We start from the raw sequence: 111,652 nt of genomic DNA, 5'->3' as shown, positions 1-111,652 counted from the left end.
GAAGGCGGTTTTGCCGGACATGATCGCACGTGGTGGCGGGACGGTCATTACCATCAGTTCCGGTGCGGCCCATAACGCGCTTGAGGGCTGGAGCGCCTATTGCGCGTCCAAGGCCGCAGCGGCGATGCTGACCATGAGTTTGGACAAAGAATACCGTGCGCAGGGCATTCGTGCGATGGGCCTGTCACCGGGCACTGTCGCAACGCAAATGCAGCGCGACATCAAAGACAGTGGCGTTAACCCGGTTAGCCAGCTGGATTGGTCTGACCATATCCCGCCTGAATGGCCGGCGCAGGCTTTGCTCTGGATGTGCGGTCCCGAAGGCGACGCCTATGTCGGCCAAGAGGTGAAGCTGCGGGATGAAGATATCCGGCGCAAGGTGGGGCTTATCTCGTGATTGAACTCGTCAAAACAGACAGCCGTTGGACCGTTACGATAAATCGCCCTGATAAGGCCAACTCTCTGACCCGCGAGATGCTGAGCCAGATCGCGGATGCCGCCGAGGCCGCAACCGCAGCGCGGGTGCCGGTGTTTGTATTGACGGGACGTGGCAAGGTGTTTTCCGCCGGGGCTGATCTGGACGAAGCGCGTGCCGGGCTGGCCACGGATGACGTTTGGGAACGGTTGTCCGGTGCCATTGCTGACTTCCCGGGTCTGTCCGTCGCGGCGTTGAATGGCACGCTGGCGGGCGGTGCGTTTGGCATGGCACTGGCTTGCGATTTGCGCATTGCCGTGCCGGGCGCCAAGTTCTTTTACCCGGTCATGAAGCTTGGGTTTCTGCCTCAGCCCTCCGACCCTAAACGCATGACCGCGCTGATCGGCCCCGCGCGCGCCAAGATGGTGCTGATGGCCGGGCAGAAACTGACCACAGACGAGGCATTGACCTATGGGCTTGTCGATCGTGTCGTGGATCGTGATGTTCTCGCGGCGCAGGTCGATCTTCTGGCCGAGGCCGCCGAGGCCGCTTCAGCCGACATTCGCGAAGGGATCAAGGCGCTCTGTAGCGGCTAGCGCGTAGGCAAAACCTGCCGCGCCGCGCTGCGGGCAATTTGCGGAATTGTAAGCATATCAGCGGGCAAAGCCGGTGGTTGGCCACAGTTTTCCTTGAGAATACCGCGCGTTGGTGCAAGAGGATGTCCTCAGTAACAATTTGCCGCAAGGGGTGCGTGTGATGGAAGGTCAACCTGAGATCGTGACCAAAGCGCTGGGGTATGCCGAACAAGGTTGGGAACTGGCGTTGGGGTGGTTGACCAGCCCGGCCGCTTGGTCACAATTTGCCTTGTTGGTTGTCGCGTTTCTGGCTGCGTTGGTTACCACGCGCAAACTGCTGCCAATTCTGACCAGCTTGCTGACTCCGCCCGCAGGGCAAACCCACATCATTGCGCGTGTGCGTCGCTTTGTGCTGATCTTTGTTCCTCTGTTGCTGCCGTTGCTGGCCTATCTCTTTACCGGCATTGGCGAGGGCATCGTGCGGTCATTGTTTGACAGCGGTGCGGTTATCGCCTTTGGCAAACGTGTTTTCTTGTTCTTGGCGGCGCGCATTCTGGTGCGCGATATCGTCAAAGATGGGTTCCTGCGCCTGATGGGGCGCTACATCCTTATCCCAGTCGCCGCCCTGTATGCGCTTGGGCTGATGGATGATGCGGTGGCCTATCTGAATACGCTGAACGTGTCTTTGGGGAATATCACCCTGTCGGTCATGGCGATCATCCGTGGGGTTATTGCGGGCGGTGTTCTGTTCTGGCTGGGTCGGTGGTCTAATGACCAGTCCACCACCTATCTGAAGGCGCAACAGGAACTGCGCCCTGCCACCCGCGAACTGGCGATCAAAGCAGCCGAGATCACCATTTTCGGTGTCGCTTTCATCCTGCTGATGTCGATCATGGGGATCAATCTGTCGGCCCTTGCTGTGCTGGGCGGTGCCATTGGTGTGGGCCTTGGTTTTGGCCTGCAGAAGATCGCGTCGAACTTTATCTCAGGCGTTATCCTGTTGATCGAGGGGCAAGCTACCGTTGGCGACTATGTTGAACTGGATGGCGGCGAAGCCGGCACCATCGTCAAGATGACGGCGCGCGCGGCGATCCTTGAAACCTTTGATGGCCGCTGGATTGTTGTGCCGAACGAAGACTTCATCACAACCCGTGTGGTGAACTACTCGGACGCGGGATCGGCCAACCGGTACGAGGCCGAGTTTTCCGTGTCTTACGACACCGATATCAACACGGTGCCGGCCATTATCGAAACCGCGGTCGCCAAGCTGGACTTTGTGCTGACCGACCCGGAAAAACCCGATTGCGAGCTGCGCGGGTTTGGCGACAGCGGCATTGATTTCGCGCTTGAGTTCTGGGTCAACGGCATTGATGACGGGCGCCACAAGTATACCTCGCAAGTGCTGTTCGCCATTTGGAACGCCTTGAAAGAAAACGACATTGTCATTCCGTATCCGCATCGGGTGATCGACGTGCGCAACATCACCAACGTTGAGTGACGCACTTGTCATAGGGGCCGGACCCGCGGGGTTGATGGCGGCGCAGGAACTTGCAGCTGCGGGGTTTGATGTGCTGCTGGTCGAGGCCAAACCCTCACCCGCGCGCAAGTTTCTGATGGCGGGAAAGTCGGGGTTGAACCTGACCAAGGACGAACCGTTTGAACAGTTCATGCAGGTCTACGGGGAGGCCTCGGTGATGTTGCGGCCGATGCTGTCAGAATTTGGCCCGGACGCGGTTCAGGCATGGGCGCGTGACCTTGGGCAAGAGCTGTTCACCGGCTCCACCGGGCGGGTGTTTCCAAGGGTAATGAAAGCCTCCCCTTTGTTGCGTGCGTGGTTGTCGCGTATGCCAAACGTTACTTTGAAAACCCGCTGGCGCTGGTTGGGATGGCGGGGTGATGCGGCCGTGTTTGACACGCCAGACGGCGAGCAGACCGTGCAAGCGCGGGCGACTGTTCTGGCCTTGGGCGGCGCCAGTTGGGCACGGCTCGGGTCCGACGGGGCCTGGGCGCCGGTACTGGCTGATCGCGGGGTGGGCCTTGCCCCCTTTGCACCTTCGAATATGGGAATGTTGGTCAACTGGTCGCCGCCCATGACCAAGCAGTTCGGTCAACCGCTGAAAGGTATTGCTTTACATGCGGGTGGGCAGGTCAGCCGGGGTGAGATTGTGATTTCGGAACGCGGCCTGGAAGGCGGTGGCATTTATGCCTTGTCACGCCCTCTCCGTGAGGGGGCGGAACTGACTATTGACCTGCTGCCCGACCTTTCGCAGGCGCAGATCGAAGGCCGTCTGTCCCGCAAACGCGGCAAGGCGAGCCTATCAAATCACCTGCGTAAAGTGCTGGGCCTTAACAGTGCCAAAGCGGCGGTTTTGATGGAGTTTGGTCGCCCTCTGCCCGAAGGTAAATATTTGGCTGCATTGATAAAATCTGTGCCGATCACCCACAGTGGCCCGCGCCCGATCGACGAAGCAATATCGACCGCGGGCGGGGTGACGTGGGCGTCACTGACACAAAATTTGATGCTGCGCGACGTGCCTGGGGTTTTCTGCGCCGGAGAGATGCTGGATTGGGACGCCCCGACCGGCGGCTATCTACTGACCGCCTGTCTGGCAACCGGGCGCTGGGCCGGGCTGGGCGCGGCGCGATATTTGCGTTAAAGGGCGGAAATGAGCAGCGAATACACACCTCCGACCAGCCCATTGGACATTGTTCACAGCGATCATGCCTTGTTGGTTGTCAACAAGCCCAGCGGACTATTGTCGGTGCCGGGGCGCGGGGAGCATCTGGCAGATTGCCTGCTGACACGGGTTCAGGGGGCTTTCCCCGAGGCGCTCTTGGTGCATCGTCTGGATCGCGATACCTCTGGGTTGATGGTGTTTGCCATGTCACCCGCTGCGCAGAAAAATTTGGGTCAACAGTTTGAAAAACGGCAGGTCAAAAAGACCTATGTCGCGCGGGTTTGGGGGCATCTGGAACCCAAGGTCGGCACAGTGGATTTGCCGCTTATTGTGGACTGGCCGAACCGTCCGAAACAGATGGTCGACCATGAGAATGGCAAGCCCGCCATTACCGATTGGCGCGTGATGAAATACGACGGCCCCACAACCCGTGTGCGCTTGATGCCCAAGACCGGGCGTAGTCATCAGCTACGGGTGCATATGCTGTCGCAGGGGCACCCGATTTTGGGGGATCCGTTCTATGCAGAGGGGGAGGCGCGCAAGGCGCCGCGCCTGATGCTGCATGCCGAAGCCTTGCGGCTGAACCACCCTGAAACCGGCCACGGGGTCAGCTTTCGCTCGAAGGCGCCTTTCTGAATTTCGGGCATACACAACGGATGCACATGCCATGCACATCTGATGCATACGTGATGCGCTTAAGGCGCGCGCCAACCTGCGACGGATTTGACTTCGCAGAAGTCTTCCAGTCCCCAGACGCCACCTTCGCGCCCATTGCCAGAATGCTTGACGCCACCAAAAGGAGCGCCCGCCGCGCGTTCATTTCCGTTGATCTCAATCATCCCTGAACGAAGTTCACGGGCCACACGGTCGCAGCGGGCCGCATCTTGTGACTGGATATAGTTGGTCAGGCCGTAATTCGTGTCATTGGCGATGGCGATGGCCTCTTCTTCGGTGTCGAAGGGGATCATCGACAGGACCGGGCCAAAGATTTCTTCGCGCGCGATGGTCATATCGTTGTTCACATCGGCGAACACGGTCGGGCGGACATAGTAACCCCGGTTATGCCCTTCGGGGCGACCAAGGCCGCCAGCAATCAGGCGGGCGCCTTCGTTGATTCCCTGGCTGATCAGGCCCTGAATTTTGTCAAACTGTGCGGCGCTGACGACCGGCCCCATGTGGCGGCCATGTTCAGTGGTCGGGCCGACCTGCACCGCCTGGGCAACCTGCGCAGCGGTTTCGACAGCCTGATCGTAAACATCGCGCTGCACCAACATCCGGGTCGGGGCATTGCACGATTGACCGCTGTTATGCATCACATCCAAGACACCGCGTTTGACGGCGTCGGCATCGGCATCGGCAAAGACAAGGTTCGCCCCCTTACCGCCAAGCTCCAGATGCACGCGTTTAAGCGTATCCGCCGCTGCTTTGGTGATTGCGACCCCGGCGCGCGTCGACCCCGTAAACGAGATCATGTCGACATCGGGATGCGTCGAAAGCTGCGTGCCTACGCCCAGCCCGTCACCGTTTACAAGGTTGAACACGCCTGCGGGCACGCCGGCTTCGTGCAGAATTTCTGCAAACAGGAGCGACGACAAAGGCGCGATTTCCGAGGGTTTCAGAACCATGGCGCAACCCGTGGCGAGCGCAGGAATCACCTTAAGCGTCACCTGGTTCATCGGCCAGTTCCAAGGAGTGATCATGCCCACCACACCGACGGGGTCCAACTGGATGCGATCATTCGGGGCATGAGCGCCCAGCGGCCGGTCAAACTCGAACGATTTCAGTGCAGTGATGAAGTTTTTGGTGTGGTAGGCGCCGGCGCCCACTTGGTTCTTGCGGGCCAGATCAATGGGGGCCCCCATTTCCATCCGCATTGCTTGCGCCATTTCATCGGCGCGGCGCAGATACACGTCAAGGATGGTTTGAAGCAGCTCAAGACGCTCGGCTTTGGTGCTGCGCGCATAGCTTACCTGTGCGGCTTTTGCCGCTGCAACCGCAGCGTCTGTGTCAGCCTGACCGCCCAGCGCAATCACTGCGCAGGTTTCTTCGGTTGCGGGGTCGATCACGGGCAAATCGTTTTGGATCGCAGGGTCGACCCATTCACCGCCGATATAGAACTGACGTTTCTCGATCATCGCTGGCTCCATGGAAGGGATTCGAGCGGCACTTTGTCACCGCCTGCAAGTGTGTGCAAGGCGGGTCTGTAAAATCGGATTTCCAGAATTTGCAGGCGGGTAGAAGGCTTTTGTTCAGCCTCATGAAGGGCTTACACTTTGGGTATACGTCTCTTTGCCTTCGGTCTGAATTACGCAACGATCGGCGCTGATGACAAGTTTACTTTTCGCGACCGTGTCAGTGATCGTCGAGCGTGATTGACAACATCCTTTCCAGGACGGTCTACCAGCTTTTAACGCAAGGCTTTGCGGTGCGTGTTTGTGGAAAGAGAAGCTTGTCAGACACGCCAAAAACTGTCGGATTGGGGCTTCAATAGACCGCTTGGGGAGCATGCTTTTAAAGCCACGAAAGAGGCCTTTCTCGCAACCGACCCGGACTTTCTGACCATCGCCAATTTGCGCGATTGCGGCGTGGTGAAACGGACTTTTCTGATGGGCGACGCCGGGGTTCAGGCCCCTAGGGGCATTTACGCGCCCAAATTGCGACACGGCGATTCATCCGGTCTGTACGTGGCCAGTTTTCAAGCGGCTGGTCTTCGCCCATCGCTTTGATTTCCTGAATTCGGGCAGGGTTTCCCAGGCCGCGCTGCAGGAATTCTGCCACGGCTTGCGCACGTTTCTGCGAAATATCGCGATTCACTTCAGCCGATCCAGAGGTGTCGGAGTGACCGACAAGACGCAGGCAGGCATCTGACATTGGCGCGGCTTGAAGAATCTGGATCATCTTAGCCAGTTTCACCATCGCTTCGCGATCCAGGTTGGCACCGCCTTTGGGGAAAAAGACATGGCTTTCAGTGATTCGGCCGGGCAATTGCGCGGCCGGTGGCGGCGGCAGCGTTTTGACCGTAGGAGTTTTAGACGGCGCAGGGGCGCACCCATCCGTCGGCAGGCCGAACTCTGACAATACTTCGATACAGGTTTGTTGCGGCGTGGCCGCGTGGCTGCCTGGCGCAAAAAGCATCATGGCAAACGCGGTGCAGGTGGCGATCAATCTCATCAGCATGGGCGGACCTTTCTCTATCTCTGCCCTACACCCTGATCTGCTAACAAACGGTGAACATAGGCTGGATAAAATCCTCAAAAATTCGTGCGGCAATTTACTTTTTCTTTCCGGTTGGCGTGACAGGTTTTTCTCACCGGTATCAAACCGTTAACATAACGTAAGAGTCGCGCCCCATGCCTGAAACACCCCTTGCTTCTGCGCCTAAAGACCGCCTTGTCTGGGTCGACGCGCTGCGCCTGATGGCAGGGCTTTCTATGGTCGGTTTGCACGCGACAGCTGATGCAAACGGACAGCCGTGGCCGGACTATCCCGTCGAAGACCGGGTGCTGCCGATGCTGCTCAGGGCCGTGATATACACGGCCCGCACAGAACTGTTTCTGATCATTTCGGTATTCCTGCTTTTGATGGCGCTGGATGCTCGGCCCAAGTCCTATGGCCAGACCATATCAGTGCAGGCGCGCCGGCTTTTGGTCCCCTTTGCGTTCTGGACGGGGTTTTACGCGCTCTATGGGCTGATCAAAGCGGACGCATTTGGGTATCTGGACGCCGGTGTCCGAGAGCTTCAAGACCCTGTGGCGTGGTTGGGGTATGTCACGCTGGGCAGCGTGAAGTACCACATGCATTTCATTCCAACGCTGTTTGGCTTGCTGCTCTTTTTCCCATTGTTCCGTCTGGCACAACGCCATCCGTTCCTTGGCTTGATGGTGTTAGCCTGTCTGTTGATCAAACGAGAGCTGGACGGATTTATCTATCCAACATTCTGGGGAGAGGCAGTCCTGCCTTACCTTGTCCGGTCGGTGAAGATTCTGACTTACGTGGGGTATGGGCTGGTGGCCGGATCCTGCCTGGGCCTGTGGCAACGTCAAACCTTGCAGGCGCGTGCACGCTTCTTTCCGCTGCTGCTGTTTTTCGGCGCACTTCTGTTTTTGTTCAAGCTGATCGCGACCTACAAAACGATTGAGACGGGACAATGGCCGTTTGGCTATACCGCTGGCTACTGGGCGGACTTCCTGATGCCGGTCGCGTTGTTTGGGCTGTGCATGTCATTGGCTCACAAACAATGGCCGCCCGTCCTGTCACGCTTAGCGCCATTTTCCTTTGGGATTTACCTGTGCCACCCGATCTTCCTGGATCTGGCTGAGATTGCCCTCCGCGATAGTACGATGTCGCCGATGGCTCTGATCGCCATCAAGATGGGCTGCACAGTCTCGGCGACCTGTTTGTTCGTCTACATCCTGTCGCGTCTGCGCGCCCTGGCATGGACCATCGGACTTGGTCCACTGCCATCTCTCGCCCCCAAATTCGTGAAGCGCCCAAGTTGAGGAGCCAATACATGTTGACAGAAGTCGAAGTCGAAAATGGTCTTGCCGTTATTGGAATGGGTGCGCGCTCTCCGGCTGCGCAGGACCTTTCCAACCTTCGAGCTTTGCTGGACAGGCTGTCTTCGCAGGGGATTGGCGGTGCGTTGTTCGACATGTCTTCTGTGCGACGCCTTTCCTACGAAGGGATTGCTGCGTTATTGGAACTGACCGCAAGCCCGGTGATGCGCGTTGCGTTTTGCCACCTGCAGGCAGGCCCCAAGGAGCGCCTTGCATCCAGCGGGATTGCCGCTGCTCTGCCACTCTATGACACTGTCGCGTGCGCTCGGGAAAGCGACGAGTTTAAAAAGCTTCGTCTGGTGGGGTGCCGCGCCGTAATCTTGTCGGCGGGGAAGGGCAGCCGCCTTGCACCTTTGACAGAAGAAACGCCCAAACCCATGCTGGATTTACTGGGGCGCCCGGTTCTGGATCACATCATCGGCCATCTGCAAAGCTTTGGCATCCGGGAGTATCTGATCAATCCCGGGCATCTGGGAATGCAGATTCCAGCCCATTTCAACCGTCGCAGGGATGTGTCCGTTTTCTACGCGCATGAGGGGCAGATGGGCTCTGACGGCTGGAGCGGGGAGCCTATTGGCTCGGCTTCGACACTGGCGCGATTGCAGCGACGCCATTCGGCACTGCCGGACGATACCATCGTGATGTGCGGGGATGCGTTGATTGACCTTGATATGGCTGAATTGATGGCGGCCCATCGCGCGTCTGGCGCTGAGGTGACCATTGCGGCGAAACAAGTGCCACCGGATGAGACGCAAAAATATGGTATCATCGTCGCGGATGCGGACGGGCGGATCAGTTCTTTTCAAGAGAAACCCGCGTCGGGAGAGGCCCGTTCCACGCTTGCGAACGTTGGGGTCTATGTCATCTCGCCGCGCGCGGTCGCCCGTTTGGCCGATCAGCCGGGATTGGACATCGCCAGCGACCTTTTGCCAGCTATCCTGGCGAATGGGGGGCATATTCAGGTCCATGCCCCCGACTTTTCCTGGGTCGATATTGGCTGTGGCAAGGACTACTATCGAGCCGTCGAGATGGGTTTGCGGGGGCTCGTTCCAGGGGTGACGCCCTTGGGGCAAGAGATTCAACCCAATGTCTGGATCGCCCCGGGCGCGACTGTCTCGCCCCGGGCGCGTCTTGAAGGGCCATGTTATATTGGACCGGATGCGTACGTGCACGCAGGCAGCGAGATTACAGGCCCCAGCGTCGTTGGCGCAAATACGATCATTGAGCCGCGGGCCGTCGTGCGCAACAGCATATTGCGCCCAGATACCCACGTGGTTTCAGGCGCTTACGTGGATTCGATGATTGCGGGGCCGCGTTGGGCTGTTGCGCATCAGCATGCCGATGGAAGCCCCCAAAACCGAAGCCGGTTGGAGCGCGTTCGCACGCTTGAGCAAACCGAGGCCCAAAACGCGATTCCGGCATTCCAAGTGGCGAGCATTGCATGACATGGTACGATTTATTCAAATAGTTTTCCTGTTAACGGTTCTCAGTGGCTCGGCAGTAGAGGCGCAGAGCGGCGATCGGTTTTGGATACTTTGGGAGAAGTTCCAATATGCGGGCGAGGGGTGCCCGAATGGCCCCAACTGTCTGGTCCGGCGCAACTTTACCAGCCGTTTGTTCCCGGATGTGGAGCTGTCTTCAATCTATCGGCTTTTTGGTCTGATGGACGGAAGCGCCCTTGCAGAGGGCCGCCTTTCAGAGCACCCGGACGCCCCGCGTATATGCCAGCACAACGATGCGGAGGTGGTGCTGGGTTTTGACCCAGAAGCGCTCCCAAAATCTGAAAAAATAGAGGCTCTGAGGGGGCTTAAGGGGGTTTCGTTTAATCTGACTAAGCTGAAGGCCCCACCCGGCGCGCGCAATGATTTTGGGCCCTCTTTGCAGAAAGCTTTTGAGGCACGGTTTCGGGCGGCTGGGTTGAAAATTTTGACCCCAGAGCAAGCAAAACGAACCCCAGGGCAACCTGAGCTTGCGGTTTTCTTTGCCTACACCGATCCGGATGGGCATTGCGAATACACATATTCGGTCTTCGCGAGTCTGTCGCAAACTGTGCTTCTGACCCGGGACTTGAGGATCAAGATATCCGCTGGGGTATGGGCGTATTCAACCAAACCGCCCGCCGGGGACGCGCACGGATCGGAATATGACTCGATCCTGAAAATCGCGGACGCGCTGGTGAAAGACTATTTAAGCGTGAACCCAAAAAGTCAGTAAATCCGCCTTAATTTGATAGCTCGGAACTTCTATGCGAAACGATTACTTCACAAGATATGACGGGGTCGAACCTCCCGATTTTACCCCCATGAGCAAGCGGCGCACGTTGGTCTGGCAAGGTTTGGCGGGGGCCACGGTTGGCTTAGGCCTTTGGTATCTGCAATGGCGATGGACCCAGTCCCTGAACCCGGATGCACTGACGTTTTCCATTGTGGTCGCGCTGGTTGAAACACTCTTTTTTATCGGCACTTTGATATTTTACTTCGATATTTGGCAAGAGCAGGACACGCCTGCCAAGCCAGCCCCGCAAACCCGCAAAGATGCGGCGCTGGACGATACCGACGATCCCATCTCCGTTGACATTTTTCTAACGACGTTTGATGAGGCGCCCGAAGTCGTTGAACCGTCGATCACCGATGCCCAAGCGCTGCGACATCCGGCTGGCGTCAGGATAAAGATTCATGTGCTGGATGATGGCAACCGGCCCGAGTTTGCGCAGATGTCAGAGCGTTTGGGGGTCAACTACATATCGCGCAACAATAACCTTGGGTTCAAAGCGGGCAATCTGCGAAACGCCCTTTTCCAGACAAGTGGCGACTTTGTCGTAATTCTTGATGCCGACACCCGGGTGTTTCCCGGCCTTCTGGAAAACACGCTTGGATATTTCCGTGACCCAAAGGTTGCCTGGGTGCAAACGCCGCATTGGTTCTATGACATCCCACAAGGGCAGGAGTGGGGGGCTTGGCTACACGCCAAGTTTGGTGCCAGGGCGGGTTGGTTGGCCAAGCCGTTGAAAATGGTGAGCGGTATGGAGCATGTAGGTCGGGACCCGTTTTTGTCGGATCCGGCACTATTCTTCGACGTGATTCAACGGCGCCGAAACAGGCATGGGGCGTCTTTTTGCTGTGGCGCTGGCTCTATTCATCGCCGCGAAGCTGTGTTCCGAGCGGCTCTGTGCCGAAAAGGCGAGGACCTTTCCAAGCTCAGCGCGCGACTGACCTGTGCAGCGCCGAACGCCGCCGTTGAACTGCAACCGTTCAGATTTCATGTGTCCGAGGACATCTATACATCCATGTTGTTGCAAAGCGACGCGCAGGCGGGCTGGAAATCTGTTTACCATCCGCAGGTCGAGTGTCGCATGCTATCGCCCTGGAGTCTGAAGGCATGGGCGACCCAACGTTTGAAATACGCCGGCGGCACCTTCGATATTATGTTGCATGACAACCCGCTTAGGCACCGTGGGATGCCCTGGCAGACCAAGCTGCATTACGCCGCAACGTTCTGGTCTTACTTATCGGCTCTTTGGGCGCCCGTTTTGTTGCTGGCTCCAGCAATTTCTTTGTTCACCGGTATGGCGCCTGTCGCGGCTTACTCCGTCGATTTTTTCTCGCATTTCCTGCCGGTTCTGCTGGTCGGCGAACTCGCGATGCTGGCGGCGTGCAAAACCCACAATATTCATGCCGGAAGATTGTCGGCCCTTGCCACTTTACCGATCCAACTTCGTGCACTTTGGCTTGTTCTTCTGGGGCGCAAGCCCAAGTTTCCGACCACGCCGAAGACGCCAATCCTTTCGGACGGGCTCCGATTTGTCGCTCCAAATATCGCATTGCTTTTGGTCATGCTTGCCGCCGCAGTTTATGGCGGTCTTGCCACCTTTCAGCATTGGCCAGGTCACAGCGTTTCGCTTCTTGTCGTGAACCTGTTCTGGCTCGGTTGGAACGCCCTGGCCGTCGGGCGGTTCGTTCTGAGTGTTCTGTGGAACCCCCAAACCGAGCTGTCTGTCAATTCTCATCCCATTCCCCAAGAAGGAGAGCTCCCCAATGCCCTCTCAGGTAAAACCGTCTAACAACCGGTCCAGCTATGCTTTCATGTTTGGTCTTGTCGCGGCCGCGGGATTTGCCGTCGCGACGGATGGGTGGGGCCGTTTTATGGCCAGCACCAGCCATATCGCGGTGCAATCCCTGGGTGAGGCCAGGCATGTCCCAACGGCGCCGCGTGAACTGACCGCGCAGGACATGGCGGATGCCCGGGTGGCATGGCGCTATTTTGAACAAAACACGCGCCCGGAGACGGGTTTGGTGGATTCCGTGGCGGGGTTCCCCTCGGGGACATTGTGGGATCAGGGATCTTACTTGTTTGCCCTGCTCAGCGCCAAAGAGTTGGGGCTAATCAGTGGCTATCAGTTCGATAAACGTGTCAGCGCCTTTCTTGACACGATGGCAGTATTGCCGCTGTTCGATGGCGTTTTGCCAAACAAGGCCTACAACACAATCACCGGTGAGATGGTGGATTACGACAATACCGTATCGGACCGCGGAGTCGGTTGGTCGGCGCTTGATATCGCGCGGCTGTTGACCGCATTTCGTGTGTTGGAGCGCCGCGCGCCGGAGTATGGCGCGCAAGTGCGGGCTGCACTGTCAAACTGGCAGCTTGAAAAGATGGCGACAGCCGGGAGCCTGACAGGGGCCGCATTAGAAGGCGAGGCGACGGTATACCCCCAAGAAGGCCGGATCGGGTATGAGCAATACGCCGCAAGGGCCGCCGCGATGTGGGGGCTAGATGTGTCATCAGCGATCTCGGCCTCTGCGATTATGGATTGGCAGCAGATTGAAGGCGTAGATGTTCCGATCGACAGGCGCAGCTCCTCGGCTTTTCGCGCGATCACGCCAACGTTGAGCGAGCCTTATCTGCTTCTTGGCTTAGAGATGGGATTGGACAGCGAGGCCCAGATTCTGGCGTCTCGGGTCTATGATGCGCAATGGCGCAGGTATCGCGAGACGGGCAAGCTCACCATGGTATCAGAAGATCACATCAATCAGGCACCGTACTTTTTGTACTCCTCCGTCTTCAGCAATGGCAACGAATGGGCGGTGGTAAGCGAAGATGGCACGCAATTTGATGCGCTGCGCACTGTCAGCCTGAAGGCGGTGTTTGGTTGGGACGCGCTCTATGACAACGAATATACGGGGATGCTGCGCGACACGCTCAGCCATTTGGCCAGCTCAGGCGGGTGGATGGCGGGCGAGTTTGAGGTGGATGGGCAGAAAAATGATGTGTTGGCGTTGAACACCAACGGCATCGTTCTGGAGGCTATCCATTTCATGGCGCATGGCCCGCTATGGCAAACGAACTAGTTCTCTGGGAGTGACCCTTCAGGACAAGGCCCAAACGCTGCAATGACGGCGTTTGGGCCTTACTCTTTTTGGGACGTGTTGGTTGGGTCTACTTTTGCTGTTTTCGCGGCGAGACGTTTGCGCAGCCGCTGCAGTAGGTCGAAGTCTACGATACCGTTGGGCAAAAGTTTTTCATCTGCCTGAAACTTGCTGATTGACGCACGGGTTTGCGCCCCAAGCATGTTGTCGACTGTGCCGTCATAATAGCCCAAGGCCATCAGCAATGTTTGCGCTTCGGCTATGTTCTGGCTTTCAAGCGTGTTTTCAAACTTGCGCTCACGGTTCTGTTCAGCCTTTGCATCAGTTTGGGGTAAGCTCAGGCAGGACCAGTAGGGCACACCTGAATGCCGCCCCAAAAGCTCAATAAGGCCAAGCTCGATCAAATTGCGCACCGCTTGGCTTTCGCTTTCAACACGATTGATTTCGAGAGAGATGCCCAGATCGGACAGATCTATCAAGCCGCTGGCACCTGCGCCAAATCCCCTTTCGATGACAATCATGGAATTTGCGACAGATGCCCCGGGCAGCACCCGCCGGCTTGGGAAAGCGACCAGATGCATGTCCACCGAAACCACAGACAGTTTGCGATAAGGGCCAAACTTGGCCCCGGTCAGGCCTTTTGACGTCCCGGATGCAGCCTCCCAATCGACATCCAGCGAGTCGTCGGTGACCGAGGAATCCAATTGGCTGATGGAGCCTCGAATGTAGTATTGCGGGCTGATATCGTCATCGCGGGTTAGCTGGAGCTGCAGCAAACCGCCATCTTTATAGATTGCCTGATCGAGGAACTGATACGCCTGACTTCTTGCATTCATCTGGCTCAGCGCGTTGATCAGCATGTCATCCGCCCCGACATCTATTTCTCGTGTTTCATCAGGAATGTCAGTTGACGAGACGAGGACCCGTGGTCGTTTGGCTTGGATAAACAGCGCATCCATGCAGCGCAAAGAGTCGCTAAACGATGTGAAGTTGCGCGCGGGCCGTGTGTTGGGCTGCGCGATAGACGGAGCAAAGCTCGCAGGGGGCGCCACGCAACCAGACAACGCAACGCAGATAACGGCCCCGGAGATTGGTTTGGCGTAACGTTTGACAAGTGACATGTTCTACATCCTCACACTCTTACTTGTTCTGAAATACAGACCTGCGATTAAAAACAGGTGAAACCACCCAGAGGTGTCTGAAAAAATACATATAAAACAGTAGACTATTCGAGGGTCGGGCTGGTGGTCGCGTATTGTTCAATGTGCTGCCCCATTCCGGAAATGATCGGAAGTACCAGCCCGTTCTGAGCGCGTATCGACATCTGCGCCTGCGGCTTTATCGCGGGCAGAAAGATGACTGGCGGAGCCTCGTGAAACTTCTGGATTTCTTCAAAACGTTGGAGCACCGGGGGGGCGTTTTCTTGCGCGACCGCCGAATCTGTTTGGAGAGAGCGCCCCGATCGCTGACGTATTTCATTCACCGCGGTGTCCAAGCCCCAGGTTTGCAACAGCAAAAGGGGTTCACCCTGTCGTTGCACGACCAAGTGTGCGCCATCTTGGGATAGCAATCGAATGTCAGAGCCAGCAAGCGGCTCAGACGGCCGATGCGGGAGGTCTTTCGAAAGGCGACCGTTCAGGACCGATAAGCGTTCTGGTGCGGTGTTTTTGAGAGCCAGATGCGGCCGGGCGTTTGAATCAAGGAAAACCACCATAATAGAGGATGTTGCCAGGCACAAAGCCCCCTCGTCCAAGCATTGAATCGTCCAGAGCGGCGCGTGATCAGTAGTTTGAATTGGTTCGGCCGCAAGGCAATTCGCAGCCGAAATCAGGCTTGATGTAATCAAGACAGTTAGAAGACCCCAGAGGGACCTTTTATCGACGCTGGCTTTGCCTGAAATAACGGTTTCTCCTTCAAAGTGACCGGTTTGATTAGACACCCGATGCCGCATTTGAAGGAGCAATTAATATTTGCAATTTAGCACAAAGCACTGTGCCATAGGGGCTGGATTTGCGGCCTCATTGCTGGCCGGAAAATGCGGACTTAAAGTAGTCCGACAGAAGCTGATACTCCTCTGGGCTCGCAGAAGGGGCTTGCACCGACGTCGCAATTGGCGCTTCTGGCGGCGTTTCCGTCGCAACTGCAGGGGTATTCAGCTCGGCTTCCAGCTCGGCCAAAATCTCGGAAACGATATCTTGTTTGACGGCCTGGCCCATGGATTTTGGGAACACAGGGGCCTCTGGCGCCATATACCCTTGGGCGCTTTCTTGGGGGCGAGTTTCCGCAAGCTCCATGATCATCAAAGCGGTTTCAGCGTCCAAGCCGATTTCACTCATCAAATACTCCAAACGCCGCGCCTGTTGCGAAGGTTCGTTTGGATAGGCGGTTTGCGTCATCGGCTGCTCAGCTGCGGGAGGGTGAACGGGCAATTGATTTGCGGCTTGGCGCAGCGTTTCTATGTCCGCAAGAATTTGGTCAGTTGTGGCTTGCAGTTCAAGGATGTGTGTCTCGACCTCGCTTAGATTCGAGGAGGGCTGTGCCATTGATCCCGGTGCGATTGGTGCGGCAGCGGCGGGTGGAATAGCCTGTTCTGCATTCTTAGCCAGTAAGAGTTCGCGCAAGACTTTGAGCTCCCCTTTCACTTCAGCAACTTCGGCTGGGGCGGCTGCATTTGCAGTCTGGAGGCCCGGGGCGGCGCCTTGAGACGGAAAGTACTGGGGTTGTGGCATCGGAGAATTCCATTCAGAAACCTGAGTCATGTTACCGTTTTGAGTATCTCCAAGCGCGTTGGGGACGGGCCAGCCTCGCGGCAGTACCGAATAGTCCTGACGGGCAACGATCCAGCGCAGGTAGGCGGACACAGGCATGAATCCATTGAGCGAAACGCGGTTTACCTCGTTTTCGCCTCGACGAATGATAAGTTCCCCCCCCGTGGACAGGAGGTTTTCAAGTTGAACATCCAAGGGTTGAAGAATGCGCTCAGGCACTTGGATTTCAGAGACGCCTTCGGACACGAAAAACGTGTCGCCGCTGGCGACATCGTCCAGCTTTAGCTGAAGTTGCCCGCGGGTGTTCAGGATCAACGACAAAGGTCCTTTTCGCCCCATACAGGAAAAAGTCCGAGGTCGGCAGATTACCTCGAAAACGTCGGTGTCCAACCGCGGAGTTGATGAAAACCGGGCGTATCCATCCGGGTCAAAGCGGAAGTACACCCCCTCGACCAATCCTTCCTGAAACGTCGGCCAGCCGAAAGCGCCACGCAAGGATTGGCGCGCCTCCCTTGCGCCAATCGCAAAAGGAATTGATGTATCCAGGATCGCATTTTCGGACGCGAAAGCGGCTGGGTTTTGAGTGGCTTGGGTTTGCGCCGCGCATGTGGTCCCTAAGGCCAGCAAAACTGCGACTGCTGTGGTGGTAATTTTATGTGCGTAGGTCATCAGAAGTCAGCCTCCTTTTGGACTGAGTGTCGAAGTGCGGGCAGCCAGTCGTCTTTTTGAGGGGGGTCAGGGTATTTTCGCCGCTCACGCGTATCTTGGTCGCGGAAGGCCGTGTACCAGACCTCGGTATCGCCGGTGTATGGGGTCAAGATGGTGCCTTGCACCTTGTGCAACAGCGAAGTCAGGATGATGCCATTGTTGTTGGCCGTGTAGATTGCGACTCGCCCCTGACCGCGTTCGTAAAGCCCTTCGAACATACCATTCTCTGGATCGTAAAGTTCGATAATGGCCTCGTAGAGTACATCTGTGTATTCAGTGTCCCACAGCGCCCAAAGGCCTAAGGCTGCCTTTGCGGCGACGGCCGCATGGTCGGGCACATAGTCGCCTCGGGGGGTTACGGTGTTCCATGGGTACCCGTCAGAGAAAATCGTATCATAGGTGAAGTACGGAGGACCTTTGACGTTGTGTTCAGAACGCGCGGTCATGAACCCTGTGCGGCGCCAGCGGTTCTCCTGGACTTCGTATATCCGGTCGGCGAATTCAGCGCGCCAGCCGTCTGTGTTAAGCCAGTCCGGGCTGGAGTCGTCATGTGGCAGGTCAAACCCCAATTCCAACCCATCTTGTAGGTAAGATTCTGTGACGACATAGTTTTGCGAGTGAAATATACGCGGGTCGCGCCCGTCGTATGGCACCTGAACGCCATAGATCGATGCCGTCAGAAACGGTTCTGCGCGATGGGCCAGGCGGGGCTTGAACCCCCATAGGGCAAAGCCCTTCGCGGCGTACTCTTCATACCCCAGCCGCCCTTCCTGAGCATACACTGTCTCGCCGGTTTCCTTGTCGACGTAGGATCCGAACATCAGCCCTTCTTCGTCGATAATGTTCTTGAAGTCCCACTTCAGCATGACTGAATCGACGGTGTTACCCAAATGCGGGTACCGGTTTTTCACGATTCGCATCCATACAAGGAAGCGGCCGATATCGAGCGCGGAAAAGCCGATTTCTCCGGGCTTGTTGGTATAGTCTACCTTGGCACCCGTCTTGGTATGGTACACTTTGTTCGGCATCTCTTTGCGGAAAAGTTCCAGCCCTTTGATGGTTGTCAAAAGCTGGGTCATACGGCGATCAAACTCGGGCTTTTCGATCAGGCAGATTTCGTAGGCCGCGACCATACCGGCGATATAGGACGCGGTGTCCCAAAGTGTCGTGGACGGGTAGTTCCCGACCGAATTTGCCAGCCCGGTAGATTCTTGCGTAAATTTTTCAAAATAGTGCCACGCCACTTTCGCCGCGCGCATCTCTCGCTCATTCAGGAACCCCCGACGGGCACGATACTTCCGGACATATGCGTTGCGCGGTGTGTAGCCCGCAGGCTGTTCAAGACCACGATCAATCGTCTCAAAGTAGTCAGGGGGCATTTCGCACATACGAGGCGGTTTCTCGCGCCGTTTCTGGTCGAATACGACGCTTGTTGTTGCACTTGGCAGGTTGCCCCGCATCAAGGCTGGGATCTGATCCAATTCGCCCCCGGCGATGATGGGAATGATCTCTTCTTCTTGAGCCAAGAACAGTGTTCTGGCCGCGGTACTTACAGAGTAGGCGGCGCCAGCCAATAGCGTTACGGTCGACACAAACACTATCATGCCAAAGCCTGCTGTTTTGCGCGATTGTCCGGTTTCTATTGTCATATCCTGCCCATCGTTAAACTGGCGTTCGGTTCCCTTCATAGACTGGGTAAAGTTAACAAACAGAGAAGGCGGAAAATTTAGTTTCCTATAGAAAACAAGGTTTTATTAACAATGCGTCCGTATGAAATGAGATGTTGAATTATCTCGGGGCTGACATGCGATGCAGCATAACAAGGATCTAAAAGCAGAATTTGCGAAACCCGCAAATCAGGGTGACCCCTTCGAAATTTCTGGGGCGCCCGACGTTCGAATGCGGGATCGCGGGATACCGAAGTGGGCCTTCCCGCTGTCGATGTTCTTCTCCTTTGGAATAAGCGCATGCATGATTGGCCTATCGGTTATGGCTGTATTTCTACACTCGCTTGCCGCCCGTCCTGGAGAGGACCTTCTGGCACCGATTCTGGCCGCCGTTGCAGTCGTGCCGGCTTTGGGTGTTCTTGTGCTGGAATATACCCATGCCAAGTCCCTTGCGGGCTATAGATATGCGCGTGAGCGAAGTTCAGTGATTGCGCGAGCTGTCACCGCAGGGGTCGTCTTTCTGGTATTGGAGTTTTTACATCCACTTTTGGGCCTTGCCATCCCGCTGGGCGCACTACTGGCCTGGGCTGCGACTGCTGGTTTCTATCGTTTTTCGAAACCCGAAAGCCCGTGGGATTTCTTGCCAGAGGAAGCCGTGTCCATCCTATCCGGGCGGGACGAATCAGGTCGGCGTATGGCGCGCGACCGCCGCCGTGACATTGGGCTGTTACGGAGCTTTTTAACCGCTATCACCTGGTTCAGCATGGTCATCGCCATGACTGTGGCAAGTTGGCTAACGGCGCAAGAGGTCCTGAGCAATGCAGCCATCGCAGCGGTTGGTCTGATTGTATTCTGGAGCGTGGGTGCCTTTGCCGCCTTTGCTGAACAACGATTTGCCGGGGACCCCTTGCTGACTGCTCAGGCGGCTTCTGTGACATCCATGCCCGCGCGCGACAATGATGATGAGATGGAAGATACAACCGGCCTGATCGTACGCGGCTTGACGGTGAAGACCACTGATGGTGAGGCATTGCTATCAGACATTTCGTTCCAGGCTGCGCCCGGGTCTGTGATTGGGATCGCCGGAGGCCCGGGAGCGGGAAAATCGCTGTTGATGCAGGCTCTGGCCAACCCCTATGATATGGCCGGGCTGCATATTGAGGGGCGCGTTGCCTATCATGGCGCCGAACTTTGGTCGCGCAGTACAGCTGAGCAGTCGATCCCAGCGCTTTACCTGCCCCCGCAACCTTTGCTGGTTCCCGCCAGTGGTCTGGACAACCTGACTTGCTTTCAATCCGGTCTGATCGAAGAACGTAGCCGCCGGGTGCTCGAACAGCTGGTATTTGCTGCAGATGCAGTCGATGAAATTGTCGAGAAACCGGATGCCCGGCAACTGTCGACGACAGAACAAAAAGCTCTGGCATTTGCCCGTGGTTTTATTCTGTCGCCAGGCATATTTCTCATCGATCGCCCAGAAGATGGCGCATCCGAAAAGCTTATCAGTGCTGTTTCGCGACGCATCCAGCAAGAGCGCCGCGCAGGAAGATGTTTCCTGTTGATCACCGAAAACCGGTTGCTGCTGGAGCAATGTGACAAGCTCTTGATGCTTCAGGGCGGGCGCATGGTTGATTTCGGGGCCGCACAGGAAATTCGTGAACGTCAATCTTCGGGTTGGGCACGCTTCGTAGGCGCAAGGGCTCTGGAAACCGAAGAAAACCTTGAGAGTTGGATTCGGTCTCATTTCCGGCGGGATGGAGATGATGCCAACCGGCGCAATGCGTGTTCTGTTGCCGCTGAGTTGCTGGCGTTCTCCTGCCAAAGCACAACGATGGGAATTGGTCAAAGCGTTACCTTCGAGTTTAAGCACTTTGAGGGATACTGTCTGATCAAGATGACCGACCTGGATGTTCCCGTATCGACCGGTCAGTTGCAGCGCGCGCAAGAAGAGGCGGAGGCCACTGGAACCAACTGGCGCATTTCACCGCTTGCCGCCGTGATGCGGGCCTGTGTGTCTGTAGATGCCAGCATTGAAATGGATCACCGTACGATACTTGCCAAACTGGAAACCTACGACCCTCGTAAGAACGCCAAAGAGGCAGGACCCGATGTCGCGAACCAAACTTGAATACGCGCCGACAAGCCCCCTGGGCTGGCGGCCGGTGTTTTGGGTCGTTGCCGCCGGGATGATGCTTTTAACCATGTTCATGGGCCTGCGTTGGGGCATCGACCAGGTAAATGTACCAAGAACGGACCTGTTCGCAGGAACATTGCGGCCAGAACGCGAGAGGGCGGTGGTGCATCTGCCAGCGGAGGTCCCGTTGTTGTCGGTATTGGTCGAACCGGGGGAAGAGGTGCGCAAGGGGCAGACTGTTGCCTTATTGGACCAAGCAGCTATCGAAAGCCGCCTGTTGCAAATAGATCGACAAATTAAGTCGAACGCCATTTTCCGCGAGTGCTTGCTAGCCCCGTCAGGATTTGCCTTTGATCCGGGCGTGGACCAAGGCTTCGACTCGGAAACTCAATTATTGATCCGTGAAGGAATAGATACCTGCCAGAGCACACTTGAGCGGTATGAAACCCGGGTGAATCGCATGGATGATGTTCGGGACTTGTTGCGTAAACGGCTGTCATTGCTAGAGAAAAATCTGACGCTGGTTCTGCAGCAAGAAGATGCTGCTGAACCACAGGCACATCAGGCCTTGGAGATTGCGTTACAGAAGAATCGTTTGCACGAACGGCTCGCGCAGTTGGATGCTGAACAGCTTGATGCACGTGAAACCTATGATGAAGATCGGCGAACCCAGCAGACCAGCGCGGCAGAATTGGTGGCACAGCTTCGACACCAACGCGCCGTGTTGACCCGATTTAAGGAGGCTCCACGCCTGACGGCGCCGCAGAAAGGGACGGTTGCGCGCGTGCGCCCACTTCTGGCCGGAAACGCCTACAGCGAGTCTGAAGACTTGATAGAGTTGCACGATGAACGACAATCGTCCTTTGAGGCCGAATTCGTCGTTACATTGCAGCAAGCACACGCGATGTCAGAAGGTATGCGCGTGTCGCTGAACTTGCTGGGGTACCGCGAGGATGGGCCCATCCTGAGAGGGACGGTTGCTGCCATGCAGACGGACCCAGATGGGAAACAGGTGCTTGCGCAGGTGGCTTTGGATGCCGAGAGCTTGGAGAGGCTTGCGGACCCGGCCGGGGGGATCGCGCTGAAAGGGCGCAGCACGGCATCGGCCATCAGTGTGTCACTGGCCGATCAGAGCTTGGCAGAGGCATTGCAGAACGCTGTGTTTCAAACCGTTCCCACCCCGCTCTACCAAGATTTCCCGGCGCGTTTCAGACAATTGTTTATGGACCATGCTCTTTAGGCATTAAGGGTCTTTGAAACTCTGGACGGCAATCGCTACTGTGCGGCGATGTTTCGGGGGTTCTGATGATCGCGTATCTGGCTGGTTGGTCAAAGAAGAAGGATGGCGTGTTCCGCTCTGTGGGGAATGCAGATGTCGGGAAGCCTCGCCGATTGCCATTCATTGGCTTGTCTATGCGTCACTTCGCTGAGAGTGCGGCGCGGACCAGAGAGGCGCTGGCCGTCGCGAAGAAAAAGCCGCGTACCGCTTTCGGTAAGTGGCTTAAGTATCGTTTGATTTGGGCACAGTATAATTGGTCACGACGCTACTTTTCCAAACATCCTGACGCGCTGGCAATGTGCTGGAACGGTTTGACGGGGTCGCGACGTGCGTTCATGGCGGGGGCAAGGGATGCCGGGGCCGCGCGTCTCTTTGCTGAACTTGCGCCTTTCCCGGGGCGGGTCACCTTGGACCATAGCGGCGTAAATGCTCAAAACAGCCTGCCGCGAGAGGCGTCTTTCTATACCGACTGGGCTGGGCAGTCGGCGGAACGACGGGCAGAGGGATGGCGCACACTTGGTGAAAGCCTGACCGCGCGTGCATCACGCCGCTCGGATGTCGGCCAAGGTGGAGAGCTGCCCAAAGACGTTGGTAACTTTCTGTTCTGCCCATTGCAGGTACCCAATGACAGCCAGATCACCCTGTTTGCCGACTGGGTTCAATCGGTCGAAGGGATGCTGGACGCGCTGGCCCAGGCCGCTAAGCACCTTCCGAACGGGTGGCACATTCGTATCAAAGAACACCCGTCTGCCAAGTCGTCTCTTGCTGTGGCCTTGTCCAAGGCGCTGGCCAAGGCCGGGCCGCGCTTGATTGTTGACAACCAAACCGACACTTTCGCGCAGGTCGCTGCCGGGCGTGGGGTGATAACCATCAACTCTTCGGTGGGGCTGCAGGCGTTCTTTCACGACAAACCGGTCATTACCCTTGGCGAAGCGTTTTTTGCGATCCCGGGTTTGGTGACGCCGGTTGGCAATCCGGAGGATCTTGCACGCACCTGTGCGCAGGTCGAATCGCTTTGGTATGATCCAGATTTGCGCGCCGCTTTCATGAATTATCTTGATCAGGTCTATTACCCAAAAGTGATCGAAGCGGCGGATGGGGCTTGGATTGTTGATGAAAGTGATGCGCGGCGGAAACTGGCGCAGGCGCGCGAGGCCGCCAAAGCAACACCCCCCCTTTCGCAACCCGGGGCTTTGCGCTAAAGCAACGCGCCATGTCATTCTGACGTTAGGAGAGCCGAAATGGGCTATAAAGTCGCCGTCGTCGGCGCCACGGGTAACGTGGGCCGAGAAATGCTGAACATCCTGGCTGAACGCCAGTTCCCGGTGGATAAGATCACCGCACTTGCCTCGCGTCGTTCGCTAGGCACCGAAGTCAGCTTTGGCGACACCACCCTGACCACCGAGGATCTGGAGCAGTTTGACTTCAGCGGCTGGGACATTGCCCTGTTTGCTATTGGGTCTGATGCCACCAAGGTATACGCGCCCAAGGCGGCGGCTGCTGGATGTGTCGTGATCGATAACAGTTCGCTCTATCGCTATGATCCGGACGTGCCGCTGATCGTGCCTGAATGCAACGCCGAAGCCGTTGAAGGTTACAGCGCGCGCAATATCATCGCGAACCCCAACTGCTCGACTGCGCAGATGGTTGTGGCGCTGAAGCCGCTGCATGAACGCGCCAAGATCAAGCGCGTCGTGGTTAGCACCTATCAGTCGGTTTCTGGCTCGGGCAAAGATGCCATCGACGAGCTGTGGAACCAGACCAAGGGCATGTACGTGCCGGGCCAAGAGGTCGAGCCGAGCGTTTACCCCAAGCAGATCGCGTTTAACGTGATCCCGCATATCGACAAGTTCATGGAAGATGGCACCACCAAGGAAGAGTGGAAGATGGTCGTCGAAACCAAGAAAATCGTCGATCCGTCGATCAAGGTTACCGCCACCTGTGTGCGCGTGCCGGTTTTCGTCGGCCACTCGGAATCGATCAACATCGAGTTTGAAGAGTTCCTGGACGAAGATGAAGCGCGCGATATTCTGCGCGAGGCCCCCGGTATTCTGGTGGTCGATAAGCGCGAAGATGGCGGTTATGCGACTCCGGTTGAAAGCGTTGGCGACTACGCGACCTATATCAGCCGCATCCGTCAAGACAGCACCATCGACAATGGTCTGAACCTGTGGTGTGTGTCTGACAACCTGCGCAAAGGGGCTGCTCTGAACGCAGTGCAGATTGCTGAAACCCTGATCAACCGTGTGCTGTCCAAAAGATAAGCTGTTGTTATTTATTGGAAAAGGCGGTCTTTGGGGCCGCCTTTTCTTTTGCGCTATCGGTGCCCTCTGCGGCCTTTGTACCCAACCAAGGGTTTCACAAACCTGTCGCAGTCACCCGTTACAATTATGTCATCACTGTGTGATGCGAAGGGCGCTACACCAACTGGTCCGCGCGCATGCCCCGGCAAGATCGTGCGAATTTGCGAGGCATTCGAAGAACTTTGCGGCTGTGTTGAAACTCTTTGTTCAACCAGCCGCGGGATGATCGCCAGACGTGGGGGCGCGGAAATTTGCGGAGGACGACGGTGTGTCGGGACTAACAATGCTGTGGCTAGAGGACGAACCTTTGCATCTGGACCCAGAGCGTATGGCGGGGTTCTATGTCGATCTGGGCGAGGCGCAGGCGCAAGTTGCAATGGCGCGCTCTATGTCGGCTTTGCGGCGCAAACTGGGGCGGGCGGCGATGCATAACGCCAACGAAAACTGGAATTCTTTGGCCCGCACGGCACGTTCCATAGCCACCATCGCTGATCCCTTGGGGCTGAGCAGCCTTTCTGCGGTGGCGCGTGATGTTGCCCGAACGGCCGAAGCCGAAGACCACGTGGCGTTGGCGGCCACAATGGCCCGGTTAGAGCGCGTTTCGGACCGCTCTTTCAAGATGATGTCTCAGATGCAGCACTTTTGAACCCGATCCCGGGTTGCAGGTCGTGGCGATAAACTTAATCTGTGCCCAGCCTTTATAACCCGGGGACCCCATGCCGCTTACCTTCGCTTCTGCTGACGCGCCTTCGATCCCATTACATCTGTTGGATGCGGACACCTTCCCATCTTGGTCTGAAACCCTGGCCGAGGGCCAGCGCGCTTGGCTGGGCGCAAATGGTTTTACGGGGGCCGCTGGGCAGCTCTGTCTGTTGCCAGGCGCCGGTGGCATTGCACAGGCGGCGGTTGCCGGAATGACCCGGGGGAAGGCCCGCGATCGCAAGCGGTTCGAACTGGCCACAATCGCGGCCAAACTGCCCGAGGGTACATATCATCTGGAAACGGACCTTGCGGGAGACGCCTTGGAAGAACAGGCTTTGGGCTGGCTTTTGGGCAGCTATCGCTTTGATCGCTATAAAAAGGCCGCGCCGATGAAAGCCCGGCTGAAAGCGCCAGAAGGGGTTGATGCCGCGCGGCTTGAGGCGATTGCCGCGGGTGAATCTTTGACCCGCGATTTGATCAATACGCCCGCATCTGACATGGGGCCGGAGGCGCTTGAGAGTGCTTTCAAAGAATTGACTGCGCAGTTTGACGCGAGCATGAACGTTGTTCGCGGAGACGCGCTGCTGGAGCAGAACTATCCCATGATCCACACGGTAGGGCGCGCCTCGACGCAAGCGCCGCGCCTGTTGGAGATGCGCTGGGGCGCGAGGGGGCCAAAACTGACGCTTGTGGGCAAGGGCGTGTGTTTTGATACCGGCGGCTTGAACCTGAAGCCGGGCGCGTCGATGGGATTGATGAAAAAAGATATGGGCGGTGCGGCCACGGTGATGGGGCTGGCACACATGATCATGGCTTTGGATTTACCATTGCAGTTGCGGGTGTTGATCCCGGCAGTTGAGAACGCGGTGGCGGGCAATGCCTTTCGGCCGCAGGATGTGCTGACATCTCGCAAGGGGCTGACCGTCGAGATCAACAATACTGACGCAGAAGGGCGGCTTGTTCTGGCCGATGCTCTGGCGCTGGCTGATGAGGAAAGCGTGGATTGCATTGTCTCTATGGCAACCTTGACGGGGGCGGCGCGCGTGGCCTTAGGCCCTGATATCGCACCCTTTTATGCCACTGACCCAAACGATGCGGCAGCACTGTCTGCCGCGGGGGCAAAGGTCGCAGACCCGGTTTGGCAGATGCCATTCCATGACCCCTACGAGGGGATGATCGAACCCGCGATTGCCGATCTGGACAATGCCCCTGCCGGGGGATTTGCCGGGTCGATCACGGCCGCACTGTTCCTGAAACGGTTTGTCGAGCACAATCCCAAGTATCTGCATTTCGATATTTATGGCTGGCAGCCAAGCCCCTCTCCGGCGCGCCCCAAAGGGGGTGTTGGTCAAGGCGCGCGTGCCCTGCTTGAGGCGCTTCCCAAGGTGTTGAACCTATGAGCGATCCGCGTCTGACCCCAGCCAACGCGCGCGTGGCGGCTGCGCATTTGCAGGGGCTTGTGCAGGCCAAGACTTTTGCCAAGGGCACGGTTCAGCAGGTCAAAGTGCCTGTCGCTGACATTTGGGATGCCACGCAAACCCACCGACAACGCCAATTGCTGCGCGGCGAGAAGGTAAGGGTTTTTGAAACTCACAATGGAATGAACTTTGTTCAATCCGTCAAGGACGGCTACGTTGGATATGTCACCGACGGCCAATTGGGGGCGCCTGATGCGCCCACGCACATGATCGCGGTGCAAGCTTCCCATATTTATCAACGCCCTGACGTCACATGTGCGGACGCTCTGTGGCACAGCTTTGGTACGCAGCTTCAGGTGATCGGCGATGACGGGATGTTCTTTTCGCTGGCCGGCGGAGGGTATGTGCCCAAGCTGCATCTGCGCCCGCTGAACAAGCCCTTCACCGACCCGGTTACCGTGGCCCAAATGCTGTTTGGCGTGCCCTATCTTTGGGGCGGTAATTCAGCGGTGGGTATTGATTGTTCGGGCTTGGTTCAGGCGGGCTATTTGTCGTGCGGCCAACTGTGCCCGGCCGACAGCGATCTTCAGATGCAGGCCCTTGGGCAGACTTTGCCCGACGACATGGCGCCCCAGCGGGGGGATCTGTACTTTTGGAAAGGCCATGTCGCCATGGCAGTAGATGATCAGACCCTGATCCATGCGAACGGCTATCACATGGCCGTGGCCTATGAGCCGATTGCAGATACCGTTCAACGGATGGAGGCGCAGGGTGATGGGCCGCTTTTGGCGCGCAAGCGGGTTAGTCGACCGACCGAATAAGCTTTTTCTCAAGCACGCGCAGCACGGATTTCAAATCGTGCCCGCGTTTCAAGATACGCCCGTCCAGCCCGATCACCGCATATAGCCCCTGTTTGTGCCGAAGTTTGGGGCGCTTTTCGATGCGATAGAGAGGGTGTTCAGCCGTGCGCCTAAAGACCGAAAAGACGGCGACCTCACGCAGGCTTGAGATGCCATAGTCGCGCCATTCACCGGCTGCAACCATGCGCCCATAGAGACCCATGATGGCTCCCAGCTCGTGACGGTCAAAGTTTATCTGCTCATCCACCCGCTTGGCGGGGAAGGGCGTTGGGGTTTGCAACGTCATGCCCCAAGCCTGACCTCTTCGGCGTCGCAAATCAACCCTGCCCTGAATTCGCCTCTAAATCGCCCCTGCAATTCCTGCAAGCAGCCTCGGCGCAGCCCGGTTTGTAGGCAAATATCATTCTTGAGCATGAGAGCTTACCCGGCGTCGTGGATTAATTGCCCCCACCCAGCCTGCGGCGTCGGGATCATGCCAAACTGAAAACCTCGATCCGCTTGCGGGCCGGGGTTTTTCTTTTAGAAATCGGTATTTGCGTAGCGGGCCATGAACATTTGCACCGCACCGTCAATGATGCGGTCAAGTTCAACCTTGGTGAATTCCGTCTGCACGCCAAAGACCAGCTTCGCAAACATATCGGCTTTGACCAGTTCGGCGAACTGGTCGGCGGCCAGCGAAATATCTTCGATAATCAATTCGCCACGATCCACAGCACGGGTCAAAAAAGCGCTTAGCTCGGTGTGGACGGTGCGCGGGCCCGATGCATAAAACGCCTGAGCCAGTTCTGGGAAGCGCAGGCATTCGCCAACGCAGAGCCGATAGATGCTGCGCCCCAGGCTGGTTTGGATAAAGGCCAACAGGTGCTCACCCGCGGCCCGCAGGACCTGAGGCGCGGGATCGTCCAGATTGATAGCGGCCAAAGCCGTTTCGGCCTGCCGCGAGCACTCGCGGGTTGCGACCTCAAGGAACAACAGCCGTTTGTCGGGGAAATAGCTATAGAGCGTTGCTTTGGACACTTTCGCGGCCCGGGCAATGTCATCGACACTTGCACCTTCGAAACCGAATTCTAAAAAAACTTCACGCGCACCTTCCAAAACCTGATCGAACTTTCGCCCTTTGCGAATTTGGGCCGAGGCTGTTGTCATGCGGTACTCCAAAAGTTGGAACAACTATAAGCAGTGGGGAACCGTTGCGGCAAGGCCGAGAAGTGAGGGTTGAAGTTTTGGGGCGAAAGATTAATTTAGAATTGTTCTAATATAGGGGCGGCAGATGTTCTCCAGTTTTCATCAAGGACGCAAGTTTTCAGAGCTGAGCGAGGCCGAGATTATCGCGCTTGCGATCTCTTCAGAGGAAGATGATGCGCGAATTTATCGCACGTTTGCAGGACAGTTGCGCGCTGAATTTCCGCAATCGGCCAAGCTGTTTGAAGAAATGGCCCAAGAAGAAGACGTTCATCGGCGCCGATTGCACGAGCTGTTTGAAACCCGCTTTGGGCCGGATATTCCGTTGATCCGCCGAGAACATGTGGCTGGATATTATGCGCGCCGCCCCATTTGGCTGACTCAGAACCTGAGCCTTGATCAGATCAGGGGGACGGCGCGTCAAATGGAAGCGCAGGCGCAGCGGTTCTATGAAACCGCCGCAAAACGGTCATCAGACAGCGCGACTCGTAAGCTGTTGAGTGATCTGGCTGCAGAAGAAGCCAGCCACGAAGACAAGGCCATTCATCTGGAGCAGTCGCTGCTAAGCCAAGATGTGCGCGACGAAGAGGATGAAGCCGCACATCGCCAGTTTGTTCTGACATGGGTACAGCCCGGCTTGGCGGGGTTGATGGATGGGTCGGTGTCAACGCTCGCCCCGATCTTTGCCACCGCCTTTGCAACACAGGACACATGGACAACTTTTCAGGTTGGTCTGGCGGCGTCTGTGGGCGCAGGGATATCGATGGGATTCACCGAAGCCGCTTCGGATGATGGTGCGATCTCGGGCCGTGGCTCGCCGATCAAGCGCGGGATTGCGTCAGGGGTGATGACCACGATTGGCGGGTTGGGGCATGCGCTGCCCTATCTGATCCCGCACTTCTGGACGGCAACGATGATTGCGATGATCGTGGTGTTTGTTGAACTGTGGGCCATCGTCTGGTTGCAGAAGAAGTACATGGAGACACCATTCCTGCGCGCCACGTTCCAGGTGGTGCTGGGCGGGGCACTTGTCTTTGCCGCAGGGGCCCTGATCGGCAGTGGCTAGCGCGGGCCGCGCGCCCGTGCTAGGCCAGACGCATGCTGGCTGTTCTGCTTGAAACCTTACCATTTTTTGCGTTGATCGGCCTTGGGTACTGGGCCGGTCGCACAGGGTTTTTCAGCCCCGCGGCCACGGCCTATCTGACCAAGTTCGTTTTCTACTTTGCCCTGTCCGCAATGTTGTTTCGGTTTGCGGCGAAACTCTCGTTGGGGGCGGTTTTCGACTGGCCCTTTGTAAAGGCTTATCTGTTGGGCACATTGGTGGTGTACCTGATGGTGACGCTGGTTGCGGTCCTGCGAAAGCGCGGGGTCGAAGAGGCTGCGGTCGAGTCCCAGTGCGCGGTGATCGGCAATGTCGGGTTTCTGGGTGTGCCGATGCTGGCGCTGTTGATGGGCGAGGCCGCGATTGGCCCTGTGATGCTGGTGCTTTCGGTCGATTTGATCGTGTTTGGAAGCCTGATAGTCATCCTGATCACGGGCGCACGCGACGGGCGGGTTTCGCCCGCAATTTTGCGAACGGTGGGGGGCGGTTTGCTGCGCAACCCAATGATCGTTTCGATTAGCGCGGGTTTGATATGGTCAGCAACAGAGTTTCCGATTCCCGGGCCGGTGGATCAATTCCTGACAATTCTTGGGGCCGCTGCAACACCCGGCGCATTGTTTGCCATTGGCGCATCTTTGGCGGGCAAGTCGGCCGAACGGCTGACGGTCGCGGGTTGGCTTAGCTTTTGCAAACTGGTGCTGCATCCGGGCGCCGTTGCCATCGCGGCCTTGATTATCTTTGATGTCGACAGCTTTGCTGCGTCGGTCATGATCGCTGCGGCGGCGCTGCCGGTTGCGGGCAACGTGTTTATTCTGGCGCAGCATTATGGCGTTGCTCCGCAACGGGTCTCGGCCACGATATTCCTGTCGACCGTTGTTTCGGTGCTGACCATCTCGGCCGTCATCGCCTGGGTGCCGGGATAGAAATTTGCCCGGCTTTCGGGTTACCTGAAAACGACTTTCAAGATTGGAGCCTTGTTATGGAAACCCTTTCGGAAAATACCTGTTTTGGCGGCGTGCAGGGGGTGTATCGGCATGCTTCAGACGCCTGCCGTTGCGATATGACCTTTGGTCTGTTTCTACCCGAAGAGGCCAAGGACGGCCCCGTGCCGGTGTTGTGGTATTTGTCAGGTCTTACCTGCACCCATGAGAACGCCATGACCAAAGCCGGCGCGCAGGCCTGGGCGGCAGAGCAGGGCATCGCGCTGGTTTTCCCGGACACCTCGCCGCGTGGGGACGGCGTGGCCGATGACGAGTCCTATGATCTGGGAAAGGGGGCCGGGTTCTACGTGAATGCAACGCAAACCCCTTGGGCGCCGCACTTTCAGATGTGGGACTATGTTGCCGAAGAACTGCCTCGCATCATCACCGCGAACTTCGACATTGATGAGGATCGACAAGCGATTACCGGTCATTCGATGGGCGGGCACGGGGCGCTGACCCTAGCGATGTCTTTGCCCGGGCGCTTTCGATCAGTGTCGGCCTTTGCGCCGATCGCAAATCCCACGCAATCTGATTGGGGCCGCAAGCAATTGGGTGCTTATCTGGCTGAAGGCGCAGATTGGGCTGCACATGACTCCAGCCTTTTGATGCAGGAATCCGGCTTTGATGGGCCGGTTTTGGTGGATCAGGGCAGCAAGGACCAGTTTTTGGAACTGCTCCGCCCCGAGGCCTTGGCGCAGGCCATGGTGGCGCGTCGCCAACCCGGTACGTTCCGCATGCAAAAAGACTATGACCACAGTTACTTCTTTGTCGCATCTTTCATGGAAGATCATGTGAACTTCCACGCCGAGGCGCTGTATGCCGATTAACAGGGTGACTAATGACCATCGAAGCCGTCGTTTTGGACATCGGAAATGTCCTTTTGAAATGGAACCCTGAACCGTTTTACGAAGCGCTTTTGGGGGGAGAGCGAAAGCAGGCGTTGTTTGACGCTGTCGACCTCTATGAGATGAACCTGCGCGTGGATCGCGGAGAAGATTTCCGCGAGGTGATCTATTCCACTGCCGATCAGCATGCGGATTGGGCCGATGAAATTCGCCATTGGCATGACAGCTGGTTGGAATTCGTGCAGGGCGACATCGCGCTCTCGGTTCAGATCATGGAGCAGTTGCAGGCACGCGGTATTCCGGTGTTCTCACTGACCAATTTCGGCATTGGCACCTACGAGCTGGCCCGCCCGCATTATCCGTTCCTCAGCGCCTTTGATCGCGATTTCATTTCGGGCCATTTGCGGGCGATTAAGCCCGAACCCGACATTTATGAGATTCTGGAGCGTGAAACCGGGGTGGCGCCGGACAGGCTTTTGTTCACTGACGACAGCGCGTCGAATATCGCCGCCGCAAAGGCGCGCGGCTGGCAAGCGCATCACTTCGAAGGCCCGGAAGGCTGGCTGGCGCGGGTGCAGGTGGAAGGTTTGCTTTAGGCCGGAACGATAGATCGGTTCTCGCGGACCGGCAGGTGCACAATCGCCGAGAATAACCCAACGCCGACACCGATCCACCAGACCAGCGTGTAGCTGCCGTAAACATCATACAGGCGACCGCCAAGCCACACGCCCAGGAACCCGCCAATCTGGTGCGACAGAAAGACGATGCCATAGAGCGTGCCCATGTAGCGCAGCCCATATAGATGCGCGACCAATCCGCTGGTCAGGGGCACTGTTGCCAGCCACAGCGCGCCCATCACGGCCGAGAAAATCAAGACCGAAGCCGGCGTGATCGGCAGCAAGATGAATGTGCCCGCTGCAACTGTGCGGCCCAGATAGATCCATACCAGAAGGTATTTCTTGGTATAGCGTTTGCCGAGCCAACCAGCGGTTACCGTACCCACGATATTGGCCAGCCCGATCACGGCAATTGAAACCGCCCCAAGGGCCGACGTGGTCGACACCCCGATCGCGGCCAAAGTACCGGATGGATCAATCGCCCCGCACATTTCGGTCACAAAGGCCGGGAAATGGGCAGTGATAAAGGCCAGCTGATAACCGCAGGAAAAGAAACCCAGAAAGATCAGCGTATAGGACGGATCACGAAACGCTTTGCCAAGGATTTGGCCCATGCTTTCTTCCAGCTCTGCCTTTGAGGCGGGGGCGGGCGACCGCATCATCGGTAACACCAGCAACGTGGCCAAAATACCGGCTGCAAAGATCAAAAACACCTGCTGCCAGCCCATCATGCCCAGCAATATCTCGGCCAGAGGCGGGCCAAAGACTTGTCCGGCGCTGCCTGCCGCGGTTGCGATCCCGAGTGCCAGTGAGCGGTTTTCGTCGCTTGCAGCACGCCCGACGACGGCCAGAATGACACCAAAGCCAGTGCCTGCAATGCCAAACCCCACAAGGATTTCCAGCAACTGATGTTGTTCGGGGGTCACGGCAAAGGATGACAGCACCAGACCCGCCGCGTAGGTCAGCGCGCCCGCGATGATGGCACGCCGGTCGCCAAAACGTTCGGCCAAAGCGCCGAAAATAGGTTGCCCAATGCCCCAGGCGAGGTTCTGAATGGCGATTGCGAAACTGAACTCGGCCCGCAGCCAGCCGAACTCTTCGGCAATCGGAATTTGGAACACGCCAAAGCTGGCACGGATCGAAAACCCGACCATGATGATCAGACACCCGGCGATCAAAACCGGGGTAAATAGCGGCGCGCGGGTTTGTTCCATCGGGTTCTCCTGTGTGCGGCTAGGGTGCGCTAGGGCTGCGCGTCGGTCAAACTGAAATTCTTTATGTGTCAGATCACCTTTTCTTATCCGACGCGCCCAATTAAGGGTGTTTTATGGACCAGACATTGCGCGAAATTTACGATTACAAGGTCAGCACGGGCGAACTTCATGGAGACCCGGGACAGCTGGCCGTGTTGGAGCCGCTCCAGACCATTCGGGCGGCTCTGAACGAAAGCCCCCCGGCCAAACGTGGCTTTTTCCAGCGCCGCAAGAAGGTCGAACCGGTACGCGGGTTGTACATCTGGGGCGGCGTCGGGCGCGGCAAATCCATGCTCATGGACCTGTTCTTTGATCATGTCGATCTGGCCGAAAAACGCCGCGTGCATTTTCATGCCTTCATGCAAGAGGTCCACAGTCAACTGCATAAGGTGCGGCAGGCCGGAAAAGAAGATCCGCTACTGCATGTCGCCCAAGACATCGCAACAAGTGTCAAACTGCTGTGTTTTGACGAGATGCAGATCACCGACATCACCGATGCGATGCTGGTGGGCCGTCTGTTCGATCTGATGTTCGAAAACGGGGTGACGGTTGTGACCACGTCAAACCGCGTGCCCGATGATTTGTATAAGGATGGCTTACAACGCGAATTGTTCCTTCCTTTCATCGCGCTGATCAAAGAACGTTTGGGGGAACATCATCTGGCCTCACCCAATGATTATCGGCAAAATCGTCTGTCGGGGGCCGAGGTCTATTTCACCCCCGCCGATGCCGCAGCCCGCGACGCGATGGAGGAAATCTGGCAGGATTTCACCGGCGGCAAAGGCACGGCGCTGACGCTGACCGTTAAGGGGCGCGACGTGGTCATCCCCAAGTTTCACAATGGTGTGGGTCGGGCGACGTTTTGGGATTTGTGTTCCAAAATGCTGGGGCCGGCCGATTATCTTGCGATTGCCGAGGCTATGCGTGTGTTGATTTTGGAAGATATCCCCAACCTGTCGCGCAACAACTTCAACGAGGCCAAGCGGTTTGTGACTCTGATCGACGCGCTCTACGAGGCCAAAGTACGGTTCATCTGTTCGGCGGCGGCTCAGCCCGAGATGCTGTATGTCGAAGGCACAGGCGCATTTGAATTTGAGCGCACCGCCAGCCGATTGCGCGAAATGCAGGACAAAGACTGGGGCGTCGAGGCCGGCGCTTAAGCGTTTTTACGCAGGACATCCCCGGCCAGATAGAGCGATCCGCAAATCAGGATACGTGCGTTTGGCGTGTTGGCGGTGATCGCCTCAACCGCATCTTGAACGCTGTTCGCGACCTGCGCGTCCATCCCGATACTTTGTGCCGCCTGCATGGTCTGTGTGGCGGAAAGCGTGGCGGGGGTGTCTGGGATAGAGACCGCGTGCAAGCCTTGGGCGATCTGTGCCAGCGGTTTCAGATAGCCTGACACGTCCTTGGTATTCAGCATGCCACAAATCATGTGCAGCGGGCGATTGGGCAGACGTGAAAGCGCTTCGACCAGTGCATTCCCAGCCGCCGGGTTATGCCCGCCATCCAGCCATAGCTCGGCCCCATGGGCGGCATCGACCAGCGGGCCGGTGCGCAGGCGCTGCATGCGGGCAGGCCATTGGGCATCACGGGTGGCGGCGTCGAATGCGGTATCGTCAAATCCCAGATGGCGCAGGGCGGCGATGGCCATGCCGGCATTTTGCACCTGATGCGCGCCGATCAGCGCGGGCAGGGGCAGTTCACGCAGCCCGTTTTCATCCTGAAACACCATCTGCCCGCGTTCTTCCCAGACGTGCCAGTGCTGACCATAGGCCAAGAGCGGCGCGCCCAGCTCTGCGGCGCGGGTTTCGATCACGTCCATCGCCTCGTCTTGTTGAGGGCCAACAATGCAGGGCACGCCCCGCTTGATGATCCCGGCTTTTTCGGTCGCGATCTTGGCCAGCGTATCGCCAAGGTATTGTTCGTGGTCCAAAGACACCGGCGTGATGATTGTCAGCGCCGGTTTGTCGATGACGTTGGTGGCGTCCAGCCGCCCGCCCAAACCGACCTCTAGCAAGGTGTAGTCCGCAGGTGTGCGGGCAAAGGCCAGCAATCCGGCAACGGTGGTGATTTCAAAATAGGTGATGTCCGCACCTTCATTGGCGCGTTCGCAGTCATCCAGAATTTCGGTCAGGGCCGGTTCCGAGATCACCTCTCCGGCCAAGGTGATCCGTTCATGAAACCGCACCAGATGCGGCGAGGTATAAGCATGCACGCGTTGGCCTGCAGCCTGAAGCCCGGCGCGGATCATCGCCTGAGTAGAGCCTTTGCCATTGGTCCCCGCGATATGAATAACAGGCGGAAGCGCGCGTTGCGGGTTGTCCAGCGCTTCAAGCAAGCGCCAGACACGGTCCAGCGTCAGATCAATGATCTTGGGGTGGAGAGACATCATCCGTTCAAGGAGGATGTCACTGCTTTGTTGGCTCACGCTTTGTCGGCCTCGGCGTCAGCCTCGGGGGCCGGCAAGGCGGTGGCCGTATCAGGGGCAGGCAAGTTGCCCGAAATGGCCGGCGGCTGACCCATCAGCATGCGGATGATGGTGATCAGCTCGTCGCGTAGTTCGCCACGGGGGGTCACGCGGTCCAGCATGCCGTGATCCAGCAGATACTCGGCGCGCTGGAAGCCCTCGGGCAGCTTTTCGCGGATCGTTTGTTCGATCACACGGGGGCCAGCAAAGCAGATCAACGCATTCGGTTCCGAGATTTGCACATCGCCCAGCATCGCATACGAGGCCGTCACGCCACCAGTTGTGGGGTGAGTCAGCACAACGATATAGGGCAGGCCTGCCTCTTTCAGCATCTCAACCGCAACCGTGGTGCGCGGCATTTGCATCAGGCTCAGGATGCCTTCTTGCATCCGCGCGCCACCGGCGGCTGAAAACAGCACAAGCGGTTGACCAAGGGCCACAGCGCGTTCAGCGGCGGCAATGATTGCGTTGCCCACGAACATGCCCATTGATCCGCCCATGAAGCGGAAGTCCTGCGCAGCCGCGACGATGGGTGTCTGGCCGATTTCACCTTCGGCCACCAGCATCGCTTCGGCTTCGCCTGTGCCCTTTTGGGCGCCCTTCATGCGGTCCGGGTATTTCTTTTGATCTTTGAAGTGCAGCGGATCCGCGATGGGCGCCGGAACGGCGACCTCGGTATAGATGCCACCGTCAAACAGCGCGTCAAAGCGGTCGCGCGGGGCAATCGGCATGTGATTGCCACAGTTGGTGCAGACGTTCAGATTCTCTTTGAGCTCCCGATGGAACAGCATGGTTCCGCATTCGGAACACTTGCGCCACAGGTTCTCGGGCACTTCGCGCCGCGAGAACAGAGAGTTGATCTTGGGGCGGACGTAGTTGGAAATCCAGTTCATAATACAGGCCTGTCATTGCACCTTTCTGCCCGAAATAAGCCGGGCGGGGCGGAATTGCAATCTGGCTATCGCACGATTAGCGCACGCAAGAGCCGCCAAACGACGAAAAGCAGCAACAAATCGACTCCAAGCCCCATGGGCAGCGCGGATGTATCGTCGATCCCGAATGGGGTGACATAGAGCGCCAGACCCGTGATCGACCCATCGACCGAGACCACCAGGAGGGCTGCGATGTTGTTGACGAAGTGCACCCCCAGCGCCGCCCCCAGATTACCGCTGCGTTCCGTCAGGTCGGCGGCGATCAGGGCAAAGCAGAAAATGACAAACAGAATCGCCCAGAGATTGCCACCGGCCTCTGGGTTCCAATGCATCAGGGTAAACCCAAGCGCGGGCAGGCCCATCCATATCCAGCGTGCCTGAAATCGCACCGCCAGTTGCTGTTGCAGGTATCCACGAAACAGCAACTCTTCGGCGGTGATTTGAACCAGCAACAACAGCAGGGCCCAAGGCAAATATCGCAGCCACGCGTCTAGGGGCAGGTTGGGCACAGCCGGGCTGAACTGCCAAGAAATCGCCAGCATCACAGCATAGAGCGGCACCAGCACCATTGATGTCAGGCAAAAGGCGCGCAGTGTCTCTCGGCCCGGGCCAAACAGTGTTCCGGGGCCGCGCCCATGCAGCGCGGCTGCGGCCAAAATAGTGCCCAAAAACAGCCCTGCAAAGCTAAGCAGAAGAAATAACGTTTGCGGAGCCTGATCCATGCTTTGCAGACCCAAAAGCCAGCCGAAGTATTCCAACGGGCCGATGATCGGATACAACACCACCAGCATCAGCGCGAAACAGGCCAGATAAATGAATAGGGTCAGCAAGATGCCCAGCAGGATGCGCCAGAGTTCGGGGTATTGGCGGGCCGGGTGTATATAGGCCGCGAATTCTGGGGCGCGCATGGGGTATCCTGCCAATCGTTAAGCTGATCGCAAGCTAACGCTGGCCGGGTGGGCGGCGCAACGCTTAAACGCGCAGTGCTACGCGTGCCGCCAGCCAGCTGACAAGCATCACATCCAGATCGACAGCAAAGAGGGGTAAGATGGCGGGATCATCCAGTGTGATCGGATAGACATACAAGGCCAGCCCGGACGCCGCGCCCGGCAGTGAGGCCAACAGGATCGCCCCGAAATTGTTGGCAAAGTGCAGGGCCAGAGCGGCGCCCAGATTGCCGCTACGCGCTGTCAGGTCTGCCGCGGCGATGCCAAACAGGCCTGCCCAGATGGCGGTGAAGATCGCGTTGTCTCCGGCCAGATCGGTGCTGTAGTGCCCAAATGCAAAAATCACGCTTGGAATTCCGATCCAGATCAATGGGCTGCGATAGCGCGCCGCCAATTGCTGTTGCAGATAGCCGCGAAAGAACAGCTCTTCGCTGCTGATTTGGATGAACAAAACCGGGATCGCGACCGGCAATAACAGCAGCCACCGATCGAAGGCCATGTTGGGGTCTAAAGCGACGCCGCTTGGGATCAAAGACAAGATCAAATAAAGTCCGGCAAGCATTTTCAATACAGCCCAGAAATCACGCCACGCCTGTGGCAATGGGCCGACCAGACTCAGGGGTGAGCGTCGGTGCAACTGATCCACCACAGCGACCAGCCCAACGGTGATCAACCCCGCCGAGAGCAACAACAACAGCGTCTCGGTCGCGGTCAGCGTGCTGAAGAAAACAGCGTTGTACAGGGTGTCGGCCCGGTCAGAGCCCAAGACCATGCGCCCCGCGCCATAGATCACGAAAATCAGCCCAATCTGCGCGGCACTGGCCAGAAAGAACCCCAGAACCGTACGCCACAGCTCGGCGCTGTGGCGGGCAGGGGCGGCAAAGTCTTCATTGGGGCCATAGCGCATCGGCGGGATTCCTCTGACAAACAACCTAGACTGGCGCCCATGACGCATCAATGACGCTTGTACATGGCGGGCGCGGGCGATATTCCCCTTGGCCAAGCCAGATCTGAGGAGGGCCTCATGCGTAACAGCCGTTTTGACAAAACCAAACTTCCCAGCCGTCATGTGACCGAAGGGCCCGCACGCGCGCCGCACCGGTCGTATTTCTATGCGATGGGCCTGACTGAAGAAGAGATTCACCAGCCTTTTATCGGCGTGGCGACCTGCTGGAACGAGGCCGCGCCTTGTAACATCGCGCTGAACCGTCAGGCTCAGTCGGTGAAGATGGGCGTCAAGAAAGAGGGCGGCACCCCGCGCGAATTCACCACCATCACCGTGACCGACGGCATCGCCATGGGTCACGAAGGGATGCGCTCGTCTCTGGCCTCGCGCGAGGCCATCGCCGACACCGTGGAACTGACCATGCGCGGCCATTGCTATGACGCCATCGTCGGTCTGGCCGGGTGTGACAAATCGCTGCCTGGTATGATGATGGCCATGCTGCGCCTGAACGTGCCGTCGGTGTTCATCTACGGCGGGTCGATCCTGCCGGGCCGTCTGAACGGCAAAGACGTGACCGTTCAGGACGTATTCGAAGCCGTGGGTCAAAACCAGGCGGGCAACATGTCCGAGGCCGAGTTGGAAGTTCTGGAACGCGTGGCCTGCCCCTCGGCAGGTGCTTGCGGTGGTCAGTTCACCGCCAACACCATGGCTTGTGTCTCCGAGGCTGTTGGCCTTGCGCTGATGAACTCCTCGGGTGCACCGGCGCCCTATGAAAGCCGTGATCAGTATGGCGAGGCTTCGGGCCGCGCCGTGATGAACCTGATCGAGAAAAACATCCGCGCCCGTGACATCGTCACTCGTAAGTCGCTGGAAAACGCGGCCCGCGTTGTGGCCTGTACCGGTGGGTCGACCAACGCCGGTCTGCACCTGCCTGCCATGGCGCACGAAGCCGGGATCGACTTTGATCTGTTCGACGTCACCGATATCTTCCGTGACACCCCGTACTTTGTGGACCTGAAGCCGGGCGGTCAGTATGTGGCCAAAGACCTGTATGAAGCTGGCGGTGTGCCGGTCGTGCTGAAAGAGCTGCGCAAGGCCGGTCTGCTGCACGAAGACTGCATGACCGCCTCGGGCCGCACCATGGGCGAAGAGCTGGACCTGATCGAAGGCGAAGCCGACGGCAAGGTGATCTATCCGGTTGAAACCCCGATCACCCCGACAGGCGGTGTTGTGGGCCTGAAGGGCAATCTGGCCCCCGAAGGCGCGATCGTGAAAGTCGCGGGCATGAGCGATGAAGAACAGATCTTCACCGGCCCGGCCAACATCTTTGAATGCGAAGAAGAGGCCTTTGAGGCCGTTCAGAAGCGCGAATACAAAGAGGGCGAAGTTCTGGTCATCCGCAACGAGGGCCCCGCAGGTGGGCCCGGCATGCGCGAGATGCTTGCCACCACCGCGGCCCTGTCGGGTCAGGGCATGGGTAAGAAAGTGGCGCTGATCACCGACGGCCGTTTCTCGGGCGCGACCCGTGGCTTCTGCGTGGGCCACGTTGGCCCCGAAGCCGCGCATGGTGGCCCCATCGCCCTGCTGCAACCCGGCGACATGATCACCATCAACGCCATCTCCGGCGAAATTTCGGTTGATCTGTCGGATGAGGAACTGGCCAAGCGCAAAGAAGCATGGCCCGGCCCCAAAAAGACCGAATACGCCTCGGGGGCGCTGTGGAAGTTCGCACAGCTGGTGGGAGATACCCGTCGCGGGGCGGTCACCCATCCCGGTCAACAGGCAGAAACGCACATTTATGCGGATCTCTAAACTATTCTGGCGACCAGCGGCCTTTGGGTCGCTGGCGCTTTTGCTGGCCGGGTGTCTGGAACCCACGGCGAACCCGACCCAAACCCCGGGTAGCTATGCCTACACCCGCTCTGCGCCGCGCAGTGATGTGCTTGTCAGCGATGCCGTGCAGGTGGCAGGACCGCAAGGTTATTGTGTGGATCGACGCGCTGGGCGTGGCGGGCTGATGATTCTGGCCAGCTGTGCTTCGGTCACCGGACAGCCCAATGCCCCGCGCCCCCTGTTTGAAATGCTGTTGACCGCCAGTGCCTCGCCAGAGGAAGACGGCGACACCCCGATCTTGCAACAATTGCCGCAGCTAGAGCGTTTCTTTGCTGCCCCGGCAGGCTTGGCCGCCTTGTCGCGCGACGGTCGCCCCGAGTCGGTTCGGCTGGTGGATACGTCTGTCCATCGCAACGCCTTTGTCATCCATTCGCGTCATACCGGTACCAGCGATATTCCGGGTCTGGGCGCCGATCAATGGCGCGCGCTGTTCAACCTGAATGGGCAAATGGTGTCGGCGTCGGTATCGTCTTTGGCACAAAGCCCTGTCAGTAGTGACGCTGGCCTTGCCAATTTGCTGGATTTTATCTCTCAAATTCGAACTGTTAGCCAATTTTCAGGCGATGACCTAGAAAGTTGACCCGGGCGGAAAATTCCCCCATGAAATGGAAACAATGTTCCCTTATGTGGGTAATCGTTGATGCGTCAGGAATGGTCCGGCATCAGTGACACGGTCTTGGTTCGGATAAGTTAGCAGGCATGGCAAAACCGATTTCATCCTTCGCGCAGGCGCTGCGGCAAAGACGGGTTTTGCGGCATTGGAACCGCGTGGCGGATATGGCGCCAAGCCAGCCCCTTTCTGCTTTGCGCTCTCAACGCGGGCAGGCGCGGCAACTGCGCCGTCAGCTGGATCGTTTGATTCACGAGGCCGAAAGCCGCCTTGCTCTGCCGCTGATCGGCTCGAATGCTATTCGTCGCCCCTTGGGGGCGGACTGGGCCTATCGACCGGTGCTTTGGCGCGGCCCTCTGGATGTGCCCGGGGCGGCGTCCGTGGAAAGCCGCACGGCGATTGGGGACGAAGTGACCGTGTTTCACGATTGCGATGTGTCTGAGCTGACAGTACGTCAGATTCGCAACACGCGCGAAAGCGATCTGGCGCCGTTTGGCTTGCGTATGGATGTGTTCCGCTTTGACGGTTCATTCCTGTCTTTGGTGCTGGAACTGCCCGAGGATGTCGTTCAGGGCCTGACCCGTCGTCACCTTCTGCGCATGGATGCGGTGGTCGAGATGGAAAAGCCATTGGAAATTTTCGCGCGCCTGAACGTGCGACATGGCCCCAACACAGAGCAGATCGTACGCGAACTGCCGCTGCACGACGACGATGTATTTGTCGAGTTTGATCTCGCGTACACAAAGATGAACGAAAAGCGGGTGGAAAAGGTCTGGATTGACCTGATTTTTGAGGGGCCAGAGATGAACGAGATCGTTTTGCGCGATCTGACCTTCAGCCGCCGGCCGCGCGCCGAGTTGTAGGGGAATAAGATGACCGAGTCCGTGCTGACTAAAACCCGTATTCGCGCCGGTGTCTGGGAAGGCGTGCTGGAACAATCTGCCGAAGCAGAGGCCCCAACGCTGGATGTGCGCCATCTTGAGCAATCTGTTGCGGGTGTGACGGTTACCGCCGAAGATGCCTCGACAGGGCGATACCTTGTGCGCGTACCTATTCCAGCCGAACTGCTAAGCGACGGTGTGCAGACTTTTCTGATTCTGGAAAAGAACAGCGGTGACAAGCTGGCCAGCTTTACCATCGTTACTGGCGAACTGCTGGAAGACGATATCCGGGCTGAAATGGATCTGTTGCGGGCCGAACTGGATATGCTGAAAAAGGCGTTCCGCCGGCATTGCCTTGAAACATCCTGACGCGCACGTAAGCTTTGACGCGGCGTAGCGCGTGACATTCACCGCGCGCCCCAGCATCTTCCCTGAAAGGGAGGACGCCATGACAGATTACCCTAATCTGCTCGCCCCACTTGATCTGGGTTTCACCACGCTCAAGAACCGGGTTCTGATGGGTTCGATGCATACCAATCTGGAGGAAACCAAAGATTGGAACCGTGTCGCCGAATTCTACGCCGAGCGCGCCCGGGGCGGTGTGGCGCTTATGGTGACAGGCGGCATGGCCCCAAATACCGAAGGCGGCGTGTTTCCCGGCGCGGCGGGGCTTTATAGCGATCAGGATATTGCCAACCACCGTATTGTGACGGAACGCGTGCACGACGCCGGTGGCAAGATCGCGATGCAGATTCTTCATGCGGGGCGTTATGCCTATAGCCCCGATTGCGTGTCGGCCAGCGCGGTGAAGTCTCCGATTTCTCCGTTTCCACCCAAGGAACTGGACGAAGACGGGATTGAAAAACAGATCGCAGATATTGCCACTGCCGCCGCCCGTGCGCGTGCAGCCGGATATGATGGTGTCGAGGTCATGGGATCTGAGGGCTATTTTATCAACCAGTTTTTGGTGACTCATGTGAACCGTCGGAACGACCGATGGGGCGGCAGTTACGAAAACCGGATGCGTCTGCCAATTGAGGTGGTCAAACGTGTGCGCGCCGCGGTGGGCGAGGATTTCATCGTCATCTACCGGCTTAGTATGATTGACCTGATCCCAAACGGCTCCAGTTGGGACGAGGTCGTTCAACTTGCCAAAGCCATCGAAGATGCGGGCGCGACGATCATCAATACCGGGATCGGTTGGCACGAGGCCCGCATTCCGACCATTGCCACCTCGGTCCCTCGCAAGGCTTTTGCATGGGTCACGAAGAAACTGATGGGGCAGGTGAGCATTCCGGTGATCACCTCGAACCGGATCAACACGCCGCAGGTGGCCGAAGAGGTGCTGGCCGAAGGCTGCGCCGACATGGTGTCGATGGCACGGCCCTTTCTGGCGGACCCGCATTTTGTGGCCAAGGCCCAAGCGGGCCGCGCGGCCGAAATTGCGCCATGCATCGCCTGCAACCAAGCCTGTCTGGATCATACTTTCGGCGGTAAGATCAGTTCCTGCCTTGTGAACCCGCGCGCGTGTTTTGAAACCGAAATCACGCTTACTCCCGCGCCACAGCCCAAAACCATTGCTGTTGTTGGCGCCGGGCCTGCGGGCCTGTCAGCCGCGATAGCAGCGGCTGAACGCGGCCATCGGGTGGTGGTGTTTGACAAGGCTGACCGGATTGGCGGGCAGCTGAACATGGCCAAACAAGTGCCGGGCAAGGAAGAATTCTGGGGCCTTGTTGACTGGTTCGAAACCATGGTTGCAAAGGCGGGCGTCGCCCTGCGCTTGGGGCACGAGGCCAGCGTCGACGATTTAAAGCAATACGATGAGGTCATCATCGCCACGGGTGTCATCCCACGCGACCCCGGGATTGAGGGGCAGGACGGCGACCAAGTTCTGTCTTACATCGACGTGTTGCGCGGCGACGCAACGGTTGGCCCTCGCGTTGTTATCGTGGGGGCGGGTGGTATTGGCTTTGACGTTGCCGAATACCTGACCCAAGCAAGTGAAAGCCCGACGGTGAACCTGCCCGAGTGGCTGCAAGAATGGGGCGTTGCCGATCCCGCCGCGCATCGCGGCGGACTGTCCCCCGATGGACCGCGGCCAGAAGCCCCGGCGCGGCACGTTACGCTGCTACAGCGCAAGGCCGAACGCCCCGGCAAACGGTTGGGCAAGACCACCGGCTGGATTCACCGCGCAACGTTGCAGATGAAAGGCGTCAAGATGATGGGCGGCGTGAACTATGAACGTATCACCCCCGAAGGTCTGTACATCAGCAAGGGTGAGGCTCGCGAAGACCCTCAGTTGATCGAGGCCGACAATATCGTCCTGTGCGCCGGTCAATTGTCTGAGCGCAGCCTTGTAGACGCGTTGCAAGCCGAAGGCATCACGCCGCATGTGATTGGCGGGGCGGATGTCGCTGCCGAGCTGGATGCAAAACGCGCCATTGATCAAGGCACCCGTCTGGCGGCCACCCTTTAACCTTATTTTCAAGGTGGAAACGCGCTGTTTCGCTGTTTCTTGGCCTTGAACACTGCGTGCAATCACCCCGGTATTGTCCGCCCTTCTCCGCATTCTTGCCCGATTTCATCGCCAAGAATGGGGAAACGAGAAAAGAGTGTTTAAGGGTTCAAGATGGATCGACTGACGGAAATGGAAGCGTTCGCCACAGTGGTGGATCAAGGCGGATTTACCGATGCGGCCCGAAAAATGGGCATCTCGAAATCTGCGGTGTCCAAACACGTGTCCTCGCTTGAGGCACGTCTGGGCGCACGCCTGCTGAACCGCACCACCCGCCGGGTCAGCCCGACGGAAATCGGCCTGGCCTATTACGACCGGGCGCGCCGCGTGTTGAATGACGCGGGTGAGGCCGATGCTCTTGTCACTTCGATGCAATCGGCACCTTCGGGCCTGTTGCGGATTTCGGTCGCGACGGACTTTGGAGTGAACCACCTGTCTCCGGTTCTGGGTGAATTCCTGAAGGAATACCCCGAAATCACTGTGAACATGGTTCTGAACAACCGCTATGTCGAACTGATCTCGGAAGGGTTTGATATGGCGATCCGTATCGGAGAGCTGGAAGACAGCACCCTGCGCGCCCGCAAGCTGATTACCACGACCAAACGCATGATCGGTTCGCCCACGTATTTCCAGAAATACGGCCGCCCCACCAAGATTGATGATCTGAATGATCACAAGCTTCTGCACTATTCGAACCAAGCCAGCGGTAACGTCTGGAAAATCACTGCACCATCGGGTGAAAAACGTCAGGTTCGCACGGCGGGCTGGCTGACGGTGAATGACGGTCAGTCGCTGCTGAACGCTGCGGTGTCGGGCCTTGGTATCGCCTACCTGCCCAGCTTCCTCTATCGCGAGGCACTAGAGGAAGGCCTGGTCGAAGAAGCGATCCCCGATCTGCCGGTTGAAAACCTGGGCATCTATGCGGTTTACCCGCCGGGTCGTTTTACCCAGCCCAAAGTGCGCGCTTTCATTGATTTTCTGGTGAAAAGCTTTGCTGATAAGCAGCCGCTGATCTGGTAAATGCCAAACTGAACAAACAGATTACTGGGTCGAGGTGATAATCACTTCGACCCTTCTGTTTTGCGTGCGCCCGTCATCGGTTTGATTGCTGGCTACCGGTGCTAGAAAGCCCACACCCTCGGCCGAGATTTGCGCGGCAGGGATGCTATAAACGTCGACCAGCCGCTTCATCACCGATTGTGCGCGTTTCTTCGACAGCGCAATGTTCCCATCCAACCCGCCTTCAGCGTCCGTGTGGCCCACAAGCGCGATGGTGATCTCGGGATGATCCGACAGGAACCCTGCCAGATCCGCCAATGACCCAAATTGATCTACGCCCAGTTTGGAGGAGCCGGTTTCAAACGCCAAATCACCCAGAATGGCGCGGCCCGACAATTGCAGCTGTTCGCTCAGCGGCAGACCTTCGAAGGCACCGGTGCCAATCGGGCTGGCAGGGTTTTTGGTCGATGCGGCGGAAAGCGCTGCGTCCAACCCCAGTTCGGGGCCGACGCGTGTTACCTGAACGAATCCGCGCAGGGATGACCGGCTTACCATCAGGCTGATGTATTCCGGCGCGGCCTCCCCCATGCGATGGGCGGACAAAAAGCGATAATCGCCTAGGTCTACATGCATTTCGGGCTCGGGCAGAACCTCGGTCGCATAGCGGAAATCGAAACCGCCGCAATTCTCGGCCTCGCATTCAAATAAAATCTCGAACCCTTCGGCGGTCAGCTGATCGCGCAGCGGTGCCAGAAGTTGCAACGTCGTGGCGCCCTCGATCTGGATTTGCCACGCTTGGCGGGCGATTTCGCCTTCGGCCCAAATGGTTTGAACCGTGTCGTTTTCAAACGGGCCAATGGGCAGGCGATAGCTGGACAGTTGCTGCACAGAATCTGCCGTGCGCTCGGCCCCTGCGGGAAATTCCAACAGCTGTGCGCTGGCCGCTAGGGGCAGGGCCATCAGAGACAAACTTATGCATAAGGATCGCAGCATTGCGCCAGATTGATACAGGGTTGAGGGCGTCATCGGCCAGCTTTTTTCGGGCACGCAGGTGTTTTTCGTCCTTTCAACGAAGGACAGCGCAGTTTCCGTCGGCAATTGTCTTGCCGAAGTCAAAAGGGTTGTCATGCTCAACGACGCGTGCCTCTTAGCACTGTTTTTTTCTGTAGTGATAGTGTCCCACAGGTTGCATGTTGAGGGAAGCATAGAGCGCCCGGGCATCGGCATTGTCATCGGTGACGACCACGGCAAGCTCTGTAGCGCCCTGATCTTGTGCCCAGAACGCCGCCTCCCGCATCATGTTGATGGCGGTTCCCTGCCGACGATAGGCGTTTTCCACCACCATTGCATGGACCATTGCGGTGTTTTCATGGATCGCGGTAAAAGCAGCGCCTGCGGCGCGGTTTTGGATACGGCCCAGAATGCTGGCTTTTGGGCCTGTGACGCGGGCCATCACAGCCAGCCGGGAGGGGCCGATCCCTTCCCCCGCCCAGATTTCTTTCATGATCTCCAAAGGCTCCCACAGGGTAAACGCGGCGATGGCGGGGGGGCGTTGTGTTGTGAGCTCGGACAGGGGCGCGGCATAGACGGTGACCGGATCGATGATCTTATACCCATTGTCTTGCAACAGAGCATCCAGCGTGGCGTCCTGCGCGCGGATCATGAACAACGGCTCTTGATCAAGCGCACGCATCGCCTGTTCCGCCTGAGCCAGATCGGTGGCAGTTGCCGGGGCCGTGGCCGTCGCGGCCGAGACGCGTTTGCCACCGCCGCGCCCGGCGCGAATGGTCCAAACACCCACGCGGGTTTCCTTGGCGGCTGGCCATGTGGCCCAGAGCACGTCCAGATAGTCGCTCATGCACAGTCCCCGGGGAACAACCCCGCCAGACGCGTCATGGCGGCATCAACCTGACCGGCGTCAGTGCCGCGGATCACGATATTTGCGCCAAACACTCCGTCTCGAACAAATGGGTAAGAGCCAATCGACAGGTCGGGGAACGCGGCGGCCAGATCGCCCAATGGCCCTGCGATATCACCTTCGCCCCGGTTGATCCGCAAGGATTGGCTGAGCAGCGGAGCGCCTCCGGTGATGTGCGGCAAGACCGAAGCGACCATGGCCTGAAAGACCGAAGGCACACCGGCCATCACATGGACATTCTCCATGGTAAAGCCCGGCGCAATTGATACCGGGTTGTCGATCAGCGTTGCGCCGTCCGGGATGCGCGCCATGCGCTGACGCGCGGCGTTAAATTCGGACCCTTGGCGTTCGTAATGGGCGGCCAGCAGGGCGCGGGCATCATCGCGAATGTCGATATGCGCACCAAAGGCTTGCGCGATCGCATCGGCGGTGATGTCATCATGGGTCGGCCCGATCCCGCCCGAGGTCACCACGGTGTCATACTGCGCCCGCAACGCATTGACAGCATCCACAATCGCATCGGTGTCATCCACGACCATGCGGACCTCGGTCAGGGAGACACCGATCTTGGTCAGTTCTTGCGCCAGATAATGCATGTTGGAATCGCGGGTGCGGCCCGAAAGGATCTCGTCCCCGATCACAAGCATAGCGGCGGTGGGGTTGGGCATGGGGCTCTCCTTGTCGTGGCTTACCCTTGGGTATAGGTGGGACACATGCGATTTCAAACACCTCTTGTCCCCGGCAGGCTGATCCGCCGCTATAAACGCTTCTTTGCAGATGTGATGCTGGACAGTGGCGATCAGGTGACCGCCCATTGTCCCAATACAGGTCCGATGACAGGGCTTGTTGAGGAAGGCCAGCGCGTCTGGGTGGAACCCAACGATGATCCCAAGAGAAAGCTGAAATACGGCTGGCGATTGGTCGATCACGAAAACGGCCATTTCACCGGCGTCGATACCGGCGTACCCAACCGCGTGGTGCGCGAGGGGTTGCAGGCCAAAGCGGTGGCGGAATTGGGGGCCTATGACACTCTGCGGGCCGAGGTCAAATACGGCACTGGCAGTCGGATTGATTTCTTGCTGACCCGGCGCGGCCTGCCAGATGCTTATGTTGAGGTCAAAAGCGTGACCCTGCGCCGCGATGCGGACTGGGCTGAATTTCCAGATACGGTCACCACCCGCGGCGCCAAGCATCTTGAGGAGCTGTCGCAGATGGCCGCCCAAGGTCACCGCGCGGTGATGCTATACCTTGTGCAGCGAACCGATTGCACCCGCATGCGGGTGGCGGGCGACATTGACCCGGCTTACGGTGCGGGGCTGGCGCGGGCGCAAGATGCCGGGGTCGAGGTGATTTGCTATGCCACCAGCCTCTCGCCCGAGGGTGTCGTATTGGCGCAGGCTCTGCCGGTTGGGGAAACCGTTCCCTAGGCTGGTATTTCGCCGCGCATGGGCCTATTTAGGCCCTGTTGATTGATGGAGTGCGACGTGGACGAATCCCACAAAGGCCGCCTGACCAAAGATGGCATCCGAATTCACGAGGCGAAGGATTTCGCCGGTATGCACGCGGCTGGCAAGCTGGCGGCGCAGATTCTTGATGACATCGCGCCCCATGTATTTCCCGGGCAAACCACCGGCGAACTGGATCGTCTGATCACCAAGATGGTGGATGATGCGGGCGCGAAATCAGCGACGATTGGGTATCGCGGTTATCAGCACGCGTCGTGCATTTCGGTGAACCATGTCGTGTGTCACGGCATCCCCGGCGACAAGAAACTGAAGGATGGGGACATCCTGAACATCGACGTCACCGTCATCGTAGACGGTTGGTTTGGGGATACCTCGCGCATGTATCTGGCCGGGAAAATGTCGCGCAAGGCTGAACGCCTTGTTCAGGTCACCCATGACGCTCTGTTCAAGGGCATTGAGATGGTCAAGCCCGGCAACACCTTTGGCGACATCGGCCATGCCATTCAAAGCTACGTCGAGGGCCACCGGATGAGCGTCGTGCGCGATTTCTGTGGTCACGGTTTGGGCCGTGTCTTTCATGCGCCGCCCAACGTGCTGCACTATGGTCGCGCAGGGTCTGGTCCGGTGCTGGAAGAAGGCATGTTCTTTACCATTGAACCCATGGTGAACCTAGGCCGCCCCGAAACCAAGGTGCTGGGCGATGACTGGACAGCTGTGACCCGTGACAAATCCCTGTCGGCGCAGTTTGAGCATTCAATCGCGGTCACCGCCGACGGGTTTGAGGTTTTCACCCTGTCTCCCGGCGATAAATTCCACCCGACCTGGATCGATTAATCGGCCCGCAAGATCGCGATCTTGGTGTCGCCGTATTTGCGCTGATCCAGCAGGGCCAGGTCGTCGGGCACAGCAATCTCGGCACTTTCTTCCCAGATGATCAGGGCCTCGTCAGCGATCCAGCCGCCTTCAAAGGCGGATGCCAGTGCGCGTTCACCCAGCCCTTTGCCGTAGGGCGGGTCCAGAAAGATCAGGTTGAACCCGGCGCCGCGGTTCAGGCCCAAACGTGTGGCGTCGCGGCGGAACAGTTTCGTCACGCCCATCGCGCGGCATTTTTCGATATTTTCGCGGATCAGGGCGCGCGATTTGGCGCCATCATCCACGAATGTCACATGAGCTGCGCCACGCGACAGCGCCTCAAGCCCCAACGCCCCGGTGCCGGCAAACAGGTCCAATACCCGCGCGTCCGAAATCGGGTCGCCGTAGCCGCCATTGATCAGCAGGTTGAACAGGCTTTCACGCACGCGGTCGGTGGTGGGGCGCAGATGTGCGCCCGCGTCGCCCTTGCCGACCGAGGCCAGCGTCAGCCCCTTATGGGCGCCTGCAATGATCCTCATGCTTTGGCCAAAGCCATCAGATTGGTCGCTGGGTCGGCGACTGCCGCCGCTTCGGGGGACTTGCCCGCCTCGATCATCCGCTTGCCGACCATATAGGCGCGCGGGTCGTTCATCGCGTCGACGGCCAGCAATGTGTCACCTGCGTAATACCAGTGGCTGACCGAGCCTTCGCGCTCGCCCGGGCGCACGACCACGTTATTATAGCCGGAGTTCAGCCCCGCGATTTGCAGCTTCACGTCATACTGATCCGACCAGAACCACGGGTAAGGCGCGTAATCCTTGTCTGCGCCCAACATGTTTTCGGCCACGCATTCGGCCTGATCAATCGCGTTTTGGACGCTTTCAAGGCGGATCATATCGCCGCGATAGGGGAAGACGGCGCAATCGCCTGCCGACCAGATCACCGGGTCGCTGGTACGGCCCTGTGCATCCACCTTGATACCGTTTTCTACCACCAGACCGGCGCTTTCAGCCAGTTCGGTTGCCGGGGCGATACCAATGCCGACGATGACCATATCCAGAGCAAGTTCAGTGCCATCTGACAGCACCGCGCCATCGACACGGGTTTCACCGGTCAGCCGGTCCAGCCCGATACCTTCGTGGATATCCACGTCATGCGCCGCGTGCAGAGCGCGGAAATAGGCGCTGGTCTCGGGCGCGGCAACGCGTTGCAAAATACGCTCGGACATCTCAACCAAAGTCACCTTCATGCCCAGCTTCGAGCACACAGCAGCGGCTTCCAGCCCGATATAACCCCCACCGACGATCAACACCCGCGCGCCTTCAACGCATTCGGGTTCCATCGCATCCACATCGGCCATGGTACGCACCACGTGAACACCGTCCAGCAGGCCACCAATCGCGGGCGGCAGGCGCCGCGCGATAGAGCCGGTCGTCAGCGCCAGCTGGTCATAGGAAATCGCGTTGCCATCGACCACGATCTTTTTGTCGCTTCGGTCAATCGAAACGGCGGTCGATGACAGGCGCAGATCAATGTTGTTCTCGGCATAGAACGTCTCGGGGCGCAGATAGAGCCGCTCTTTGTCCATCTCGCCCAACAGGTATTTCTTGGACAGGGGCGGGCGCTGATAGGGCGGTGTCGCCTCTTCTCCGATCAGGGTGATTTTGCCCATGTGGCCCAATGCGCGCAGCTTGGCCACCAATGCACTGCCGGCCTGACCGGCCCCGATCACAACAATATCCGACATGCCTGTCCCTTTTCTGGTGTCTTGTCGCGCGCAACCTATATGCTTCGCTACATGCGACGCAATTACAGGACAGGATAAACATGACACTTTCAGTTGGCGCCACGCTTCCCGACGCAGAATTGACCTATTTGGGGGCAGATGGCCCCGCCACCGTGAAGCTTTCCGAGAAACTGGCGGGCAAAAAGGTCGTCCTTTTTGCATTGCCCGGGGCCTATACCGGCCCGTGTTCAACGATTCACCTGCCCAGCTTCATCAAAGTGATGGATCAGCTTAAGGCCAAAGGCGTGGACGAGGTGATCTGTATCGCCGTGAACGACCCTTTTGTGCTGACGGCCTGGGGCAAAGACACCGGCGCGACGGAGGCTGGCATTACCTTGCTGGGTGACTCGAGCGCGGAACTGACCAAAGCGCTGGGCGTCGAATTCACGGCGCCGCCTTTGGGGCTCTATGACCGTTCCAATCGGTACGCGCTGTTGCTGGACGACGGGGTGATCACTGTGGCTCAGGTTGATGATCCGGGAGTCTGCGACATTTCAACCGGCGACAAGTTCCTCGAGGCGCTGGGCTGAACAAGAAAGGGCGCCGCAATCGGCGCCCTTTTTTTACGTTTGATCACCCTTGGATCATTGTGGTGGTCGGGAAGGGGATGTCGATGTTGCCTGCGTCGAACGCCTCTTTGACATTCCGGGTCATGTCGAAATGCACATCCCAGTAATCGGCGGCGTCGCACCAGACCCGCACGGTGAAATCAACCGAGCTGTCGCCCAGATTGCCAACTTTCACGAACGGTGCCGGGTCGGCGTGGATGCGCTCGTCATCCTCGATGCATTTCACGATGATGTCTTCGGCGTCTTTCAGGTTGGTGCCGTAGGAAACCCCAAACACGAAATCCACGCGCCGGGTGTCGTGGTGCGAGAAATTCTTGATCGCACCGGCAAAGATGTCGCCATTTGGCACGATGATCTGCACGTTGTCCGGCGTTGTCAGTTCAGTGGTGAACAAGGTCACGGCAGCGACTTTGCCGGTGTGGCCCGCGGCCTCGACCACGTCACCAGCTTTGAACGGGCGGAAGGCAATCAGCAGAACCCCGGCAGCAACGTTTGAAAGTGTGCCCTGCAGCGCCAGACCAACGGCCAGACCCGCGGCACCCAGCAGTGCGGCCAATGATGTGGTTTCGATCCCGAAACGCGCCAGAATAAAGATAACTGCGATGGCCAGCACGAAGTAGCGTGCCATCGACCCAGCAAATCGCATCAGTGTTATGTCGAGGTTTTCGTTCTTGTCGGCCAATCCTTCGATGTAGCGTTTTACGAACCCGCTAAGCCACAGCGCCGCGACGGCGATAAGTAAGGCGGTGACAACGTTGATCCCCAACGCGGTAAGGACGGAAACATTCATGACGGTTACTCCTGGTGCTGGGGTCAGCCCGCCAGCGCATCCATTTTCGTGGCAAGTTTAACATCCAGCGGGCTGAGCCCCCCGGCGTCATGAGTCGTTAACGTCACTTCGATGCGGTTGTAAACATTGAACCACTCTGGGTGGTGGTTCCAGCGCTCTTACCAAAGGGCAACGCGCGACATCCAGCCGAAAGCGTCGATGAAATTGGCAAAATTGAACGTTTTTTGGATGGCGTCGCGATCAGGCGTCAGCTCCCATCCGGCGGATTGCAGCTCGATCAAGGCCGTGTTGCGGGCGGCACCTGCCAGCTTGTCGGTCATTCCTGCTCCTCCACCGTTTGTTGTTTGAATGGGCCGTAAGAAGTCAGGATCTCAATCTCTTCTTCCACGGCGTTGCGTTCAGCGGTCAGATATTGCTGGACCGCTTGGCTAAAGCCTTCATCCGCGATCCAGTGCAGCGAGTGAGTTTCGACGGGCAGATACCCGCGCGCCAGCTTGTGTTCGCCCTGCGCGCCAGCCTCCACCCGGTCCAGCCCATGGGCAATCGCATAGTCGATGGCCTGATAGTAGCACAGCTCAAAATGGAGGCAGGGAAAATGCGCCAAGGCCCCCCAATAGCGGCCATAAAGCGCGTCGTGCCCGATGAAGTTCAGCGCACCCGCAACCGGTTGGCCATCCAGTTCGGCCAGCACCAACAACACATCATCGCGCATGGTTTGATGCACCAGATCAAAGAAGCGACGCGTCAAATACGGTGTGCCCCATTTGCGCGCACCGGTGTCTTGGTAGAACTGCCAGAAAGCATCCCAATGGTTGGGTTCGATCTGATCGCCCGTGAGCGCACGGATGGTGCCACCAAACCCTTGCGCCGTGGCGCGTTCCTTGCGGATGTTCTTGCGCTTGCGCGAGGACAGATTGGCCAGGAACCCGTCGAAATCGGAGTAACCCTGATTGACCCAATGAAATTGCTGGCCGGATCGGCGCAACAGGCCCATGGGTTCCAGCGCTTCGACCTCGTCCGCGTCGCAGAACGTGCAGTGCAGCGAAGACAGTTGGTTCTGTGCGCACAGCTTCACCGCCGCTTGCGCCAATGCTTGCCGAGTGGGCGGATCATCGGTCAAAAACCGACGCCCGGTGACCGGGGTAAAGGGCACGGCCATCTGCAGCTTTGGATAGTACGATCCACCCGCCCGCACATAGGCATCAGCCCAGCTGTGATCAAAGACATATTCGCCCTGACTGTGGTTCTTGGCATAGAGCGGCGCGACGCCCGTGATCTCGCCGCCCCGGCGGGCAATCAGGTGATGCGGCTCCCAGCCCGTGCCCGCGCCAACCGAGCCGCTGTCTTCAAGCGCTTTGAGAAACCGATAGGTGGTAAACGGGTCGGGCGCGTGGCCTGCGTCGGGCGCGGTACAGGCGTCCCAGTCTTGCGCGGTAATTCCGGCAAGCCCGCTGATAACTGTGATTTCGACCTCGGTCATGTGCGCCCCTTTGCCCGACTAACTTGGCACCGCTTGGCGGGTGGTCAAGGGATTGCGGGCAGGTATCCCTCAAAGGTGATATTGTCGGCGGTTTCGCGGGCGTCTTTTTCGTCATCCGCCGAACGCACGGTCCAACAAATCACCGGAACCCCGCGCGCTTTGAGGGTCTGAACAGCCGCGTTGGTCAGGTATTCGGCGTCATAGCTTAGGAACTGCGCGTCGACGGTATCAAAGTCGGGCGCGTCGCGCAGCCGCAACCGCGTGGCCGGGGGCAGGGTGGGTGAATTCTCTTCGTCAAAGTGACGCGCGACCAAGCCGCGCGCTACATGCGGGGCGACCTTCGCGAAGGCTGCAACCGTATGCGGGTTAAAAGACATCACCGCCACATCGCCGTCATAACCCGTCAACGCCTCGGCGACCGCTTGTTCCAGTGGGCCAACATTGGGGCCCATTGCGCCGTCCTGATCCTTTATCTCGATCACCAGCGGAACCTGCCCGTCGATGATGCTAAGAACGGCGCGCAGAGTTGGGATGCCCTCTTCGCCTCCCAGCAGTTTCAAATTGGAAAGCTCTTTCGCGCTGCGTTGCTGGATTGGGCCGGGCGTGCCCGTCAGCCGTTTCAGATCATAGTCATGAAACACCATGGCCTGCCCATCCGAAGACCTTTGCACGTCGATCTCGATGGCGTACCCGGCCGCGACTGCCGCACGAATGGCGGCCAGAGAGTTCTCAGGCCGTCCATCGGCGATGTCATGCAAGGCGCGATGCGCGATGGGCAGGCGCAATAGGGCGGCAGGCAAGGTCATTTGACCTGAAAGATGCCTTCGATTTCAACGGCCACGCCAAAGGGCAGCGACGCGGCGCTGACCGCAGAACGGGCGTGTCGACCGGCATCGCCCAAGGCCTCAACCATAAAGTCCGACGCGCCGTTGATCACCTTTGGCTGATCGCCGAAATCAGGGGTCGAGTTCACAAAGCCCACCAGTTTCACTACCCGCACCAGCCGGTCCAGATCACCGCCACAGGCGGCTTTGACCTGCGCCAGCAAGCTGATCGCACAGATACGCGCGGCGGCGGCACCGTCTTCGACCGACATTCCATCGCCCAGCGTGCCAGCAATGAAACCGTCCTCGTTCATCGGCACCTGCCCCGACACATGCACCAGATCACCGACCTGCACATAGGGCACATAGTTGGCCGCAGGGGCGGGGGCGTCGGGCAGGGTGACGCCTAGTTCGGCCAGTCGAGTTTCAAAGCTGCTCATGTCAGGATCCTAGCTTTCGCGGAAGGCGCGGTTGAAGTAATCGGTCAGAGGCTTGACCAGATAAGCCAGCGGAGAGCGTTCGGCAGTGCGGATGAACACTTCGACCGGCATGCCGGGGACGATTTTGTTGTTCCCAAGTTCCTCGATCTGACCTGCATCCAGCACGATTTCGGCGCTATAGAAGCTGGCATTTGTGCGTTCATCCGTGAACGCATCAGCCGAGAGTTTCAGCACGGTTCCGGTCAGCTCGGGGGTGGTGCGGTTGTCAAAGGCGGCAAATCGCAGGGTCACCGGCTGGCCTACGAATACCTCGTCGATGTGGATCGTTTCGATCCGCGCGTCGATCACCAGCGGGCGGTCTTGCGGCACAAGGTAGAGTACCGGATCGGCGGGGCGTATCACGGCGCGTTCGGCAAAGACCGTCAGCCCATAGACGATCCCGCCCACGGGGGCCCGAATTTCCAGCCGATCCAACTGAGCACGCAGCGAGGTGCGGCGTTCCGCCAGTTCCAGTTCGCGAAATTGCAGATCGCGCAGGGTGGTAATGGCATCTTCCCGGCGCTGGGTGCCAAGCCGCAGCATTTCGATCTCGGTTTCAGTGATACGGCCCTGGGCCTGCGCGGCTGAAGCCGTCAGTTCGCCGACCTGTCCCTGCAGGCGGGCTTCCTCGCGTTGAAGGCTCAACACGCGCGAGGCCTGTGCCAGACCCTTCTCCAGCAGGCTTTTCTGATCATCCAGTTCTTGCCGGATCAGCGCCAGCTGACTGACCAAGGCCTCTTGTTGCGCTTCGATACCGCGCACCTGATCGGCGATCTGGGCGCGTTGCTTTTCAAGCTGTTCCAGTGCCTTGGCGTTGCTTTCGTTGCGCGCGACGAACAGTCGGGATTGGCCATCGGTGATCTCGGCCACATCGGGGTCGGATTGCGCAGCCTCTTGCAGTTCGGCCCGATAGACGATTGCATCGCGGTCGTCGCGCTCTGCCTCAAGCCTGCCGCGGCGGGCCAGCAGTTCAAACAGCTGGTTTTCAACAATGGTCAGTTCGGATTGCAGCTGCACCGCATCCAAAACCACCAAGACGTCGCCTGCCTTCACCACGTCGCCTTCGCGGACACTCACAAGATCGACCACGCCGCCGTCAGGGTGCTGTACGACCTGCCGATTTTGTTCGACCTTAACCTGCCCGCCTGCGACGACGGCGCCAGCGATGCGCGAAAAGACCGACCAGCCGCCAAAACCGCCCAACAGAATGACCAGCGTAATGAAGCCCAGCATTAGTGGGCTGCGGGCAGAAGTAGGGGTGCTCATGACACGCCTCCGGCGCCCGGGGCGCGTTTGATTTCGGCATGGTTCTTGACGGTGCCGCGCAGGACTTCGTCGCGCGGGCCAAACGCCTTGGCCATGCCACCTTCCAGTACCAACAGAACATCGCATTCGGCGATGGCGGCGGGGCGGTGCGCCATGATCAGCACGGCGTTGCCTTCGGCTTTCATTTTGCGGATCGCGGCGTTTAGTGCCAAAGAGCCGTCATTGTCGAGGTTCGAGTTTGGCTCATCCAAAACCAGTAACACCGGATCGCCATACATCGCGCGCGCCAGTCCAATGCGCTGTAGCTGCCCGCCCGACAAGCGGCCATTGGTGCCCACAATACGGGTGTCATACCCTTCGGGCAGACGCAGGATCATATCATGTGCATCGGCCTTCTTGGCAGCGGCCACCACTTTTTCGGGGTCTGGGTTGGCTTCCAGCTTGGCGATGTTCTCGGCAATGGTGCCGTCAAACAGGCCGACACGCTGCGGCAAATAGCCGATATGGCGGCCCAGAACATCCGGGTCGAATTGATCCAGCGTCGCGCCGTCCAGCCGGACCTTGCCGCCTGCGGCGCGCCAAACCCCGGTGATCGCTCGCGCCAGCGTGGATTTCCCTGCACCCGACTGGCCGATCACGCCTACGGCCTGCCCTGGCTCGACCTTGAAGTTCAACATTCGAAGCGAGGCTTGGGATTCTCCGGGAGGCACGACTGTCAGCTGTTGCACCTCCAGCTTGGCGCGCGGGCGTGGCAGTTCTGTCCGGGGCGGTTGCGGCGGCACTTCGCTCAGCAATTCCCCAAGCGAGCGCCAGCCCTTCGTCGCGCCCTGCAGCAAGGCCCACTGGCCGATAACCTGTTCGATTGGCGCCAAAGCGCGCCCCAAAAGAATAGAACCCGCAATCATCGCGCCTGCCGTCATTTCGCCCTTCAGCACCAACAGAGCGCCCAGCCCCAGCATGGCCGACTGCAGAAACTGGCGGAAGGTTTTCGAGAAGATCGAGAAGCCGCCCGACCGATCCGAGGCCGACAGATTTTGATCTTGCGCTACGGCGCGGATACCGCGCCAACGGGCAAATGCAGCGCCCATCATGCCCAGGCTGCGTACGGTTTCCGCCTCGGTGCGCATCTGGTTAGCCAGATACTCGGCTTTCATGGCTGTCGCATTGGCTTGTTGAACGGGGGCGCTGGTGCGCAATTGGTTCAACACGCCGGTCAAAATCAGGATCGCTCCGCCGACCAATGCCAGACTTCCCAGCCAAGGGTGGAAGATAAAGATGCCCAGCAGGAAAAGGGGCGTCCAGGGCAGGTCGAAGAATGAGGTAAACACGGGCGCGCCCACAAAGCGGTGGACGGCGTCCAAATCGCGAAGTGCGTTGTTTGAAGCCCCGTCACGCGCCAAAGCGGCCTGACGCAGCGAGGCGTCAAATACCCGCCCTTCAAGCGAGGTCTGAATCTTGGCCGCAACCCGTGCCATGACGCGTCCGCGCGCATAGTCCAACAGCCCCATGGCCAGAAACAGAAATGCGACCAGCACCGCCAGCGCCGTCAGGGTCTCTTCGGATCGGCTGCCCAGCACGCGGTCATAGACCTGAAGCATAAAGAGCGGCCCGGTCAGCATCAGCAGATTCACGAAGGCTGAAAAAAGCGCCACGGCAATCACCAGACCCCGGGTCTGTGCACGCGCCTTGCGCAGTTCTTCTGCGCCGTTAGAATTATTCATGTTTTGCCTGGTCACCTTACGGTCATCCCGGATTATGCATATTGGCGGAGCTTTGCCCATGTCACCTGTCGGCCACAGGCGCGTAGTTGAATCCCCGTCCGCTCTGGGCAAACAATATAACGCGACTATGTTGCCGGAACCTAAGAAGTAACATCAGAGATTGCTATTGTTTTTTAAACACATGCTTGAGACTCCCCGCAGAGCTGTGGTTGCTCTCGTCACTGTGGCGCTGCTTGGCGCCTGCGGCGATGGCGCGCGGCAGGGAGAGTTTTATGACCCCTACGAAGAACAAAACCGTGCTGTGCACGCAGAAAACAAGTCGCTTGATAAAGGCTTGGTGCGTCCTGTCGCCAACGGCTATGGCAAATATGTCCCCGATCCGGTGCGGCGAAGTGTCAGCAATTTCGCCAGCAACCTGTCGCTGCCCGGCATGGTTGTGAACGACTTGCTGCAGTTCCAGCTGGAAGATGCGATCTCGAACACCTCGCGGTTCCTGTTCAATTCGACCATTGGGCTGGCGGGGCTGTTTGACCCGGCCAGTTCCATCGGAATTACCGAACGCAGCTCGGATTTTGGCGAAACCATGCATGTCTGGGGTGTCGGCGAAGGGCACTATGTTGAACTGCCTCTGCTTGGTCCATCGACCGAGCGCGATACCATCGGCATGGTCGCGGATCTGGCCTTAAACCCGTTGAATTATATACTGCCCGGGCTTGAAGCCGGGTTGGCAACGGGGGCCAGTGCGGCCTCGACATTGGACAAGCGCTACCGTTTTACCGACACCGTGGATTCAGTGTTGTATGAGAGCGCAGACAGCTATGCGCAGGCCCGCCTCTTGTATTTGCAGAACCGGCGCTTCACATTAGGAGACACCGGGGCTGGCGCGGATGATCCATATGCTGATCCTTACGCTGACCCGTATTTTGATCCGTATGAGGACCAGTGATGTCGCCTAAGTTTGATCGCCGTTTCGTTCTTGCCGCGCTGGGCGCGGCTGCTGTTGCACGCCCGGCTGCGGCCCTGTCCACCGGGGAGGCCGAGTCTCTGGTCGATGCGCTGGTCCGTGAGATCAACACCGTGATCAACTCGGGGAAAGCTGAAAAGAGCATGTACCGCGACTTTGAACAAATCATGGCGCGCTATGCTGATCTGCAGATCATTGCGCGCTCTGCTCTGGGGCCTCCGGCGCGGTCTGCGTCGGCGTCGCAAATGGCGTCTTTCACCAAAGCGTTCAGCGGTTATATCTCGCGTAAATACGGCAAGCGTTTCCGCGAATTCCAAGGTGGGCGGCTTGAAGTAAAAGGCGCCAAGCCGGTCAAAAGCTTTTATGAAGTCCGGACCATGGCTTTCTTGCAAGGGCAGGCGCCGTTCGATGTGACGTTTCTGGTGTCTGACAAATCGGGCCGCGACAAGTTCTTCAACATGTTCATTGAAGGCGTGAACATGGTCGCCGCCGAGCGCACCGAAATCGGCGCAATGCTGGATCGTCACAAGGGCGACCTGAACGCGTTGATCCGTGATCTTAAGGCTGCGGGCTGATATGCGCGCGGCCATCATCGGAGCCGCCGCAATATTGCTGACTGAACAGGCCAGCGCCGGAGCCTTTGATGGCACCTATCGCCAAGGCCCTGAAACTGACTGTACCTTGCTGGGGCAAGATGGCGGGGCCTTGCGCATTCAGGACAATCTGTTCGAGGGCGTCGAGAACACCTGCCAGATGGAAAACCCGGTGGACGTGCGTGACATGGATGCCGTTTTGTTCGACATGAAATGTAGTGGCGAAGGAGAGCCATGGCAGGCCCGTGCATTGTTCATGCGCGCGGCTGACGCAGGTTTGATCATGGTCTGGAACGGTTACGCCTTCAAATATGACCTATGCCCAGCACCGGGGGCCGAAACCACCGGCGCAACCGGCGAAGAGGCTGAAACCCCCGCAAACTAGTTTTTGTCCAGCAGATTGCGCAGTACGTCGATCAGGACACGTTCGGCCCGATCATCCAGCTTGCGTTTCTTTTTGCGTTCCTGCGCTTGAGGGGCCGGAGCCACAGCTTTGAGGGGTGCATCCATGGGCAGAGCACGGGCAGGCAGGCCTTCGTGCACGCGCACCATCGTCTCACGCCAAATTTCCGCGGGCAGCCCGCCGCCGGTGACACCCGTCAGAGGGGTGTTGTCATCATAGCCCATCCAGACGCCCGCCACGTAATCCGCAGTAAAGCCAATAAACCACGCGTCCCGCGCGGCTTGCGTTGTGCCGGTCTTCCCTGCTGTTTGACGGTCAGGCAGCTTGGCACGTTGTCCCGTGCCGGTTTCCGTGACCTGATGCATCATCCACGTCAGGCTGCGTGCCGCCTGTTCGGTGATCACGCGTTCGCCCAGGCCGCCCTCTTTGCCGATCAGCGGGGCGTCATCGCCCTGCAGACGCAATTCTGTCAGGCCATAGGGGCGCACGCTTTGCCCGCCGTTCAGAATGCCAGCATAGGCGCCGGTCATCTCGATCAGGGTCGACTCGGAGGTGCCAAGCGCGATTGCTGGCCCCACGGCCAGATCGCTTTCAATGCCAAAGTCCTCGGCGACGCGGCCCACGTTCTCGCGCCCGACAGATTCCGACACCCGGATCGCCGGGATGTTCAAGGACTGCGCCAAGGCCTGCGCCAGTGTCACCCGGCCCTTGAAGTCCTTGGTATAGTTCTTGGGGCAGTATTCGCCCGAGCCGGGTACATCCATGCACCAAGGCTCGTCCACTACAGTCGCATTTGGGGTAAAGCCCAGATCCAGCGCCGCACCATAGACAAATGGTTTGAACGCCGAGCCGGTCTGGCGCATCGCCATCGAGGCGCGGTTGAACGCACCCGAAACCTTGGTTTCGCGCCCGCCAACCATGGCGCGCACGGCGCCATCTGAGGACATCACCACGATCGCGGCCTGCGCCAGCGAACCTTCGCGCACCTTGGTTTCAAAGATCAGCTTCATCGCGTCTTCGGCGGCGGTCTGAAGGCGTTGGTCCAAGGTGGTGTACAGGAACACATCCTCGGTCGTTTCGCGGGTCAGAAAGCTGGGTGCCGTGTCCATGACCCAATCGGCGAAATACCCGCCTGCGCGTTTCTCGGCTGCTTTAGACAGCGTCGCGGGGTTTTCCCACGCCTGATCACGTTCGGCAGTGGTTAGATACTCTTGCTCATACATCAGCCGGACAACCGTTGCGGCGCGATCCTGAGAACGTTGCAGATTGTTGGTGGGCGCCAGCCGTGTGGGCGCTGTCAGCAGACCCGCCAACATCGCCGATTGCGCTGGGTTCAGGTTGGCCGCGTCAATCCCAAAGTACCGCTGTGCTGCGGCCTGAAATCCACGGGCCGAAGCCCCCAGATAGGCGCGGTTCAGATAGATTGTCAGAATCTCATCTTTAGAAAACCGGGCTTCCATCGCCATCGCATAGATGGCCTCTTTGGCTTTGCGCCAAATCGTGGTGCGTCGGCAGTCGGCCTCGTAGGCGGCTTCAGAATCCCATGTCTCGGGGTCAAACGGCACGCCCAGACACAGCAGTTTGGCCGTCTGTTGCGTCAGCGTAGAGCCGCCATGCCCCGACAAGGGCCCGCGGCCTTCGCTCAGGTTGATGCGAACGGCGCTGGCGACCCCGCGCGGGCTGATCCCGAAATGGCGATAGAACCTCTTGTCCTCGGTCGCGACAACGGCGTGTTTTAGGTGCTTGGACACCGAAGAGGCCGTGATCTGGCCGCCGTACTGATCCCCACGCCAGGCAAAAATCTCGCCCTCCCGGTCGATCAGGGTGACAGACCCGCGCGTCCGGGCATCCAGCAAAGAGGCCACGTCTGGCAACGTCGTCGCGGTGTAAACCACAGCGGCGCCCAGAATCAGGGCGCAGACCAAAGCTGTGCGGCTTGTGACTTTCCAGATCAGCCGGGCGATCCAACGCAGCAGCGCCCCAAAGGCGCCGCGAATCCGCCCATTGCCGCCTGCGCTGGCGGTTTTCTGCCGCTTGGGCTTGGGCTTCGCTACTTTATTTGGGGCCGGTTTGGTGCGCTTGGTCGCCGTCCCATACCGTTTCTCCGCACGAAGCGGAGGCTTTTTTCCATTGGTGCCGCTCATACTGGGGCCACTTTACTGTTACTGCTCTTGTGATTCACGATACCGGACCCGATCTAGAAAGTGGAGCCACTTGGATGCCTCCTTAATGACTTATTAATTCGCCCATATTTTAATCATTAACCTCGATTTGTGCAAAAATTGTGCAACATGGTGCAAATCACGTCACCTATTCGTTACGCGTTTCATTGCCTCAAAGCCCCTGAACCGTGCTTGTTGCCCCCGTGAAATCCCCGCAGGGAAACCTGCCAAACGGAAGGGTAACGACGTGAAACTAATCATTGCTGCAATCAAGCCGTTCAAGCTGGAGGAGGTCCGGGAAGCCCTGACCGCCATTGGCGTGCGCGGCATGATGGTGACCGAGATCAAAGGCTTCGGCTCGCAGTCTGGTCACACTGAAATCTACCGTGGTGCTGAATACGCGGTGAACTTCGTGCCGAAGGTAAAGCTTGAGATCGTAGTCTCGGCTGCCATGGCCGACCAGGTGGTGGAAACCATCGCAACCACCGCCAAGACCGACAAGATCGGTGACGGTAAGATCTTCGTCCTCGACGTGAACCAGTCTGTTCGCGTGCGTACCGGCGAAACAAACGACGACGCGCTGTAATTTCAGCAGCTGAGATCCTCGAACAAGGGACTTTCTGAATATGAAACTCAATAAACTCCTCCCTCTCGCGGCTATGGCTGTCGCGATGCCGACCCTGGGTCTGGCAGAAGGTCACGCTGAAGTGCCCGCTGCTGTTCCGACCGATGTGGTCTGGATCCTGAACTCCGTGCTGTTCCTTATTGGCGGCTTCCTGGTGTTCTTCATGGCTGCTGGCTTTGCGATGCTGGAAGCTGGCCTGGTGCGCGGCAAGAACGTGACCATGCAGCTGACCAAAAACGTCGCTCTGTTTGGTCTGGCTTCGATCTTCTACTACCTGATCGGCTATAACCTGATGTACCCGCTGGGTGACTGGGCCATCGAAGGTGTCTTCTCGGCACTGTTCCCGGCTGTTGCCGTTCTGGAAGCTGTAGGCGTTGGCGCCGACGCAGTGGACGACTACGCCTATGCATCGACCGGTTCGGATTACTTCTTCCAGCTGATGTTCTGTGCTGCAACCGCCTCGATCGTTTCGGGTACTGTTGCTGAGCGTATCAAGCTGTGGCCGTTCCTGATCTTCGTGATCATCCTGACCTCGTTCATCTACCCGCTGACCGCGTCCTGGACTTGGGGCGGTGGCTTTGTTGGCGAAGCAGGCTTCTCGGACTTCGCTGGTTCGACCATCGTACACTCGGTAGGCGGCTGGGCTGCTCTGACCGGTGCCATCATCCTTGGCCCGCGTATCGGTAAGTACAAAGACGGCAAAACCGTTCCGATGCCTGGTTCGAACCTGCCCCTGGCTACTCTGGGTACGTTCATCCTGTGGCTGGGTTGGTTCGGCTTCAATGGCGGCTCGCAGCTGGCCATGGGCTCGATCGGCGACGTTGCTGACGTATCGCGCATCTTCTCGAACACCAACACGGCTGCTGCCGGTGGTGCCATCGCTGCGCTGATCCTGACCACCGTTCTGTACAAGAAGCCTGACCTTACCATGGTGCTGAACGGCGCTCTGGCTGGCCTGGTTTCGATCACTGCTGAGCCGCTGACCCCCTCGCTGGGCGCAGCAACTCTGATCGGTGCCGTTGGTGGCGTGATCGTCGTCTTCGCAGTTCCGATGCTGGACAAACTGAAGATCGACGACGTTGTTGGCGCGATCCCGGTTCACCTGATCGCTGGTATCTGGGGCACCATCGCAGTTGTCTTCACCAACGGTGACGCAACCATCGGCGCACAGCTGTACGGTATCGTCGTGATCGGTGTCGCAACCATCGTGATGTCGGCCGTAGTCTGGTTCATCCTGAAGGCAGTCATGGGCATCCGTGTCTCCGAGGAAGACGAGATCACTGGTCTGGACATGTCCGAGCTGGGCATGGAAGCCTACCCCGAGTTCTCGAAAGGCTAACTCCCCTTCCTGTTAGTCCGAGATAGACTGGCCCGGGCGTACGCGCCCGGGCTTTTTGAAAAAGACTGACAGAGCATAAATAAGAAAGCCCCGGTTTCGCGCCGGGGCTTTTTTCATGAGGATCGCGTAAGGGGTCAGATGTTGCAGGCGGCGATGGCTTGGGCAACCTGCGATACATTCGCTTTGGTCAGTCCTGCAATGTTCATGCGACTGTCACCCACCATATAGATGCCATGATCAGCGCGCAGTTTTTCGACTTGTTCGGGCGTGGCCCCAAGGCGCGAAAACATCCCACGATGCTGCGCCAGAAACCCGAACCTGTCAGAACCGGTCAGGCGGCGAAGCTCGCGGGCCAGTGTCTCGCGCAGGTGCAACATGCCTGTGCGCATGTCTTCCAGTTCCGCCTGCCAGTCTGCGCGCAAAGCAGGATCGGTCAGCACCATGCTGACCAGCCGTGCGCCGTGATCCGGCGGGAAGGAATAGTTCAACCGGTTTAGCGCCGTCAGAGTGCCTTGCAGCGTGTCGCGCAGCTGGGGTGGGGTCATAACCATCAACACACCGGCGCGTTCACGATACACACCGAAGTTTTTGGAACAGCTGGCGGCGATCAGTACCTCTTCGCAGGTTTGCGCGATCAGGCGGGTGGCGGCGGCGTCTGCTTCCAGACCATCGCCGAATCCCTGATAGGCGATGTCGATCAGCGGCACCGCGCCTTTGGTGGCAAGCAGCGTGGCCAGCGCCTGCCAATCGCTGGGCTGCGGGTTGGCCCCGGTTGGGTTGTGGCAACAGCCGTGCAGCAGAACCACATCGCCGGGTCGGACCTGTGACAGGTCTGCCAGCATCGCGGCGGCGTCGATTGCGCGGCTTTCGGCGTCGAAATAGCGATAGGTCTTAAGTCCCAACCCCACGTGCTGTGTGATCGGGATGTGATTGGGCCATGTCGGGTCCGAAACCCAAACCTGTGCATCAGGGCGCGCCATCGTGACCAGACGCAGCGCCATGAAGACAGCACCCGTGCCCCCAACGGTCGCCACACTGGCCAGACGGGCCGGGTCCTGCGCCGGACCAAGCACCAGATCGGCCATCGCGTCGCGAAACGCCTGTTCCCCGGCCAAGGCGGTATAGGCCTTGGTGTTCTGGGATTGCAAAAGTTGCTGTTCAGCGGTTTGCACGGCCCGCATGACCGGGGTCACGCCTTGGGCATTGCGATACACGCCAACGCCTAAGTCGACTTTGTCCGGACGCGGGTCGGCGCGAAACTGCCCCATCAGGCGAATGATCTGATCTTCGCCTTGCGGGGGGAGTGCGCCGAAAATCCCGCTCACCCGGTTTCGACCTTCAGATCGCTGTACATGCCCCATTCGGACCACGACCCATCGTAGAGCGCGTGGTTGTCATGGCCCAGTCGTTCCAGCGCCAGATTGATCACAGCGGCTGTAACGCCCGACCCGCAGGTGGTGATTGTTGGCTTGCCCAGCTCTACGCCAGCGTCCTCCATCGCAGTGCGCAGGTCATCGCCGTCTTTCATCGTGCCATCTTCGTTCAGCAGGGTCATGAACGGGACGTTCTTTGAATTCGGGATATGGCCGCTGCGCAATCCGGGGCGGGGCTCTTCGGCCTCTCCGCGGAACCGTTCGGGGGCGCGGGCATCCAGGATTTGATAGTCACCCAGCTTGGCAGCGGCCGCTACCTGCGTGACGTCTTTGATCATGCCCGCCTGACGGCGCACCGTCATGTGACGGTCGCGCACAACGGGGGGCAGATCCTCAACCGGGCGCCCTTCAGCCTGCCACTTTGGAAAGCCACCGTCCAGAACGGCAACATCAAACTGACCCATCAGCCGGAAAAGCCACCACACGCGGGCGGCCGAAAACAGTCCGGCCCCGTCATAAACCACCACCTGATGACCATCGCCCACACCCATGGCGCGCATGCGGCTCATGAACTTCTCAACCGGGGGCGCCATATGGGGCAGATCGGATCGCAGGTCAGCGATTTCGTCAATGTCAAAGAAGCGCGCGCCCGGGATGTGCGCGGCGTTGTATTCGGCCTTCGCATCGCGCCCCTGAGAAGGCAAATACCACGATGCATCCAGCACGCGCAGGTCCGGATCGTTCAGATGCGCGGCCAGCCACTCGGTGGAAACAAGGGTTTTGGGGTCTTCAATAGGCATTTGGGTCTCCGGCTCGGCGGGTTTCCACCTGTGTTAAAGCGGAGCCGGGCCTGAGGCAAGTCATCCCAAAGAGGCAATCAACGGGACAGCAGGTTTCGACAAAGGCCCACACCGAAGGTCATACAGCCGCCGCCCAGAACGCCTGCTGCAACAATCAGCGGCATCTGGTGCAACGCAAAGCCTGTATCATCCAGGGGCAGCAGCTTGCCTGAAATAATGCCACCGACAAGGCCCGCCAGGGTATTTACAATCCAGCCAAGGCTTAGTGAGCGCCACTTTTCGCCAGCCAGATGTCCACCCAACGTACCTGCGGTAATGCTCAGTGCAAGCTGCTCCATAAACGCCCCATTGCGAGACCTGGGGATGAGGATACACCGGCTGGTCCCGAGCGCCGGATGTATAGAGAAAATGGCATAAGTAGAGCGGAAAGGAGAAAGGGAGAAATCGACAGGATTTCCCCCTAATGCCCTGTCGGCTGTTTACTTGGCCAGCAGGTTGCGTACCACGCCCACGATGGCCAACACCACACCGCCACCTACACCACCCGAGGCCAGTTGGCCCACAATAGCGCCGATGTCCAAGCCGCCCGAGGAGGCTAGGCCTCCGGCGCCCAGGGCCGACAGGATTTGCCCGCCCAGGCCGCCGCCAACGATCCCGGCGATGGAATTGATCAAAGTGCCCTGGTTCAGGGGTTTTGCAACAGCACCAGCGACGTTGCCGCCAACTGCGCCTGCAAGAAGACTGACGAGAAGTTCCATGTGAAATCCCTTCCGGTGGGGCGTGCAAACAGATCACGGCTTAGTCCCAAGCCGCGATGAGCACAGGATAAAGGATCAGACAGGTTCCGAGCAGGGGATTTCGGGAGGCTTATTCCCCGTGGCGCAGCAGGCGCGATTTCTGGCGCTGCCAGTCGCGCTTGGCCTCGTTGGCGCGCTTGTCGTGGTTCTTCTTGCCCTTGGCGATGCCAATCTTCATCTTCGCCCGGCCCTTGTGGTTGAAGTACAGCACGATGGGCACCAGCGTGTAACCTTGGCGCTGGGTGGCGTTCCACAGCCGGGCCAGCTCGCGCTTTGACACCAGCAGCTTGCGCCGACGCTTTTCCAGATGCGGGAAGGTTTTGGCCTGCTCGTAGGGCGCGATATAGCTGTTCACCAGCCACAGCTCGCCGTCTTCCACCGCGGCATAGCTTTCGGCGATGTTGGTGCCGCCCTTGCGCATGGATTTGACCTCGGACCCTTCAAGCACGATGCCGCATTCCATGTCATCCTCGATGGCATAGTCGTATCGTGCACGCCGGTTCTCGGCGACGACCTTGTAGTTGGGGTCTGATTTCTGCTTCGGTTTGGCCATAGTGGATCGCATATAGGCGATCACGCGGGCGGGGGGAAGTGGTCAGAGGCCCGGAGGGGTGTCGATTGTGGGCAACCACGGCTTGATGTCGATGATCGGGGTGCCGTCAAAGCAATCAATCGCGTCAATGCCGATGGTCGCGCCGTTGATCGAGGTGATCAGCACCACCGATTGCGCCATCGGGTTGGGTCGCGCTGGGGATCGTAGCGCAAAGGTGCCCCGCACCCCGTCTGTATGGCGCGGATTTTGCACCAACAGATCGCGGCGCGCGTGATCCATCCAGTAAATCACGATGATAGGCTGGCCGACCTTCAGCCCGGTCAGGGCTGGTTCAAACGCCGGGTCCAGCGTGATCTGAGCGCCTTTGCCGCTTTCGCGGGCCTTGGCGATGTTGCGTGGGCAATCGCCCGGCCCCCAGGGCGAAGCGACACGCCCGATAAAATGCACCCCCGGCCCATCCGAGCCGGGGGTGAAATCTAGCGTGACCTCGCCTTCGCGAGGCGGTTTGGGCTTAAAGCCCGGCATGGGCCATCGCGGCGTCGATCTGTGCGGCGACGTCGTCTGACACGGGAGTCAGCGGGCAGCGCACCTCGTTTTCCAATTTGCCGAGCTTGCTCAGCGCGTATTTCGCACCCGAAACGCCCGGCTCGGCAAAGATCGCCATATGCAGCGGCATCAGGCGGTCCAGATGCGCCAGCGCCGTGGTGAAATCACCGGCCAGCGTCGCCTCTTGGAACTGTGCGCACAGCTTGGGCGCAACGTTTGCAGTAACCGAGATACAGCCAACCCCGCCATGGGCGTTAAAGCCCAGTGCGGTGGCATCTTCACCCGACAGTTGCACAAAATCGGTCCCACAGGTGATGCGCTGTTGCGGGACGCGCGACAGATCGCCGGTGGCGTCTTTCACACCGATGACGCGCGGAAGTTTGGCCAGTTCGCCCATGGTGGCCGGGGTCATGTCCACAGCCGAGCGACCGGGGATATTGTAGATCACGATCGGCAGTTCGCAGCAGTCATGCGCGGCGGTGAAATGGTCGATCATCCCTTGCTGGGTCGGCTTGTTGTAATAGGGCGTCACCACCAAGGCGGCCGAGGCCCCCACGCGTTCGGCGTGCTGCATGAAGCGCACGGTTTCGACGGTGTTGTTAGAACCGGCCCCGGCGATCACCGGCACGCGGCCTGCGGCGGTTTCCACCACCACTTCGACGACTTTTTCATGCTCTTCATGGCTCAACGTCGGGCTTTCACCCGTGGTGCCCACCGGGACCAACCCGTGCGAGCCTTCGTCGATTTGCCATTCGACCAGCGCCTTAAGCGCGTCGAAATCCACTGCGCCGTCTTTAAACGGCGTCACCAGGGCTGGTAGGGACCCTTTGAACATGACACGCTTCCTTCTGCTGTTATCGTGGTACAGGCGAGTCGCCCGCGTAAGAACGGGCGGACCCTATAGCCGAAGTTCGCCGATGCCAAGTTTGTGAATGGCCGGGGCCGGGCTGAGGTGTCATTTTTTATGTCGACCACAGGTTTTGCAGGTGTGCGATGCGTCTGATTTTGGCCTTTCTGATTGCGGTGACGGTGTCTGGCCCTGCGGCCCGAGCCCAAGACATGCCCTTGGCTCGGGTCATGCAGGCGGTCCGCGCGGATGAATGGGATCAGGCACGGGCATTGGCCCCCGACGCATTGACCCGCGACATTATCGAATGGCGCTATCTTCGGGCTGGTCTGGGTGATCTGGATCAGGCGATGGATTTCCTGAGCCGCAACGCCGATTGGCCGGGGCTGACCCGCATCCGCGCCCGAACCGAAGGCAACATCGCGGTAGATGCCGATCCGCGCAAGGTTCTGGCTTATTTCAAGGAGAACGCCCCCCAGACCGGGGCGGGCGCCACACGTCTGACCTTTGCCTATAAAGCGCTGGGTCAAACAGCCGATGCGCAGGCGCAGGCCGTGCTGACGTGGCGGACCATGCCGCTCTCTTCTACAGATTTCGCCGCGTTGCTGTCTGGCTTCAAGGATCAGCTTGCCGAACATCATGTTGCGCGGCTGGACGAAATGCTTTGGCAAGGCGCTCATGGCTCGGCCCGAGTTGTGGTGCCCTTGGTGCCCGAAGGCTGGCAAAAGCTGGCCGAGGCCCGCATCGTTTTGCGCAATCAGGATCCCGGGGTCGACGCCCGGATCGAAGCCGTGCCTGCCGCGCTGCAATCTGACCCCGGACTGGCCTATGAAAGGTTTCGCTGGCGCGACCGCAAGGATCGCGACGATGACGCGGCGGCATTGATGGATGAGCGCAGCACAAGTGCTGACTCGTTAGGGCAACCAGAACGCTGGGCACCGCGTCGGCGCAGCTTTGCCCGGCGCGCAATGCGGGCGGGTGACTATCAGCTGGCCTATCGTCTGGCTGCGCGGCACCATCTGGAAGAAGGGTCTGACTTCGCGGATCTTGAGTGGCTTTCTGGGTTTGTCGCCTTGCGCTTTCTGGATCGCCCTGCCGATGCCTTACGCCATTTCCAGCGGTTTGAAACAGCGGTGGAAACCCCCATCAGCCTTGGCCGCGCGGGCTATTGGCAGGGGCGCGCGCTGGAGGCATTGGGCCGCAGCGAAGAGGCCCAGGCCGCCTATGCCAAGGGCGGCGCATATCAGACTGGCTTTTACGGTCAGCTGGCCGCGCAAAAGGCCGGAATGGCGATGGACCCGTCCCTGGTTGGCGGCGCTGCGCTGCCGGATTGGACAACAGCAAGCTTTGCCGGATCTGACGTGTTGATGGCAGCATTGAAGTTTCTACAGGCCGGCGAAGGCCCCTTGGCCGCGTGGTTCCTGACGCATCTGGCCGAAACCACCGATGATACCGGGCGTGCGCAACTGGCCGGTCTGACCCTGTCGCTCGAAGCGTTCTATCCTGCGCTGCGCATCGCCAAAGAGGCCGCAGGTGTGCGTCAAATCCTGCCCGATGCCTATTTCCCGGTGCCCAAAGACCTGCTGGGGGATCATCCGGTGCCAACGGAACTGGTGCTGGCCATCACCCGCCGCGAAAGCGAGTTCAACCCTAACGCCATTTCCGGCGCAGGTGCGCGCGGTTTGATGCAGCTGATGCCGCGCACCGCACAGGCCGTGGCTGACGGGCTTGAGATCGAACACCGCACCGGGTTGTTGACCGCCGATCCGGCCCATAACGTCACTCTAGGTGCGGCCTATCTGGAAGAACTGATCGAAGAGTTTGGGCTGAATATCGTGCTGGTCTCGGCCTCGTACAACGCCGGCCCTCACCGTGCGCGTCGCTGGATCGAAGCCAATGGTGACCCGCGTTCGGCTGGTGTCGATGTGATCGACTGGATCGAAATGATCCCGTTCAACGAAACCCGTAACTATGTGATGCGGGTGTCAGAGAGTCTGGCCATTTACCGTGCCCGCGTGAAAGGGACGCCTGTGCCGATCACGCTGCGCCAAGAGCTTAGCGCGCAATAGATCGCGCGCGCAGCAGGGTAAACACCCCGGCGGCCACAACCAGAACCGCGCCGATCAGCACATTCGTGCGCAGCACCTCGCCAAACACGCCGATCCCAATGAAAGCGCCAAAGACCAGCTGCAGATAGGCAAAGGGCTGTACGGCGCTTGCTTCGGCCACCTCGTAGCATTTGATCAACAGGTAATGCCCCAAGGCCCCGGTCACGCACAGAGTCGCCATCCAGCCCCAATCCGGTGCGGCCATCGGCTCCCAGAACCATATCCCGACGCAGGTCATGGCAACCGACCCGGCCACCCCCGTCCAGAAAAAGCTGGTTGCCGCCGAGTCCTGTTGGGCGACATATCTGGTTAGCAGTCCGTAGAGTGCGAACAAAACCGATGAGGCCAGCGGAATAAGTGCCAGCGGTGAAAATACGCCCGATCCGGGGCTGAGGATGATCACGACGCCGACAAACCCGATGCCAATCGCCACCCATCTGCGCCAGCCCACGCGTTCGCCCAGCAAAGGTCCAGATAAGGCCGCGATGATCAGCGGGTAGCTGGTGAACACCGCGTGCGATTCCACCAGCCCCAGAAAGATGAAGCCTGTCACCATCACGCAGATTTCTGCCGCCAGCAGCAACCCGCGCAGAATTTGCCAGCCCGGCTGCTTTGTCGCCGCTGCGGCGCGCAGCCCGCCAGTGGCCCGCAGTCCCAAGGCAACGACGAAGGCGGCGAAAAACCAATAGCGGATCATCACCACCATCAGCACGTTATATTCCGCCGCCAGATGGCGCGAGATGCCATCCTGCACAGCAAAAACAAAGGTCGTTGCCACCATCAGGACAATGCCCAATCGGGTGTTCTGGCCCGTCATAACTTGCGCCCACAACTCATGTGGCGCTTGCGGCCAAATCCAGAACGACGTTCAACTTCGAACCCGGCTTCTGTCAAAGCGCGGCGTACAAACCCGGCGGCGGTGTAGGTGGCAAAGCTGCCACCCGGCACCGTGTGTTTGCCAACCTGCGCCATCAGCGCGTCATCCCAAAGTTCGGGGTTCTTGGCGGGCGAGAACCCGTCAAGAAACCACGCATCAGCGAGACCGTCCCAATTGGTCATGGTCACACGGGCATCGCCTTGGATGACCTCTGCCTCTAGCCCCGGCATCGAGAAGCGCCTTTTGCCCGCGCCCCAGGCCTGAAGAAACGGATCGGCGATGGCGCGGGCTTCGGGGAAGGCTTGCAGCGCTTTGTCGATTTCATCTGCTTGCATTGGATAAGCCTCGAAGCTGGTAAAGCGCAGAGCGCCCTGAGCGCCCGACGCGCGCCACGCGATCAGCGCTGCCAGCATATTCAGCCCGGTGCCAAAGCCCAGTTCGGCGATGTGGAAACCTGACGTGAAACGCTCCGGCAAGTCGTTCCCCGCGATGAACACATGGCGTGTTTCATCCAATCCGTTCTCTAACGAAAAATACGGATCGTCGAAGCGTGTTGAAACCGGAATGACCCCGTCGCGCCATTCCAGATCAGCCTTCTGGTCGTTTCCCATGGGATGCCTTACATCAGTGACCGCGCGAGCATGCTAAAGGGCGCAGAAAATGGCAATGGCAGACATCACGGTAATGGGGGCAGGGGCGTTTGGCCTTTCGGTGGCGTTTGCCTGTGCGCAACGCGGTGCCAAGGTTCGGGTGGTTGAAAAACGCCGGGTCGGAGCCGGGTCTTCGGGCGGGATCGTCGGGGCATTGGCTCCCCATACACCGGAACGCTGGAACCCGAAAAAGGCGTTTCAGTTTGAAAGCCTGATCATGGCGCAGGAATTTTGGGCGCAGGTCAGGGACACGGGCGGAAAGAGCCCAGGTTATGCGCGCACGGGCCGATTGCAGCCTGTTGCGGACGAACGCGCGCTAAAACTGGCGCAAGAGAGAGAAGCCCAAGCCGCAGAGCTTTGGCAGGGCAAAGCGACATGGGCGGTGCGCTCCAGTGAAGAACTTGGCGATTGGGCCCCGCCCAGCCCCACCGGATTGGTGATTCATGACACGCTAAGCGCACGGCTGCATCCAGCACAGGCCTGCGCTGCTTTGGCGGCGGCCATCACAGCCTCGGGTGGTGAAATTGTAACGGGAGACACGGCGACAGAGGGCCGGGTCGTCTGGGCGACAGGCTATGAAGGCCTGTTGCAGTTGTCTTCTGATCTTGGCCAGACGGTGGGGAATGGTGTGAAAGGGCAGGCGGTTTTGCTGTCATTCGATCAACGTGATCGGCCACAGCTTTATGCGGACAGTTTGCATTTCGTGCCCCATGCGGACGGGACGCTGGCGATTGGTTCGACCTCAGAGCGCGAGTTCGATCTGCCTGATCGCACAGATATGCAATGCGACGATCTTCTGGCGCGTGCGGTGAACACCGTTCCGGCTTTGCGCGATGCCCCGGTGATCCAACGCTGGGCCGGGGTGCGCCCGCGTGCCAAAAGCCGTGCGCCAATGTTGGGAGCTTGGCCGGGGCGCGAGGGGCATTTCATCGCCAATGGCGGTTTCAAAATTGGCTTTGGCATGGCGCCGAAAGTGGCGCAGGTCATGGCCGATCTGGTGCTGGAGGGGCGCGATGAAATCCCTCAGGAGTTTCGGGTAGAAGCCAGCCTGTGATTGCAACTGTGTGCCGGCAGCGCCAAAATCGCCGGGCCAACGGATCGCGAGGATTCAATGTCTCCCAGCCTGACTGTGCTTGATCATCTGGTTTTAACCGTCGCGGATATCCCACGCACCGTCGCCTTTTATGAAAAGGTCTTGGGGATGGTCGCAACAGAGTTTCGCCCAGCGGATGGTTCCAGCAGAACCGCACTGTGTTTTGGCGCGCAAAAGATCAACCTTCATGCAGAGGGCAATGAGTTTGACCCCAAGGCCCGGGTGCCCGCGGCCGGAAGCGCCGATCTGTGCTTCTTGTCAGATACGCCGTTAGCTGTGTGGCAAGACCATCTGGCAAAATCGGGCGTGAGGGTTGAAGAAGGCCCCGTGGCGCGATCGGGTGCACAGGGGCCTATCTGTTCGATTTACATCCGAGACCCGGATGGCAATCTGATCGAGATCGCCAACACGGGGTGATCGGATTATTCTGCGGGAACAGAGCCGTTGACGTCGGCGTGTCCGAAGTGACGACGGTTGAGGTGTATCACCAACCAGATCATCGCCACCTGAAAGGCTAGGGCGATCAGAGATACGGCCCAATACCCGGCCGAAAACTTTTCGATCAGGCCATTGGCGACCATGCCTTTGTTCAGCCAGAAATGGATGATCACCGACATGGCAACGCCCGGGCAGACCAGTGCATAGGCGCCTGCAGAGTTGCCAGTGCCAAAGATAAACTCTTTGAAATAGCCCTGACGCCGCAGCACCAGCAGGCCCAGCAGCAAAAACACAACCTGAATAGAGATCACACGGCTGAGGAAGACCAGCGTATCAATGGCGTCTGTATGGGCGCCAAAGGTGGCGTGCATGCCATGGTCTTGGCGCATGAACAGGATCGCAAGTACCGTCATGATCGGCACCACGATCATCAGGGTCGGGGCGGCCTCTTTGGCGGTGCCGTGGTGCAACATCGAGTTGAAACCGGTGATGGCGGCGACAAGCGCATAGAGTGCCGCAGCGGTGCCGAAGAAGGTTGATCCAACAAGTGCAATCCCCGATGTCAGCGGCACGGTGCTGAGCGCCGCAGGGGCGGCAAAGCCAACCCCGACCATTGCCAGCGCAAAGGCAGGCAGCAATTGCGCAAAAGAGTTGTGGGCTGTCACATCGAACACGCCGCCCTTGGTCAACACGCGGCCCAGAAAATCCCCGATCAGTCGGAAAGCCATCCAGCCGGTCAGTGCAAAGGCGGCCAATGCGGCGGGGAACAGGTATTCAACGATGCTCCACAGACCCGGAACAAAGACCATGCCCAGAATGAAGCCGACATTGATGCTCATGGCGATGGCCAGCGGCATGGCCAGCAATTGGGTCTCGGCATTGGAGTTGCGGAAGGTGCTGAACCGGTCTGAGGTCGCGAACTGGCGGTAATGGCGGATGTTCCAAAACAACAGGCGCAGGTTGAGAAAGGCGAAGAAGGCGATGCCGATGTAGGCAGCGATGATCGCGATCTGTTGTGTCAACGGCCCGCCAGACATGGCCAAGGCAATGTCTTCAAACACCGGAACCGGCTGGTTGGGATGTTTCACCCAAAAGAACAGATACATGAAAAACGTCACCGACAATCCGCCCGCGCCCAAAGAGGCAAGAAAGTACAACGGGGAGTAGCTGTCAGCCGGTCGAGAGGAGGGGTGTCGCATGTCAGACCTCATAAACATTCAATATGATGAATATAATATGCGTGCCTGGAAGGCGATGCAATTGCGACAAATTGGCGTGGGGGATTCAGGGTTTGTTAACCCTGTTGAGAAACCCTGAGATCAATGCGCGTCTGTTGGATCATAGGGGTTTGTTTGGGGCTGGCTGCATGCAACAGCCCGGGGCGCGAAATGTGGGGGGTGGCGCCGGTGCAGGTCACGGTCGATGGCAGCACCTTCAGTGTCTACATCCACAACGGTCAGGCCGAAGCAATCCGCACGAATTTCGAATATCGCAAAGGCATTCTGGAGCGTGGGCATACAGCAATAGAACGGGCGAGCGGGTGTGAAATTGTGCCCGGCAGCTTTGATGGCGATCCCGCGCGGATGGTCGCAAAACTGCATTGCGGGCCATTCGATTTCGACCTCGAGTAGCAATATGTTGTGGATAACTGGGCGTCTAACCGCTGATTGTGGTATGATTTCTTGACAGGCGGCCGTTCTGGCCGAAGGATTTAGAACCTGTCAGAATCACCCGAAAGGCCTCCTTTGCGCTTCACCCGGCTAAGATTGAACGGCTTCAAAAGCTTCGTCGACCCGACCGATCTGATGATCCTGGACGGGCTGACCGGGGTGGTTGGGCCCAACGGGTGCGGCAAGTCTAACCTGCTAGAGGCGCTGCGATGGGTCATGGGGGAAAACCGCCCCACCGCAATGCGCGGTGGCGGCATGGAAGACGTGATCTTTGCTGGCGCCGCCACGCGCCCGGCCCGCAACTTCGCCGAGGTCAGCCTGCATATCGACAACTCTGAACGGCTCGCGCCATCGGGGTTCAACGATCAGGACGTTTTGGAAGTCGTGCGCCGGATCACCCGCGACGCCGGGTCTGCCTATAAGGCCAATACCAAGGATGTCCGTGCGCGCGATGTACAGATGCTGTTTGCCGATGCCTCGACGGGCGCGCATTCGCCCGCGTTGGTGCGACAAGGGCAGATTTCTGAACTGATCAACGCAAAGCCCAAGGCGCGGCGGCGTATTCTGGAAGAGGCAGCCGGGATTTCGGGGCTGTATCAACGGCGCCACGAGGCCGAGCTGAAGCTGAAAGGCGCCGAGACAAATCTGTCACGGGTCGACGACGTTATCGAACAGTTGGCCAGTCAGCTGAACCAGCTGGCCCGTCAGGCCCGTCAGGCTGCGCGTTATCGCGAAATCGGTACCGACCTGCGCCGGTCCGAAGGCATGTTGCTCTATCGTCGTTGGCGTGAGGCAGACGAGGCCCGCGCCGCCACGCAGGCCGATCTGACTGAACGCACCCGGCTGGCCGGACAGGCCGAAGCCGCAGCGCGCGAAGCTGCCAAGGTGCGTCAGGGTGCCGATGACAAACTGCCACCCCTGCGTGAAGAAGAAGCAATCGCGGCGGCGGTGTTGCAGCGCCTGCAAGTGCAACGAGACACGCTGGTCGATCAGGAAGCCCACGCTCAGCAAACCATCGACACGCTGAGCAGCCGGATCGAGCAGCTAACTAAAGATATGGAACGCGAGGCCGGCCTGAACCGCGATGCGGGCGAAACGATTGAACGCCTCGAGTGGGAGCTGGCACAGCTGATCAAAGCGGGCGAGGGCCACCCCGAAGCCCTTGAGGCCGCAGGGACCCAGGCCCACGAAGCTGCCGAAATTTTGCAAAACCGCGAAGCCGACCTGGCTGAACTGACCGAAGACGTTGCCCGTCTGGCTGCACGGCATCAATCGGCCAAACGTCTGTTGGATGACGCCACCACGATGCTGACCAAAAGCGAGGCAGGGGCCAATTCAGCCCGCAGCGCTGTCGACCAGGCCCGCACGGCGTTGGACAAGGCCGCAGCAGATGTCACGCGCGCCCAGACCGATCAGCAAAGCGCCACCCAAACGGCTGAAAACGCAGAACAAGCTTTGGCCGAGGCCGACGAAGCGCGATCAGACGCCCAAGCCCGTGAATCCGATGCCAGAGCGGAACACTCGGAAGCGGCAGGCGAGGTGAGCGCGCTACGCGCAGAGGTCACGGCCCTGTCGCGGCTGGTAGAACGCGATGCTGGCGAAGGCAGTCAGATTCTTGATCAGCTGCGGGTGCAGTCGGGTTATGAACAGGCGTTGGGTGCGGCGCTTGGCGATGATCTGCGCAACCCTGTTATTGATGACAATGGGCCCTCGGGTTGGACGACATTGCCGGGGTATTCGGAGGCGCATGCGCTTCCGAACGGCGTTCAATCACTGAACAATTTTGTCACCGGCCCCGCCGCGATCACCCGGCGGATCGGGCAGATCGGGCTGGTGGATGACGTTTCTGATGGCATGCGGTTGCAAACCGAATTGAAACCCGGCCAGCGGCTGGTCAGTCTTGAGGGTGATCTATGGCGCTGGGACGGGTTCCGCACTGCTGCCGAAGACGCGCCTTCGACCGCCGCGCTGCGGTTGCAGCAGCTCAACCGTTTGGTTGAACTGAAACAAGACCTGGAAGAAGCGGCTGCCCGCGCCGCGGGTGCCGAGCAGGCGCATGCGGTGCTCAAGCAACGTCTGGCGGATTTGACCGAGGCCGACAAGCTTGCACGTCAGGCCCGCCGCGACGCCGATCGTTTGGTGGCCGAAAGCGGGCGCGCTTTGTCGCGCGCCGAATCCGATCGCGCCATCGCACAGACCAAGCTGGAAAGCGCCGACATGGCGGTCAGTCGCCATAACGAAGAAGCCCTTGCGGCCCGCACCCGCTTGAAAGAAGCGGAAACCGGTCTGGCTGATCTGGGGGACTTGGGCGCCGCCCGTGCGCAGGTCGAAGAGGTCAAGATGGTGGTCGATGCTGCGCGGATTACCATGGTGGCAAAGCGGTCGGCGCATGATGAATTACGCCGCGAGGGCGAGGCGCGCACCAAACGGCGCCAAGAGGTCACCAAAGAGGTAAGTGGTTGGAAACACAGGCTGGAAACGGCTGATAAGCGCATCAAAGAGCTGGGCGAACGCAAAGAAACCTCGCAAGAGGAACTAAAAGAGGCGTCCTCGGCCCCCGAAGAAATTGCGGCAAAACGCGCGGAATTATCCAGCGCGATCGACGAAGCCGAAGGGCGTCGTCGCAAGGCTGCTGATACTCTGGCCGAAGGTGAAACGACGCTGCGCAATGCGGAGCAAGCCGAACGCGATGCTGAGCGCGCGGCCTCGGAGGCGCGCGAGGCACGGGCGCGGGCTGAGGCGCGCTCGGACGCTGCGAAAGAGACCGTCGCGGCCGCAGTTGCGCGGATCGAAGAAGAGCAAGAGACCTCTCCGGCGGAACTGCTGGAAAGCCTTGGCTGCGATCCCGATCAGATGCCTTCAGCCGAGAAGATCGAACACGAGGTTAATCGCCTGAAACGCCAGCGCGATGCCTTGGGCGCGGTGAACCTGCGCGCCGAAGAAGATGCTAAAGAAGTGCAGGAAGAACACGACCAGCTGCTGAGCGAGAAGCAGGATCTGGAAGAGGCGATCAAGGCTTTGCGCAGCGGTATTTCAAGCCTGAACCGCGAAGGGCGCGAACGGTTGTTGACCGCTTTCGAGCAGGTGAACAGCAATTTCTCTATGCTGTTCAAACACTTGTTTGGTGGTGGCGAGGCCAAGCTGGTGCTGGTTGAATCCGACGACCCGTTGGAAGCGGGGCTTGAGATCATGTGCCAGCCTCCGGGCAAGAAGCTTAGCACCCTGAGCCTGCTGTCGGGCGGTGAACAGACCCTGACGGCGCTGGCGCTGATCTTTGCCGTGTTCCTGGCCAACCCAGCGCCGATCTGTGTGCTGGACGAGGTCGACGCGCCGCTGGACGATGCCAATGTCACGCGTTTTTGCGACTTGCTGGACGAGATGACCCGGCGCGCCGATACGCGGTTCCTGATCATCACCCACCACGCTGTTACGATGGCCCGGATGGACCGTCTGTTTGGGGTCACGATGGCGGAACAGGGGGTCAGTCAGCTGGTCTCGGTCGACCTGAAAAAGGCCGAGTCGATGGTGGCCTGAACCGCGATACACAAGGGATGCACAACCGATGCACATCCCATGCATATCGCAGATGCAGCATTACAGCTTGTTCAAAAGTGCCGGCGTGGGCCAAGCGTCAGCGGGCAGACCAAGGCGCTTTTGTTCAGCCTGAACGGCGGCACGGGTTTTTGCGCCCAGAATGCCATCAATCCCGCCCACATCGTGACCGCGGTTCGTGAGCTTTTGCTGCAGCTGTTTCATCTGCGCACCTGACAGCCCTGCGTCGGGATTGCCCGCGGTATAGACCGGGCCACCTTCGAGACGGGTGGCGAAATAGGCGGCGGAGGTCACATAGACGAAGCTTTTGTTCCACTCGAAATAGACTTCGAAATTCGGGTAGGCGAGGAAGGCCGGGCCCTTGCGCCCCATCGGCAGCAGAACCGAGGCTTTGAGGTTGCCATTGCCAAAGCTACCCGCCCGGGGTTTCACGCCCAGCTTGGCCCATTGGCTGACGGTTTTCTTGGTATCCAGCCCGGTCTGTGACCAATCCAGATCGGACGGCACAGCGATTTCCTGCAGCCACGGTTCTCCGGCACGCCAGCCCAGCGATTGCAGCATCTTGCCGCCGGACATCAGCGCATCGGGCGCCGAGGTCTTCAGCCGCACATGGCCATCGCCATCGCCATCCACCCCATTTGTCAGAATGTCTTCGGGCAGCATCTGTACCATGCCGATTTCACCGGCCCATGCGCCGGTGGTGCGGGCCGGGTCGAAATCGCCGTTTTCGTACAGTTCCAGCGCCGCAAAGATTTGCGGGCGGAACAGTTCGGGGCGGCGGCAGTCATGGGACAGGGTCACCAGCGCGTTCAGCGTGTTGAAGTTGCCCTGCACCGCGCCGTAATCGGTTTCCAACGCCCAGAAGGCCAGAAGCACGCCGCGCGAAACCCCGTATTTGCGTTCAATCTGATCAAAGATAGCGTCGTATTTCTGCGCATTGCGGCGACCATTGTCGATTCGGTTCTGGCTGATGATGCGGCGCGAGAAAGTGATGAAATCCAGCTGGAAAACGCCTTGCGAGCGATCCGCCTTGATCACCGCCGGGTCTTGGCGGGCGCCGGAAAAGAATTTGTCGACGCTGGATTTGCCATGCCCTTTCTGCACTGCTTCGGCCTTTAGACCCTTCATCCACGAATTGAAGCTGCCACCACAGGGCGGGGCGGCGAAAGCGGTGCTGGCCATGGCCAGACTGGCAAGAAAACAAAGGGCGAAACGCATAAAATCCTCCGAACGCAAGTTGCGGAAAACTTTAACTATCGCGCGCTGCTTGGCAATAGCCCTGCGAAGGTGGGCGAAGTGAACTAAGTTCATGTATTTGCTGGCTCGGGGCGGATTGCTGCATTGCGGCATTGAAAACATTCGATAAATTGGATTTGCGACTAATTGTTACCTTTTCATGCACCTTTGAAGACGTATATTGAAAGGGACCATTTGGGGATGGGACGCCTGAGATGTCTGAATTTTTGCCGAAAGAAGTCCGCGAAGGATTGGAGCGCGCGCGCAAAGCGTCGCTGCGCAAGAAAAACCGCTTACGCGTAGAGGCCGAGGGGTCTTATTTCTCGGTGCTGCGGTTCTGGGAAACCGGGTTTGCGCTGGATGCCGAAACCGCGCCGCATCTGCGGGGATTGGTCGATGTGTTTGACGGGCCGCGCCATCTGTATCAAGCGCTGATCGTGGCCTCGTCAGAAGAAGACGGTGAGCTGATTTTTGAATTCAAGCGCAACACCGCCGCAAAGGATAAGGCGCCGCTGGATTTTTATCGTGAAACGCCAGAGCCAATCGCACTTCTGTCAAAGTGAACAGCGTTCATGTTGTTTGAAGGCGGTCTGAACGGGCCGCCTTTTTTATTGCAGATCCGCGAAAGCGTCTTGCAGGCGAGAGATGGCTTGTTCGATCTGGGCGCGCGGCATGGCGAAGTTAAACCTCAGATATCCTTCTCCGCCCCGCCCAAAGGTCGGGCCGTGGTTTACCGCGATCTGCGCGGATTTTTCGACGCGCTTGAGGGCTTCGTCCATGGTAATGCCGGTCGCCGAGAAATCGACCCAAGCCAGATAGGTCGCTTGCAGTGGCATCGACTGCAACCCGGGGATCGCGTTGATCGCGGCATCAAAAAGGCGCCGGTTTTCGTCGAGGTATTCGACCAGCGCATCTACCCATGCTGCGCCTTCGGGCGAATAGGCGGCGGTGACCATTTCCAGGCCGAAAGAATTGGGCGACAGGCCAAGCGCCATCATCGTACCGGCGAATTTGCGCCGCAGGGTTGGGTCGGTGATGATGACGTTGCCGGTGTGGGTGCCGGCAATGTTGAACGTCTTGGACGCGGCGGTCAGCAGGATCAGCCGGTCCTGGATTGACGGATCGACCAGAGGCATCGCGATATGTTTGTGGCCGCCAAAGACCAGATCGTGGTGAATTTCATCGGACACCAGCAGCAGGTCATGACGTTTGCAGAAGTCGGCGACGCCTTGCAGTTCTTCGCGCGTCCAGACCCGCCCGCCGGGATTGTGCGGCGAGCATAGGATCACCATTTTTTCGGCCCCGGTCATCTGGGCATCATAGGCGGCGAAGTCCATTTTGTACTGGCCGTTCACCAGCGCCAGCGGGCACTCCACAACCTTGCGGCCGGCGGCATTAATCGTGCGGGCAAAGGCGTGGTAGACGGGGGTGAACAGGACGATCCCATCGCCGGGCTGGGTATAGCTGTTCAGGCACAGGCCGACGGCATTGACCAACCCGTGGGTGGTGAAAATGGATTTGGGATCGACCTGCCAACCGTGGCGATTTTCCATCCACCAGCAGATCGCCGCGCGATAGGCGGTGTCGTCACCATAGTAGCCATAGACCCCATGATCGGCCATCTTGCGGAGCGCGTCGCTTACGCCCTGAGGCGGGCGGAAATCCATATCTGCGACCCACATCGGCAGGCCGGTACCGGGGGAAACGCCATAGCGTTCTTCCATCCCGTCCCACTTAAGGGAATGGGTGTTGCGGCGGTCGATGATCTCGTCGAAGTTCATGGCGTGGTCCTGTGCAGTGCCTCACCTGTTTTCCGCGTGCGGGCGCGAAGGTCAATGGCGGAACGCCGTGTTCACGCCATTGCGCAGATAGGGCGTATGTCCTAAATGACGGCCATGGCTATTTATCCGATCCTGATCCACCCCGACCCGCGGCTGAAAAAGGTCTGCGAACCGGTTGATGACATCACGCCCGAGCTGCGCAAGCTGGCGGATGACATGCTGGAAACCATGTATGACGCGCCAGGCGTTGGGCTGGCCGCGCCGCAGATCGGTATCCTGAAACGGCTGATCGTGCTGGACTGCGTCAAGGAAGAGGGCGAGGCGCCCAAACCCGTCGCCATGTTCAACCCGGAAATCACATGGGAATCAGATGAGATCAGCACCTATGAGGAAGGCTGTCTGTCGATTCCCGAGCAGTACGCCGATGTCGATCGCCCCGCGATTGTCAAAGCGCGCTGGCTGGACGTCGATGGCAAGGTGCAGGAAGAGCAGTTCGACGGGCTGTGGGCGACCTGCGTGCAGCATGAGATCGACCATCTGAACGGCAAGCTGTTCATTGACTATCTGGGCTCGATGAAGCGCCAGATGATCACCCGCAAGATGCAGAAGCTGAAACGCGAACGGACCCGCACGTGACGTCGCGCCCGTTCGTTTCATGGCCTGACAAGCGTCTGCGCACGGCTGCGCAACCCGTGGCCGAAATCACCGATGAGATCCGTCAAATTTGGGCCGACATGGTGGAAACCATGGATGCCATGCCCGGTTACGGGCTGGGCGCGCCGCAGATTGGCGTGATGCAGCGATTGGCGGTGGTCGATTGTTCTGACACGCGCGGCAAGGCGGTTTTGCTGGCCAACCCCGAAGTCATTCATGCCTCGGTCAAGCTGCGCGCACATGAAGAGGCGTCGCCCAACCTGCCCGGCGTTTCAGCGGTGATTGAGCGCCCGCGTGCCGTTATGGTGCGGTTTTTGAACGCCGGCGGGCAGATGGAAGAGCGCGATTTTGTCGACCTCTGGGCCACGTCTGTGCAGCACCAGATCGACCACCTGAACGGCAAGATGTATTTCGATCACCTGTCACGCCTGAAGCGCGACAGGTTGCTGAAAAAGGCCGCGAAACTGCGCTAAGCGCAGTAGCTTTCCATCGCTTGTGTGCCACAGCAGCCAAGGCTGACCGCCGGTTTGCACTGCGCCTGATCGTGGGTCAGTGTGACCTTGAATGCACCGCCGGTATCTTGCACCGCGCCAATACGATAGCGCGACAGGCCTTGGTTGCGCGGCGCCATTTCCACCCAAAGCGGGGCGTCAGACAGGCCCGCGATCGTCTGGGCCGAGCGGCGCAGAATCGAGGCCACCTTACCGGCTTGCAGATAGGCGCCGTCAGCACCGTCCAGCAATTGCAGCTGGGTCTCAACCCATGTGTTCAGGTTTCCGCCGCAGTCAATGGAATTGATCTGCGCCAGTTTCAGTTCCGTCACGTGATATCCCGGCCCGATCCGGGCGCTGTCAGTGGCAAAGATCACGGGCGTATCGGCGGCGGCTTGTTCGAGCAGCGGCAAGAGCTGCGCCAGAGTTGCGGGAGCATGGGTCATGGTGTAGCCTCGAGTTAATCTCAATATATCAAGAGTTATTGAATAATGGATGAGAGTCAAGTCATCGGCGCGCTTTCGGCGTTGTCACAGGAAACGCGGCTGCGGATGCTGCGCTATTTGGTGAAGGCCGGGCCAGCGGGCGCGCCTGCGGGTGAGATCGGCGAAGCGGTCGGGTCCAGCTCGTCGCGCAACTCGTTTCACCTGAACGCTTTGGCGCAGGCGGGGTTGATCACCTCACAACGCCAGTCGCGGCGGATCATCTATCGGGTGGATTTCGCCAAGGTGGGCGCCATGGTGGGCTATCTGGTGCAGGATTGCTGTGGCGGCAACGCGCAGGTGCTGGCCTGTTGTCAGCCCGGTTGCTGCGACGGGGAAGGCGGCGTATAGCCAAGCGCAGGAGGCCCGCCAATGCGTATCATCTTTATGGGAACACCCGATTTTTCCGTGCCGGTGCTGGACGCCTTGGTCGAGGCCGGGCACGATATTGCCGCCGTGTACTGCCAGCCGCCGCGCCCGGCGGGACGGGGCAAAAAGGACCGCCCCACACCCGTGCATGCGCGCGCCGAAGCGCTGGGGTTGAAGGTACGGCATCCGGTCTCTCTGAAAGGCGCTGACGCGCAGCAAGCGCTGGCTGATCTGCAGGCCGACATCGCGGTGGTGGTGGCCTATGGGTTGATCCTGCCGCAGGCGATTTTGGATGCGCCAAGGCATGGCTGCCTGAACATTCACGCCTCTTTGCTGCCGCGCTGGCGCGGGGCGGCGCCGATCCATCGGGCGATTATGGCGGGGGACGCGGAAACCGGGATTTGCATCATGCAGATGGAGGCCGGGCTGGACACGGGGCCGGTCTTGTTGCGCCAGACCACACCGATTGGGGTCGAGGAAACCACTGCCGGGTTGCATGACCGGTTGTCGGTTATGGGAGCGGCGCTGATCGTTGAGGCGCTGGCGCGTTTGCCAGAGCTAACTCCCGAGGTGCAGCCCGAAGAGGGCGTGACCTATGCCCATAAGATCGACAAAGCCGAGGCGCGGGTGGATTGGTCCGCCCCGGCGGCTGAGGTGGATCGCAAAATTCGCGGCCTGTCGCCGTTTCCGGGGGCGTGGTGTGAAATGAACGGCGTTCGGGTCAAGCTTCTGGCTTCGCGTCTTGTCGAGGGTACGGGCGCGCCGGGGGCGGTGTTGGGCGACCTGACCATCGCCTGTGGCGATGGCGCGGTGGCGGTGCTAAAGGCGCAACGGCCGGGCAAACGCGCAATGGAATCCGAAGAGTTTCTGCGCGGCATGGAGATGCCGGAACAGGTGCAATAGTTCAGCGTGGCGGTCGCGATTTATAGGCGGGTAGTTGCCATCCAAATACCATGCTGCCTGCACGCAAAAGGAACGTAACTGCGGCGCCGGCCAGCAACGCGATGAAGGTTGGCACGGCCAGCCATAGCACCAGCAATGCGGTCAGAGATCCGGCGAAAGCGGCGGTGGCGTAAAGCTCTCCGGGTTTCAGGATCAGAGGCACTTCGTTGCACACCACATCCCGCATCAAGCCGCCAAAGCACGCCGTTGCAACGCCCATGGTGACGACAATCACGGCCGGGGCGGAGACTGAAAGGGCGACCCCTGTGCCCGCCGATACCGCGACAGCGAGGGCGCAGGCATCCAGCCAGCGCAGGGTGTTGTAACGGCTTTCCAGCAGATGCGCTGTAAAGAACACCACGATGGCCGCCCCGGTTGCGATCAGGATGTATTCGGGTTGCTGTACCCAGAACACCGGATCGCGCCCCAGCAGCAAGTCACGCAAGGTGCCGCCCCCGACAGCCGTCAGACAGGCGATAAAGACGAAACCGACGATATCCAGCTGCGCCCGGCTGGCGGCGAGCCCGCCAGAAAGGGCGAAGATCAGCACCGCTGCCAGATCCAGTGTCGAGGTGATGCTCATGGCTTGAACGGCGCCATCCCGGCGCGGGCCAGTTCATCGGCGCGTTCATTTTCGGGGTGTCCGGCATGGCCTTTGACCCATTTCCACGTCACCTGATGGCGGGCTTGTGCCGCATCCAACCGTTTCCACAGATCGACGTTCTTGACCGGCTTATTGCCCGAGGCTTTCCAGCCTTTGCGCTTCCAGCCGTGAATCCACTGGGTGATGCCGTTTTTGACATAGGCGCTGTCGGTGACCACGGTGATCGCGGTGGCGCGGCCCAGCGTTTCAAGCGCGCTGATCGCAGCCATAAGTTCCATCTGGTTGTTGGTGGTGTCGGGCGCACCACCGTTCAGCGTGCGTTCCTTGAGCACGGCCTCGCCCTCGCGGGCTTGCAGCAAAACGCCCCAGCCACCGGGGCCGGGATTGCCGGAGCAGGCTCCGTCGGTGAAGGCATAATAGTCGGGCATCGCGGTTGTACCTTGTCTGCGCCAGAAGCTGTGGGCGCTGGTCGTAGCGGGGAAGGCGCGATTGGGCAAGGCTGGCTTTAGGCGCGCTCCATCGCAAGGCGGGCGGCCAGGGCGGCAAAGAGTGCGGCAAAGCTGCGATTGAGCCATGCCATCGCGCGTTCAGATTCCAAAATCCAGCGACGGGCCGCGGCGGCAAACACGCCATAGATCATAAAGATCACAAAGGTCATCATCATGAAGACCCCGCCCAGCAGGATCATTTCGGCCTGCGCAGAAGTGGGGTTGCCCGACAAAAAGGGCGGAAGCAACGCCATGAAGAACAGCGACAGCTTGGGGTTGAGGATGTTGATCAACGCGCCGCGCCGGGCGATGCGCCAGCCCTGATCCGTCGTGGGCGTGTTGTCGAGGCTGAGCGCCCCGCCCGACCGCAGGGATTGCCACGCCAGATAGAGCAGATAGGCGACGCCCGCAAATTTGACGATCTGAAACAAGAGGGCACTGGAATGCAGGATTGCGGCGAGGCCGAGAATGGCGGCGGCAAGGTGCGGTACAATGCCAAAGGTGCAGCCCAGAGCAGCAAAACTGGCGGCGCGGCGTCCGCGTCCCAGGGCGATGGCCAAGGTATAGATCACCCCTGTTCCGGGGATCAGAACAACGAAAAAGGCGGTGATCAGGAACTGTGCTGAAATCATTGGAGCGCCTCCGGGTGTGTGAACCCAAGGTGGCATGAACCCCTGCCGCGTTCACCTGTTAAAATGAAAAACCGGGGCGCGGGCCCCGGTTTTGAGTTTATTGTTCGTTGGTCTCGAACTGCATCGGTTCGTCTTCACGTGGTTCACGCGGGGGACGGCCGATGACGTCTTTGAGTTCGTAAAGCTCGATGAAATTATCGGCCTGACGGCGCAATTCATCGGCGATCATTGGCGGCTGGCTGCGAATGGTGGAAACAACCGATACGCGCACGCCGTTGCGTTGCAGGCTTTCGACCAGCGGACGGAAATCGCCGTCGCCAGAGAACAGTACGATATGATCAACATGCGGCGCCAGTTCCATGGCATCGACGGTCAGTTCGATATCCATGTTGCCTTTGACTTTCCGGCGGCCTTGGGAATCGGTGTATTCCTTGGCCGGTTTCGTCACCATGGTGAAGCCGTTGTAATGCAGCCAGTCCACCAGCGGACGGATGGGGGAATAGTCATCGTTTTCCAGAAGCGCGGTATAGTAAAAGGCGCGCAGAAGCTTGCCGCGGCGCATGAATTCCTGACGCAAAAGCTTGTAGTCGATGTCAAAGCCAAGGGCCTTGGCAGCGGCGTAAAGATTGGAGCCGTCAATGAACAGCGCCAGCCGTTCGTCTCGGTAGAACATCTAATATCCTTTCAGCAATGCGCTCCGCTGTCGCCGTGAGTGGTGAGTGGTAGCGGACTTGAATTTATTTGCGGAACGTGCCCTTTGGGATAGCGCGAACAATGGGATTGTCGCAAGGGTCGCGATTTCACACCGCGTCACGAAACTGATACATTTAGACAAGTTACACGGCTTTCTTACGCAACGTCATTCAACCCAAGCGGTGGCACGCCCGATCCGCGCCTATGAGACCGGGCAACAATTTCGAATCAGTTAAGCAAACCGGAATTTGACCGACCAAAGCGTTTTAGGGCGGGGAAACGGGGTTTCGCTGCTAAAAAGGCGCTTTGGCGCGATGTCGGGCGGGGATCTGAGTATTCTGCTCTTGTCAACGCCATGGCGACTCAATAGATAGGCGTTTCAACTTCCCATTTCTGGATTGGAGTTTTCCATGGCCCGCGTGACGGTCGAAGATTGCGTTGATAAAGTTCCCAACCGGTTCGAGCTGGTAATGCTGGCCGCACATCGTGCGCGCGAGATTTCTGCTGGTGGTGCCCTGACGGTGGACCGCGACAACGATAAGAACCCCGTTGTGTCGCTGCGCGAGATCGCTGAAGAGACCCAATCGGCTGACGAGTTGCGCGAGCGTATGATCGAAAGCAACCAGACCCAGATCGAAGTCGACGAGCCCGAAGAAGATTCGATGGCGCTGTTGATGGGCGGTGGTGCAGAGGCGGCTGACAAGCCGGCCGAGGACGACATGTCCGAAGAAAAACTGCTGCGCGCGCTGATGGAAGCTCAGGGCCAGAAGTAATTTCGGCCCCCGCCACCCGGACAAGGACCAAATGCAACAGCAGATCGACGTCGAAGACCTGATCGAGCTGGTCCTTGTTTACAATCCGCATACCAACGAAGACCTGATCCGCCGGGCGTATGCCTATGGCGAGAGGATGCACGAAGGGCAGTTCCGCAAGTCGGGCGAGCCCTATTTCACGCATCCCGTGGCCGTTGCGGCGATCCTGACAGAGATGCGGCTGGACGATGCCACCATCGTCACCGCGCTGTTGCACGACACCATCGAAGACACAAAATCGACCTACGGCGAAGTGGCCGAGATGTTTGGCGAAGATATTGCTGAACTGGTCAATGGCGTCACCAAGCTGACCAACCTGCAATTGTCATCCTCCGAGACCAAGCAGGCTGAAAACTTCCGTAAGCTGTTCATGGCCATGTCCAAGGACTTGCGGGTGCTGTTGGTCAAGCTGGCTGACCGTTTGCACAACATGCGCACGATCAAATCCATGCGCCCCGAAAAGCAGGCACAAAAGGCGCATGAGACCATGGATATCTATGCGCCCCTCGCAGGCCGCATGGGGATGCAGTGGATGCGTGAAGAGCTGGAGGATTTGTCCTTTAGCGTGCTGAACCCCGAGGGGCGCAGCTCGATCATGCGGCGCTTTCTGACTCTGCAGAAAGAAACCGGGGATGTTGTTCAGAAGATCACCAGTGACATTGAACAGGCCCTGTCTGAAGCCGGGATAGAGGCCGATGTTTTTGGTCGCGCCAAACGTCCTTATGCGATCTGGCGCAAGATGAAGGAAAAGAACCAGGGGTTTTCGCGCCTGTCTGACATCTATGGCTTTCGGGTGATCACGCGCAGGGATGCGGATTGCTATCAGGTGCTGGGTGCGATCCACCACCGCTGGCGCGCGGTGCCCGGGCGGTTCAAGGATTACATCAGCCAGCCCAAGTCGAACGGCTATCGCTCGATCCACACCACCGTGTCGGGGCGCGACGGCAAGCGGGTCGAGATTCAGATCCGTACCTGGCAGATGCACGAGGTGGCGGAATCGGGTGTGGCGGCGCATTGGTCGTATCGCGATGGTGTGCGCGCGGCGAACCCGTTTGCAGTGGACCCGGCCAAGTGGCTGGCGGCGCTTAACGAACGGTTTGCCAACGCGGATGACCACGAAGAGTTCTTTGAGAACGTCAAACTAGAGATGTACTCGGATCAGGTGTTTTGCTTCTCGCCCAAGGGTGATGTGGTGAAACTGCCCAAAGGGGCAACGCCGCTGGACTATGCCTATGCGATCCACACAAGGATCGGTGACAGCTGCGTCAGCGCCAAGGTGGACAACATCCGGGTGCCGCTGTGGACCCGGCTTAAGAACGGGCAGTCCGTGGTGATTATCACCGCCGAAGGGCAACGCCCGCAGGCCACGTGGTTGGACATTGTGGTTACGGGGCGTGCCAAGGCAGCGATCCGGCGTTCGCTGCGCGAGGATGACCGCGAACGTTACATTAAACTGGGGCGCGAACTGGCCCGGGTTTCTTTTGAAAACGTCGGGAAGAAAGCCACCGAAAAAGCGCTGCGCACGGCGGCCAAGGGGCTGGCACTGGATGACGCCGAAGAGGTTCTGGCGCGCCTTGGCAGTGCCGAGTTGCGCAGTCAGGATGTGCTGGAGGCCGTCTATCCTGACATGGTGCACGACACGTCGGATGAAATTGATGCGGATCGTGCGGTTGTCGGCCTGACCCCTGATCAGCAAGTCTCGCGCGCGCCGTGCTGTCAGCCGGTCCCCGGAGAACGCATCATCGGCATCACCCACCGTGGCCAGGGTGTGATTGTGCACGCAATTGATTGCCCCGCGCTGGAAGAATTTGAAGATCAGCCCGAACGTTGGGTTGATCTGCATTGGCACTCGGGCACGCACCCTGCGGTGAACACGGTAACCCTGAATGTGACCATCCGAAACGACGCGGGTGTTTTGGGCCGGATATGCACCTTGATCGGAGAGCAGAAGGCCAATATTGCAGACATGCATTTCGCAGACCGCAAGCCTGATTTCTATCGGTTGTTGATAGATGTCGAACTGCGCGATGCGGAACATCTCCATACTGTCATGACGGCGCTTGAAGCCGAAAATGATGTTGCCGAAATAGACCGTTTCAGGGATGCCACGCGCAAGCCCTGACCCGCCAGAAGGAACCCCGGCTTGGTTTTCAAGCGCCGCGATAAACGCTCCTGGATTCAGATCGTACTGGAGTTCATCTATCCTCGCGGCGGTTGGCAGCGGGCGTTTTACTATATGCGCCATCGGGTGCGGCGTTTGCCCGACAGCCCTGAACGGATCGCGCGCGGGATTTTTGCCGGCGTATTCACAGCATTTACCCCGTTTTACGGCCTGCATTTCGTCATCGCGGCGCTGATCGCGCGGGTCATGAACGGCAATATGCTGGCCTCTTTGGCGGGCACGTTTTTTGGCAATCCGCTGACTTATATCCCCATTGGTGTGGTGTCGTTGAAAGTGGGTCACTTTCTGCGGGGGACCGAGTTTGAAGACGAGGTGGACGACTCTTTGGTCGACAAGTTCTTTGGCGCTGGTCAGGACCTGCTGGTAAACTTCGGCGCGTTGTTCACGGATCGCGATGCGGATTGGGCGCGCCTGTCGCAGTTTTTTGACGAGGTCTTTTTGCCCTATCTGGTGGGCGGCATCGTGCCGGGTATCATTGCCGGGGTGGTGTGTTACTACCTCAGTGTGCCAGTGATCGCTGCCTATCAGAAGCGGCGCGCGGGCAAGATTAAGAAGAAGCTCGAGGAGCTGCGCGAGAAGGCCGCTCGCAAGAAAGCCGATGAACAGGGCTGAGCGGCAAGGAAGGATGCTTGAATGGCTGACATGCTGACCGAACCGTTGGGCCGCTTGCGGCTGGGTGTGAATATTGACCACGTGGCCACCGTGCGCAATGCGCGCGGCAGTGCTTACCCTGATCCGATCCGCGCCGCTCAACTGGCCGAGGCCGCGGGGGCGGATGGGATCACCGCGCATCTGCGCGAAGATCGCCGCCACATCTCGGATGAAGATATCGAGCGCCTGATGGAGACGCTGACGCTGCCGCTGAACTTTGAGATGGCGGCGACTGATGAGATGCAGAAAATCGCGTTGCGCCACAAGCCGCATGCGGTGTGCATCGTGCCCGAAAAGCGCGAAGAGCGCACCACCGAGGGTGGGTTGGAAGTGGCCAAAGACGAAAACCGGCTGGCGCATTTTATTGCCCCCCTGCGCGAGGCCGGGAGCCGGGTGTCGATCTTTATTGCTGCGGATCCCGCCCAGATCGAAGCTGCCGCCCGTATCGGGGCCGAGGTGATCGAGCTGCACACCGGCGCCTATTGTGATTTTCACGCCGAAGGTGCGTTCGCAGAGCGCGACACCGAGCTGGAGCGCCTGCGCGAGATGGCCCGTTATGGTCATGAGCTGGGGCTTGAGGTGCATGCCGGGCATGGGCTGACCTATGACACCGTGCAGCCTGTTGCGGCTTTCCCCGAGGTGATGGAATTGAACATCGGCCATTACCTGATCGGTGAGGCGATCTTCATGGGGCTGGACCCGGCGATCCGCGAGATGCGCCGACTGATGGACGAGGCGCGCGCGTGACGATCGCCGCCGATATCGCGCCTCCGGCGACGCTGTACTTTGGCTGTGGGGCCGAAGAGGCGTCGGATGTGCTGATATCGGGCCTACAACCGGACACGCAGCTGTCGGCAGATCCCGACGCAGCGCGCCAGCGCGCCACCGCTGCAGGTAAACAGGTGGTGTTCACCGTCTATGCCGAGGCTGCGTATAGTGCGGGGTGCCTTTTCCGGCAGGATGAAAGCGGTGCGTGGGTGGCCGCCGAGGTCGCGCCTGACTTTCTGTATTTGCCACCTGTGCGTGGCGCGGAGTAGGGGGCGACATGATCCTTGGCATCGGCACGGACCTTGCGAACATTGACCGGATCGCGCGCACGCTGGACCGCTTTGGCGACCGCTTTCGCAACCGGGTTTACACCGACTTGGAGCAACACAAGGCGGAAAACCGCGCCGATGTGGCCGGTACCTATGCCAAGCGCTGGGCCGCCAAAGAGGCCTGTTCCAAGGCGCTGGGCACCGGGCTGCGCATGGGAATCGCCTGGAAGGATATGTCGGTCAGCAATCTGGAGACAGGCCAGCCAGTGATGCATGTAACCGGCTGGGCGGCGGAACGTCTGGCGCAAATGACTCCGGCGGGCCATGAGGCGCTGATCCATGTCACGCTGACCGACGATCACCCTTGGGCGCAGGCTTTCGTGGTGATCGAGGCGCGCCCGGTGGCTTGACAGCCCCCCCAAGCCCGCTCATGTAGCTGAGACAGTTTTTAATCGAAAAGGCATCGGGCAGATGGCAAAAGAGAAATCAGGCGACGGCATTGGCGAAACCATCAAGACGGTCGTCTATGCGCTGCTGATCGCGGGCGTATTCCGCACCCTGTTCTTTCAGCCTTTCTGGATCCCGTCTGGCTCGATGAAAGACACGTTGCTGGTGGGCGACTTCTTGTTCGTCAACAAAATGGCCTATGGCTATTCAAAATATTCCTGCCCGTTCAGCCTGTGCCCGATTGAAGATCGCATTCTGGCGCGCGACCCTAAGCGCGGCGATGTTGTGGTGTTCCGCCACCCGTCCAACAATTCGGATTTCATCAAACGTCTGGTTGGCCTGCCCGGGGATACGATTCAGGTCAAAGAAGGCGTGTTGCATATCAACGGCGAGGCCGTGAAGCTGGAAGAGCAAGCCCCGTTTGAGGAAATCAAAGAACGTCAGGGCCCCATCGGCAACATGCCCCAATGTTCCAACCGTCCGGTGGGCGAGGGCGGCACCTGTATCAAGCAACGCTTCACCGAAACTTTCCCGGATGGCAAAAGCCATTCGATCCTGAACATCGGCACCCGCCTTTACGCCGATGACACCGAGGTATTCAACGTCCCCGAAGGCCACTATTTCTTCATGGGCGACAACCGCGACAACAGTCAGGACAGTCGCTTCTCGCTTTTGTCGGGCGGTGTTGGCTATCTGCCCGAAGAGTACCTGATCGGACGCGCGGACCGGATCATGTTCTCGTCGGCGGGTCGGTCTTTGTTCTTCTTCTGGACATGGCGTCCGGATCGGTTCTTTAAGGCGGTCGAGTGAAGCTCTCGGCCGACCTGAAAGCCTTTGCGGCACGTTTGGGGCACGATTTTAAGCGCCCCGAACTGCTGGTGCGCGCGGTGACTCATAGCTCGATCAGCTCTGCCACGCGCCCCGACAACCAGCGGTTGGAATTCCTGGGCGACCGGGTGTTGGGGCTGGTAATGGCCGAGGCATTGTTGTCGGCGGATAAAGGTGCGTCCGAGGGGCAGTTGGCACCACGGTTCAATGCATTGGTGCGCAAAGAAGCCTGCGCCGAGGTTGCCGCCCAGATTGATCTGGGGGCTGTGCTGAAGCTTGGCCGATCCGAGATGCTGTCGGGTGGGCGGCGCAAGCAAGCGCTGTTGGGCGACGCAATGGAGGCCGTCTTGGCCGCTGTCTATCAGGATGCCGGGTTTGAGGCCGCGCGCGGCGTGGTCCTGCGGCATTGGGGCGACCGGATCGCGAATGTCAAAGCCGACGCCCGCGATCCGAAAACGGCGCTGCAGGAATGGGCGCAGGCGCGTGGGCAGCAACCGCCGAAATACGTCGAAGTAGCGCGCAGCGGCCCCGATCACGCCCCTGTCTTTACCATCGCCGCCCGTTTGCAGGATGGAAACGAGGAACAGGCCACGGCAGGGTCGAAACGCCATGCGGAACAGGCAGCGGCCAAGGCCTTGTTGGCGCGCCTTGAAAGCAAGTAATTTTGCCGGGGCTGGCCCTGACAGCCGCAATCGGCTACACCGCGCCCTTGTAATGAAAAAAGGCTGCTCATGACCACACGTGCCGGATTTGTCGCCCTGATCGGCGAGCCCAATGCGGGCAAGTCCACCCTGACCAACCGCATGGTTGGCGCCAAGGTGTCGATTGTGACCCACAAGGTGCAAACCACCCGCGCCCGCATTCGCGGCGTGGCGCTGGAGGGCGACAGCCAGTTGGTGTTTGTCGACACGCCGGGCCTGTTTCGACCGCGGCGCCGGTTGGACCGCGCGATGGTGGCGGCGGCCTGGGGCGGGGCGGCGGATGCCGATATCGTGGTCTTGATGGTCGAAGCGCATCGTGGCCTGACCGAAGGCACACAAGCCATCATCGACGCGCTACACGAGCGCACGACGCCGAACCAGATTGTCGCGCTGGCGATCAACAAGATCGACCGGGTGAAATCCGAAGCGTTGCTGGCCCTGACTGCCAAGCTCAATGAGGCTTATCCGTTCAAAGAAACCTTCATGATCTCGGCTGAAAAGGGCCATGGGGTGGATCACCTGCGCACATGGTTGGCACAAGAGCTGCCCGAGGGTCCGTGGCTTTACCCCGAGGATCAGATCGCAGATCTGCCGATGCGGATGATCGCGGCTGAGATGACCCGCGAGAAGCTGACCCTGCGCCTGCATCAGGAACTGCCCTATCAGTTGACGGTCGAGACCGAGAATTGGGAAGAGCGCAAGGATGGCTCGGCCAAGGTGGATCAGATCATCTATGTCGCGCGCGATGGCCATAAGGGCATCGTGCTGGGCAACAAGGGTGAAACCATCAAGGCGGTGTCGCAGGCCGCACGCCAAGAGCTGACCGAGTTTCTGGGCCGCAAGGTGCATCTGTTCTTGCAGGTCAAAGTGCGTCCCGGCTGGCTGGAAGAGGCTGAGCGCTACGGCGAGATGGGTTTGGACTTCAAAGACGGCAACGCGTAAATGGCGCGTTTGGCCACGCAGTTCTGGGTGCAGGCCTATCTGCAACGGCTGCAGCTGGAAGGGATCATGGGCTATGTCGTGGCCCATGGCGATGACACGGCGGGGGCTGTGTTGATCAAACTCAGCACACTGGACGGGCAGGCGGTGCTGTTTCAACGCTCAATCGATCTGATGACCGGAGATCGGCAGTGGGTCGAATTGGCCTCGGGCGCCGAAGCTGATGTTGATGCATCTGCCACCAAACAGCGTTCGTTTGACCCCGACATTTGGGTGATTGAGGTCGAGGACCGTCAAGGGCGGCACCTGTTGGATCAGCCCGGCCTTTCTTGACATCTGCGCCCCGCGCGGGCGACGGTTCGCCCAACAGAAAGGGGCGCTATGGAGTGGCGTGATCAGGGTGCAGTTTTGGCGGTGCGGCGGCATGGGGAAAATGCCGCGATTGTTGAACTGTTCACTGCGGAACATGGCCGCCACGCCGGAGTCGTGCGCGGAGGCGCGGGCCGCAAGCTGGCCCCGATCCTGCAACCCGGGGCGCAGCTGGATGTGACATGGCGGGCACGGCTGGAGGATCATCTGGGCGCGTTCACCGTTGAACCCGTGGCGTCACGCGCCGCGCAGGTGATGGATGACCGCACCGCTTTGGCCGGGCTAAATGCCATCACCGCTTTGCTGCGCTTTGCCTTGCCCGAACGTGAAAATCACCCGTTGCTTTACAGTCATACGATGACCCTGCTGGACATGTTGGGCGTGGCCGACCTGTGGCCGCTGGCCTATCTGCGCTGGGAGATGTCGCTGTTGGAGGAACTGGGTTTCGGGCTGGACCTGACCCGCTGTGCGGTGACGGGCGATGTAGAGGACCTTGCCTATGTTTCGCCCCGCACGGGCCGCGCCGTCAGCGCCGAAGGGGCGGGGGAATGGGCCGATAAGCTGTTTCCTTTGCCAGCAGAGATGCTGGGCGCGGGGGATGGCTCACGGGAAAATGTCTTGGCAGGGCTGCGCATCACCGGGCATTTTCTGACCACCGGATTGGCCCATGCGTTGGGCGACAGGCCTTTGCCCGAGCCACGGGCGCGTTTGATTGATCGATTGGAGAAAGACCGATGAAAAGCTTTGCCGAAATTCGCGAAATGGCCGTGGCCCGCAAAGGCGAAGAGGGGCTGGAGGCCGCTTTGCCGTCCGCGCCCGAGGTCACATTGGCGCAGCAGACGGATGATCGCATTCTGTCGGTGATGTCGCGCGGGATTTTCTCGACCGGGCTAAGCTGGCAGATGATCGAAAACAAATGGCCGGCCTTTGAAGAAGCGTTTTATGGGTTCGACATTGGCCGCAACGCCTTCATGACCGATGAAGATCTGGACGGTCATCTGAGCAACACGGCCATCGTGCGGCACGGGGCCAAGATCGTCTCGGTCCGCGACAATGCGATCATGCTGTCTGATCTGGCGCGTGAACATGGCTCGGCCGCGTCTTTCCTGGGCAACTGGCCGCTGGACGACCAAGTTGGGCTGTTCGCCTATATCAAGAAACACGGCAGCCGGTTGGGTGGGATGACGGGCCCCTATGCCTTGCGGCGGTTAGGCTATGACGATTTCATCCTGTCAAAGTCTGTCGTTGCGGCGTTGAATATGGCCGGGGTAATTGACGGGGCCGCGACCTCGAAAAAGGCGCAGGCCGCGGTGCAGGCGGCGTTCAACGACTGGGTGGCCGAAAGCGGTGAAAGCTATGCCCGGGTCAGCCTGACTTTGGCGATGGCGGTGCCGGACTAACGGGCGCGAAACAGCATTTCATTCCCGCTGTCGTTGGTCAGGATCAACAGGTTTCCGCTGACCTCAGCCAGCGTCATTTCCGACAGGGCTTCAAAGTACAGGGACTCCGCCGCCAAATCGGGGCAGGCGCGTTTCGTTGACATCATGGGGCCGGGCGCGAACCACGGGTAGGGCGCGGTTTGGCTGCCCGAGTAGATATTGCAGGGCGCTTCGCCGCTGATCCTGCCCTCTTCTGGGAACTGGATCGTTGCGCGTGCTTTGAACGCTGTGCCGTTGATCTGTTCCAGCACATAGGTAGCCGCAGGATCGGCATATCCCGAGATCGTCTCGTCGGCTTGGCAGGCTGACAAAGCAAGCAGGCTGATGATGGTGGCCAAGTGTTTCATGTGCTGACTGTGTCGCGGGGGTGTGTTGCGCTCAAGGGGAAAAGCAAAGCTTCAATCTCCTGTAACGGGCCTGTCACGGGGGCCGGGTAGGCTGGGTGAACCCGATGCAAAGGTGCGCCAATGTTGACCCTGTCTGTAACCGTGACCAAACCCGCTTTGGGGCGTCTTTTCGTGCCCATGGGGGTCACCACCCCACATCATTGCCCGGTGGGCTTTGATGTCGAGGGCGCGCCGTTTCGCATGGTGTGCGAGCCTTGCAGCGGACAATGGGTGGCTGTGATAGATCAGGTGCAGGGACCGGTGGCGTTTCGCACCCGTTTCGCGCCGGGTGTCGGTCGCTATCCGGGCGCCATGTTCACGCCGCGCCGCAATCGGTTTACCCGCGCGGCGGATGACCTGGCCGCCACGGCTCTGGATATTGCGGATAGCGCCGGAGGCGGTGCCGACGGGATTGACGCCATTGTGCAGGACGTGGCGCGGCAGTTCACCTATGGCCACGCCGACGTACCCTTCTACGAGGGCTATGACCAGATTCCAAATCTGTGCGGCATGGAGCAGGGTTCTTGTGTGGATATAAACACCTACCTCGTGGCGAGCTTGCGGGCCGTTGGCTATGAGGCGGGCTATGTCACCGGGTATTTCTTCCCCGAAGAAAAGCAGGGGCGGTGCAGCGACATGCATTGCTGGGTGGTGACACGCCATGGCGGGCAATGTCGGGAATGGGACATCGCGCACCATCTGAAGATGGGGACGCAGCAGATTGCGCCGGGGCTGAACCCGAAAGCGGGCGTGCGGGTGCCGATGGCGCATTCCATGGGGATTGATTTGCCAGAGTTGGGGATCAGGGGGCTGAAACTGATTGCACAACCCATGTGGTTGGATGCCCACGGCGATATTGAATTGGCCGAGGTTGATATCCGATTGGTCGGAGCCTTTTAGACGGGGGCTGGTCAGCTGGCTGTTAAGACGGGATAGTGAGCTCTGAGAAGATGGAACAGCAGTCGATGCCTGAACGAGAGAATTTACAGTTTACCCCCGACCCTGCGCATCTGTATTGGCAGCCAAAGGATGACTTCAGCCCCTACTCCTTGGAAGCGTGTTGTTACACTGCGGGCGACATGCTGTTTCTAAATGAGGGTATTGGCACGCAGTACAATTTCTACCTGATGGAGTTCTTTTCAGAGACGAAGAAGCTTCTGGTTTCAAACCGAGCGAATGATCAATTCCGTGGGCGGGTTGGTATGCAGCTCAGTGGGCATATTATGCAGCTTGAGCGCGCCAAGCACATAGTATGGCTTGAAGACACTTACAGCGGGGTTTTCATGAAAACAACGTGGTGTGAATTCCTTGAAGATTTTTCCAAGTTCCAGAGCCGACTGAGAGCGAAGATGGAGCGGTGCTTTCCACGAATGTCGAGTTCGCCTGAATTCAAAATTCTGTTCTAAAAACATACAAACGCCCCGGCGATGGGCCGGGGCGTTTGTATTTGTCTTGTAGGGTAACTTAGGCCAGCAGACGCCGTGCAATAACCTGCGCCTGAATTTCGGCGGCACCTTCAAAGATGTTCAGGATGCGCGCGTCGCACAGGATGCGGCTGATCTGATATTCCAGCGCGAAGCCGTTGCCGCCATGGATTTGCAACGCGTTGTCGGCGTTGGCCCATGCGATACGGGCGCCCAGCAGCTTGGCCATGCCGGCCTCAAGGTCGCAGCGTTTGTCGTGATCTTTTTCCCAAGCCGAGAAATAGGTCAGCTGACGGGCGATCATGATTTCAACGGCCATCATAGCGAGCTTGCCGCCGACACGCGGGAAGTTGATCAGGGACTTGCCGAACTGCTTGCGCTCTTCGGCGTATTGCATGCCGACTTCCAGAGCGTTCTGCGCCACACCAACGGCGCGGGCGGCGGTCTGGATACGGGCGGCTTCGAACGTTTTCATCAGCTGCTTGAAGCCCTGACCTTCGACGCCCCCAAGCAGGTTCTCGCCTTTGACTTTGAAGCCGTCAAACGCCAGTTCGTATTCCTTCATGCCGCGATAGCCCAGCACCTCGATCTCGCCGCCGGTCATGCCGTCGGTCGGGAACGGGTTTTCATCGGTGCCCGGGGTCTTTTCGGCGATGAACATCGACAAGCCGCGGTGATCGGTGGAGTCGGGGTCGGTCCGCGCCAGCAGCGTCATGATGTGCGTACGGGCGGCGTGGGTGATCCAGGTTTTGTTGCCGGTGACGGTATAATCGTCGCCGTCTTTTACTGCGCGGGTGCGCAGCGAACCAAGGTCTGAACCGGTGTTGGGTTCGGTGAACACGGCGGTCGGCAGAATCTCGGCGCTGGCCAGTTTCGGCAGCCAGTATTCTTTCTGTTCGTCGGTGCCGCCACCTTCGATCAGCTCTGCCGCGATTTCCGAACGGGTGCCCAGCGAGCCGACGCCGATATAGCCGCGCGACAGTTCCTCGGACACGATGACCATCGAAGCCTTGGACAGGCCGAACCCGCCGTATTCTTCAGGGATGGTCAGGCCGAAGACACCCATTTCAGCCAGTTCCTCGATGATTTCCATCGGGATCAGTTCATCATTCAGGTGCCATTCATGGGCGTTGGGCACAACGCGTTCGTCTGCGTAGCGGCGGAACTGATCGCGGATCATTTCCAGCTCTTCGTCCAGACCGGTGTTGCCGAAGGTGGCGTGACCCGCGTTGTCGCGCATCAGCTCGACCAGACGCATCCGCGCGGTGACAGTGTTGCCTTGGGTGGCCAGGGTCATGACGGCAGCGTCCGACATCAATGCGCCGATATCAGCGGGCTCCAGACCCATGTCCAGCGGGCGGGCGATTTCGTTCTGGCTCATCGGGATGCCGCCCTGAATCTGCCAGAGATATTCGCCAAAGCCGATCTGCAGGATCAGCTGTTCCATCTCGCCGAATTTGCCTTCGTCCGAAACGCGTTTGGCCCATGCCTGCATCTGGCGCAGCGATTCCACATAGGTGGCAAGCCATGCCAGCGCATGGGCGGCATGTTGGTGTTCTTCGATAGCGGCGCCCGAGACGCGGCCATCGACAACAGTATTTTCGCGTACCTTCGCGGTGGCTTTTTCCAGCAGGGTTTCTACGGGCGCAATGGCTGCGCCGGTCAGATCCAGAAGATTGGGCAGCAGAGCGGCCTTCGGCATTTCCTGTCCATCATGAGGCATGAGTCGGCTCCTTTCAGATAGGTTCACGTCGGCATATTCTTTTTGCAGTTGCAGCGCAACAAAAATTCAAAGTCCATTGTCCAAATGAATGATAATGTCGCGCAGTTTATTGACAGTGCGAGGACTCGCAAGCTGCGATATAGCTTGGGTATTCATAAAGGAAATGCCTATGTGGCTCGAATTTTTTGGCGTTCCGGCGCTTTATTTCCTGCTTGCCCTTGCCGTGGCGTTGGCAGCGGGCTTTGTAAAAGGCGTTGTCGGGTTTGCCATGCCACTGGTCATGATTTCAGGCTTTTCGGCCTTCTTACCAGCGCCTGTCGCCCTTGCCGCACTGATCCTGGCAACGTTCACCAGCAACATCGCGCAGGCCTTTCGGGATGGAGCGGGGGCGGCCTGGGCGTCGCTGCTGCAGTATCGGCGTCTGATGGGGACGACGATTCTGTTTATTGTGCTTAGCGCGCCCTTGGTGACCGTCTTGCCGGCGCAATTGTTCTACTTGCTGCTGGGGGTGCCAATTGCCGCGTTTGCATTCAGTCAGATTCTGAACAAGCAACTGGTCATCGGCGCGACCCATCGTTACCGCGCAGAGTACCTGATCGGCGGTATTGCGGGCTTTTTCGGCGGCATCGCGGGGGTCTGGGGGCCGCCAGTGATCGCCTATTTGCTATCCTACAACACCGAAAAATCCGAAATGGTGCGGGTGCTGGGCGTTCTGTTTCTGACCGGCTCGATTGTTTTGTTTCTGTCCCACTTGGGATCAGGAGTATTGAACAGCCAGACTTTGCCGCTTTCTGCTGCGATGGTCCCGCCGGCGATGGTGGGGATGTGGTTGGGGTTCAAAGTGCAGGATCGGCTGAATGCCGAAGTGTTTCGCAAGGTGACACAGGTGATTTTGTTTCTTGCGGCGTTGAACCTGATCCGTAAGGGCATCTTGGGATAAACGCAAAACGCCCCGGCGATGGGCCGGGGCGTTCTGAATGTCGTGCCGTGATGCGCGCCTTAGCCGATGGCGGCGGCTTTCACGTCGTCGTCAATGAAGGGTACGTACTGGGCGAAGTTGTCCGAGAACATCTGCACCAGTTTCGCAGCCTGCGCGTCATAGGCGTCTTTGTCTTCCCATGTCGCGCGCGGGTCCAGCAGCTCGGCGTCAACGCCGGGTACAGTGACCGGAACCTGGAAGCCAAAGTTCTGATCCTTGCGGAAGGTTGCATCATTCAGCGAGCCTTCCAGAGCAGCGTGCAGCAGGGCACGGGTTGCCTTGATCGGCATCCGCGAGCCGGTGCCATAGGCGCCGCCGGTCCAGCCGGTGTTCACCAGCCAGCAGGTTGCGCCGTGGTTGGCGATCTTTTCGCGCAGCAGGTTACCATAGGCTTCGGGACGACGCGGCATGAAGGGGGCGCCAAAGCAGGTCGAGAAGGTCGGCTCGGGCTCGGTCACGCCCTTTTCAGTGCCTGCCACCTTAGAAGTGAAGCCCGACAGGAAGTGATACATTGCCTGTGCCGGGGTCAGCCGTGCGATCGGAGGCAGAACACCGAAGGCATCACAGGTCAGCATGATGATGTTCTTGGGGTGACCGCCCAGAGCGGTTTCCGACGCGTTCGAGATGTAATCCAGCGGATAGGCGCAGCGCATGTTCGCGGTCAGGCTATCGTCGTGGAAATCCAGCTCTTTGGTGTCTTCATCGAACACCATGTTTTCGATCACGGTGGCGAACTTGGTGGTGGTCGCAAAAATCTCGGGCTCGGCATCTGCCGACAGGTCGATGGTTTTGGCGTAGCAGCCACCTTCGAAGTTGAAGGTGCCCTTTTCCGACCAGCCATGTTCGTCATCACCGATCAGCACGCGGTCGGGATCAGCCGAAAGGGTGGTTTTACCCGTACCCGACAGGCCAAAGAATACGGCGGTATCGACGGGGTTGTTGATTGCATGGTTGGCCGAGCAATGCATCGCCATCACGCCTTTGCCCGGCAGGATGTAGTTCAGCAGGGTGAAAACCGATTTCTTGTTTTCACCGGCATATTCGGTGCCGCCGATCAGGATCAGCTTTTTGTCGAAGTTCAGCGCGATCACGGTGCCCGAACGACAGCCGTGCTTTTCAGGATCGGCTTTGAAGCTGGGGCAGTTGATGATGGTGAATTCGGGCGTGAACGTATCCAGTTCCTCGCGCTCGGGGCGGCGTAGCAGGTGGCGGATGAACAGGCTGTGCCATGCCAGCTCGGTGACCATGCGCACGTCCAGACGGTGTTCGGGGTCAGCGCCACCGAACAGATCCTGCACGAAGTATTCGCCGCCTTTCATGTGCGTCAGCATGTCGGCATGCAGGCGGTCGAACGCGTCGGGGGTCATGGGTTTGTTGTTTTCCCACCAGATGCTGTCTTCAACAGAGGGGGTGCGGACAACGAACTTGTCCTTGGGCGAACGGCCCGTGTGTTCTCCGGTGGACACCAGAAAGGCGCCGCCATTGCCCAGCGTACCTTCGTCGCGCTTCAGCGCGGCTTCGACCAGCGCGGGGTCCATGAGGTTGTAATACACCTGGCCCAACCCCTTGATACCTTGATCTTCGAGGCGCTGATTTGGGTTCACCCGTCCAGTTGACATGTGCTCGCTCCTGAGTCCGGCCGCTCAGGGCGGCCCGATTTTATCCGATATCGGCAGCAACGCCGAAACCCGCCAGCATTTGGCGGATGCGGCCCCTAATAGCACGCTGATTTCCAGAGGGAACCGGGTGCGACAAAAGGTTAGCGCAAACTATCAACAGTTAGCGCAAACGGTCGCATCCGGTGATGTAAATTAGCAATGTGTCACCTTTTTTGGGCTGAACTGGACCCGCGTGGCGGGGTGATTCGCAGTTAGGGATTGATTCTCAAGGGGGAAAAAAGGAAAATGTGGCAAAAAACAGGCATAGAGCAGCAAAAAGGTATAACCCCCATGTCGAGGATTGCACTCGTCGACGATGACAGGAATATCCTGACATCGGTATCCATGACCCTTGAGGCAGAAGGGTTTGAAGTAGAAACTTACAATGATGGCCAATCCGCGCTGGATGCGTTTAACAAACGCCTGCCAGACATGGCCGTTCTGGACATCAAAATGCCGCGTATGGACGGGATGGACCTGCTCCAGCGGCTGCGCCAGAAAACCACAATGCCGGTGATTTTCCTGACCTCCAAAGACGATGAAATCGACGAGGTTCTGGGCCTGCGAATGGGCGCGGATGATTACGTTAAGAAGCCCTTCTCGCAGCGTTTGCTGGTTGAGCGCATCCGTGCGCTTCTGCGTCGCCAAGAGGCCATTGCCTCGGATGAAGGCGACGCACCGGAAGAAGCTAAGGTGATGGAACGCGGTGAGCTGAGCATGGATCCCCTGCGCCATTCGGTGTCGTGGAAAGGCAAGGACGTGTCGCTGACTGTGACCGAGTTCCTATTGCTTCAGGCGCTGGCACAACGGCCCGGTTTCGTCAAAAGCCGCGATCAGCTGATGGATGTGGCCTATGATGATCAGGTCTATGTGGATGACCGGACGATTGACAGCCATATCAAAAGGTTGCGCAAAAAGATGCGCCAGTCGGACCCAGAGTTTTCAGCAATCGAGACTCTCTATGGCATCGGCTATCGCTATAACGAAGAGTGAACCCGCAAAGGGGAATGACAGTGCGCGATACGCAAACTTCGGGCGGTGATCTGGTTCTGATTGGCGAAGATTGGGTCACACCATCCAAGGGGGACGCCGAAATGTCGGCGCGCCGCCGCAAACGCGGGTTCATGACGCTGAAGAGCTCTCCGCTGGCGCGCAAGATCATCACCTTTAACCTGTTGGGCCTGATCGTGCTGGTCGCAGGTGTGTTGTACCTTGACCCGGGACGTGATGGTTTGGTGCAGCAACACGAACGCGCTTTCGTCAATCAGGCTGAACTGATTGCCGATGTGTTCGAAGCACAGATCACGCCGATTGGCCCGGTGAACCTGACCACGGCAGATGGGCTGGACCCTGTTGCAACGTTGGAAGGGCTGGACCTAGCCAGCGGGGTCGAAGTCTTTCTTTTCGACAAATCCGGGCAGCTGCTGACGACCTCGGAAGGCCTGGAGCGGCGCGCCTCTTCGTTGCCGGCGGACGAAGATACATCGACGGTGATCACGGATTTCCTCAATACTATCTGGGATGGGTTTTCTTCGGTAACCACCCCGTCACGCCGAGGAGCTGACACTCCTGTTTCGGCATCAGATATGGCGCAGGGTGTTGCCAGCGCTGCGCTGGGCGGCAGCACGGTCGCGCAAAACGCGGCAGATGCCGACGGAAATATCATTTTCACCGTGGCCACGCCGATCCAGAATGGTGGCGCGGTTCTGGGTGTGGTTGCCTTGTCTTCGGCTGCGGGTGAGATTGACGTGCTGGTGCGCACCCAGCGCGAACAGGTTTTGCAAATGTTTGTTGTGGCGATCCTGGTGTCGATCGGCCTGTCGCTGCTGCTGGCCAATACGATTGCCAATCCATTGTCTGATCTGGCGGCCGCAGCTGAAATCGGTCGCGACAATAACTCGCGCAAGATCAGCCCCAGCCGGGTACGCATTCCTGATCTGACTGCCCGTCCCGATGAAATCGGCCGTTTGTCTGGCGCGCTGCGTGGCATGTTGGCAGCGTTGTATGACCGGATCGACGCGAATGAGCAATTTGCGGCGGATGTCGCGCATGAGATCAAAAACCCCCTTGCGTCGCTGCGTTCTGCGGTGGGCACGCTTCATGTGGCCAAACGCGATGATCAGCGCACCAAGCTGCTGGAAGTGATCGAACATGATGTGCGCCGACTGGATCGCTTGGTCAGCGATATCTCGAACGCCTCGCGTTTGGACAGTGAGCTGGTCAAAGAAGAAGAAGAGCTGTTCAACCTGATGAACATGCTTGGCAATCTGGCCGAGCATCTGGGGAAAGACGCGCGCGAACAGGGCGTAGATTTCTTTGCGGATTTGCCGGGTGAACCGATTGAAATCACCGGGCTGGAAGCCCGTCTGGCGCAGGTGTTTGTCAACCTGATCACCAATGCAGTTTCCTTCTGCGAAGAAGGCGACGCGGTTCGGATTTGGGCCCGTAAGCGTGAAAACCGCGTTCTTGTCGTGGTCGAAGACACGGGCCCCGGCATCCCCGAGCAGGCGCTGAACAAAATCTTTAACCGGTTTTATTCCGAGCGACCGGTCGGGCAATTTGGCGATCACTCGGGCCTTGGTCTGGCGATCTCGAAACAGATTGTCGAGGCGCATGGCGGTGTGATCTGGGCCGAAAACATTCGCCCGACGGACGCGGATGTCACCTCGGAGCCTCTGGGTGCCCGGTTCGTCGTGGGTCTGCCGGTGTAACTGGTGATTGCGCGCGCAGGATCCAACACTGAGATGATCCATGCCACATGCCTTGCCCTGAACGGGCAGGGCATTTTGCTGACAGGGCCTTCGGGCAGTGGCAAGTCGGCGCTTGGACTGCAGTTGATGGCCTTTGGCGCGCATCTGATCGCGGATGACCAAACGGTGCTGGACCTGCGGGGGGATCAGGTGTTTGCAAGTGCACCGCCGCAAATCCGGGGCATGATCGAGGCGCGCGGCGTCGGCATTCTGGCCGCCCAAGCCGCTCCTGCGACCCCAGTGCGACTTGTGATTGATATGGCGCAACAAGAAATCGACCGCTTGCCGCAAGATCGTCATACGATCCTGCTAGGTCAAAAGATCACCTTGCTTCACAAAGTGACCTATGACCATTTCCCCGCAGCGATTCTGCAATATATCAAGGGTGGAAGATGTGCATGACCAACCCTGATCCGACATATCGAGAACACGACCTTGTGCTTGTTACCGGCCCTTCGGGGGCGGGGCGCTCTACCGCGCTGAACGCGCTTGAAGACCTTGGCTATGAGGTGATCGACAACCTGCCGCTGTCGCTGATCCCGCGCCTTCTGGAGGGCTCCGCGCCCAAGGCACCGCTGGCCTTGGGGGTCGACACCCGCAACCGAGAGTTTTCGGCCTACGCCTTGGTTGATCTGATCACACAGCTGCGGGGCGATACCCGGGTCCAGCCCGAGGTGCTCTATCTGGATTGCAGCGCGGATGTGCTGCTGCGCCGGTTCTCGGAAACCCGTCGTCGCCACCCGATGGCGCCCGCTGAAAGCCCCGGCGAAGGTGTTGCCCGAGAGCTGGACCTGTTGGTGCCAGTCCGCGCACAAGCCGATACGCTGATTGATACGTCTGAACTGACGCTGCACGACCTGCGCGCCGAGATGGCGCGTTGGTTCGGCCGCGAAAGCGGCCCGCGTCTGGCGGTTTCAGTGCATTCGTTCAGCTATAAACGGGGCATGCCGCGCGGGGTCGATATGGTCTTTGACTGCCGATTCCTGCGCAACCCATATTGGGACCCTGACTTGCGCAGTTTGAACGGTTTGTCCGCTGCAGTGGCAGAATATGTGTCGCAGGATGAAAGATTCGATTCCTTCTTTGACAAGGTGCTGGACCTGACCGAATTGCTGCTACCCGCTTATATCGACGAAGGAAAATCGCACTTCTCGATAGCATTTGGTTGCACAGGAGGGCAGCATAGGTCTGTCACAATGGCTGAAAAACTAACCAATGCACTTGCAGAAAAAGGTTGGCGGGTGTCTAAAAGGCACAGAGAGCTTGAACGACGGGCGCAAAGCGCCAAGACACCTACGGGGAATTCCGCTTGATCGGCATCGTGATCGTCGCACATGGGGGGCTGGGCAGAGAATACCTGTCAGCCGTTGAGCATGTCGTGGGCAAACAACCCGGCATTGCCACCGTGGCCATCGCTGCAGAATTCGATCGCGCCGGGAAAATCGACGAAATTCGAGAAGCCGCAGATGCGGTGGACGACGGCGACGGGGTGGTTGTGGTGACCGACATGTTCGGGGGGTCGCCTTCGAACCTAAGCCTTGGGGCCTGCGACAAAGGCAGCCGCACCATCCTTTATGGTGCCAACCTTCCGATGTTGATCAAGCTGGCCAAAAGCCGTCATCTTGGCCTGATGGAAGCCGCAGCGCTTGCTGCATCGGCCGGACGCAAGTACATCAACAGTTTCGATGTACAGGCGGAATAACGGAAGATCATGGCGAATCGCACTCTGCAAATTGTGAACGAAAAGGGCCTGCATGCGCGGGCTTCAGCGAAATTTGTTGAGACCGTCGAGGAATTTGACGCAACGGCAGATGTCAGCCGGGATGGGCTAAGCGCCGCCGGGGACTCGATCATGGGGCTTTTGATGTTGGCAGCTTCCAAGGGAACCTCTATTGAGGTTGAGACCAGCGGAGCCGAGGCCGACGCCCTGATGGACGCGCTTGATGCGCTGGTCGCAGACAAATTTGGCGAGGGCTTCTAAGCCACCCGCGTGGAGTAGAGACCGGTGGTCGAAAGCTATGATCATAATGGGTCCGAAGTGGTGAACGACCAATCGGCCGCTCAGGGTGACCAGCCTTACGACAAGAAGCGTGTCTCTTACGCCAATACGTTCACCAACCCCTGGAAAGCCAATCTGATCCGCACCATGGAATGGATGACCGGCAAGTGGCGGTTGGTTCGTTTGGTACGCAAGTTCGAAGCGATGGGCGTGCCGGATGGGCAGCCCTTCTGGACGCAAGCGCTGCAGGTGATGGGGATCGATGTTACGACTCCGGCTGATCAAATCGCCAACCTGCCAAAGACCGGCCCCGTAATCATTGTCGCCAACCACCCCCATGGTCTGGTGGATGGCATGGTGCTGGCCAAGCTGATCGGCGATGTCCGCGAGGATTACAAAATCCTCACCCGTTCGATCCTGACAGGTGTAAGTGAAATTGACCCTTTCATGATCCCCGTGCCTTTCCCGCATGAAGAGGATGCGCAGAAGAAAAGCATCCAGATGCGCAAGGATGCGATGGCACACTTGGAGACCGGCGGCGTGCTGGTGCTGTTCCCGTCGGGTGTAGTTTCGACGTCAGAAAACTGGTTTGGCCCGGCCATCGAGGCAGAGTGGAACCCCTTCACTGCGAAGATGATCCAGAAATCCAAAGCGCAGGTCGTACCTATCTTTTTCCCTGGTAGCAATTCGCGTTGGTATCATATCGCGGACAAGATCTCGTCCACCCTGCGGCAGGGCCTGCTTATTTACGAAGTGGCGCATGCCCTGAACAAGCCGCAGTGCCCCGTCGTGGGGGCGCCGATTGAACGGGCCGAGATCGAAGAGTGGAAGGGCAATCCGCGTGGATTTGTCGCCTGGTTGCGCGAACGCACGCTGGCTTTGAAAGACTGATCAGCGCGTCGGCACTGGGGTTTCCCCACGATAGTCATAGAACCCGCGCTGGGTCTTGCGGCCCAGCCATCCTGCTTCGACATATTTTGTCAGAAGCGGGCAGGGGCGATACTTGGTATCGGCCAGCCCGTCATGCAGCACATTCATGATGGCAAGGCAGGTGTCCAGTCCGATAAAGTCTGCCAGTTCCAAAGGCCCCATCGGGTGATTGGCCCCAAGTTTCATCGACTCGTCGATAGATTTGACCGAGCCTACCCCTTCGTACAGCGTATACACGGCCTCGTTGATCATCGGCATCAGGATGCGGTTCACAATGAAAGCTGGAAAATCCTCGGCGCTGGCGGCGGTTTTGCCCAGCTTTTCAACCACACTCAGACAGGCCAGATAGGTTGCCTCATCCGTGGCGATGCCGCGAATAAGTTCGACCAGCTGCATCACCGGAACAGGGTTCATAAAGTGGAACCCCATGAACTTTTCAGGACGGTCTGTGCGTGACGCCAGTTTGGTGATTGAGATCGACGAGGTGTTCGATGTCAGGATCGTGTTGGGCTTCAGATGCGGCAGAAGGTCTTCAAAAATAGCGATTTTTACGGTCTCGCGTTCTGTCGCAGCCTCGATCACAAGATCCGTTGGCCCCAAATCTGTCAGGGTCGTCGTGGTTTGGATGCGGGCCATAGCGTCGGCCTTGGTGGCTGCTGAAATCTTCTCGCGCTGGACCTGACGGTCCAGGTTCCGGTCGATCAACGCGACGGCCTTTGTCAGGTTGTCCGCAGAAATATCGTTCAACAAAACCTCATAGCCGGCCACGGCCATCACATGTGCGATCCCATTGCCCATCTGGCCTGCGCCGATCACGCCTACGGTTTTGATTTCCATCTGATCCTCACCCGTTGTTGCGCTGACCATAGGCACCTGACCGGGCCGGGTGCAAGAGAGAAGGTTATCGCGAATTCTTATCAAATTCCGAATTTAGCCAATTGGAAACCCGCCCTGTTTCACTCTGGGTCTGCGCGAGTCGAAACAAAGGGTGGGTCTGAGGAATGTATGAACATCTAGGTCTGGGGGCATTGGATTATGCCCATTGCCGGTACGGACAATCTCGGCAGGTATTTCGTGGGCCCAAAAGGCGGTTGCGGGAAACCTATTGCGTGATGATGGGGGGCTCTGAAACTTATGGCCGATTTATTGAGCGCCCATTCGCCACTTTGGTGGAAGAGCAGATCAATCAGCAGATAGTGAATCTGGGGTCCGTAAATGCCGGGGTCGACGCCTATGCGCGCGATCCGGCGATCCTGAATATTTGCGCGGGGGCAAAGGCGTCTGTGCTGCAAATCACCGGGGCGCAGAATATGTCAAATCGGCTGTACATCGTACATCCGCGCCGCAACGACCGGTTTCTAAGGGCTTCGCCCCTGTTGAAAAACCTGTTTCGCGATGTCGATTTCACCGAGTTCAACTTTACCCGGCATATGCTGAACACCCTTCAGGAGGTGTCGCCGGAACGGTTCACTCTGGTGATCGAAGAACTGCGCGCGGCATGGCTGGCACGGATGCGGTTTGTGGCTGAATCCCTGCCCGGGGCGAAAATTTTGCTGCACGCCGGGCGGGAGCCGCTCCCCAAGGTTTTGCCGGAACAGGGGATGGGCAGCGATCCGTTGTTCATTGATCAGGGGTTGGTGGCCCAGTTGAAACCGTGCTTCACTGATCTGGTTCAGGTCGTCGCCAGCGAAGAAGCGCGCACCCAAGGGGCTGACAGCCTGTGTTATGGCCCGCTGGAGGAAGGCGCAGCCAAACATACGCTTGGCCCCAAATTCCATGCCGAAGTGGCCCGGGCGCTTGCGCCCAAATTACAGGCGTTGATGGCATGAAAAAGGCCCGCCAATCAGGCGGGCCTTTCAAAATTCTACAGCCAGATGCTTAGCC

115 protein-coding genes and 1 pseudogene (1 of these 116 cut by a window edge) are annotated in these 111,652 nt (G+C 58.9%); 69 read left to right on the top strand and 47 right to left on the bottom strand.

The window, feature by feature from the left end:
• From ATO10_RS07795 to ATO10_RS07775, 5 genes are all read left to right on the top strand, one after another.
• A protein-coding gene (locus ATO10_RS07795; RefSeq protein WP_035250425.1) for an SDR family oxidoreductase crosses the window boundary here: on the top strand, positions 1-397 show its 3' portion. Its footprint begins 359 nt before the window's first position; the window shows 397 of its 756 coding nt (coding positions 360-756); its start codon lies off the left edge, out of view; it ends in the stop codon at positions 395-397.
• Entirely contained in the window at positions 394-1,011 is a 618-nt protein-coding gene (locus ATO10_RS07790) for an enoyl-CoA hydratase/isomerase family protein (protein WP_035250125.1), read from the top strand. The genes ATO10_RS07795 and ATO10_RS07790 overlap by 4 nt, the downstream gene beginning before the upstream one ends.
• 160 nt (positions 1,012-1,171) lie before the next feature.
• Positions 1,172-2,488 (top strand): mechanosensitive ion channel family protein, encoded by a 1,317-nt coding sequence (locus ATO10_RS07785; protein WP_035250123.1) that lies wholly within the window; start codon positions 1,172-1,174, stop codon positions 2,486-2,488.
• Positions 2,481-3,647, top strand: coding sequence for a TIGR03862 family flavoprotein (locus ATO10_RS07780; protein WP_035250122.1), 1,167 nt, complete (start codon positions 2,481-2,483; stop codon positions 3,645-3,647). The genes ATO10_RS07785 and ATO10_RS07780 overlap by 8 nt, the downstream gene beginning before the upstream one ends.
• Before the next feature lie 9 nt (positions 3,648-3,656).
• A complete protein-coding gene (locus tag ATO10_RS07775) occupies positions 3,657-4,304 on the top strand; it encodes an RluA family pseudouridine synthase (RefSeq protein WP_035250120.1) in 648 nt (215 codons plus the stop codon).
• A 59-nt stretch (positions 4,305-4,363) separates the two neighbouring features.
• Here ATO10_RS07775 and ATO10_RS07770 read toward each other — a convergent pair whose 3' ends face one another.
• Both ATO10_RS07770 and ATO10_RS15950 read right to left on the bottom strand, forming a co-directional pair.
• On the bottom strand, positions 4,364-5,803 hold the full coding sequence (locus ATO10_RS07770) for an aldehyde dehydrogenase family protein (RefSeq protein ID WP_035250118.1): 1,440 nt from the start codon (positions 5,801-5,803) through the stop codon (positions 4,364-4,366).
• 496 nt (positions 5,804-6,299) lie between these two features.
• Positions 6,300-6,845, bottom strand: a complete 546-nt coding sequence (locus ATO10_RS15950; protein ID WP_051598023.1) for an OmpA family protein — start codon at positions 6,843-6,845, stop codon at positions 6,300-6,302.
• A 173-nt stretch (positions 6,846-7,018) separates the two neighbouring features.
• On the opposite strand from ATO10_RS15950, the gene ATO10_RS07760 reads away from it, so the two are divergent.
• Genes ATO10_RS07760 through ATO10_RS07740 form a run of 5 tightly spaced genes read left to right on the top strand, consistent with a single transcriptional unit; the run spans position 7,019 to position 13,572 of the window.
• Complete coding sequence (locus ATO10_RS07760; RefSeq protein ID WP_035250116.1) at positions 7,019-8,167, top strand: acyltransferase; 1,149 nt, start codon at positions 7,019-7,021, stop codon at positions 8,165-8,167.
• A gap of 11 nt (positions 8,168-8,178) precedes the next feature.
• Positions 8,179-9,669 (top strand): nucleotidyltransferase family protein, encoded by a 1,491-nt coding sequence (locus tag ATO10_RS07755; RefSeq protein ID WP_035250114.1) that lies wholly within the window; start codon positions 8,179-8,181, stop codon positions 9,667-9,669.
• Position 9,670: 1 nt separating this feature from the next.
• Positions 9,671-10,438: a hypothetical protein gene (locus tag ATO10_RS07750; RefSeq protein WP_035250112.1), complete on the top strand. Its 768-nt coding sequence runs from the start codon at positions 9,671-9,673 to the stop codon at positions 10,436-10,438.
• 31 nt (positions 10,439-10,469) lie between these two features.
• On the top strand, positions 10,470-12,284 hold the full coding sequence (locus ATO10_RS07745; RefSeq protein WP_081806460.1) for a glycosyltransferase family 2 protein: 1,815 nt from the start codon (positions 10,470-10,472) through the stop codon (positions 12,282-12,284).
• The gene (locus ATO10_RS07740; protein ID WP_051598021.1) at positions 12,259-13,572 is read left to right on the top strand and encodes a DUF3131 domain-containing protein; all 1,314 of its coding nucleotides are present in this window, start codon (positions 12,259-12,261) and stop codon (positions 13,570-13,572) included. Before ATO10_RS07745 ends, ATO10_RS07740 begins: the two co-directional genes overlap by 26 nt.
• Before the next feature lie 59 nt (positions 13,573-13,631).
• Here ATO10_RS07740 and ATO10_RS07735 read toward each other — a convergent pair whose 3' ends face one another.
• The 4 genes from ATO10_RS07735 to ATO10_RS07720 all read right to left on the bottom strand — a co-directional run bounded on the left by ATO10_RS07735 (position 13,632) and on the right by ATO10_RS07720 (position 18,670).
• Entirely contained in the window at positions 13,632-14,711 is a 1,080-nt protein-coding gene (locus ATO10_RS07735; RefSeq protein ID WP_081806459.1) for a peptidoglycan-binding domain-containing protein, read from the bottom strand.
• Between the two features lie 104 nt (positions 14,712-14,815).
• On the bottom strand, positions 14,816-15,529 hold the full coding sequence (locus ATO10_RS07730) for a hypothetical protein (RefSeq protein ID WP_155886719.1): 714 nt from the start codon (positions 15,527-15,529) through the stop codon (positions 14,816-14,818).
• Between the two features lie 79 nt (positions 15,530-15,608).
• Positions 15,609-16,604 (bottom strand): hypothetical protein, encoded by a 996-nt coding sequence (locus ATO10_RS07725; RefSeq protein WP_155886718.1) that lies wholly within the window; start codon positions 16,602-16,604, stop codon positions 15,609-15,611.
• A gap of 422 nt (positions 16,605-17,026) precedes the next feature.
• A complete protein-coding gene (locus tag ATO10_RS07720; protein ID WP_238323430.1) occupies positions 17,027-18,670 on the bottom strand; it encodes a DUF3131 domain-containing protein in 1,644 nt (547 codons plus the stop codon).
• A 385-nt stretch (positions 18,671-19,055) separates the two neighbouring features.
• On the opposite strand from ATO10_RS07720, the gene ATO10_RS07715 reads away from it, so the two are divergent.
• The 7 genes from ATO10_RS07715 (at position 19,056) to ATO10_RS07685 (ending at position 27,387) form a co-directional block, all read left to right on the top strand.
• Positions 19,056-20,858, top strand: coding sequence for an ATP-binding cassette domain-containing protein (locus tag ATO10_RS07715; RefSeq protein ID WP_162174087.1), 1,803 nt, complete (start codon positions 19,056-19,058; stop codon positions 20,856-20,858).
• On the top strand, positions 20,839-22,104 hold the full coding sequence (locus ATO10_RS07710) for an HlyD family secretion protein (protein ID WP_035250100.1): 1,266 nt from the start codon (positions 20,839-20,841) through the stop codon (positions 22,102-22,104). Before ATO10_RS07715 ends, ATO10_RS07710 begins: the two co-directional genes overlap by 20 nt.
• Before the next feature lie 65 nt (positions 22,105-22,169).
• The gene (locus ATO10_RS07705; protein ID WP_051598020.1) at positions 22,170-23,345 is read left to right on the top strand and encodes a capsular polysaccharide export protein, LipB/KpsS family; all 1,176 of its coding nucleotides are present in this window, start codon (positions 22,170-22,172) and stop codon (positions 23,343-23,345) included.
• Positions 23,346-23,384: 39 nt separating this feature from the next.
• On the top strand, positions 23,385-24,407 hold the full coding sequence (locus ATO10_RS07700; protein WP_035250099.1) for an aspartate-semialdehyde dehydrogenase: 1,023 nt from the start codon (positions 23,385-23,387) through the stop codon (positions 24,405-24,407).
• Positions 24,408-24,714: 307 nt separating this feature from the next.
• Positions 24,715-25,092 carry a hypothetical protein gene (locus tag ATO10_RS07695; RefSeq protein ID WP_155886716.1) on the top strand — a complete coding sequence of 126 codons (378 nt, stop codon included), beginning with the start codon at positions 24,715-24,717 and terminating at the stop codon, positions 25,090-25,092.
• Positions 25,093-25,162: 70 nt separating this feature from the next.
• Complete coding sequence (locus ATO10_RS07690) at positions 25,163-26,548, top strand: leucyl aminopeptidase family protein (RefSeq protein ID WP_035250097.1); 1,386 nt, start codon at positions 25,163-25,165, stop codon at positions 26,546-26,548.
• Positions 26,545-27,387, top strand: a complete 843-nt coding sequence (locus ATO10_RS07685; protein ID WP_035250096.1) for a C40 family peptidase — start codon at positions 26,545-26,547, stop codon at positions 27,385-27,387. Before ATO10_RS07690 ends, ATO10_RS07685 begins: the two co-directional genes overlap by 4 nt.
• Here the strand turns inward: ATO10_RS07685 and ATO10_RS07680 are convergent.
• Both ATO10_RS07680 and ATO10_RS07675 read right to left on the bottom strand, forming a co-directional pair.
• Complete coding sequence (locus ATO10_RS07680; protein WP_035250095.1) at positions 27,368-27,712, bottom strand: DUF2794 domain-containing protein; 345 nt, start codon at positions 27,710-27,712, stop codon at positions 27,368-27,370. The two genes, ATO10_RS07685 and ATO10_RS07680, sit on opposite strands and share 20 nt — an antisense overlap.
• A 233-nt stretch (positions 27,713-27,945) precedes the next feature.
• Complete coding sequence (locus ATO10_RS07675) at positions 27,946-28,572, bottom strand: TetR/AcrR family transcriptional regulator (protein WP_035250093.1); 627 nt, start codon at positions 28,570-28,572, stop codon at positions 27,946-27,948.
• A 124-nt stretch (positions 28,573-28,696) separates the two neighbouring features.
• On the opposite strand from ATO10_RS07675, the gene mbfA reads away from it, so the two are divergent.
• Genes mbfA through ATO10_RS07655 form a run of 4 tightly spaced genes read left to right on the top strand, consistent with a single transcriptional unit; the run spans position 28,697 to position 32,134 of the window.
• A complete protein-coding gene (gene mbfA, locus ATO10_RS07670) occupies positions 28,697-29,674 on the top strand; it encodes an iron exporter MbfA (protein ID WP_035250092.1) in 978 nt (325 codons plus the stop codon).
• A 32-nt stretch (positions 29,675-29,706) separates the two neighbouring features.
• Entirely contained in the window at positions 29,707-30,633 is a 927-nt protein-coding gene (locus ATO10_RS07665) for an AEC family transporter (protein WP_035250090.1), read from the top strand.
• 56 nt (positions 30,634-30,689) lie between these two features.
• Positions 30,690-31,520, top strand: coding sequence for an S-formylglutathione hydrolase (gene fghA / locus ATO10_RS07660; protein ID WP_035250089.1), 831 nt, complete (start codon positions 30,690-30,692; stop codon positions 31,518-31,520).
• 11 nt (positions 31,521-31,531) lie between these two features.
• On the top strand, positions 31,532-32,134 hold the full coding sequence (locus ATO10_RS07655; protein WP_035250087.1) for an HAD family hydrolase: 603 nt from the start codon (positions 31,532-31,534) through the stop codon (positions 32,132-32,134).
• On the opposite strand, the gene ATO10_RS07650 is transcribed toward ATO10_RS07655, so the two are convergent.
• Positions 32,131-33,369 carry an MFS transporter gene (locus tag ATO10_RS07650; RefSeq protein WP_035250086.1) on the bottom strand — a complete coding sequence of 413 codons (1,239 nt, stop codon included), beginning with the start codon at positions 33,367-33,369 and terminating at the stop codon, positions 32,131-32,133. The two genes, ATO10_RS07655 and ATO10_RS07650, sit on opposite strands and share 4 nt — an antisense overlap.
• 113 nt (positions 33,370-33,482) lie before the next feature.
• Here ATO10_RS07650 and zapE point away from each other — a divergent pair, with 113 nt between their 5' ends.
• A complete protein-coding gene (zapE, locus tag ATO10_RS07645) occupies positions 33,483-34,568 on the top strand; it encodes a cell division protein ZapE (RefSeq protein ID WP_035250084.1) in 1,086 nt (361 codons plus the stop codon).
• On the opposite strand, the gene ATO10_RS07640 is transcribed toward zapE, so the two are convergent.
• From ATO10_RS07640 to ATO10_RS07625, 4 genes are all read right to left on the bottom strand, one after another.
• Positions 34,565-35,839: a bifunctional folylpolyglutamate synthase/dihydrofolate synthase gene (locus ATO10_RS07640; RefSeq protein ID WP_238323429.1), complete on the bottom strand. Its 1,275-nt coding sequence runs from the start codon at positions 35,837-35,839 to the stop codon at positions 34,565-34,567. The genes zapE and ATO10_RS07640 overlap by 4 nt on opposite strands.
• Positions 35,836-36,771, bottom strand: a complete 936-nt coding sequence (gene accD / locus ATO10_RS07635) for an acetyl-CoA carboxylase, carboxyltransferase subunit beta (protein WP_035250079.1) — start codon at positions 36,769-36,771, stop codon at positions 35,836-35,838. The genes ATO10_RS07640 and accD overlap by 4 nt, the downstream gene beginning before the upstream one ends.
• A gap of 65 nt (positions 36,772-36,836) precedes the next feature.
• A complete protein-coding gene (locus ATO10_RS07630) occupies positions 36,837-37,718 on the bottom strand; it encodes a CPBP family intramembrane glutamic endopeptidase (RefSeq protein ID WP_035250077.1) in 882 nt (293 codons plus the stop codon).
• 64 nt (positions 37,719-37,782) lie between these two features.
• Positions 37,783-38,664, bottom strand: a complete 882-nt coding sequence (locus ATO10_RS07625; protein WP_035250075.1) for a CPBP family intramembrane glutamic endopeptidase — start codon at positions 38,662-38,664, stop codon at positions 37,783-37,785.
• A gap of 117 nt (positions 38,665-38,781) precedes the next feature.
• Here ATO10_RS07625 and ilvD point away from each other — a divergent pair, with 117 nt between their 5' ends.
• From ilvD to ATO10_RS07595, 6 genes are all read left to right on the top strand, one after another.
• Entirely contained in the window at positions 38,782-40,515 is a 1,734-nt protein-coding gene (gene ilvD, locus ATO10_RS07620; RefSeq protein WP_035250073.1) for a dihydroxy-acid dehydratase, read from the top strand.
• Positions 40,502-41,176 (top strand): hypothetical protein, encoded by a 675-nt coding sequence (locus tag ATO10_RS15945; RefSeq protein WP_051598019.1) that lies wholly within the window; start codon positions 40,502-40,504, stop codon positions 41,174-41,176. The genes ilvD and ATO10_RS15945 overlap by 14 nt, the downstream gene beginning before the upstream one ends.
• Positions 41,177-41,295: 119 nt before the next feature.
• A complete protein-coding gene (locus ATO10_RS07610; protein ID WP_051598018.1) occupies positions 41,296-42,069 on the top strand; it encodes a DUF6478 family protein in 774 nt (257 codons plus the stop codon).
• A gap of 9 nt (positions 42,070-42,078) precedes the next feature.
• Positions 42,079-42,456: a hypothetical protein gene (locus tag ATO10_RS07605; RefSeq protein ID WP_035250070.1), complete on the top strand. Its 378-nt coding sequence runs from the start codon at positions 42,079-42,081 to the stop codon at positions 42,454-42,456.
• A gap of 79 nt (positions 42,457-42,535) precedes the next feature.
• The gene (locus tag ATO10_RS07600; protein WP_035250068.1) at positions 42,536-44,563 is read left to right on the top strand and encodes an NADPH-dependent 2,4-dienoyl-CoA reductase; all 2,028 of its coding nucleotides are present in this window, start codon (positions 42,536-42,538) and stop codon (positions 44,561-44,563) included.
• Positions 44,564-44,716: 153 nt separating this feature from the next.
• Positions 44,717-45,622, top strand: a complete 906-nt coding sequence (locus ATO10_RS07595) for a LysR family transcriptional regulator (protein ID WP_035250066.1) — start codon at positions 44,717-44,719, stop codon at positions 45,620-45,622.
• 21 nt (positions 45,623-45,643) lie between these two features.
• On the opposite strand, the gene ATO10_RS07590 is transcribed toward ATO10_RS07595, so the two are convergent.
• The 3 genes from ATO10_RS07590 to ATO10_RS07580 form a co-directional block, all read right to left on the bottom strand.
• A complete protein-coding gene (locus tag ATO10_RS07590; RefSeq protein ID WP_238323428.1) occupies positions 45,644-46,561 on the bottom strand; it encodes an OmpA family protein in 918 nt (305 codons plus the stop codon).
• Positions 46,562-46,748: 187 nt separating this feature from the next.
• Positions 46,749-47,465 carry a GNAT family N-acetyltransferase gene (locus tag ATO10_RS07585; protein WP_420313636.1) on the bottom strand — a complete coding sequence of 239 codons (717 nt, stop codon included), beginning with the start codon at positions 47,463-47,465 and terminating at the stop codon, positions 46,749-46,751.
• Positions 47,456-48,187 carry a competence/damage-inducible protein A gene (locus ATO10_RS07580; protein ID WP_035250062.1) on the bottom strand — a complete coding sequence of 244 codons (732 nt, stop codon included), beginning with the start codon at positions 48,185-48,187 and terminating at the stop codon, positions 47,456-47,458. Before ATO10_RS07580 ends, ATO10_RS07585 begins: the two co-directional genes overlap by 10 nt.
• Before the next feature lie 45 nt (positions 48,188-48,232).
• Here ATO10_RS07580 and sfsA point away from each other — a divergent pair, with 45 nt between their 5' ends.
• Both sfsA and map read left to right on the top strand, forming a co-directional pair.
• Positions 48,233-48,946, top strand: coding sequence for a DNA/RNA nuclease SfsA (sfsA, locus tag ATO10_RS07575; RefSeq protein WP_035250060.1), 714 nt, complete (start codon positions 48,233-48,235; stop codon positions 48,944-48,946).
• 57 nt (positions 48,947-49,003) lie between these two features.
• Complete coding sequence (gene map / locus ATO10_RS07570) at positions 49,004-49,819, top strand: type I methionyl aminopeptidase (protein WP_238323427.1); 816 nt, start codon at positions 49,004-49,006, stop codon at positions 49,817-49,819.
• On the opposite strand, the gene rsmD is transcribed toward map, so the two are convergent.
• Both rsmD and ATO10_RS07560 read right to left on the bottom strand, forming a co-directional pair.
• Complete coding sequence (gene rsmD / locus ATO10_RS07565; RefSeq protein ID WP_035250056.1) at positions 49,816-50,376, bottom strand: 16S rRNA (guanine(966)-N(2))-methyltransferase RsmD; 561 nt, start codon at positions 50,374-50,376, stop codon at positions 49,816-49,818. The genes map and rsmD overlap by 4 nt on opposite strands.
• A complete protein-coding gene (locus ATO10_RS07560) occupies positions 50,373-51,584 on the bottom strand; it encodes an NAD(P)/FAD-dependent oxidoreductase (protein ID WP_035250055.1) in 1,212 nt (403 codons plus the stop codon). Before ATO10_RS07560 ends, rsmD begins: the two co-directional genes overlap by 4 nt.
• Positions 51,585-51,664: 80 nt before the next feature.
• Between ATO10_RS07560 and ATO10_RS07555 the strand changes: the two genes are divergently transcribed.
• Positions 51,665-52,153, top strand: coding sequence for a peroxiredoxin (locus ATO10_RS07555; RefSeq protein WP_035250053.1), 489 nt, complete (start codon positions 51,665-51,667; stop codon positions 52,151-52,153).
• Positions 52,154-52,196: 43 nt separating this feature from the next.
• Here the strand turns inward: ATO10_RS07555 and ATO10_RS07550 are convergent, their stop codons facing one another.
• From ATO10_RS07550 to ATO10_RS07520, 7 genes and pseudogenes are all read right to left on the bottom strand, one after another.
• Positions 52,197-52,982, bottom strand: a complete 786-nt coding sequence (locus tag ATO10_RS07550) for a mechanosensitive ion channel family protein (protein WP_051598017.1) — start codon at positions 52,980-52,982, stop codon at positions 52,197-52,199.
• A gap of 23 nt (positions 52,983-53,005) precedes the next feature.
• Positions 53,006-53,302, bottom strand: a pseudogene (locus ATO10_RS07545) (4a-hydroxytetrahydrobiopterin dehydratase).
• Positions 53,299-54,462 (bottom strand): GNAT family N-acetyltransferase, encoded by a 1,164-nt coding sequence (locus tag ATO10_RS07540; protein ID WP_035250049.1) that lies wholly within the window; start codon positions 54,460-54,462, stop codon positions 53,299-53,301. Before ATO10_RS07540 ends, ATO10_RS07545 begins: the two are co-directional and overlap by 4 nt.
• Positions 54,463-54,506: 44 nt before the next feature.
• Positions 54,507-55,268, bottom strand: a complete 762-nt coding sequence (locus tag ATO10_RS07535) for a glycerophosphodiester phosphodiesterase family protein (protein ID WP_035250047.1) — start codon at positions 55,266-55,268, stop codon at positions 54,507-54,509.
• Positions 55,265-55,726 (bottom strand): RidA family protein, encoded by a 462-nt coding sequence (locus ATO10_RS07530; RefSeq protein WP_035250045.1) that lies wholly within the window; start codon positions 55,724-55,726, stop codon positions 55,265-55,267. The genes ATO10_RS07535 and ATO10_RS07530 overlap by 4 nt, the downstream gene beginning before the upstream one ends.
• 9 nt (positions 55,727-55,735) lie before the next feature.
• Positions 55,736-57,031 carry an HlyD family type I secretion periplasmic adaptor subunit gene (locus ATO10_RS07525; RefSeq protein ID WP_035250042.1) on the bottom strand — a complete coding sequence of 432 codons (1,296 nt, stop codon included), beginning with the start codon at positions 57,029-57,031 and terminating at the stop codon, positions 55,736-55,738.
• Entirely contained in the window at positions 57,028-58,752 is a 1,725-nt protein-coding gene (locus ATO10_RS07520; protein WP_035250039.1) for a type I secretion system permease/ATPase, read from the bottom strand. Before ATO10_RS07520 ends, ATO10_RS07525 begins: the two co-directional genes overlap by 4 nt.
• Positions 58,753-58,957: 205 nt before the next feature.
• Here ATO10_RS07520 and ATO10_RS07515 point away from each other — a divergent pair, with 205 nt between their 5' ends.
• From ATO10_RS07515 to ATO10_RS07505, 3 genes are read left to right on the top strand one after another with little or no spacing between them, the layout of a single operon-like run.
• Positions 58,958-59,698 (top strand): MlaA family lipoprotein, encoded by a 741-nt coding sequence (locus tag ATO10_RS07515; protein WP_238323426.1) that lies wholly within the window; start codon positions 58,958-58,960, stop codon positions 59,696-59,698.
• Entirely contained in the window at positions 59,698-60,291 is a 594-nt protein-coding gene (locus ATO10_RS07510) for an MlaC/ttg2D family ABC transporter substrate-binding protein (protein ID WP_035250035.1), read from the top strand. Before ATO10_RS07515 ends, ATO10_RS07510 begins: the two co-directional genes overlap by 1 nt.
• A 1-nt stretch (position 60,292) precedes the next feature.
• Positions 60,293-60,694 carry a hypothetical protein gene (locus ATO10_RS07505; protein WP_051598016.1) on the top strand — a complete coding sequence of 134 codons (402 nt, stop codon included), beginning with the start codon at positions 60,293-60,295 and terminating at the stop codon, positions 60,692-60,694.
• On the opposite strand, the gene ATO10_RS07500 is transcribed toward ATO10_RS07505, so the two are convergent.
• Positions 60,691-62,856 carry a transglycosylase domain-containing protein gene (locus ATO10_RS07500; RefSeq protein ID WP_035250032.1) on the bottom strand — a complete coding sequence of 722 codons (2,166 nt, stop codon included), beginning with the start codon at positions 62,854-62,856 and terminating at the stop codon, positions 60,691-60,693. The genes ATO10_RS07505 and ATO10_RS07500 overlap by 4 nt on opposite strands.
• A gap of 265 nt (positions 62,857-63,121) precedes the next feature.
• On the opposite strand from ATO10_RS07500, the gene ATO10_RS07495 reads away from it, so the two are divergent.
• Together ATO10_RS07495 and ATO10_RS07490 are read left to right on the top strand one after the other, a co-directional pair.
• A complete protein-coding gene (locus ATO10_RS07495) occupies positions 63,122-63,460 on the top strand; it encodes a P-II family nitrogen regulator (RefSeq protein ID WP_035250030.1) in 339 nt (112 codons plus the stop codon).
• Positions 63,461-63,500: 40 nt separating this feature from the next.
• Positions 63,501-64,838 (top strand): ammonium transporter, encoded by a 1,338-nt coding sequence (locus tag ATO10_RS07490; protein WP_035250026.1) that lies wholly within the window; start codon positions 63,501-63,503, stop codon positions 64,836-64,838.
• A 134-nt stretch (positions 64,839-64,972) separates the two neighbouring features.
• On the opposite strand, the gene ATO10_RS07485 is transcribed toward ATO10_RS07490, so the two are convergent.
• The 7 genes from ATO10_RS07485 to dapA form a co-directional block, all read right to left on the bottom strand.
• On the bottom strand, positions 64,973-66,154 hold the full coding sequence (locus tag ATO10_RS07485; protein WP_155886727.1) for an amino acid aminotransferase: 1,182 nt from the start codon (positions 66,152-66,154) through the stop codon (positions 64,973-64,975).
• A gap of 5 nt (positions 66,155-66,159) precedes the next feature.
• Complete coding sequence (sseA, locus tag ATO10_RS07480; protein WP_035250024.1) at positions 66,160-67,011, bottom strand: 3-mercaptopyruvate sulfurtransferase; 852 nt, start codon at positions 67,009-67,011, stop codon at positions 66,160-66,162.
• Between the two features lie 77 nt (positions 67,012-67,088).
• Positions 67,089-67,349, bottom strand: a complete 261-nt coding sequence (locus tag ATO10_RS07475; protein WP_035250022.1) for a hypothetical protein — start codon at positions 67,347-67,349, stop codon at positions 67,089-67,091.
• Positions 67,350-67,490: 141 nt separating this feature from the next.
• A complete protein-coding gene (locus tag ATO10_RS07470; RefSeq protein ID WP_035250020.1) occupies positions 67,491-67,769 on the bottom strand; it encodes a hypothetical protein in 279 nt (92 codons plus the stop codon).
• Between the two features lie 109 nt (positions 67,770-67,878).
• Positions 67,879-68,361, bottom strand: a complete 483-nt coding sequence (gene smpB, locus ATO10_RS07465) for an SsrA-binding protein SmpB (RefSeq protein WP_035250018.1) — start codon at positions 68,359-68,361, stop codon at positions 67,879-67,881.
• Positions 68,362-68,403: 42 nt separating this feature from the next.
• Positions 68,404-68,886: an SAM-dependent methyltransferase gene (locus tag ATO10_RS07460; protein WP_035250016.1), complete on the bottom strand. Its 483-nt coding sequence runs from the start codon at positions 68,884-68,886 to the stop codon at positions 68,404-68,406.
• Positions 68,873-69,742: a 4-hydroxy-tetrahydrodipicolinate synthase gene (gene dapA, locus ATO10_RS07455; RefSeq protein ID WP_035250013.1), complete on the bottom strand. Its 870-nt coding sequence runs from the start codon at positions 69,740-69,742 to the stop codon at positions 68,873-68,875. The genes ATO10_RS07460 and dapA overlap by 14 nt, the downstream gene beginning before the upstream one ends.
• A 158-nt stretch (positions 69,743-69,900) precedes the next feature.
• Here dapA and ATO10_RS07450 point away from each other — a divergent pair, with 158 nt between their 5' ends.
• Positions 69,901-71,823 (top strand): lytic transglycosylase domain-containing protein, encoded by a 1,923-nt coding sequence (locus tag ATO10_RS07450; RefSeq protein ID WP_035250011.1) that lies wholly within the window; start codon positions 69,901-69,903, stop codon positions 71,821-71,823.
• On the opposite strand, the gene ATO10_RS07445 is transcribed toward ATO10_RS07450, so the two are convergent.
• Both ATO10_RS07445 and mnmC2 read right to left on the bottom strand, forming a co-directional pair.
• Positions 71,810-72,679 carry a DMT family transporter gene (locus ATO10_RS07445; RefSeq protein ID WP_035250010.1) on the bottom strand — a complete coding sequence of 290 codons (870 nt, stop codon included), beginning with the start codon at positions 72,677-72,679 and terminating at the stop codon, positions 71,810-71,812. The genes ATO10_RS07450 and ATO10_RS07445 overlap by 14 nt on opposite strands.
• Entirely contained in the window at positions 72,676-73,350 is a 675-nt protein-coding gene (gene mnmC2 / locus ATO10_RS07440; RefSeq protein ID WP_035250008.1) for a tRNA (5-methylaminomethyl-2-thiouridine)(34)-methyltransferase MnmC2, read from the bottom strand. Before mnmC2 ends, ATO10_RS07445 begins: the two co-directional genes overlap by 4 nt.
• 49 nt (positions 73,351-73,399) lie before the next feature.
• Between mnmC2 and ATO10_RS07435 the strand changes: the two genes are divergently transcribed.
• Together ATO10_RS07435 and ATO10_RS07430 are read left to right on the top strand one after the other, a co-directional pair.
• Positions 73,400-74,443, top strand: coding sequence for an NAD(P)/FAD-dependent oxidoreductase (locus ATO10_RS07435; protein WP_035250005.1), 1,044 nt, complete (start codon positions 73,400-73,402; stop codon positions 74,441-74,443).
• 57 nt (positions 74,444-74,500) lie between these two features.
• Positions 74,501-74,899 (top strand): VOC family protein, encoded by a 399-nt coding sequence (locus tag ATO10_RS07430; RefSeq protein ID WP_035250404.1) that lies wholly within the window; start codon positions 74,501-74,503, stop codon positions 74,897-74,899.
• A gap of 5 nt (positions 74,900-74,904) precedes the next feature.
• Here ATO10_RS07430 and ATO10_RS07425 read toward each other — a convergent pair whose 3' ends face one another.
• A complete protein-coding gene (locus tag ATO10_RS07425) occupies positions 74,905-76,119 on the bottom strand; it encodes a TsoY family (seleno)protein (RefSeq protein WP_035250004.1) in 1,215 nt (404 codons plus the stop codon).
• Between the two features lie 189 nt (positions 76,120-76,308).
• On the opposite strand from ATO10_RS07425, the gene ATO10_RS07420 reads away from it, so the two are divergent.
• Both ATO10_RS07420 and smc read left to right on the top strand, forming a co-directional pair.
• The gene (locus tag ATO10_RS07420; protein ID WP_155886715.1) at positions 76,309-76,551 is read left to right on the top strand and encodes a hypothetical protein; all 243 of its coding nucleotides are present in this window, start codon (positions 76,309-76,311) and stop codon (positions 76,549-76,551) included.
• Positions 76,552-76,665: 114 nt separating this feature from the next.
• Positions 76,666-80,124 carry a chromosome segregation protein SMC gene (gene smc, locus ATO10_RS07415; protein ID WP_035250002.1) on the top strand — a complete coding sequence of 1,153 codons (3,459 nt, stop codon included), beginning with the start codon at positions 76,666-76,668 and terminating at the stop codon, positions 80,122-80,124.
• A 60-nt stretch (positions 80,125-80,184) separates the two neighbouring features.
• On the opposite strand, the gene ATO10_RS07410 is transcribed toward smc, so the two are convergent.
• A complete protein-coding gene (locus ATO10_RS07410) occupies positions 80,185-81,360 on the bottom strand; it encodes a lytic murein transglycosylase (RefSeq protein WP_035250000.1) in 1,176 nt (391 codons plus the stop codon).
• A gap of 233 nt (positions 81,361-81,593) precedes the next feature.
• On the opposite strand from ATO10_RS07410, the gene ATO10_RS07405 reads away from it, so the two are divergent.
• Entirely contained in the window at positions 81,594-81,941 is a 348-nt protein-coding gene (locus tag ATO10_RS07405; RefSeq protein ID WP_035249997.1) for a hypothetical protein, read from the top strand.
• Between the two features lie 45 nt (positions 81,942-81,986).
• Here ATO10_RS07405 and ATO10_RS07400 read toward each other — a convergent pair whose 3' ends face one another.
• Positions 81,987-83,159, bottom strand: coding sequence for a MalY/PatB family protein (locus ATO10_RS07400; protein WP_035249996.1), 1,173 nt, complete (start codon positions 83,157-83,159; stop codon positions 81,987-81,989).
• Positions 83,160-83,273: 114 nt separating this feature from the next.
• Between ATO10_RS07400 and def (ATO10_RS07395) the strand changes: the two genes are divergently transcribed.
• A complete protein-coding gene (def, locus tag ATO10_RS07395; RefSeq protein ID WP_035250400.1) occupies positions 83,274-83,795 on the top strand; it encodes a peptide deformylase in 522 nt (173 codons plus the stop codon).
• A complete protein-coding gene (gene def, locus ATO10_RS07390; protein WP_035249994.1) occupies positions 83,792-84,286 on the top strand; it encodes a peptide deformylase in 495 nt (164 codons plus the stop codon). The genes def (ATO10_RS07395) and def (ATO10_RS07390) overlap by 4 nt, the downstream gene beginning before the upstream one ends.
• On the opposite strand, the gene ATO10_RS15940 is transcribed toward def (ATO10_RS07390), so the two are convergent.
• Complete coding sequence (locus tag ATO10_RS15940; RefSeq protein WP_051598012.1) at positions 84,283-84,750, bottom strand: DUF6428 family protein; 468 nt, start codon at positions 84,748-84,750, stop codon at positions 84,283-84,285. The genes def (ATO10_RS07390) and ATO10_RS15940 overlap by 4 nt on opposite strands.
• A gap of 45 nt (positions 84,751-84,795) precedes the next feature.
• Between ATO10_RS15940 and ATO10_RS07380 the strand changes: the two genes are divergently transcribed.
• Together ATO10_RS07380 and fmt are read left to right on the top strand one after the other, a co-directional pair.
• Positions 84,796-85,137, top strand: a complete 342-nt coding sequence (locus ATO10_RS07380) for an ArsR/SmtB family transcription factor (RefSeq protein WP_035249993.1) — start codon at positions 84,796-84,798, stop codon at positions 85,135-85,137.
• 21 nt (positions 85,138-85,158) lie between these two features.
• On the top strand, positions 85,159-86,058 hold the full coding sequence (gene fmt / locus ATO10_RS07375; RefSeq protein ID WP_035249991.1) for a methionyl-tRNA formyltransferase: 900 nt from the start codon (positions 85,159-85,161) through the stop codon (positions 86,056-86,058).
• A 1-nt stretch (position 86,059) separates the two neighbouring features.
• On the opposite strand, the gene ATO10_RS07370 is transcribed toward fmt, so the two are convergent.
• From ATO10_RS07370 to ATO10_RS07355, 4 genes are all read right to left on the bottom strand, one after another.
• Complete coding sequence (locus ATO10_RS07370) at positions 86,060-86,680, bottom strand: trimeric intracellular cation channel family protein (protein WP_035249989.1); 621 nt, start codon at positions 86,678-86,680, stop codon at positions 86,060-86,062.
• Positions 86,677-87,129: a ribonuclease HI gene (gene rnhA, locus ATO10_RS07365; RefSeq protein WP_035249987.1), complete on the bottom strand. Its 453-nt coding sequence runs from the start codon at positions 87,127-87,129 to the stop codon at positions 86,677-86,679. The genes ATO10_RS07370 and rnhA overlap by 4 nt, the downstream gene beginning before the upstream one ends.
• A 77-nt stretch (positions 87,130-87,206) precedes the next feature.
• Positions 87,207-87,821, bottom strand: coding sequence for a LysE family translocator (locus ATO10_RS07360; protein WP_035249985.1), 615 nt, complete (start codon positions 87,819-87,821; stop codon positions 87,207-87,209).
• Between the two features lie 97 nt (positions 87,822-87,918).
• A complete protein-coding gene (locus ATO10_RS07355; protein ID WP_035249984.1) occupies positions 87,919-88,494 on the bottom strand; it encodes a LabA-like NYN domain-containing protein in 576 nt (191 codons plus the stop codon).
• A gap of 430 nt (positions 88,495-88,924) precedes the next feature.
• Here ATO10_RS07355 and rpoZ point away from each other — a divergent pair, with 430 nt between their 5' ends.
• From rpoZ to ATO10_RS07295, 12 genes are all read left to right on the top strand, one after another.
• A complete protein-coding gene (gene rpoZ, locus ATO10_RS07350; RefSeq protein ID WP_035249982.1) occupies positions 88,925-89,287 on the top strand; it encodes a DNA-directed RNA polymerase subunit omega in 363 nt (120 codons plus the stop codon).
• A gap of 31 nt (positions 89,288-89,318) precedes the next feature.
• Positions 89,319-91,448: a RelA/SpoT family protein gene (locus ATO10_RS07345; RefSeq protein ID WP_035249980.1), complete on the top strand. Its 2,130-nt coding sequence runs from the start codon at positions 89,319-89,321 to the stop codon at positions 91,446-91,448.
• A 21-nt stretch (positions 91,449-91,469) separates the two neighbouring features.
• Positions 91,470-92,120: a DUF2062 domain-containing protein gene (locus ATO10_RS07340; RefSeq protein ID WP_035249978.1), complete on the top strand. Its 651-nt coding sequence runs from the start codon at positions 91,470-91,472 to the stop codon at positions 92,118-92,120.
• A gap of 21 nt (positions 92,121-92,141) precedes the next feature.
• Positions 92,142-92,906, top strand: coding sequence for a pyridoxine 5'-phosphate synthase (locus ATO10_RS07335; RefSeq protein ID WP_035249976.1), 765 nt, complete (start codon positions 92,142-92,144; stop codon positions 92,904-92,906).
• Positions 92,903-93,196, top strand: coding sequence for an RNA 2'-phosphotransferase family protein (locus ATO10_RS07330; RefSeq protein ID WP_051598011.1), 294 nt, complete (start codon positions 92,903-92,905; stop codon positions 93,194-93,196). The genes ATO10_RS07335 and ATO10_RS07330 overlap by 4 nt, the downstream gene beginning before the upstream one ends.
• A gap of 8 nt (positions 93,197-93,204) precedes the next feature.
• Positions 93,205-93,606 (top strand): holo-ACP synthase, encoded by a 402-nt coding sequence (gene acpS, locus ATO10_RS07325; RefSeq protein ID WP_035249973.1) that lies wholly within the window; start codon positions 93,205-93,207, stop codon positions 93,604-93,606.
• A 61-nt stretch (positions 93,607-93,667) separates the two neighbouring features.
• A complete protein-coding gene (gene lepB, locus ATO10_RS07320; RefSeq protein ID WP_035249971.1) occupies positions 93,668-94,453 on the top strand; it encodes a signal peptidase I in 786 nt (261 codons plus the stop codon).
• Positions 94,450-95,133 (top strand): ribonuclease III, encoded by a 684-nt coding sequence (gene rnc, locus ATO10_RS07315; protein WP_035249969.1) that lies wholly within the window; start codon positions 94,450-94,452, stop codon positions 95,131-95,133. The genes lepB and rnc overlap by 4 nt, the downstream gene beginning before the upstream one ends.
• Positions 95,134-95,202: 69 nt before the next feature.
• The gene (gene era / locus ATO10_RS07310; protein ID WP_035249968.1) at positions 95,203-96,114 is read left to right on the top strand and encodes a GTPase Era; all 912 of its coding nucleotides are present in this window, start codon (positions 95,203-95,205) and stop codon (positions 96,112-96,114) included.
• Positions 96,115-96,444: a DUF1491 family protein gene (locus ATO10_RS07305; protein ID WP_035249966.1), complete on the top strand. Its 330-nt coding sequence runs from the start codon at positions 96,115-96,117 to the stop codon at positions 96,442-96,444.
• A 48-nt stretch (positions 96,445-96,492) separates the two neighbouring features.
• The gene (recO, locus tag ATO10_RS07300) at positions 96,493-97,218 is read left to right on the top strand and encodes a DNA repair protein RecO (protein ID WP_035249964.1); all 726 of its coding nucleotides are present in this window, start codon (positions 96,493-96,495) and stop codon (positions 97,216-97,218) included.
• Positions 97,215-97,880 carry a DNA-3-methyladenine glycosylase I gene (locus ATO10_RS07295; RefSeq protein ID WP_035249963.1) on the top strand — a complete coding sequence of 222 codons (666 nt, stop codon included), beginning with the start codon at positions 97,215-97,217 and terminating at the stop codon, positions 97,878-97,880. Before recO ends, ATO10_RS07295 begins: the two co-directional genes overlap by 4 nt.
• Here ATO10_RS07295 and ATO10_RS07290 read toward each other — a convergent pair.
• A complete protein-coding gene (locus ATO10_RS07290) occupies positions 97,877-98,266 on the bottom strand; it encodes an META domain-containing protein (protein WP_035249961.1) in 390 nt (129 codons plus the stop codon). The genes ATO10_RS07295 and ATO10_RS07290 overlap by 4 nt on opposite strands.
• A gap of 120 nt (positions 98,267-98,386) precedes the next feature.
• On the opposite strand from ATO10_RS07290, the gene ATO10_RS07285 reads away from it, so the two are divergent.
• Complete coding sequence (locus tag ATO10_RS07285) at positions 98,387-99,205, top strand: transglutaminase domain-containing protein (protein ID WP_035249959.1); 819 nt, start codon at positions 98,387-98,389, stop codon at positions 99,203-99,205.
• Positions 99,206-99,240: 35 nt separating this feature from the next.
• A complete protein-coding gene (locus ATO10_RS07280; protein ID WP_162174086.1) occupies positions 99,241-99,711 on the top strand; it encodes a hypothetical protein in 471 nt (156 codons plus the stop codon).
• Between the two features lie 58 nt (positions 99,712-99,769).
• On the opposite strand, the gene ATO10_RS07275 is transcribed toward ATO10_RS07280, so the two are convergent.
• Entirely contained in the window at positions 99,770-101,452 is a 1,683-nt protein-coding gene (locus ATO10_RS07275; RefSeq protein WP_035249955.1) for an acyl-CoA dehydrogenase family protein, read from the bottom strand.
• 169 nt (positions 101,453-101,621) lie between these two features.
• Here ATO10_RS07275 and ATO10_RS07270 point away from each other — a divergent pair, with 169 nt between their 5' ends.
• On the top strand, positions 101,622-102,392 hold the full coding sequence (locus ATO10_RS07270) for a sulfite exporter TauE/SafE family protein (protein ID WP_051598010.1): 771 nt from the start codon (positions 101,622-101,624) through the stop codon (positions 102,390-102,392).
• A gap of 59 nt (positions 102,393-102,451) precedes the next feature.
• On the opposite strand, the gene ATO10_RS07265 is transcribed toward ATO10_RS07270, so the two are convergent.
• Positions 102,452-104,050 (bottom strand): phosphoenolpyruvate carboxykinase, encoded by a 1,599-nt coding sequence (locus ATO10_RS07265; RefSeq protein ID WP_035249951.1) that lies wholly within the window; start codon positions 104,048-104,050, stop codon positions 102,452-102,454.
• Positions 104,051-104,380: 330 nt separating this feature from the next.
• Between ATO10_RS07265 and ATO10_RS07260 the strand changes: the two genes are divergently transcribed.
• Genes ATO10_RS07260 through ATO10_RS07230 form a run of 7 tightly spaced genes read left to right on the top strand, consistent with a single transcriptional unit; the run spans position 104,381 to position 109,729 of the window.
• Positions 104,381-105,082 (top strand): response regulator transcription factor, encoded by a 702-nt coding sequence (locus ATO10_RS07260; RefSeq protein ID WP_035250393.1) that lies wholly within the window; start codon positions 104,381-104,383, stop codon positions 105,080-105,082.
• A 14-nt stretch (positions 105,083-105,096) separates the two neighbouring features.
• The gene (locus ATO10_RS07255; RefSeq protein WP_035249950.1) at positions 105,097-106,800 is read left to right on the top strand and encodes a sensor N-terminal transmembrane domain-containing protein; all 1,704 of its coding nucleotides are present in this window, start codon (positions 105,097-105,099) and stop codon (positions 106,798-106,800) included.
• A 33-nt stretch (positions 106,801-106,833) separates the two neighbouring features.
• Positions 106,834-107,241 (top strand): HPr kinase/phosphorylase, encoded by a 408-nt coding sequence (locus tag ATO10_RS07250; protein WP_035249947.1) that lies wholly within the window; start codon positions 106,834-106,836, stop codon positions 107,239-107,241.
• The gene (rapZ, locus tag ATO10_RS07245; protein ID WP_420313634.1) at positions 107,232-108,152 is read left to right on the top strand and encodes an RNase adapter RapZ; all 921 of its coding nucleotides are present in this window, start codon (positions 107,232-107,234) and stop codon (positions 108,150-108,152) included. Before ATO10_RS07250 ends, rapZ begins: the two co-directional genes overlap by 10 nt.
• On the top strand, positions 108,149-108,541 hold the full coding sequence (locus ATO10_RS07240) for a PTS sugar transporter subunit IIA (protein WP_035249944.1): 393 nt from the start codon (positions 108,149-108,151) through the stop codon (positions 108,539-108,541). Before rapZ ends, ATO10_RS07240 begins: the two co-directional genes overlap by 4 nt.
• Before the next feature lie 9 nt (positions 108,542-108,550).
• Positions 108,551-108,820: an HPr family phosphocarrier protein gene (locus tag ATO10_RS07235; protein WP_035249942.1), complete on the top strand. Its 270-nt coding sequence runs from the start codon at positions 108,551-108,553 to the stop codon at positions 108,818-108,820.
• 57 nt (positions 108,821-108,877) lie between these two features.
• Complete coding sequence (locus ATO10_RS07230) at positions 108,878-109,729, top strand: lysophospholipid acyltransferase family protein (protein WP_051598042.1); 852 nt, start codon at positions 108,878-108,880, stop codon at positions 109,727-109,729.
• On the opposite strand, the gene ATO10_RS07225 is transcribed toward ATO10_RS07230, so the two are convergent.
• A complete protein-coding gene (locus tag ATO10_RS07225; protein WP_035249940.1) occupies positions 109,730-110,605 on the bottom strand; it encodes a 3-hydroxybutyryl-CoA dehydrogenase in 876 nt (291 codons plus the stop codon).
• Between the two features lie 164 nt (positions 110,606-110,769).
• Here ATO10_RS07225 and ATO10_RS07220 point away from each other — a divergent pair, with 164 nt between their 5' ends.
• Entirely contained in the window at positions 110,770-111,597 is an 828-nt protein-coding gene (locus ATO10_RS07220) for a DUF6473 family protein (protein ID WP_035249938.1), read from the top strand.
• Positions 111,598-111,652: the final 55 nt, after the last annotated feature.

It is taken from the genome of Actibacterium atlanticum, assembly GCF_000671395.1.
Lineage (GTDB): Bacteria > Pseudomonadota > Alphaproteobacteria > Rhodobacterales > Rhodobacteraceae > Actibacterium_D > Actibacterium_D atlanticum.
This window is presented reverse-complemented; position numbering and strand designations above follow the sequence as displayed.

Excerpts from the sequence above, each read along its gene's own strand:
- ATO10_RS07785 (WP_035250123.1), top strand. The coding sequence starts at position 1,172 with ATGGAAGGTCAACCTGAGATCGTGACCAAAGCGCTGGGGTATGCCGAA.
- ATO10_RS07775 (WP_035250120.1), top strand. The coding sequence starts at position 3,657 with ATGAGCAGCGAATACACACCTCCGACCAGCCCATTGGACATTGTTCAC.
- ATO10_RS07770 (WP_035250118.1), bottom strand. The coding sequence starts at position 5,803 with ATGATCGAGAAACGTCAGTTCTATATCGGCGGTGAATGGGTCGACCCT.
- ATO10_RS15950 (WP_051598023.1), bottom strand. The coding sequence starts at position 6,845 with ATGCTGATGAGATTGATCGCCACCTGCACCGCGTTTGCCATGATGCTT.
- ATO10_RS07760 (WP_035250116.1), top strand. The coding sequence starts at position 7,019 with ATGCCTGAAACACCCCTTGCTTCTGCGCCTAAAGACCGCCTTGTCTGG.
- ATO10_RS07755 (WP_035250114.1), top strand. The coding sequence starts at position 8,179 with ATGTTGACAGAAGTCGAAGTCGAAAATGGTCTTGCCGTTATTGGAATG.
- ATO10_RS07750 (WP_035250112.1), top strand. The coding sequence starts at position 9,671 with ATGGTACGATTTATTCAAATAGTTTTCCTGTTAACGGTTCTCAGTGGC.
- ATO10_RS07745 (WP_081806460.1), top strand. The coding sequence starts at position 10,470 with ATGCGAAACGATTACTTCACAAGATATGACGGGGTCGAACCTCCCGAT.
- ATO10_RS07740 (WP_051598021.1), top strand. The coding sequence starts at position 12,259 with ATGCCCTCTCAGGTAAAACCGTCTAACAACCGGTCCAGCTATGCTTTC.
- ATO10_RS07735 (WP_081806459.1), bottom strand. The coding sequence starts at position 14,711 with ATGTCACTTGTCAAACGTTACGCCAAACCAATCTCCGGGGCCGTTATC.
- ATO10_RS07720 (WP_238323430.1), bottom strand. The coding sequence starts at position 18,670 with ATGATAGTGTTTGTGTCGACCGTAACGCTATTGGCTGGCGCCGCCTAC.
- ATO10_RS07715 (WP_162174087.1), top strand. The coding sequence starts at position 19,056 with ATGGCTGTATTTCTACACTCGCTTGCCGCCCGTCCTGGAGAGGACCTT.
- ATO10_RS07710 (WP_035250100.1), top strand. The coding sequence starts at position 20,839 with ATGTCGCGAACCAAACTTGAATACGCGCCGACAAGCCCCCTGGGCTGG.
- ATO10_RS07705 (WP_051598020.1), top strand. The coding sequence starts at position 22,170 with ATGATCGCGTATCTGGCTGGTTGGTCAAAGAAGAAGGATGGCGTGTTC.
- ATO10_RS07700 (WP_035250099.1), top strand. The coding sequence starts at position 23,385 with ATGGGCTATAAAGTCGCCGTCGTCGGCGCCACGGGTAACGTGGGCCGA.
- ATO10_RS07690 (WP_035250097.1), top strand. The coding sequence starts at position 25,163 with ATGCCGCTTACCTTCGCTTCTGCTGACGCGCCTTCGATCCCATTACAT.
- ATO10_RS07685 (WP_035250096.1), top strand. The coding sequence starts at position 26,545 with ATGAGCGATCCGCGTCTGACCCCAGCCAACGCGCGCGTGGCGGCTGCG.
- ATO10_RS07680 (WP_035250095.1), bottom strand. The coding sequence starts at position 27,712 with ATGACGTTGCAAACCCCAACGCCCTTCCCCGCCAAGCGGGTGGATGAG.
- ATO10_RS07675 (WP_035250093.1), bottom strand. The coding sequence starts at position 28,572 with ATGACAACAGCCTCGGCCCAAATTCGCAAAGGGCGAAAGTTCGATCAG.
- mbfA (WP_035250092.1), top strand. The coding sequence starts at position 28,697 with ATGTTCTCCAGTTTTCATCAAGGACGCAAGTTTTCAGAGCTGAGCGAG.
- ATO10_RS07665 (WP_035250090.1), top strand. The coding sequence starts at position 29,707 with ATGCTGGCTGTTCTGCTTGAAACCTTACCATTTTTTGCGTTGATCGGC.
- fghA (WP_035250089.1), top strand. The coding sequence starts at position 30,690 with ATGGAAACCCTTTCGGAAAATACCTGTTTTGGCGGCGTGCAGGGGGTG.
- ATO10_RS07655 (WP_035250087.1), top strand. The coding sequence starts at position 31,532 with ATGACCATCGAAGCCGTCGTTTTGGACATCGGAAATGTCCTTTTGAAA.
- ATO10_RS07650 (WP_035250086.1), bottom strand. The coding sequence starts at position 33,369 with ATGGAACAAACCCGCGCGCCGCTATTTACCCCGGTTTTGATCGCCGGG.
- zapE (WP_035250084.1), top strand. The coding sequence starts at position 33,483 with ATGGACCAGACATTGCGCGAAATTTACGATTACAAGGTCAGCACGGGC.
- accD (WP_035250079.1), bottom strand. The coding sequence starts at position 36,771 with ATGAACTGGATTTCCAACTACGTCCGCCCCAAGATCAACTCTCTGTTC.
- ATO10_RS07630 (WP_035250077.1), bottom strand. The coding sequence starts at position 37,718 with ATGCGCGCCCCAGAATTCGCGGCCTATATACACCCGGCCCGCCAATAC.
- ATO10_RS07625 (WP_035250075.1), bottom strand. The coding sequence starts at position 38,664 with ATGCGCTATGGCCCCAATGAAGACTTTGCCGCCCCTGCCCGCCACAGC.
- ilvD (WP_035250073.1), top strand. The coding sequence starts at position 38,782 with ATGCGTAACAGCCGTTTTGACAAAACCAAACTTCCCAGCCGTCATGTG.
- ATO10_RS15945 (WP_051598019.1), top strand. The coding sequence starts at position 40,502 with ATGCGGATCTCTAAACTATTCTGGCGACCAGCGGCCTTTGGGTCGCTG.
- ATO10_RS07610 (WP_051598018.1), top strand. The coding sequence starts at position 41,296 with ATGGCAAAACCGATTTCATCCTTCGCGCAGGCGCTGCGGCAAAGACGG.
- ATO10_RS07605 (WP_035250070.1), top strand. The coding sequence starts at position 42,079 with ATGACCGAGTCCGTGCTGACTAAAACCCGTATTCGCGCCGGTGTCTGG.
- ATO10_RS07600 (WP_035250068.1), top strand. The coding sequence starts at position 42,536 with ATGACAGATTACCCTAATCTGCTCGCCCCACTTGATCTGGGTTTCACC.
- ATO10_RS07595 (WP_035250066.1), top strand. The coding sequence starts at position 44,717 with ATGGATCGACTGACGGAAATGGAAGCGTTCGCCACAGTGGTGGATCAA.
- ATO10_RS07590 (WP_238323428.1), bottom strand. The coding sequence starts at position 46,561 with ATGGCCCTGCCCCTAGCGGCCAGCGCACAGCTGTTGGAATTTCCCGCA.
- ATO10_RS07580 (WP_035250062.1), bottom strand. The coding sequence starts at position 48,187 with ATGCCCAACCCCACCGCCGCTATGCTTGTGATCGGGGACGAGATCCTT.
- sfsA (WP_035250060.1), top strand. The coding sequence starts at position 48,233 with ATGCGATTTCAAACACCTCTTGTCCCCGGCAGGCTGATCCGCCGCTAT.
- rsmD (WP_035250056.1), bottom strand. The coding sequence starts at position 50,376 with ATGAGGATCATTGCAGGCGCCCATAAGGGGCTGACGCTGGCCTCGGTC.
- ATO10_RS07560 (WP_035250055.1), bottom strand. The coding sequence starts at position 51,584 with ATGTCGGATATTGTTGTGATCGGGGCCGGTCAGGCCGGCAGTGCATTG.
- ATO10_RS07555 (WP_035250053.1), top strand. The coding sequence starts at position 51,665 with ATGACACTTTCAGTTGGCGCCACGCTTCCCGACGCAGAATTGACCTAT.
- ATO10_RS07550 (WP_051598017.1), bottom strand. The coding sequence starts at position 52,982 with ATGAATGTTTCCGTCCTTACCGCGTTGGGGATCAACGTTGTCACCGCC.
- ATO10_RS07540 (WP_035250049.1), bottom strand. The coding sequence starts at position 54,462 with ATGACCGAGGTCGAAATCACAGTTATCAGCGGGCTTGCCGGAATTACC.
- ATO10_RS07535 (WP_035250047.1), bottom strand. The coding sequence starts at position 55,268 with ATGACCTTGCCTGCCGCCCTATTGCGCCTGCCCATCGCGCATCGCGCC.
- ATO10_RS07530 (WP_035250045.1), bottom strand. The coding sequence starts at position 55,726 with ATGAGCAGCTTTGAAACTCGACTGGCCGAACTAGGCGTCACCCTGCCC.
- ATO10_RS07525 (WP_035250042.1), bottom strand. The coding sequence starts at position 57,031 with ATGAGCACCCCTACTTCTGCCCGCAGCCCACTAATGCTGGGCTTCATT.
- ATO10_RS07520 (WP_035250039.1), bottom strand. The coding sequence starts at position 58,752 with ATGAATAATTCTAACGGCGCAGAAGAACTGCGCAAGGCGCGTGCACAG.
- ATO10_RS07510 (WP_035250035.1), top strand. The coding sequence starts at position 59,698 with ATGTCGCCTAAGTTTGATCGCCGTTTCGTTCTTGCCGCGCTGGGCGCG.
- ATO10_RS07505 (WP_051598016.1), top strand. The coding sequence starts at position 60,293 with ATGCGCGCGGCCATCATCGGAGCCGCCGCAATATTGCTGACTGAACAG.
- ATO10_RS07500 (WP_035250032.1), bottom strand. The coding sequence starts at position 62,856 with ATGAGCGGCACCAATGGAAAAAAGCCTCCGCTTCGTGCGGAGAAACGG.
- ATO10_RS07490 (WP_035250026.1), top strand. The coding sequence starts at position 63,501 with ATGAAACTCAATAAACTCCTCCCTCTCGCGGCTATGGCTGTCGCGATG.
- sseA (WP_035250024.1), bottom strand. The coding sequence starts at position 67,011 with ATGCCTATTGAAGACCCCAAAACCCTTGTTTCCACCGAGTGGCTGGCC.
- ATO10_RS07475 (WP_035250022.1), bottom strand. The coding sequence starts at position 67,349 with ATGGAGCAGCTTGCACTGAGCATTACCGCAGGTACGTTGGGTGGACAT.
- ATO10_RS07470 (WP_035250020.1), bottom strand. The coding sequence starts at position 67,769 with ATGGAACTTCTCGTCAGTCTTCTTGCAGGCGCAGTTGGCGGCAACGTC.
- smpB (WP_035250018.1), bottom strand. The coding sequence starts at position 68,361 with ATGGCCAAACCGAAGCAGAAATCAGACCCCAACTACAAGGTCGTCGCC.
- ATO10_RS07460 (WP_035250016.1), bottom strand. The coding sequence starts at position 68,886 with ATGCCGGGCTTTAAGCCCAAACCGCCTCGCGAAGGCGAGGTCACGCTA.
- dapA (WP_035250013.1), bottom strand. The coding sequence starts at position 69,742 with ATGTTCAAAGGGTCCCTACCAGCCCTGGTGACGCCGTTTAAAGACGGC.
- ATO10_RS07450 (WP_035250011.1), top strand. The coding sequence starts at position 69,901 with ATGCGTCTGATTTTGGCCTTTCTGATTGCGGTGACGGTGTCTGGCCCT.
- ATO10_RS07445 (WP_035250010.1), bottom strand. The coding sequence starts at position 72,679 with ATGACGGGCCAGAACACCCGATTGGGCATTGTCCTGATGGTGGCAACG.
- mnmC2 (WP_035250008.1), bottom strand. The coding sequence starts at position 73,350 with ATGGGAAACGACCAGAAGGCTGATCTGGAATGGCGCGACGGGGTCATT.
- ATO10_RS07435 (WP_035250005.1), top strand. The coding sequence starts at position 73,400 with ATGGCAATGGCAGACATCACGGTAATGGGGGCAGGGGCGTTTGGCCTT.
- ATO10_RS07430 (WP_035250404.1), top strand. The coding sequence starts at position 74,501 with ATGTCTCCCAGCCTGACTGTGCTTGATCATCTGGTTTTAACCGTCGCG.
- ATO10_RS07425 (WP_035250004.1), bottom strand. The coding sequence starts at position 76,119 with ATGCGACACCCCTCCTCTCGACCGGCTGACAGCTACTCCCCGTTGTAC.
- ATO10_RS07420 (WP_155886715.1), top strand. The coding sequence starts at position 76,309 with ATGTGGGGGGTGGCGCCGGTGCAGGTCACGGTCGATGGCAGCACCTTC.
- ATO10_RS07410 (WP_035250000.1), bottom strand. The coding sequence starts at position 81,360 with ATGCGTTTCGCCCTTTGTTTTCTTGCCAGTCTGGCCATGGCCAGCACC.
- ATO10_RS07405 (WP_035249997.1), top strand. The coding sequence starts at position 81,594 with ATGTCTGAATTTTTGCCGAAAGAAGTCCGCGAAGGATTGGAGCGCGCG.
- ATO10_RS07400 (WP_035249996.1), bottom strand. The coding sequence starts at position 83,159 with ATGAACTTCGACGAGATCATCGACCGCCGCAACACCCATTCCCTTAAG.
- def (WP_035250400.1), top strand. The coding sequence starts at position 83,274 with ATGGCTATTTATCCGATCCTGATCCACCCCGACCCGCGGCTGAAAAAG.
- ATO10_RS15940 (WP_051598012.1), bottom strand. The coding sequence starts at position 84,750 with ATGACCCATGCTCCCGCAACTCTGGCGCAGCTCTTGCCGCTGCTCGAA.
- ATO10_RS07380 (WP_035249993.1), top strand. The coding sequence starts at position 84,796 with ATGGATGAGAGTCAAGTCATCGGCGCGCTTTCGGCGTTGTCACAGGAA.
- fmt (WP_035249991.1), top strand. The coding sequence starts at position 85,159 with ATGCGTATCATCTTTATGGGAACACCCGATTTTTCCGTGCCGGTGCTG.
- ATO10_RS07370 (WP_035249989.1), bottom strand. The coding sequence starts at position 86,680 with ATGAGCATCACCTCGACACTGGATCTGGCAGCGGTGCTGATCTTCGCC.
- rnhA (WP_035249987.1), bottom strand. The coding sequence starts at position 87,129 with ATGCCCGACTATTATGCCTTCACCGACGGAGCCTGCTCCGGCAATCCC.
- ATO10_RS07360 (WP_035249985.1), bottom strand. The coding sequence starts at position 87,821 with ATGATTTCAGCACAGTTCCTGATCACCGCCTTTTTCGTTGTTCTGATC.
- ATO10_RS07355 (WP_035249984.1), bottom strand. The coding sequence starts at position 88,494 with ATGTTCTACCGAGACGAACGGCTGGCGCTGTTCATTGACGGCTCCAAT.
- rpoZ (WP_035249982.1), top strand. The coding sequence starts at position 88,925 with ATGGCCCGCGTGACGGTCGAAGATTGCGTTGATAAAGTTCCCAACCGG.
- ATO10_RS07345 (WP_035249980.1), top strand. The coding sequence starts at position 89,319 with ATGCAACAGCAGATCGACGTCGAAGACCTGATCGAGCTGGTCCTTGTT.
- ATO10_RS07335 (WP_035249976.1), top strand. The coding sequence starts at position 92,142 with ATGGCTGACATGCTGACCGAACCGTTGGGCCGCTTGCGGCTGGGTGTG.
- acpS (WP_035249973.1), top strand. The coding sequence starts at position 93,205 with ATGATCCTTGGCATCGGCACGGACCTTGCGAACATTGACCGGATCGCG.
- lepB (WP_035249971.1), top strand. The coding sequence starts at position 93,668 with ATGGCAAAAGAGAAATCAGGCGACGGCATTGGCGAAACCATCAAGACG.
- era (WP_035249968.1), top strand. The coding sequence starts at position 95,203 with ATGACCACACGTGCCGGATTTGTCGCCCTGATCGGCGAGCCCAATGCG.
- ATO10_RS07305 (WP_035249966.1), top strand. The coding sequence starts at position 96,115 with ATGGCGCGTTTGGCCACGCAGTTCTGGGTGCAGGCCTATCTGCAACGG.
- recO (WP_035249964.1), top strand. The coding sequence starts at position 96,493 with ATGGAGTGGCGTGATCAGGGTGCAGTTTTGGCGGTGCGGCGGCATGGG.
- ATO10_RS07295 (WP_035249963.1), top strand. The coding sequence starts at position 97,215 with ATGAAAAGCTTTGCCGAAATTCGCGAAATGGCCGTGGCCCGCAAAGGC.
- ATO10_RS07290 (WP_035249961.1), bottom strand. The coding sequence starts at position 98,266 with ATGAAACACTTGGCCACCATCATCAGCCTGCTTGCTTTGTCAGCCTGC.
- ATO10_RS07285 (WP_035249959.1), top strand. The coding sequence starts at position 98,387 with ATGTTGACCCTGTCTGTAACCGTGACCAAACCCGCTTTGGGGCGTCTT.
- ATO10_RS07275 (WP_035249955.1), bottom strand. The coding sequence starts at position 101,452 with ATGCCTCATGATGGACAGGAAATGCCGAAGGCCGCTCTGCTGCCCAAT.
- ATO10_RS07270 (WP_051598010.1), top strand. The coding sequence starts at position 101,622 with ATGTGGCTCGAATTTTTTGGCGTTCCGGCGCTTTATTTCCTGCTTGCC.
- ATO10_RS07265 (WP_035249951.1), bottom strand. The coding sequence starts at position 104,050 with ATGTCAACTGGACGGGTGAACCCAAATCAGCGCCTCGAAGATCAAGGT.
- ATO10_RS07260 (WP_035250393.1), top strand. The coding sequence starts at position 104,381 with ATGTCGAGGATTGCACTCGTCGACGATGACAGGAATATCCTGACATCG.
- ATO10_RS07255 (WP_035249950.1), top strand. The coding sequence starts at position 105,097 with ATGACAGTGCGCGATACGCAAACTTCGGGCGGTGATCTGGTTCTGATT.
- ATO10_RS07250 (WP_035249947.1), top strand. The coding sequence starts at position 106,834 with ATGATCCATGCCACATGCCTTGCCCTGAACGGGCAGGGCATTTTGCTG.
- rapZ (WP_420313634.1), top strand. The coding sequence starts at position 107,232 with ATGTGCATGACCAACCCTGATCCGACATATCGAGAACACGACCTTGTG.
- ATO10_RS07235 (WP_035249942.1), top strand. The coding sequence starts at position 108,551 with ATGGCGAATCGCACTCTGCAAATTGTGAACGAAAAGGGCCTGCATGCG.
- ATO10_RS07225 (WP_035249940.1), bottom strand. The coding sequence starts at position 110,605 with ATGGAAATCAAAACCGTAGGCGTGATCGGCGCAGGCCAGATGGGCAAT.
- ATO10_RS07220 (WP_035249938.1), top strand. The coding sequence starts at position 110,770 with ATGTATGAACATCTAGGTCTGGGGGCATTGGATTATGCCCATTGCCGG.